Annotated in this window: 100 protein-coding genes, 1 tRNA gene and 3 pseudogenes (1 of these 104 only partly in view); 65 read left to right on the plus strand and 39 right to left on the minus strand. The window is 71.7% G+C overall.

Features of this window, described 5'->3' with window-relative positions:
* Window positions 1-522: pseudogene (locus tag DTB53_RS09260) on the plus strand (aspartate aminotransferase family protein); the annotation flags it as partial.
* Window positions 519-1,945: pseudogene (locus DTB53_RS09265) on the plus strand (lysine N(6)-hydroxylase/L-ornithine N(5)-oxygenase family protein). The pseudogenes DTB53_RS09260 and DTB53_RS09265, both read left to right, overlap by 4 nt.
* A 372-nt stretch (window positions 1,946-2,317) precedes the next feature.
* Here DTB53_RS09265 and DTB53_RS09270 read toward each other — a convergent pair.
* Window positions 2,318-4,144, minus strand: a complete 1,827-nt coding sequence (locus tag DTB53_RS09270) for a bifunctional metallophosphatase/5'-nucleotidase (protein WP_012381363.1) — start codon at window positions 4,142-4,144, stop codon at window positions 2,318-2,320.
* 139 nt (window positions 4,145-4,283) lie between these two features.
* On the opposite strand from DTB53_RS09270, the gene DTB53_RS09275 reads away from it, so the two are divergent.
* Both DTB53_RS09275 and pyk read left to right on the plus strand, forming a co-directional pair.
* The gene (locus DTB53_RS09275; protein ID WP_012381364.1) at window positions 4,284-5,000 is read left to right on the plus strand and encodes an SIMPL domain-containing protein; all 717 of its coding nucleotides are present in this window, start codon (window positions 4,284-4,286) and stop codon (window positions 4,998-5,000) included.
* A gap of 120 nt (window positions 5,001-5,120) precedes the next feature.
* Window positions 5,121-6,560, plus strand: coding sequence for a pyruvate kinase (gene pyk, locus DTB53_RS09280; protein WP_012381365.1), 1,440 nt, complete (start codon window positions 5,121-5,123; stop codon window positions 6,558-6,560).
* A 6-nt stretch (window positions 6,561-6,566) separates the two neighbouring features.
* Here pyk and DTB53_RS09285 read toward each other — a convergent pair whose 3' ends face one another.
* Window positions 6,567-7,337, minus strand: a complete 771-nt coding sequence (locus DTB53_RS09285) for a transcriptional regulator (RefSeq protein ID WP_172595253.1) — start codon at window positions 7,335-7,337, stop codon at window positions 6,567-6,569.
* 109 nt (window positions 7,338-7,446) lie between these two features.
* Window positions 7,447-7,521: transfer RNA gene (locus DTB53_RS09290), tRNA-Leu, on the minus strand.
* A gap of 97 nt (window positions 7,522-7,618) precedes the next feature.
* Here DTB53_RS09290 and DTB53_RS09295 point away from each other — a divergent pair.
* The gene (locus tag DTB53_RS09295; RefSeq protein ID WP_003969810.1) at window positions 7,619-8,275 is read left to right on the plus strand and encodes an ANTAR domain-containing response regulator; all 657 of its coding nucleotides are present in this window, start codon (window positions 7,619-7,621) and stop codon (window positions 8,273-8,275) included.
* A 73-nt stretch (window positions 8,276-8,348) separates the two neighbouring features.
* On the opposite strand, the gene DTB53_RS09300 is transcribed toward DTB53_RS09295, so the two are convergent.
* The 8 genes from DTB53_RS09300 to DTB53_RS09335 form a co-directional block, all read right to left on the minus strand.
* Window positions 8,349-9,065, minus strand: coding sequence for an ABC transporter ATP-binding protein (locus DTB53_RS09300; RefSeq protein ID WP_003969811.1), 717 nt, complete (start codon window positions 9,063-9,065; stop codon window positions 8,349-8,351).
* A complete protein-coding gene (locus DTB53_RS09305; protein ID WP_003969812.1) occupies window positions 9,062-9,982 on the minus strand; it encodes an ABC transporter ATP-binding protein in 921 nt (306 codons plus the stop codon). Before DTB53_RS09305 ends, DTB53_RS09300 begins: the two co-directional genes overlap by 4 nt.
* A 4-nt stretch (window positions 9,983-9,986) precedes the next feature.
* On the minus strand, window positions 9,987-11,780 hold the full coding sequence (locus DTB53_RS09310; RefSeq protein WP_370454209.1) for a branched-chain amino acid ABC transporter permease: 1,794 nt from the start codon (window positions 11,778-11,780) through the stop codon (window positions 9,987-9,989).
* On the minus strand, window positions 11,780-12,709 hold the full coding sequence (locus DTB53_RS09315; protein WP_003969814.1) for a branched-chain amino acid ABC transporter permease: 930 nt from the start codon (window positions 12,707-12,709) through the stop codon (window positions 11,780-11,782). Before DTB53_RS09315 ends, DTB53_RS09310 begins: the two co-directional genes overlap by 1 nt.
* Before the next feature lie 114 nt (window positions 12,710-12,823).
* Complete coding sequence (locus DTB53_RS09320) at window positions 12,824-14,035, minus strand: branched-chain amino acid ABC transporter substrate-binding protein (protein ID WP_032774303.1); 1,212 nt, start codon at window positions 14,033-14,035, stop codon at window positions 12,824-12,826.
* A 632-nt stretch (window positions 14,036-14,667) separates the two neighbouring features.
* On the minus strand, window positions 14,668-15,138 hold the full coding sequence (locus tag DTB53_RS09325; RefSeq protein ID WP_003969816.1) for a PaaI family thioesterase: 471 nt from the start codon (window positions 15,136-15,138) through the stop codon (window positions 14,668-14,670).
* Between the two features lie 223 nt (window positions 15,139-15,361).
* Window positions 15,362-15,781: a hypothetical protein gene (locus tag DTB53_RS09330; RefSeq protein WP_003969817.1), complete on the minus strand. Its 420-nt coding sequence runs from the start codon at window positions 15,779-15,781 to the stop codon at window positions 15,362-15,364.
* A 156-nt stretch (window positions 15,782-15,937) separates the two neighbouring features.
* Window positions 15,938-18,262: an FdhF/YdeP family oxidoreductase gene (locus DTB53_RS09335; protein WP_012381369.1), complete on the minus strand. Its 2,325-nt coding sequence runs from the start codon at window positions 18,260-18,262 to the stop codon at window positions 15,938-15,940.
* Window positions 18,263-18,390: 128 nt separating this feature from the next.
* Between DTB53_RS09335 and polA the strand changes: the two genes are divergently transcribed.
* On the plus strand, window positions 18,391-21,102 hold the full coding sequence (gene polA, locus DTB53_RS09340) for a DNA polymerase I (protein WP_012381370.1): 2,712 nt from the start codon (window positions 18,391-18,393) through the stop codon (window positions 21,100-21,102).
* A gap of 30 nt (window positions 21,103-21,132) precedes the next feature.
* On the opposite strand, the gene DTB53_RS09345 is transcribed toward polA, so the two are convergent.
* Window positions 21,133-22,008 (minus strand): DUF4184 family protein, encoded by an 876-nt coding sequence (locus DTB53_RS09345; RefSeq protein WP_012381371.1) that lies wholly within the window; start codon window positions 22,006-22,008, stop codon window positions 21,133-21,135.
* A 188-nt stretch (window positions 22,009-22,196) separates the two neighbouring features.
* Between DTB53_RS09345 and DTB53_RS09350 the strand changes: the two genes are divergently transcribed.
* The 3 genes from DTB53_RS09350 to pgfA all read left to right on the plus strand — a co-directional run bounded on the left by DTB53_RS09350 (window position 22,197) and on the right by pgfA (window position 25,244).
* Complete coding sequence (locus DTB53_RS09350) at window positions 22,197-23,960, plus strand: lytic transglycosylase domain-containing protein (RefSeq protein WP_012381372.1); 1,764 nt, start codon at window positions 22,197-22,199, stop codon at window positions 23,958-23,960.
* A gap of 153 nt (window positions 23,961-24,113) precedes the next feature.
* A complete protein-coding gene (locus DTB53_RS09355) occupies window positions 24,114-24,251 on the plus strand; it encodes an SPW_0924 family protein (RefSeq protein ID WP_003969822.1) in 138 nt (45 codons plus the stop codon).
* A gap of 27 nt (window positions 24,252-24,278) precedes the next feature.
* A complete protein-coding gene (gene pgfA / locus DTB53_RS09360) occupies window positions 24,279-25,244 on the plus strand; it encodes a cell envelope lipid trafficking protein PgfA (RefSeq protein ID WP_003969823.1) in 966 nt (321 codons plus the stop codon).
* On the opposite strand, the gene hrpB is transcribed toward pgfA, so the two are convergent.
* Together hrpB and DTB53_RS09370 are read right to left on the minus strand one after the other, a co-directional pair.
* A complete protein-coding gene (gene hrpB / locus DTB53_RS09365) occupies window positions 25,231-27,732 on the minus strand; it encodes an ATP-dependent helicase HrpB (protein ID WP_012381373.1) in 2,502 nt (833 codons plus the stop codon). The two genes, pgfA and hrpB, sit on opposite strands and share 14 nt — an antisense overlap.
* An 86-nt stretch (window positions 27,733-27,818) precedes the next feature.
* The gene (locus DTB53_RS09370) at window positions 27,819-28,658 is read right to left on the minus strand and encodes a class I SAM-dependent methyltransferase (protein ID WP_012381374.1); all 840 of its coding nucleotides are present in this window, start codon (window positions 28,656-28,658) and stop codon (window positions 27,819-27,821) included.
* 408 nt (window positions 28,659-29,066) lie between these two features.
* On the opposite strand from DTB53_RS09370, the gene rpsA reads away from it, so the two are divergent.
* Window positions 29,067-30,584, plus strand: coding sequence for a 30S ribosomal protein S1 (gene rpsA / locus DTB53_RS09375; RefSeq protein WP_003969826.1), 1,518 nt, complete (start codon window positions 29,067-29,069; stop codon window positions 30,582-30,584).
* 95 nt (window positions 30,585-30,679) lie between these two features.
* On the opposite strand, the gene DTB53_RS09380 is transcribed toward rpsA, so the two are convergent.
* On the minus strand, window positions 30,680-31,639 hold the full coding sequence (locus DTB53_RS09380; RefSeq protein WP_003969827.1) for a right-handed parallel beta-helix repeat-containing protein: 960 nt from the start codon (window positions 31,637-31,639) through the stop codon (window positions 30,680-30,682).
* 284 nt (window positions 31,640-31,923) lie between these two features.
* Here DTB53_RS09380 and DTB53_RS09385 point away from each other — a divergent pair, with 284 nt between their 5' ends.
* The 3 genes from DTB53_RS09385 (at window position 31,924) to DTB53_RS09395 (ending at window position 33,954) form a co-directional block, all read left to right on the plus strand.
* A complete protein-coding gene (locus DTB53_RS09385; RefSeq protein ID WP_003969828.1) occupies window positions 31,924-32,862 on the plus strand; it encodes a PAC2 family protein in 939 nt (312 codons plus the stop codon).
* A 31-nt stretch (window positions 32,863-32,893) separates the two neighbouring features.
* Window positions 32,894-33,496, plus strand: a complete 603-nt coding sequence (gene coaE / locus DTB53_RS09390) for a dephospho-CoA kinase (RefSeq protein WP_012381375.1) — start codon at window positions 32,894-32,896, stop codon at window positions 33,494-33,496.
* Window positions 33,497-33,585: 89 nt separating this feature from the next.
* Complete coding sequence (locus DTB53_RS09395; RefSeq protein WP_012381376.1) at window positions 33,586-33,954, plus strand: tetratricopeptide repeat protein; 369 nt, start codon at window positions 33,586-33,588, stop codon at window positions 33,952-33,954.
* Between the two features lie 193 nt (window positions 33,955-34,147).
* On the opposite strand, the gene DTB53_RS09400 is transcribed toward DTB53_RS09395, so the two are convergent.
* Window positions 34,148-34,519 (minus strand): DUF6343 family protein, encoded by a 372-nt coding sequence (locus DTB53_RS09400; RefSeq protein WP_012381377.1) that lies wholly within the window; start codon window positions 34,517-34,519, stop codon window positions 34,148-34,150.
* Window positions 34,520-34,606: 87 nt separating this feature from the next.
* On the opposite strand from DTB53_RS09400, the gene DTB53_RS09405 reads away from it, so the two are divergent.
* Window positions 34,607-35,305 carry a class I SAM-dependent methyltransferase gene (locus DTB53_RS09405; protein ID WP_012381378.1) on the plus strand — a complete coding sequence of 233 codons (699 nt, stop codon included), beginning with the start codon at window positions 34,607-34,609 and terminating at the stop codon, window positions 35,303-35,305.
* Window positions 35,306-35,350: 45 nt separating this feature from the next.
* Here DTB53_RS09405 and DTB53_RS09410 read toward each other — a convergent pair whose 3' ends face one another.
* Window positions 35,351-35,707, minus strand: a complete 357-nt coding sequence (locus DTB53_RS09410) for a hypothetical protein (protein WP_003969838.1) — start codon at window positions 35,705-35,707, stop codon at window positions 35,351-35,353.
* Between the two features lie 244 nt (window positions 35,708-35,951).
* Between DTB53_RS09410 and DTB53_RS09415 the strand changes: the two genes are divergently transcribed.
* The 6 genes and pseudogenes from DTB53_RS09415 (at window position 35,952) to DTB53_RS09440 (ending at window position 44,903) form a co-directional block, all read left to right on the plus strand.
* Window positions 35,952-36,932 (plus strand): slipin family protein, encoded by a 981-nt coding sequence (locus DTB53_RS09415; protein WP_012381379.1) that lies wholly within the window; start codon window positions 35,952-35,954, stop codon window positions 36,930-36,932.
* Window positions 36,933-37,106: 174 nt separating this feature from the next.
* Entirely contained in the window at window positions 37,107-40,112 is a 3,006-nt protein-coding gene (locus DTB53_RS09420) for an SCO1167/SCO6262 family helicase (RefSeq protein WP_042498822.1), read from the plus strand.
* The gene (locus DTB53_RS09425; RefSeq protein WP_012381381.1) at window positions 40,109-41,464 is read left to right on the plus strand and encodes an SWIM zinc finger family protein; all 1,356 of its coding nucleotides are present in this window, start codon (window positions 40,109-40,111) and stop codon (window positions 41,462-41,464) included. Before DTB53_RS09420 ends, DTB53_RS09425 begins: the two co-directional genes overlap by 4 nt.
* Window positions 41,465-41,476: 12 nt before the next feature.
* A pseudogene (locus DTB53_RS38155) lies at window positions 41,477-41,587 on the plus strand (DUF7873 family protein); the annotation flags it as partial.
* A 455-nt stretch (window positions 41,588-42,042) separates the two neighbouring features.
* Window positions 42,043-43,269: an AAA family ATPase gene (locus DTB53_RS09435; protein WP_012381383.1), complete on the plus strand. Its 1,227-nt coding sequence runs from the start codon at window positions 42,043-42,045 to the stop codon at window positions 43,267-43,269.
* 233 nt (window positions 43,270-43,502) lie between these two features.
* Window positions 43,503-44,903 (plus strand): VWA domain-containing protein, encoded by a 1,401-nt coding sequence (locus tag DTB53_RS09440; protein WP_078562773.1) that lies wholly within the window; start codon window positions 43,503-43,505, stop codon window positions 44,901-44,903.
* 21 nt (window positions 44,904-44,924) lie between these two features.
* Here the strand turns inward: DTB53_RS09440 and DTB53_RS09445 are convergent, their stop codons facing one another.
* Window positions 44,925-46,136, minus strand: a complete 1,212-nt coding sequence (locus DTB53_RS09445) for a pyridoxal phosphate-dependent aminotransferase (RefSeq protein WP_012381385.1) — start codon at window positions 46,134-46,136, stop codon at window positions 44,925-44,927.
* Window positions 46,137-46,221: 85 nt separating this feature from the next.
* Here DTB53_RS09445 and DTB53_RS09450 point away from each other — a divergent pair, with 85 nt between their 5' ends.
* The gene (locus DTB53_RS09450) at window positions 46,222-46,914 is read left to right on the plus strand and encodes a winged helix-turn-helix transcriptional regulator (protein ID WP_236586366.1); all 693 of its coding nucleotides are present in this window, start codon (window positions 46,222-46,224) and stop codon (window positions 46,912-46,914) included.
* Window positions 46,915-46,985: 71 nt separating this feature from the next.
* Window positions 46,986-47,633, plus strand: a complete 648-nt coding sequence (locus DTB53_RS09455; RefSeq protein ID WP_003969846.1) for a nucleoside/nucleotide kinase family protein — start codon at window positions 46,986-46,988, stop codon at window positions 47,631-47,633.
* A 23-nt stretch (window positions 47,634-47,656) separates the two neighbouring features.
* On the opposite strand, the gene DTB53_RS09460 is transcribed toward DTB53_RS09455, so the two are convergent.
* Window positions 47,657-48,568, minus strand: coding sequence for a carbohydrate kinase family protein (locus tag DTB53_RS09460; protein ID WP_012381387.1), 912 nt, complete (start codon window positions 48,566-48,568; stop codon window positions 47,657-47,659).
* Window positions 48,565-49,536, minus strand: coding sequence for a pseudouridine-5'-phosphate glycosidase (locus tag DTB53_RS09465; protein WP_012381388.1), 972 nt, complete (start codon window positions 49,534-49,536; stop codon window positions 48,565-48,567). The genes DTB53_RS09460 and DTB53_RS09465 overlap by 4 nt, the downstream gene beginning before the upstream one ends.
* A gap of 104 nt (window positions 49,537-49,640) precedes the next feature.
* Here DTB53_RS09465 and DTB53_RS09470 point away from each other — a divergent pair, with 104 nt between their 5' ends.
* Window positions 49,641-50,003: a cupin domain-containing protein gene (locus DTB53_RS09470; protein ID WP_012381389.1), complete on the plus strand. Its 363-nt coding sequence runs from the start codon at window positions 49,641-49,643 to the stop codon at window positions 50,001-50,003.
* A 103-nt stretch (window positions 50,004-50,106) separates the two neighbouring features.
* Here DTB53_RS09470 and DTB53_RS09475 read toward each other — a convergent pair whose 3' ends face one another.
* From DTB53_RS09475 to DTB53_RS09490, 3 genes are all read right to left on the minus strand, one after another.
* Window positions 50,107-51,309 (minus strand): MFS transporter, encoded by a 1,203-nt coding sequence (locus tag DTB53_RS09475; RefSeq protein ID WP_030705129.1) that lies wholly within the window; start codon window positions 51,307-51,309, stop codon window positions 50,107-50,109.
* Window positions 51,310-51,605: 296 nt separating this feature from the next.
* Window positions 51,606-52,163, minus strand: a complete 558-nt coding sequence (locus DTB53_RS09485) for a methylated-DNA--[protein]-cysteine S-methyltransferase (protein ID WP_012381391.1) — start codon at window positions 52,161-52,163, stop codon at window positions 51,606-51,608.
* A 69-nt stretch (window positions 52,164-52,232) separates the two neighbouring features.
* On the minus strand, window positions 52,233-53,108 hold the full coding sequence (locus DTB53_RS09490; protein ID WP_003969852.1) for a glycerophosphodiester phosphodiesterase family protein: 876 nt from the start codon (window positions 53,106-53,108) through the stop codon (window positions 52,233-52,235).
* A gap of 230 nt (window positions 53,109-53,338) precedes the next feature.
* Between DTB53_RS09490 and DTB53_RS09495 the strand changes: the two genes are divergently transcribed.
* The 5 genes from DTB53_RS09495 (at window position 53,339) to DTB53_RS09515 (ending at window position 60,583) form a co-directional block, all read left to right on the plus strand.
* Window positions 53,339-54,169 carry an MHYT domain-containing protein gene (locus tag DTB53_RS09495; RefSeq protein ID WP_003969853.1) on the plus strand — a complete coding sequence of 277 codons (831 nt, stop codon included), beginning with the start codon at window positions 53,339-53,341 and terminating at the stop codon, window positions 54,167-54,169.
* 39 nt (window positions 54,170-54,208) lie between these two features.
* Window positions 54,209-56,338: an excinuclease ABC subunit UvrB gene (gene uvrB, locus DTB53_RS09500; protein WP_003969854.1), complete on the plus strand. Its 2,130-nt coding sequence runs from the start codon at window positions 54,209-54,211 to the stop codon at window positions 56,336-56,338.
* A 241-nt stretch (window positions 56,339-56,579) separates the two neighbouring features.
* Window positions 56,580-57,158: a TerD family protein gene (locus tag DTB53_RS09505; RefSeq protein WP_003969855.1), complete on the plus strand. Its 579-nt coding sequence runs from the start codon at window positions 56,580-56,582 to the stop codon at window positions 57,156-57,158.
* Window positions 57,159-57,326: 168 nt separating this feature from the next.
* Complete coding sequence (locus DTB53_RS09510; RefSeq protein WP_012381392.1) at window positions 57,327-59,321, plus strand: TerD family protein; 1,995 nt, start codon at window positions 57,327-57,329, stop codon at window positions 59,319-59,321.
* Window positions 59,322-59,563: 242 nt separating this feature from the next.
* Entirely contained in the window at window positions 59,564-60,583 is a 1,020-nt protein-coding gene (locus tag DTB53_RS09515; RefSeq protein WP_012381393.1) for a TerC family protein, read from the plus strand.
* 135 nt (window positions 60,584-60,718) lie between these two features.
* On the opposite strand, the gene DTB53_RS09520 is transcribed toward DTB53_RS09515, so the two are convergent.
* Window positions 60,719-61,375 (minus strand): MBL fold metallo-hydrolase, encoded by a 657-nt coding sequence (locus DTB53_RS09520; RefSeq protein ID WP_003969858.1) that lies wholly within the window; start codon window positions 61,373-61,375, stop codon window positions 60,719-60,721.
* Window positions 61,376-61,385: 10 nt separating this feature from the next.
* Window positions 61,386-62,075 carry a maleylpyruvate isomerase family mycothiol-dependent enzyme gene (locus tag DTB53_RS09525; protein ID WP_012381394.1) on the minus strand — a complete coding sequence of 230 codons (690 nt, stop codon included), beginning with the start codon at window positions 62,073-62,075 and terminating at the stop codon, window positions 61,386-61,388.
* A 175-nt stretch (window positions 62,076-62,250) separates the two neighbouring features.
* Here DTB53_RS09525 and uvrA point away from each other — a divergent pair, with 175 nt between their 5' ends.
* Together uvrA and DTB53_RS09535 are read left to right on the plus strand one after the other, a co-directional pair.
* Complete coding sequence (gene uvrA / locus DTB53_RS09530) at window positions 62,251-65,331, plus strand: excinuclease ABC subunit UvrA (RefSeq protein ID WP_012381395.1); 3,081 nt, start codon at window positions 62,251-62,253, stop codon at window positions 65,329-65,331.
* 267 nt (window positions 65,332-65,598) lie between these two features.
* Window positions 65,599-66,027 carry a Rieske (2Fe-2S) protein gene (locus tag DTB53_RS09535; protein ID WP_003969861.1) on the plus strand — a complete coding sequence of 143 codons (429 nt, stop codon included), beginning with the start codon at window positions 65,599-65,601 and terminating at the stop codon, window positions 66,025-66,027.
* A gap of 23 nt (window positions 66,028-66,050) precedes the next feature.
* Here the strand turns inward: DTB53_RS09535 and DTB53_RS09540 are convergent, their stop codons facing one another.
* Window positions 66,051-66,977 (minus strand): hypothetical protein, encoded by a 927-nt coding sequence (locus tag DTB53_RS09540; RefSeq protein WP_042497423.1) that lies wholly within the window; start codon window positions 66,975-66,977, stop codon window positions 66,051-66,053.
* 227 nt (window positions 66,978-67,204) lie between these two features.
* Here DTB53_RS09540 and DTB53_RS09545 point away from each other — a divergent pair, with 227 nt between their 5' ends.
* The 15 genes from DTB53_RS09545 (at window position 67,205) to DTB53_RS09615 (ending at window position 82,949) form a co-directional block, all read left to right on the plus strand.
* The gene (locus tag DTB53_RS09545; RefSeq protein WP_003969863.1) at window positions 67,205-67,813 is read left to right on the plus strand and encodes a papain-like cysteine protease family protein; all 609 of its coding nucleotides are present in this window, start codon (window positions 67,205-67,207) and stop codon (window positions 67,811-67,813) included.
* 4 nt (window positions 67,814-67,817) lie between these two features.
* The gene (locus tag DTB53_RS09550) at window positions 67,818-68,732 is read left to right on the plus strand and encodes a hypothetical protein (protein ID WP_012381398.1); all 915 of its coding nucleotides are present in this window, start codon (window positions 67,818-67,820) and stop codon (window positions 68,730-68,732) included.
* A gap of 132 nt (window positions 68,733-68,864) precedes the next feature.
* Window positions 68,865-71,018: an excinuclease ABC subunit UvrC gene (gene uvrC / locus DTB53_RS09555; protein ID WP_012381399.1), complete on the plus strand. Its 2,154-nt coding sequence runs from the start codon at window positions 68,865-68,867 to the stop codon at window positions 71,016-71,018.
* Window positions 71,015-72,010 (plus strand): RNase adapter RapZ, encoded by a 996-nt coding sequence (gene rapZ / locus DTB53_RS09560; RefSeq protein WP_003969866.1) that lies wholly within the window; start codon window positions 71,015-71,017, stop codon window positions 72,008-72,010. The genes uvrC and rapZ overlap by 4 nt, the downstream gene beginning before the upstream one ends.
* Window positions 72,007-73,041 carry a gluconeogenesis factor YvcK family protein gene (locus DTB53_RS09565; protein WP_003969867.1) on the plus strand — a complete coding sequence of 345 codons (1,035 nt, stop codon included), beginning with the start codon at window positions 72,007-72,009 and terminating at the stop codon, window positions 73,039-73,041. Before rapZ ends, DTB53_RS09565 begins: the two co-directional genes overlap by 4 nt.
* The gene (gene whiA, locus DTB53_RS09570; protein WP_003969868.1) at window positions 73,032-74,021 is read left to right on the plus strand and encodes a DNA-binding protein WhiA; all 990 of its coding nucleotides are present in this window, start codon (window positions 73,032-73,034) and stop codon (window positions 74,019-74,021) included. Before DTB53_RS09565 ends, whiA begins: the two co-directional genes overlap by 10 nt.
* Window positions 74,022-74,260: 239 nt before the next feature.
* Window positions 74,261-75,271: a type I glyceraldehyde-3-phosphate dehydrogenase gene (gene gap, locus DTB53_RS09575; protein ID WP_003969869.1), complete on the plus strand. Its 1,011-nt coding sequence runs from the start codon at window positions 74,261-74,263 to the stop codon at window positions 75,269-75,271.
* A gap of 115 nt (window positions 75,272-75,386) precedes the next feature.
* On the plus strand, window positions 75,387-76,598 hold the full coding sequence (locus DTB53_RS09580) for a phosphoglycerate kinase (protein ID WP_012381400.1): 1,212 nt from the start codon (window positions 75,387-75,389) through the stop codon (window positions 76,596-76,598).
* Window positions 76,599-76,604: 6 nt separating this feature from the next.
* Window positions 76,605-77,381: a triose-phosphate isomerase gene (tpiA, locus tag DTB53_RS09585; protein WP_003969871.1), complete on the plus strand. Its 777-nt coding sequence runs from the start codon at window positions 76,605-76,607 to the stop codon at window positions 77,379-77,381.
* Window positions 77,382-77,497: 116 nt separating this feature from the next.
* Window positions 77,498-77,734 carry a preprotein translocase subunit SecG gene (gene secG, locus DTB53_RS09590; RefSeq protein WP_003969872.1) on the plus strand — a complete coding sequence of 79 codons (237 nt, stop codon included), beginning with the start codon at window positions 77,498-77,500 and terminating at the stop codon, window positions 77,732-77,734.
* Window positions 77,735-77,839: 105 nt separating this feature from the next.
* Window positions 77,840-78,175: an RNA polymerase-binding protein RbpA gene (locus DTB53_RS09595; RefSeq protein WP_006123681.1), complete on the plus strand. Its 336-nt coding sequence runs from the start codon at window positions 77,840-77,842 to the stop codon at window positions 78,173-78,175.
* A 178-nt stretch (window positions 78,176-78,353) separates the two neighbouring features.
* Window positions 78,354-80,012, plus strand: a complete 1,659-nt coding sequence (pgi, locus tag DTB53_RS09600) for a glucose-6-phosphate isomerase (RefSeq protein ID WP_012381401.1) — start codon at window positions 78,354-78,356, stop codon at window positions 80,010-80,012.
* A gap of 4 nt (window positions 80,013-80,016) precedes the next feature.
* The gene (locus tag DTB53_RS09605; RefSeq protein WP_003969875.1) at window positions 80,017-80,523 is read left to right on the plus strand and encodes a PH domain-containing protein; all 507 of its coding nucleotides are present in this window, start codon (window positions 80,017-80,019) and stop codon (window positions 80,521-80,523) included.
* Window positions 80,520-82,052, plus strand: coding sequence for a PH domain-containing protein (locus DTB53_RS09610; RefSeq protein WP_012381402.1), 1,533 nt, complete (start codon window positions 80,520-80,522; stop codon window positions 82,050-82,052). Before DTB53_RS09605 ends, DTB53_RS09610 begins: the two co-directional genes overlap by 4 nt.
* Before the next feature lie 57 nt (window positions 82,053-82,109).
* Window positions 82,110-82,949, plus strand: a complete 840-nt coding sequence (locus DTB53_RS09615) for a poly-gamma-glutamate hydrolase family protein (protein WP_012381403.1) — start codon at window positions 82,110-82,112, stop codon at window positions 82,947-82,949.
* A 21-nt stretch (window positions 82,950-82,970) separates the two neighbouring features.
* Here the strand turns inward: DTB53_RS09615 and DTB53_RS09620 are convergent, their stop codons facing one another.
* On the minus strand, window positions 82,971-83,333 hold the full coding sequence (locus DTB53_RS09620; protein ID WP_003969878.1) for a VOC family protein: 363 nt from the start codon (window positions 83,331-83,333) through the stop codon (window positions 82,971-82,973).
* Between the two features lie 79 nt (window positions 83,334-83,412).
* On the opposite strand from DTB53_RS09620, the gene DTB53_RS09625 reads away from it, so the two are divergent.
* The gene (locus DTB53_RS09625; RefSeq protein ID WP_012381404.1) at window positions 83,413-84,189 is read left to right on the plus strand and encodes a barstar family protein; all 777 of its coding nucleotides are present in this window, start codon (window positions 83,413-83,415) and stop codon (window positions 84,187-84,189) included.
* Between the two features lie 93 nt (window positions 84,190-84,282).
* Here the strand turns inward: DTB53_RS09625 and pgl are convergent, their stop codons facing one another.
* Genes pgl through tkt form a run of 5 tightly spaced genes read right to left on the minus strand, consistent with a single transcriptional unit; the run spans window position 84,283 to window position 90,901 of the window.
* Window positions 84,283-85,065, minus strand: coding sequence for a 6-phosphogluconolactonase (pgl, locus tag DTB53_RS09630; RefSeq protein ID WP_003969880.1), 783 nt, complete (start codon window positions 85,063-85,065; stop codon window positions 84,283-84,285).
* Window positions 85,062-86,111, minus strand: a complete 1,050-nt coding sequence (gene opcA, locus DTB53_RS09635) for a glucose-6-phosphate dehydrogenase assembly protein OpcA (RefSeq protein ID WP_012381405.1) — start codon at window positions 86,109-86,111, stop codon at window positions 85,062-85,064. The genes pgl and opcA overlap by 4 nt, the downstream gene beginning before the upstream one ends.
* Complete coding sequence (gene zwf, locus DTB53_RS09640; RefSeq protein WP_003969882.1) at window positions 86,108-87,640, minus strand: glucose-6-phosphate dehydrogenase; 1,533 nt, start codon at window positions 87,638-87,640, stop codon at window positions 86,108-86,110. Before zwf ends, opcA begins: the two co-directional genes overlap by 4 nt.
* A 5-nt stretch (window positions 87,641-87,645) precedes the next feature.
* A complete protein-coding gene (gene tal, locus DTB53_RS09645) occupies window positions 87,646-88,764 on the minus strand; it encodes a transaldolase (protein WP_030705105.1) in 1,119 nt (372 codons plus the stop codon).
* Between the two features lie 34 nt (window positions 88,765-88,798).
* Window positions 88,799-90,901, minus strand: a complete 2,103-nt coding sequence (gene tkt / locus DTB53_RS09650; RefSeq protein ID WP_012381407.1) for a transketolase — start codon at window positions 90,899-90,901, stop codon at window positions 88,799-88,801.
* A gap of 287 nt (window positions 90,902-91,188) precedes the next feature.
* On the opposite strand from tkt, the gene DTB53_RS09655 reads away from it, so the two are divergent.
* Together DTB53_RS09655 and DTB53_RS09660 are read left to right on the plus strand one after the other, a co-directional pair.
* Complete coding sequence (locus DTB53_RS09655) at window positions 91,189-92,142, plus strand: heme o synthase (protein ID WP_030705101.1); 954 nt, start codon at window positions 91,189-91,191, stop codon at window positions 92,140-92,142.
* 93 nt (window positions 92,143-92,235) lie between these two features.
* Window positions 92,236-92,613: a hypothetical protein gene (locus DTB53_RS09660; RefSeq protein WP_012381409.1), complete on the plus strand. Its 378-nt coding sequence runs from the start codon at window positions 92,236-92,238 to the stop codon at window positions 92,611-92,613.
* 192 nt (window positions 92,614-92,805) lie between these two features.
* Here the strand turns inward: DTB53_RS09660 and DTB53_RS09665 are convergent, their stop codons facing one another.
* The 3 genes from DTB53_RS09665 to DTB53_RS09675 all read right to left on the minus strand — a co-directional run bounded on the left by DTB53_RS09665 (window position 92,806) and on the right by DTB53_RS09675 (window position 95,586).
* The gene (locus tag DTB53_RS09665; protein WP_003969887.1) at window positions 92,806-93,792 is read right to left on the minus strand and encodes a COX15/CtaA family protein; all 987 of its coding nucleotides are present in this window, start codon (window positions 93,790-93,792) and stop codon (window positions 92,806-92,808) included.
* Window positions 93,793-93,880: 88 nt separating this feature from the next.
* Window positions 93,881-94,648: an ABC transporter permease gene (locus DTB53_RS09670; RefSeq protein ID WP_012381410.1), complete on the minus strand. Its 768-nt coding sequence runs from the start codon at window positions 94,646-94,648 to the stop codon at window positions 93,881-93,883.
* Complete coding sequence (locus tag DTB53_RS09675; protein WP_003969889.1) at window positions 94,645-95,586, minus strand: ABC transporter ATP-binding protein; 942 nt, start codon at window positions 95,584-95,586, stop codon at window positions 94,645-94,647. Before DTB53_RS09675 ends, DTB53_RS09670 begins: the two co-directional genes overlap by 4 nt.
* Before the next feature lie 136 nt (window positions 95,587-95,722).
* Between DTB53_RS09675 and DTB53_RS09680 the strand changes: the two genes are divergently transcribed.
* From DTB53_RS09680 to DTB53_RS09720, 9 genes are all read left to right on the plus strand, one after another.
* Window positions 95,723-96,466 (plus strand): helix-turn-helix transcriptional regulator, encoded by a 744-nt coding sequence (locus DTB53_RS09680; protein WP_012381411.1) that lies wholly within the window; start codon window positions 95,723-95,725, stop codon window positions 96,464-96,466.
* The gene (gene sufB / locus DTB53_RS09685; protein WP_003969891.1) at window positions 96,463-97,884 is read left to right on the plus strand and encodes a Fe-S cluster assembly protein SufB; all 1,422 of its coding nucleotides are present in this window, start codon (window positions 96,463-96,465) and stop codon (window positions 97,882-97,884) included. The genes DTB53_RS09680 and sufB overlap by 4 nt, the downstream gene beginning before the upstream one ends.
* A 104-nt stretch (window positions 97,885-97,988) precedes the next feature.
* Window positions 97,989-99,170, plus strand: a complete 1,182-nt coding sequence (sufD, locus tag DTB53_RS09690; RefSeq protein ID WP_012381412.1) for a Fe-S cluster assembly protein SufD — start codon at window positions 97,989-97,991, stop codon at window positions 99,168-99,170.
* Window positions 99,170-99,487, plus strand: a complete 318-nt coding sequence (locus DTB53_RS09695; RefSeq protein WP_003969893.1) for a bifunctional 3-phenylpropionate/cinnamic acid dioxygenase ferredoxin subunit — start codon at window positions 99,170-99,172, stop codon at window positions 99,485-99,487. The genes sufD and DTB53_RS09695 overlap by 1 nt, the downstream gene beginning before the upstream one ends.
* Window positions 99,488-99,494: 7 nt before the next feature.
* Window positions 99,495-100,259, plus strand: a complete 765-nt coding sequence (gene sufC, locus DTB53_RS09700) for a Fe-S cluster assembly ATPase SufC (protein WP_003969894.1) — start codon at window positions 99,495-99,497, stop codon at window positions 100,257-100,259.
* Window positions 100,256-101,524, plus strand: coding sequence for a cysteine desulfurase (locus DTB53_RS09705; protein WP_003969895.1), 1,269 nt, complete (start codon window positions 100,256-100,258; stop codon window positions 101,522-101,524). The genes sufC and DTB53_RS09705 overlap by 4 nt, the downstream gene beginning before the upstream one ends.
* A 10-nt stretch (window positions 101,525-101,534) precedes the next feature.
* The gene (sufU, locus tag DTB53_RS09710; RefSeq protein ID WP_003969896.1) at window positions 101,535-101,990 is read left to right on the plus strand and encodes a Fe-S cluster assembly sulfur transfer protein SufU; all 456 of its coding nucleotides are present in this window, start codon (window positions 101,535-101,537) and stop codon (window positions 101,988-101,990) included.
* Complete coding sequence (locus DTB53_RS09715; protein ID WP_003969897.1) at window positions 101,987-102,325, plus strand: metal-sulfur cluster assembly factor; 339 nt, start codon at window positions 101,987-101,989, stop codon at window positions 102,323-102,325. Before sufU ends, DTB53_RS09715 begins: the two co-directional genes overlap by 4 nt.
* Before the next feature lie 54 nt (window positions 102,326-102,379).
* Window positions 102,380-102,745, plus strand: coding sequence for a VOC family protein (locus DTB53_RS09720; protein WP_003969898.1), 366 nt, complete (start codon window positions 102,380-102,382; stop codon window positions 102,743-102,745).
* 22 nt (window positions 102,746-102,767) lie between these two features.
* Here the strand turns inward: DTB53_RS09720 and DTB53_RS09725 are convergent, their stop codons facing one another.
* Window positions 102,768-103,754: a DUF7847 domain-containing protein gene (locus tag DTB53_RS09725; RefSeq protein WP_012381413.1), complete on the minus strand. Its 987-nt coding sequence runs from the start codon at window positions 103,752-103,754 to the stop codon at window positions 102,768-102,770.
* A gap of 287 nt (window positions 103,755-104,041) precedes the next feature.
* On the opposite strand from DTB53_RS09725, the gene DTB53_RS09730 reads away from it, so the two are divergent.
* The 3 genes from DTB53_RS09730 (at window position 104,042) to dapD (ending at window position 106,294) form a co-directional block, all read left to right on the plus strand.
* The gene (locus DTB53_RS09730; RefSeq protein WP_003969900.1) at window positions 104,042-104,368 is read left to right on the plus strand and encodes a DMT family transporter; all 327 of its coding nucleotides are present in this window, start codon (window positions 104,042-104,044) and stop codon (window positions 104,366-104,368) included.
* Entirely contained in the window at window positions 104,368-104,964 is a 597-nt protein-coding gene (locus DTB53_RS09735) for a TetR/AcrR family transcriptional regulator (RefSeq protein ID WP_012381414.1), read from the plus strand. The genes DTB53_RS09730 and DTB53_RS09735 overlap by 1 nt, the downstream gene beginning before the upstream one ends.
* 331 nt (window positions 104,965-105,295) lie before the next feature.
* Window positions 105,296-106,294, plus strand: coding sequence for a 2,3,4,5-tetrahydropyridine-2,6-dicarboxylate N-succinyltransferase (gene dapD, locus DTB53_RS09745; protein ID WP_003969904.1), 999 nt, complete (start codon window positions 105,296-105,298; stop codon window positions 106,292-106,294).
* 5 nt (window positions 106,295-106,299) lie between these two features.
* Here the strand turns inward: dapD and dapA are convergent, their stop codons facing one another.
* Window positions 106,300-107,184, minus strand: coding sequence for a 4-hydroxy-tetrahydrodipicolinate synthase (gene dapA, locus DTB53_RS09750; protein WP_012381415.1), 885 nt, complete (start codon window positions 107,182-107,184; stop codon window positions 106,300-106,302).
* 159 nt (window positions 107,185-107,343) lie between these two features.
* Between dapA and DTB53_RS09755 the strand changes: the two genes are divergently transcribed.
* Window positions 107,344-108,027 (plus strand): DUF4232 domain-containing protein, encoded by a 684-nt coding sequence (locus tag DTB53_RS09755; protein WP_042498831.1) that lies wholly within the window; start codon window positions 107,344-107,346, stop codon window positions 108,025-108,027.
* Here the strand turns inward: DTB53_RS09755 and DTB53_RS09760 are convergent.
* Window positions 107,996-108,814 carry a phosphodiesterase gene (locus DTB53_RS09760; RefSeq protein WP_003969914.1) on the minus strand — a complete coding sequence of 273 codons (819 nt, stop codon included), beginning with the start codon at window positions 108,812-108,814 and terminating at the stop codon, window positions 107,996-107,998. The genes DTB53_RS09755 and DTB53_RS09760 overlap by 32 nt on opposite strands.
* Before the next feature lie 168 nt (window positions 108,815-108,982).
* On the opposite strand from DTB53_RS09760, the gene DTB53_RS09765 reads away from it, so the two are divergent.
* From DTB53_RS09765 to DTB53_RS37360, 4 genes are all read left to right on the plus strand, one after another.
* Complete coding sequence (locus DTB53_RS09765) at window positions 108,983-109,696, plus strand: antibiotic biosynthesis monooxygenase (RefSeq protein WP_012381417.1); 714 nt, start codon at window positions 108,983-108,985, stop codon at window positions 109,694-109,696.
* A 125-nt stretch (window positions 109,697-109,821) separates the two neighbouring features.
* On the plus strand, window positions 109,822-111,303 hold the full coding sequence (locus tag DTB53_RS09770) for a hypothetical protein (protein WP_012381418.1): 1,482 nt from the start codon (window positions 109,822-109,824) through the stop codon (window positions 111,301-111,303).
* A 389-nt stretch (window positions 111,304-111,692) separates the two neighbouring features.
* Window positions 111,693-113,282, plus strand: a complete 1,590-nt coding sequence (locus DTB53_RS09775; protein ID WP_012381419.1) for a TROVE domain-containing protein — start codon at window positions 111,693-111,695, stop codon at window positions 113,280-113,282.
* An 85-nt stretch (window positions 113,283-113,367) separates the two neighbouring features.
* Window positions 113,368-113,598, plus strand: coding sequence for a hypothetical protein (locus DTB53_RS37360; protein ID WP_003969918.1), 231 nt, complete (start codon window positions 113,368-113,370; stop codon window positions 113,596-113,598).
* A gap of 107 nt (window positions 113,599-113,705) precedes the next feature.
* On the opposite strand, the gene DTB53_RS09780 is transcribed toward DTB53_RS37360, so the two are convergent.
* Window positions 113,706-113,844 carry the end of a TerD family protein gene (locus DTB53_RS09780; RefSeq protein WP_012381420.1) on the minus strand. 1,076 nt of this gene lie beyond the right edge of the window, so the window shows 139 of its 1,215 coding nt (coding positions 1,077-1,215); its start codon lies off the right edge, out of view — the gene reads right to left on this strand; the stop codon is at window positions 113,706-113,708.

The raw sequence follows: 113,844 nt of genomic DNA on the forward strand, positions 1-113,844 counted from the left end.
TCCACCACCACGCCCCTACCTCAACGCCGACGACGACACCGAAGCCGGCCTCCCCGACCTCCTCGGCCGCTCCCTCCGCACCACCCGACGCCCCGACGCCCTCAAAATCGCCGTCACCCTCCAAGCCCTCGGCCGCACCGGACTCGCCGACCTCATCGACCGCACCCTCGCCACCGCCCACCACCTCGCCGACCTCGTCACCCAAACCCCCACCCTCGACCTCTACGACCGCCCACCATCAGCACCGTCCTCCTCCGCCCCACCGACGCCGACGACCACACCGTCGCCACCGTCCGCCGCACCCTCCTCCACCGCGGCCACGCCGTCCTCGGCCGCGCCCACGCCGACGGCCGCCTCTGGCTCAAGGCAACCCTCCTCAACCCCCACACCACCCCCCACGACCTCCGAGCACTCCTCGACCTCATCACCGACACCACCGCCGACCACCTCACCCACCGACCCACCGCCCCCACCACACCCCACCCCACCCCTCACCCCACAGAAGGCGACACCCCGCGATGACCGCCCGGCCCGCCCCCGCCCCCGACCAGCCACACGACCTCGTCGGCATCGGCATCGGACCCTTCAACCTCTCCCTCGCCGCACTCGCCCACAACATCCCGCGAGCACCGACGACCCCCGCCCCCTCGCCGCGACCTTCTACGAACAACGCCCCGCCTTCCACTGGCACCCCGGCCTCCTCCTCGACGGCGCCAGCCTCCAAGTCCCCTTCCTCGCCGACCTCGTCACCCTCGCCGACCCCGCCAGCCCCTGGAGCTTCCTCAACTACCTCCGCACCCGCGACCGACTCTTCCCCTTCTACTTCGCCGAGCGCTTCCACATCCAACGAGCCGAATACGACGCGTACTGCCGCTGGGTCAGCGAACAACTCCCCGGCCTCCACTTCGGCCACCAGGTCGACGCCGTCCGCTGGAACACCGACCGCGTCCTCTTCGAAGTCGACTTCACCCAACTCGACCGCGACGGCGAAGCCGAAGCCCTCGGCCGCGCCTACGCCCGCCACATCGCCCTCGGCATCGGCACCGAACCCTTCGTCCCCGAACCCCTCAAACCCCTGGCCGAAGCCGAAGCCGTCCCCGTACTCCACTCCGCCGACTACCTCCGCCACCGCGAACGGCTCCTCGCCGCCGAACACATCACCGTCATCGGCTCCGGACAGTCCGGCGCCGAGATCTTCCTCGACCTCCTCCGCGCCCGCCCCGAAGGCGCCGAGAAGATCCACTGGCTCGCCCGCACCCAGGCCTTCGCCCCCATGGAGTACTCAAAACTCGGCCTCGAACACTTCACCCCCGACTACAGCCGCTACTTCCACGCCCTCCCCGAATCCGCCCGCGACGAACTCGTCCCCCGCCAATGGCAACTCCACAAAGGCATCGACGCCGACACCATCGCCGCCATCCACGACGAGCTCTACCGCCGCACCCTCCACGGAGGCTGGCCCGACGCCACCCTCACCCCCGGCGTCCACGTCCGCACCGCCGGACGCGTCGCCAACACCCGCGTCGAACTCCACCTCGAACACACCCAGCAAGGCACCCGCTCCCGCCTCACCACCGACGCCGTCATCCTCGCCACCGGCTACCGCGAACGCCCCCTCGACGCCGTCCTCGGCAGCCTCGGCCCCTACCTCAGCCGCGACGCCTCCCACCGCCCCCGCATCGACGACCAGTACCGCCTCGTCCTCGACCCCGCCGTCACCGGACACGTCTACGTACAGAACGCCGAACGCCACACCCACGGAGTCGGCGCCCCCGACCTCGGACTCGCCGCCTGGCGCAGCGCCACCATCCTCAACAACCTCACCCGCGCCCACCCCTACCCCCTCCCCGAACGCACCGCCTTCACCACCTTCGGCCTCGCCCCCCAAGCCCCGAGAATCCCCGCCCAGGCCCCCGCCCTCGTCCCCCTGAGCCACTCCGTCTAGCGCGTATTGCGAGAAAACCTCGCCTGCTCGGCCCCGGGCGGACGGCGCTCCTTTCGCAACACCCCCCAGCCCAGCAGAAACGAACGGCCCGGGCCCCACCGAAGGAGACCCGGGCCGAACGAACAACCACCGCGCACACCATCACGAGAACACCGGCCCCCCCCCGAGAACACGAGCCCCCGAGAACACCGGCCCCCCCGAAACACAGGGACACCCCGAAAGCGCCGGCCCCCCGAAAACACCAGCCCCCCCCCGAAACACAGGGACACCCCGAAAGCGTCGGCCCCCCAAAACACCGGCACCACCAGAACACCGGCCTACCCGAAGGAACCCCCCACCCGGAGAACCGGCGTACGCCCCAGAGCACCGCCCCTACGCGAACACCGGCACCCCATCACGCGTCAGCCGCCACCCCACCGAAGCGAACGCCGCCGGATCCACCGAACCCTTCTCCCGCACCCACCCGATGATCGTGTTCCGGATCTCGTCCGAATTCGCCCACAACTGCCGCGCACCCGGCACATGCGGGAAATTCCCCCCGCCGCTCGCCCGATAGTTGTTCACCGCGAAGACGAACCGCGCCGCCGGATCGACCGCCTTCCCCGCGAACGACAGACCCACGATCCGCGAACCCACCGGCTGCGCGATGTCGATCTCGTACGTCACACCCGACACCGCGTCGTAGTTGTAGTCCGGAATCCCGTCCGCGTTCGTCAGCTTCGCCGTCTCCACCGGACCGCCCGCAGCCGTCCGCACGTAATACCGCGCCGAATACTCCAGGTAGTCCTTCAACTGGGCGCCCGTGATCAGCCGCGCCTCCAGCGTGTTCTCGAACGGATACAGACCCGCCGCGTCCTTGATCGTCACCTCACCGGCCGGAATCCCCGCCGTACGCGAGAAGCACGAAGCCTGCGACAGCACCGGCAGCGCCGCGTACTCCCCGCCCGCCAGCGCCGCCTGCACCGTCTCCGTCTGCACCTGGTTGATCAGATCGATGATCGGCTCGTCCCTCCACGGCGCGTCCGCCGTCGACATCGCCACCACCGACGTACCGATCACCTGGTTGACGTACTCCACCACCTTGCGGTGCTCCCGACGCAGCAGCGACGTCACCGCCGGGTCCTCCGGCACCGAGTTCGAGTTCAGCACCCGGGACCCGGCCCTCTCCACCGTCCAACTCCCCCTCTCCCACACCAGCTCGAAGTCGAACAACGTCAGCCGCTGGCCCCACTTCGCCGGCTCCGACAGCACCACCCGCCTGCCGGTCTCCTTGTTCGTCACGAAGTGCTCGGCGATCTCCACATGCGCATGGCCCACCAGAATTGCGTCGATCCCCGGCACTTGCTCCGCCACCAGAGCCGCCGCATTCTCCACGTACGGCAACTGGTCACCCCACGACGACGTCCCCGAAGAACCCGAATGCGCCGACACGATCACCACGTCCGCACCCATCGACCGCAGCCTCGGCACCCACTTCGCCGCCTGCTCCTCCAGCCCCGGGAACACCATCTTCCCGCCCACATTCGCCTTGTCCCAGATCGCGATACCGGGATTCGTCAGCCCCAGCACCGCCACCCGCACATCACGCCCGCACGGCGTGCGCATCCGCTTGATGACATACGGCGCGAACGCCGGCCGCAACGTCTTCGCATCCAGCGCATTCGCCCCCAGCAACGGGAAATCGCACTGCTCCTCGAACTTCCGCAGCACCGGAATGCCGTAATTGAACTCGTGATTCCCGAGCGCAGCCGCGTCGTAACCGATCGCGTTCATCGCCCGCGCCATCGGATGCACCGGACCACGCCGCGCCGTGATCGGATCGACCTTCGCGTAGTAGTACGACAACTGAGTGCCCTGGATCGTGTCACCCGCGTCGATCAGCAGCGTGTTCCGACGCCCCTTCTCCCGGCGCACCCGATCCACCAGCGTCGAGATCTTCGCCAGACCGACATCGTTGTGGGCGGAGTCGTCGTACTCCTTGTCCGTGAAGTAGTCCCAGTTGAAGACGTTCCCGTGCAGGTCCGTCGTGCCCATCACCGTGAACGCATACCGCCTCGGAGGCCGCCCGTGCCCCTGCCCGCGGCCCTGCCCCACGGCCCGCGCCGCCCCCGCCGAGCCGGCCACCGCACCGCCCGCCACCGCCACACCCGCACCCGCGGCGGCCGAACGGCCCAGAAAAGTCCTACGGTTCAACGGCATCTCTTCACTCCTCGTTCAGTAGGGCAACGCGCGTAGATTCTGGCCCAGCACCCACCACGCACAACACCCCACACAGGTTTCGATCCGATGACCACACGACACCCACCACGACACACCGCCCCCGTGCCACAGTGAACGCATGACCGAAACCCCCGCCCCCGCCCCCCACCCCTCCCACGGCACCCCCACCGCACCCCGCGTCACCGTCCGCGGCGAAGCCCACCTCGAAGTCGACCCCGAGATCGCCCGCATCACCATCACCCTCACCGCCCGCAACACCGACCGCCGCACCACCCTCGACGACCTCACCCGCCGCAACACCACCACCCTCGACCTCATCAAGACCCACGGCGACGCCATCGAAAAACTGGAAACCGGCACCCTCACCATCCGCCCCGAACTCACCCGCCACGGCCGCGCCGAACGCATCCGCGCCTACCACGGCACCATCCAACTCACCGCCACCCTCAACGACTTCACCACCCTCGGCGAACTCGTCACCCGCCTCGCGGACAACGACCTCACCCGCGTCGACGGCCCCTGGTGGGCCCTGCGCCCCACCTCCCCCCACCACGCCGCCGCCCGCCGCCAAGCCGTCCAAGAGGCCCTCCAGCGCGCCCGCGAGTACGCCCAAGCCCTCGACACCCGCATCGACGCCCTCCTCGAACTCAGCGACACCGGAAGCGTCGGCGGAAACACCTTCACCACCACGACCTACGGCGGCGCCGGGATCCTGCGCTCCGCCCGCGCCGAAACCGCCGCCGAAGCGGCCCCCGTCGACCTCGAACCCGTACGCCAGAACGTCGACGCCCAGGTCGAAGCGGCCTTCACCCTCATCCCGCCGAACCTCGGATAAACGCTCATCAGAGCACCCCGCCGCACAATTCAACACTTGTCAATAACCCTTCATCCAAAGGTTGTTGAGGTGTCACGCAGCACCAAATACCTACCCGTAGGTAAGGTTTAGTCTCGAACCATGCGCCGAGCGAAAATCGTTTGTACCCTGGGACCCGCAACCGACACATACGACCAGATCAAAGCCCTGGTCGAAGCGGGAATGGACATCGCCCGCTTCAACCTCAGCCACGGCAGCTACGCCGAGCACGAAGCGCGCTACCACCACGTCCGCACAGCATCCGAGGAAACCGGCCGCAGCGTCGGCATCCTCGCCGACCTTCAAGGCCCGAAGATCCGCCTCGGACGCTTCCGCGAAGGCCCCGTACTCCTTGAACGCGGCGACACCTTCACCATCACCGTCGAACCCCTCGAAGGCGAAGGCACCGGCGACATCTGCGGCACCACCTACGACGGACTCGCCGCCGACGTCACCACCGGCGAACGCATCCTCGTCGACGACGGCCGCGTCACCCTCGAAGTCACCGGCGTCGAAGGCCCCCGCGTCCACACCACCGTCATCGAAGGCGGCATGGTCTCCGACAACAAGGGCCTCAACCTCCCCGGCGTCGCCGTCTCCGTCCCCGCACTCTCCGAAAAAGACATCGACGACCTCCGCTGGGCCCTGCGCACCGGCGCCGACCTCATCGCCCTCTCCTTCGTCCGCACCGGACGCGACATCGACGACGTCCACCGCATCATGGACGAAGAGGGCCGCCGCCTCCCCGTCATCGCCAAGGTCGAGAAGCCTCAGGCCGTCGACAACATCGACGACATCGTCGCCGCCTTCGACGGCATCATGGTCGCCCGCGGCGACCTCGGCGTCGAAATGCCCCTGGAACAAGTCCCCATCGTCCAGAAACGCGCCATCAAGCTCGCCAAGCGCAACGCCAAACCGGTCATCGTCGCCACCCAGATGCTCGACTCGATGATCGACAACTCCCGCCCCACCCGCGCCGAAGCCTCCGACGTCGCCAACGCCATCATCGACGGCACCGACGCGGTCATGCTCTCCGGCGAGACCAGCGTCGGGAAGTACCCCGTCGAGACCGTCCGCACCATGTCCCGCATCGTCGAGGCCGCCGAGGAAGACCTCCTCTCCAAGGGCCTCCCGCCCCTCACCGAACGCAACAAGCCCCGCACCCAGGGCGGCGCCGTCGCGAGGGCCGCCGCAGAGATGGGCGACTTCCTCGGCGCCAAGTTCCTCGTCGCCTTCACCCAGAGCGGCGACACCGTCAAGCGCCTCTCCCGCTACCGCTCACCCATCCCGCTCCTCGCCTTCACCCCCGACGAAGCCACCCGCGCCCAGCTCAACCTGACGTGGGGCGTCGAGACCTTCCTGGGCCCGAAGGTCGACTCCACGGACGCGATGGTCGCCCAGGTCGACGAGGAGCTGCTGCGGATCGGGCGCTGCGCGAAGGGCGACGTGGTCGTCATCACCGCCGGCTCCCCGCCCGGCGTCGCGGGCTCGACGAACCTGGTCCGCGTCCACCACATCGGCGAGGACGACAGCCCGAAGTAGGGCGGCTCAGTATTTCGGCCCGACGTGCGCATCCATGAGGGCTACGGATGCCCGTCGGGCTACGGAGATGTTGTAGGGCTTGCCACCGCGTGTCAGGGTCGTCCACTCGACGCCGACGGCGGTGAGCGTGTCGCTGTAGAGCTTGCGGATGCCGTCGGACTTGTTGGTGAAGAAGTACCGGGGGTATTCGTAGCGCTTGCGTTCACCGCGCACCATGCGCGTGGCCCAGTTGGCGATGCGACAGCCGTCGGAGTGGAAGAGACCGCGGATGAACTCCCACGGGTGGGAATCCACGATCTGCTGCTGCCACGGTTCGAGGGCGATCCGGCGGTCGTGTTTCTTGCCGGGGCCGTGCTGCGGGAAGAGGCAGGGCCAGTGCTTGCTGAAGGAAGTGACGTACTGGCAGCCCGCACTGGGGACCCGGGACACCTTGTTGTCCGGTCGAGCGATCTGGACGGCCTCGGCGCAGGCTTCGATGAGCCCCGGCCACGCATCTGCGCAGGCGATGCGCAGGGAATACACGCCTCGTTTGCCCGCGCTGATACAGCCGTCCCCTAGATAGAGCCCCAGCAAGTAGGCGTACGAGGAGGGGTCCTCGATCGCCGTCGGCGCTTCGGAGCATTTCGGGCAGGGGACGCCTCGTTCGAGCGGGTCCAGGCGCGTCTGCCAGGAGCGAATCGCGGCCCGCGATATGCCGGTCTGCTTGCTCACCGAGTTGAGGCTGCGCCCCTGGGCGACCAGAGCCAGAGTCCACTCGCGAGTTCCGACGTCGTACATGCTGCCGAGTTTTGTCGCGCAAACGCGCATTCGGCCGGGAAAGGCGTGTGCGTACTCAGATCAAGTGAAGTTCAGCGAACCGCCTTGCGCCTTGGAATCCAAGGAAAAGTGCCCCAGGTGGGATTCGAACCCACACTGTCCGCTGTTTGAGAGCGGCCTCTCTAACCAGTTGGAGTACTGGGGCCTTGGAAAGCAAGGTATTTTGCTCCCCTGCGGGTCACTAGCTTACAGGAGCTAGGTAGGCTCGTGGCAGCAGTATCTGCCCCATACCGAGGAGCCCCGTGACCACCCCCGAGTCGCCCCAGCCCGTAGACGCCGTCGACGACGACAAGTCGCACGTCCCGCCGCTGACGACCCGCGTCGTCATCGCCGAGGACGAGGCCCTCATCCGCCTCGACCTCAAGGAGATGCTGGAGGAGGAGGGCTACTCCGTCGTCGGTGAGGCGGGGGACGGGCAGCAGGCCGTCGAGCTGGCCCGGGAGCACAAGCCGGACCTGGTCATCCTGGACGTGAAGATGCCGGTCCTCGACGGGATCTCCGCCGCCGAGAAGATCGCCGAGGAGTCCATCGCCCCGGTCCTGATGCTCACCGCGTTCTCGCAGCGCGACCTCGTCGAGCGGGCCCGGGACGCCGGGGCCATGGCGTACCTCGTGAAGCCGTTCAGCAAGAGCGACGTCGTGCCGGCCATCGAGATGGCCGTCTCCCGGTTCGCGGAGCTGAAGGCGCTGGAGAGCGAGATCGCGGACCTGTCCCAGCGGCTGGAGACCCGGAAGCTGGTGGACCGCGCCAAGAGCATCCTGCAGACGGATTACGGGCTCTCCGAGCCGGCCGCGTTCCGGTGGATCCAGAAGACGTCGATGGACCGGCGGATGTCGATGCAGCAGTTGGCGGAGGCGTTGATCGAGGACGCCGAGGAGAAGAAGAAGTCGGCCGAGTAGCCGCGTACGGACAACGCGAGAGGCCCGCACCCGGGGTGAACCGGGTGCGGGCCTCTCGCGTACGGCAGGGGGGTCAGTCCTCGCCGAGATAGGCCTTGCGGACCGACTCGTCGTGGAGGAGGTCCGAGCCCGCGCCGGAGAGGACGATCTTGCCGACCTCCATGACGTGGCCCTGGTCCGCGAGGGACAGGGCGGCCTGGGCGTTCTGCTCGACGAGCAGGATCGTGGTGCCCGACGCCTTGAGCTCGACGATGGTCTCCATGATCTTCTGCATCATGATCGGGGAGAGTCCCATGGAGGGCTCGTCGAGCATGAGCAGCTTGGGCTGGGACATCATGGCGCGGCCCATGGCGAGCATCTGCTGTTCGCCGCCCGAGAGGGTGCCCGCGGCCTGCTTTCGGCGTTCCCCGAGGATGGGGAAGAGGTCGTAGGCGCGCTGGACGTCCTTCTCGATGCCTGCCTTGTCGTTGCGGAGGTAGGCGCCGAGGAGGAGGTTCTCGGTGATCGTCAGCCGGGGGAAGATGTGGCGTCCCTCGGGGGAGTGGGCGATGCCCAGGGAGACGATCTTGTGGGCGGGGATGTTGGCCAGGGGTTTGCCCTCGAAGAGGATGCGGCCGCCGAGTGGCTTGAGCAGTCCGGAGAGGGTGCGCAGGGTGGTGGTCTTGCCCGCGCCGTTGGTGCCGATGAGGGTGACGACCTGGCCGGCTTCGACGGTGAAGGAGATGCCCTTGACCGCTTCGATCTTGCCGTAGGCGACCCGGAGGTCTTCGACCTCTAGCAGTGCGGTCATCGGGTGCCCTCCTCATCGGTGCTGGTGGTGTCGGGCGTGGTGTCCTTCGCCGGGGTGGTGGTGCTGGGGGTTCCGGCGTGGGCTTCGGCTGCTTCGACTTCGGCGACTTCTTCGGCGCCGGGGGCGCCTTCGAAGGGGGTGCCGAGGTAGGCGGCGACGACGCGTTCGTCGGCCTGGACGTCGCCGGGGGTGCCTTCGACGAGTTTCTCGCCCTGGACGAGGCAGGCGACGCGGTCGCAGAGGTTGAAGATGAAGCGCATGTCGTGCTCGATGACGAGGACGGCGATGCCTTGGTCCCGGATGGCGAAGATGAGTTCTTCGGTGACGCGGGTTTCCTGGGGGTTCATGCCGGCGGTGGGCTCGTCGAGGAGGAGGAGTCCGGGGTCGCTGGCGAGTGCGCGGGCGATTTCCAGCTTGCGCTGGTCTCCGTAGGGGAGGTTGCGCGCGAGGTGGTCGGCCTTGTCCTGGAGGCCGATGAACTCCAGAAGTTCCATGGCGCGTTCGCGGCTGGAGTCTTCTGCCTTGTGGTAGCCGGGGAGGCGCAGGAGGGCGGACCAGAGGCCTTCCTTGGTCCGGGTGTGGCGGCCGACGAGGACGTTCTCCAGGACGGTCATGTTGGAGAAGAGTCGGATGTTCTGGAAGGTGCGGGCGATGCCGGCCTTGGTGACGAGGTGGGGCTTGGGGGGCAGGACGGTGCCCTTGTAGCTGACCTTGCCTTCGGTGGGGATGTAGAGGCCGGTGAGGCAGTTGAAGAAGGTGGTCTTGCCGGCGCCGTTGGGGCCGATGAGACCGACGATCTCGCCGCTGTTGACGGTGAGGTCGACGTTGCGGACGGCGGTGAGTCCGCCGAATCGCATGGTGACGCCGCTGGCGTCGAGGACGGTGGTGGTGGTCGGGGTGGTGGTTTCGGTGGTCATGTGATCACGCCCCCGCCTTCGTGGTGCCGGCGGTTGTCCGGGTGAGTGGGGCGTCCTCGGCTGGGACGTCGAGTTGGCCGGTCTCGTGGAATTCGAGTTGCTTTCTGCGGTCGGCGACGAGCCCTTCGGGGCGGAAGCGCATCAGGAGGATGAGTGCGATGCCGAAGAGGAAGAGCTGGTAGTCCTGCATGAACTGCAGCTTGGCCGGGATGAGGTAGAGCAGTGCGGCGCCGACGAGGGGTCCGCTGAGGGTTCCCATGCCGCCGAGGATGACGGCGGCGAGGAGGAAGGCGGAGTTGGGGGGGACGGAGCCGGCGAACTGGTACTGCTCGGGTGTGACGGTGTAGGAGACGTGGGCCTGGACGGTGCCGGCGAGTCCGGCGAGGGTGGCGCCGAGGGCGAAGGCGAGCAGCTTGAGCCGGAAGGCGTTGATGCCCATGGCGGTGGCCGCGGTCTCGTCCTCGCGGATGGCGACCCAGGCGCGGCCGATGCGGGATTCTCCGGAGCGTCGGAAGACCAGGACGACGACGGCGGTGAAGACGAGCATCAGCAGGTAGTAGTTGGCGGACCTGCCGAGGGTGATGCCGCCGATGTCGTGGCTGACGCCGAAGTCGAAGCCGAAGAGGTTGAGGTCGGGGATGCTGGGGATGCCCTGGGATCCGTTGGTGAGGTCGGGCCCGCTGACGCCGTTGAGGGCGTTGACGGTGAGTCGGAAGATCTCGCCGAATCCGAGGGTGACGATGGCGAGGTAGTCGCCGCGCAGTCGGAGGGTCGGGGCGCCGATGACGACGCCGAAGACCAGGGAGGCGGCGGCTCCGGTGAGGACGGCGGCCCAGAAGGGGAACTGGACGCCGACGGGGGAGAGCGGGGAGCCGGAGACCAGGGCGGCGGCGTAGGCGCCGACGCCGAGGAAGGCGACGTATCCGAGGTCGAGGAGGCCGGCGAGGCCGACGACGACGTTGAGGCCGAGTGCGACGGTCGCGAAGATGAGGATGTTCGCGCCGATGAGGGCGTATTGCTCGTTCTGCTGGGTGAAGGGGAAGCAGAATGCCGCGATGAGTGCGGCGGTGAGCGTGACGTTGCGGTGTTTGGTGGTCAGCCGGGTGATGCGGGCGATGATTCCGGCCCGGGTGAGGGCGGTGAAGCCGAACGCGACGATGATGATGTAGCCGATGAAGAGTTCGGCGTATTCGGTGTCGATGCCGTAGGTGAAGACGTGCAGGGCGACGCCGAAGGCTCCGGCGATGATGAGGATCTCGGCCCAGTTGGGGAGGTCCTTGGCGCGCGTGGGAGCGGGGGCCCGGAGGCTGTTGATGAAGCGGTTGAGCGGGGTGGGGCGGGTGGTGTCGTGGAGTTCCTGGTCGGCGGGGAGGCCGAGGGCGGCGACGGTGGCGATGATCGCGCCGGCGAGGCTGACCCAGGCTCCGGGTTCCAGGTTGACGACGCCGCCGAGCTTGACGGAGATGGCGCCGATGGCGAAGCCGGTGGTGCCGAGGGTGCCGATGGCGGCGAGTCGGACGGGGCTGTTGGCGCCGCCCGGGGTGAGCCAGCGCAGTCCCTTGATCCCGTAGCCGGAGAGGGCGAACAGGAGGGTGAGGACGGCGCCGACGAGGGTGAGGACCTGGAGGCCGCCGGGGTAGCCGGTGACGGTGAGGTCGCCGGGGAATTCGGCGGTCCAGGTCCAGGCGAGGAAGGTGCCGATGAGGGCGATGGCCGCGCCGGCGGTGGTGAGGTGGCGGGCTGCGGGCAGCGCGACGAGGGCGCTGTTGCGGGTGGTGGTCTGGGTGGTCATGGTCATCACGCCCGATCCGCGACGCGTTCGCCGAGCAGGCCCTGGGGGCGTACGAGGAGGACGATGATGAGGAGGGCGAAGGCCCACACGTCCTTCCAGGCGCCGCCGCCGAAGAGTTCCATGCCGGGGACTTCGCTCATGTAGCCGGTGGCGAGGGCTTCGGCGACGCCGAGGACGATGCCGCCGAGCATGGCGCCGTAGATGTTGCCGATGCCGCCGAGTACGGCTGCGGTGAAGGCCTTGAGGCCCATGATGAAGCCCATGCGGAAGCCGATCTGGCCGTTCTTGAGCCCGTAGGCGACGGCGGCGACGGCGGCGAACGCGGCGCCGATGGCGAAGGCCATGACGATGATGCGGTCGGTGTTGATGCCCATGAGCTTGGCGGTGTCGGGGTCCTGGGAGGTGGCCTGCATGCCGCGGCCGGCTCGGGTCTTGGAGACGAAGAAGCCGAGGGCGAGCATGCACAGGGGGGCCACGACGAGGACGAAGATGTCGCCGCGCTGGATGGTGGCGCCGAGGACGTCGAAGGCTTCGCCTTCGAACTGGGGGAAGGAACGGTCCTTCGTGGCGTCGGGGTACCACATCCACACCGCTTGCTGGAGGGCGAGGGAGAGCCCGATGGCGGTGATGAGTGGTGCCAGGCGTGGTCCGCCGCGCAGGGGCCGGTAGGCGAAGCGCTCGGCGGCCATGCTGATGGCGACGGCGGCTATGACACCGCCGACGATCATGAGGGGTATCGCGGCTATGAGGGAGAATCCGGACGGAAGCCCGAGGTAGACCGTGAGGGCTCCGAAGCCCCCGATCATGAAGATCTCGCCGTGCGCGAAGTTGATGAGCTGGATGATTCCGTAGACCATCGTGTAACCGATCGCGATGAGACCGTACATCGCGCCGAGGATGAGTCCATTGGCCAGCTGTTGCGGCAGTTCGTTCACCGCAGGGCCTCCGTGGAGTGGTTCGGATATGGCACCGCGCGGGAGGGCTCGTAGCGCTCCCGCGCGGTCTGGTTGCTTTGTGTGGTGGTGGCGGGGTGTTGGCCCGGCGGGTGACTACTCGACGGTGCCGCTGATCTTGGAGACCCACTTGCCGCCGGTGACCTGGTAGGCGGTCATCAGGGTGTTGGTGGTGTCACCGAACTCGTCGAAGGAGACGGGGCCGGTGACGCCCTCGAACTTGACCTTGTCCATGGCTTCGAGGACCTTGGCGCGGCCGTCCTCGGCGGGGATCTTGCCGTCGTTCTCGGCGGCGACGATCTTCACGGCCTCGATGATGGACCAGGTGGCGTCGTAGGTGCCGCCGCCGTAGGCCTCGTAGGCGTCCTTGTAGCCGGCCGTCTTGTAGTCCGCGATGAACTTCTTGGCGGACTCCAGTTCCTCGACGGGCTTGCCGACGGAGGTGGCTATGTCGCCTTCGGCCTTCTTGTTGAGCTTGATGAAGTCGGCGCTGTACATGCCGTCGCCGCCCATGAAGGGGATCTTGACGCTGTCCTTGATCTGCTGGCTCAGCGGGGCGCCGGCGGGGTACTCGCCGCCGTAGTAGACGGCCTTGGCCTTGGAGCTCTTGACCTTGGTGGCGACGGAGTTGAAGTCGCGGTCCTCGGGGTTGACGTGGTCGGTGCCGACGATCTTGCCGCCGAGCTCGGTGAACGTCGCCTTGAAGGAGGCGGCGAGTCCGGCGCCGTAGGGCTTCTGGTCGTCGATGAGGTAGACGTCCTTGATCTTCGCGGTCTCGAAGAGGTACTTGGCCGCGAAGGCGCCCTGGATCTGGTCCGTGGTGGCGGTGCGGAAGTAGGACGCGTAGGGGCGCTTCTTGTCGCCGGTCTTCCAGTTGTTGCCCTGGGTCAGCTCGGTGCCGGTGTTGGCGGGGGAGACCTGGGTCAGCTTGGCGTCGTTGAGGGGCTTCTGCATCGACTGGGCGACGCCGGAGTTCAGCGGGCCGACGACACCGAGGACCTCTTTGGTGTCGATGAGCTTGACGGCGTTCTGCTGGCCGACGGAGGGCTGGGCCTGGTCGTCGAGTGCTTCCAGCTTGAAGGTGATGCCGGGGACGGTCTTTTCCTTGTTCGCCGTCTTGACGGCGAGGTCGGCGGAGTTCTTGATGCCGAGGCCGAGGGCGGACAGGTCGCCGGTGAGCGGGGCGTCGAGGCCGATGACGACCGTCTGGTTGCCTCCGTCGCCGCCGCTGCCCTTGCTGTCGTCGCGCGAACCGCAGGCGGTGAGGGTGAGTGCTCCTGTGGTGAGCATTGCGGTGAGTGTGAGCAAAGAACGGTGTCGCACGAAAAGTCCTTTCCCTGGCGCGGCCTCCTCTGCTTGAGGTGCCGTGACGATCGCCGGGCCGTACTGGGTTGGTACAGGGCCGTGCAGCAGACGCGCCCGGCGGCGCGGTGACTGGCGGTGACTCTAAGCGCAGCCGGGGGCCACCGGGACTGGTCGGCGGCGGATGTGACTCTCTTGTTATGCCCTTGAGCAAGGCTTGAGGTTCCTGTGAGGACATGTGGCGGTTTCGCCTGGAGTGCGAAAGGACCACATGGTGAGAACGCGCAGCTCTGCTAAGGGGCTTGGGGTGATCTTGGTGCTGTCGCCGTTCGGTGGCGGCGTTGGGCGCGGCGGAGTTCCCCGGGTGTGCGCGGCCGGGGTGTGCGGCTGGTTTCCGCATGGCCTGCGTGTTACGCAGTGTTACATCGGCGGTCGTGCCGGTGGGGGCGTGGGGGTGGATGTGGCTGTTGAGTGGCTCATGGAACGCGCCGTGCCGTCAAGGAAGTTGACCGAGTGTGTTGGTCAACTGTCGTTTTTTGGTGGGGATATGGCACTGCCCGGCCGGAATGCACAGGGTGTGATTCCGGCCGGGCAGGTGGTTCGAGCCGTGTGGGGGGTGGGGTTGGGGGTGGTGGGGGTCAGCCGGCTTCGGGGCGGGGGGCGTCGCGGAGGAGGCAGGTGAGGCGTGCGGTGCAGACCCGCTTGTCCTGTTCGTCGGTGATGACGATCTCGTACGTGGCGGTGGAGCGCCCGCGGTGTACGGGGGTGGCGACGCCGGTGACGAGGCCGTTGCGGACGCCTCGGTGGTGGGTGCAGTTGAGGTCGACGCCGACGGCGAGCTTGGAGGTGCCGCCGTGGAGCATGGAGCCGATGGAGCCGAGGGTCTCGGCGAGTACGGCGGATGCGCCGCCGTGGAGGAGGCCGTAGGGCTGGGTGTTGCCCTCGACGGGCATGGTGCCGACGACGCGGTCGGCCGAGGCCTCGACGATGGTCACGCCCATGCGTTCGCCGAGGTGGCCGGCGGAGAAGAGGGCGGGCAGGTCGACGCCGAGTGCCGCGTACTCGTCGATGACTTCCTGGGGGAAGAGGGGTGCGGTGTGCTCGCCCATGGGTCCGGCTCCGTTCGCTGTGCTCGTTCGTTGCTGTCTGCACTGTTCTTATCAGACGGCTGAGCGAACGCTTAGTCCCTGTCGGGGGCGGATTCCGCGCCGGGCGGGGCGAAGTCCGGCCACTGTCCGAAAGGGAGGAGCGAGCGCCTCCGGGGCGCGGCGGTCGGTGCCGCCGCGCCCCGGAGGTGTTGTCCGGCCTGGTGGTGCTCTGTGCGGTGGGTGTTCAGGTGGTGGGCCAGTCGGTGCAGGAGTTGAGGAGTTGTTCTCCCTCGAACCTGGCGACCTGTACGCCTACCATGAGCATTCCGTCGTTGGGGAAATAGGAATCCCAGGCCTTGTAGGTGCCGTTGCCGCCGTAATTGGCGCGCCAGGGCCAATTGACCGGGGTGCCGCCGATCTTCTTCCCGATGAGTCTGATTCTCACGTGGTGGCCGTCCGCCTTGTTGTCGTGGACGCCCATGTGGACCCCGACCTTTTTGCCGGTCTCCCCGACGTGCCAGCTCTGGACGGTCACGGCTCCGCCCGCGCCGGTGGTGAAGCAGTGGTTTGTCTCGGTCGCGGCGTGGGCGGGGGCCGTTCCCATGGTTGCCAGGAATGCGGCGGCTGCGGTTCCGGTCAGGAGGGTCTTGACGGCTTTTTTCATTGTGCGCCCGTTCTTTATTCGTTCGAATTTCGCTCCAATTTATCATCGAGTAAATGTTCGAGTGAGTCGCTTTTCCGGCAAGAGGCTGCCTGGCTTTGTCTCTTTTTCGCCTTGGTTTATCCGCGTGATTTCGCTAGGGGCTGTCCGGGGCAGCGCTCAGGGGGTTGCGGTGGTTGTGGAGGGGGTCTCCCGCGCCGCCCGGAGCGTCGTGTCGTGCGGTTCGAAGCGGACGACGACCGACTTGCTGGCCGGGGTGTTGCTGGTGTCGGCCGTGGAGCCGAGGGGGACCAGCACGTTGGTCTCCGGGTAGTAGGCGGCGGCGCAGCCCCGGGCGGTGGGGTAGTGGACGACACGGAAGCCCGCCGCGCGGCGCTCGACGCCGTCCTTCCACTCGCTGACGAGGTCGGTGTAGGCGCCGTCGGCGAGGCCGAGGGCCGCGGCGTCCTCGGGGTTGACCATGACGATGCGGCGGCCGCCCTTGATGCCCCGGTAGCGGTCGTCGAGGCCGTAGATGGTGGTGTTGTACTGGTCGTGGGAGCGCAGTGTCTGCAACAGCAGCCTGCCGTCGGGGAGTTCGGGGTACTCGACGGGGGCTGCGGTGAAGTTGGCGCGGCCGGTGGCGGTGGGGAAGCGGCGCTCGTCGCGGGGGGCGTGCGGGAGGGTGAAGCCGCCGGGGCGGGCCACGCGGGCGTTGAAGTCCTCGAAGCCGGGGACGACGCGGGAGATGCGGTCGCGGATGGTGGCGTAGTCCCGCTCGAAGGCCTCCCAGTCGGTACGGGAGCCGGGGCCGAGGACGGCGCGGGCGAGGCGGGCGACGATGGCCGGTTCGGAGAGCAGGTGGGGGCCGGCGGGGGTGAGGTTGCCGCGCGAGGCGTGGACCATGCCCATGGAGTCCTCGACGGTGACGAACTGCTTGCCGCTCGCCTGGACGTCCTTGTCGGTCCGGCCGAGCGTGGGCAGGATCAGCGCGCGGGTACCGGTCACGGCGTGGGAGCGGTTGAGCTTGGTCGAGACGTGGACGGTGAGGCGGGCGCGGCGCATCGCGGCCTCGGTGACGGCGGTGTCGGGGGTGGCCGCGACGAAGTTGCCGCCCATCGCGAAGAAGACCTTCGCCTCGCCGTTGCGCAGGGCCTGGATGGAGCGCACCACGTCCAGGCCGTGGTGGCGCGGCGAGGTGATGCCGAACTCCTTGTCGAGGGCGTCGAGGAAGGCCGGTGCGGGCCGCTCGAAGATGCCCATGGTGCGGTCGCCCTGGACGTTGGAGTGGCCGCGCACGGGGCACACGCCGGCGCCGGGGCGGCCGATGTTCCCGCGCAGGAGGAGGAAGTTGACGACTTCGCGGATGGTGGGCACGGAGTGCTTGTGCTGGGTGAGGCCCATGGCCCAGCAGACGATGGTGCGTTCCGAGGCGAGGACGAGGGCGAGGGCCTGTTCGATCTCGGCGCGGGTGAGGCCGGTGGCGGTGAGGGTCTCGTCCCAGTCGGCTGCTTCGGCGGCTCGGGTGAACTCCTCGTAGCCGTGGGTGTGTTCGGTGACGAACGCGGTGTCGACGGCCCCCTCGGTGGCGAGGATCAGTTGGTTGAGGAGGCGGAAGAGGGCCTGGTCGCCGCCGATGCGGATCTGGAGGAAGAGGTCGTTGAGCGGGGTTCCCTTGAGCATGCCGTGCGGGGTCTGGGGGTTCTTGAACCGTTCCGTCCCGGCCTCGGGGAGCGGATTCACCGAGATGATCTTCGCTCCGGAGGTCTTGGCCTTCTCCAGGGCGGACAGCATCCGGGGGTGGTTCGTGCCGGGGTTCTGTCCGGCGACGATGATCAGGTCGGCCTGGTGGAGGTCCTCCAGCGAGACGCTGCCCTTGCCGACGCCGATGGTCTCGGTGAGCGCGGAGCCGGACGACTCGTGGCACATGTTGGAGCAGTCGGGGAGGTTGTTGGTGCCGAACTCGCGGGCGAAGAGCTGGAGCAGGAACGCGGCCTCGTTGCTGGTGCGGCCGGAGGTGTAGAAGAGGGCCTCGTCGGGTGAGTCGAGGGCGGTGAGTTCCTCGGCGATGATCGCGAAGGCGCGTTCCCAGGTGATCGCCTCGTACCGGTCGGCGCCTTCGGGGAGGTAGACCGGCTGGGTGATCCTGCCCTGCTGGCCGAGCCAGTAGCCGCTGCGTTCGGCGAGGTCGGCCAGGGGGTGGGCGGCGAAGAAGTCGGGGGTGACGCGGCGCAGCGTCGCCTCTTCGGCGACGGCCTTCGCCCCGTTCTCGCAGAACTCGGCGGTGTGCCGCTTGTCGCCCTCGGGCCAGGCGCAGCCGGGGCAGTCGAAGCCGTTCTTCTGGTTGACCTTGAGGAGGGTCTGCGCGGTGCGGCGCACCCCCATCTGCTGCTGGGCGATGCGCAGGGAGTGGGCGACGGCGGGCAGGCCCGCGGCGGCGTGCGGGGCCGGCTCGACCTGCGGGGCGTCCTGGACCGGGTCACCGGTCGGCGGCTTGGTGGCCATGATGCTGCTCCCCTTCGAGCGCTCGTCCGCGTGAGCGGACGTGTCGATGTCCTCACCATCGATCCTGTCACGGTGGCGCAAGGCCGTGCCGGTCCGGATTGTCAGTGGGCCGTGGCAGGATCGGGGGCGTGGCTGAGACGGCATCGAAGAACACGGCAGACAACCGACCGCGCCTGCTCCTCATGGACGGGCACTCCCTGGCGTACCGGGCGTTCTTCGCCCTGCCCGCGGAGAATTTCACGACGGCGGTGGGGCAGCCGACGAATGCCGTGTACGGCTTCATGTCGATGCTGGCGAACACCCTGCGTGATGAGGCGCCCACGCACTTCGCGGTGGCGTTCGACGTGTCGCGCAAGACCTGGCGTGCGCAGGAGTTCCCGGAGTACAAGGCGAACCGTTCCAAGACCCCCGACGAGTTCAAGGGGCAGGTCGAGCTGATCGGCGAGCTGCTGGACGCGATGCACGCGGACCGGTTCGCGGTGGACGGTTTCGAGGCGGACGACGTCATCGCGACGCTGGCGACCCAGGCCGAGGCGGCCGGGTTCGAGGTGCTGATCGTCACCGGCGACCGGGACTCCTTCCAGCTGATCACGGAGAACGTGACCGTGCTGTACCCCACCAAGGGGGTCTCCGAGCTGACCCGGTTCACCCCGGAGAAGGTCGTCGAGAAGTACGGGCTCACCCCGCAGCAGTATCCGGACTTCGCCGCGCTGCGCGGCGACCCGTCCGACAACCTCCCCGGCATTCCGGGCGTCGGTGAGAAGACGGCCGCGAAGTGGATCAACCAGTTCGGTTCGTTCGCCGAGCTGGTCGAGCGGGCCGAGGAGGTCAAGGGCAAGGCCGGGCAGAATTTCCGGGACCACCTGGACGCGGTGAAGATGAACCGCGTGCTGACCGAGATGGTCCGGGACGTCGAGCTGCCGAAGACCCCGGCGGAGCTGGAGCGCGCCCCGTACGACCGCACGGCGGTCACCGGTGTGCTGGACATACTGGAGATCCGCAACCCGAGCCTGCGCGAGCGCCTTCTCGCCGTCGACCCCGGGGCGGCGGAGGCCGAGCCGCCCGCGCCCGCCGCCGGGATCGAGCTGGACGGGGCCGTGCTCGGCTCCGGCGAGGTCGCCCCGTGGCTGGAGGCGCACGGCGCGCAGCCCCTCGGCGTCATGACGGTCGACACCTGGTCGCTCGGCTCGGGCACGGTCACCGAGGTCGCGCTCGCCGCCGCCGACGGGGCCGCCGCCTGGCTGGACCCGACGCAGCTGGAGGAGGCCGACGAGCGGGCGTTCGCCGCCTGGGTGTCGGACCCGGCCCGGCCGAAGGTCCTGCACAACGCGAAGAACGTGATGCGGGTCTTCCCGGAGCACGGCTGGCGGCTCGAAGGCGTCACCATGGACACGGCGCTCGCCGCGTATCTGGTGAAGCCGGGCCGTCGCTCCTTCGCCCTGGACGCGCTGGCCGTGGAGTATCTGGGCCGGGAGCTGGCCCCGGCCGCCGCCTCGGACGGGCAGCTGGCCTTCGGCGCGGACGACCGGGCCGAGCAGGACGCCCTGATGGCGCAGGCCCGCGCCGTGCTCGATCTGGGCGACGCGTTCACCACCCGTCTCAAGGAGGTGGGCGCGGCGGAGCTGCTGCATGACATGGAGCTGCCGACCTCCATCCTCCTGGCCCGGTTGGAGCGGCACGGGATCGCCGCGGACCGGGCCCATCTGGAGGGGATGGAGCAGCAGTTCGCCGGGACGGTGCAGCAGGCGGTGAAGGAGGCGCACGCGGCGGTGGGCCGAGAGTTCAACCTCGGTTCGCCCAAGCAGCTCCAGGAGATCCTCTTCGGCGAGCTGGGCCTGCCGAAGACGAAGAAGACCAAGACGGGTTACACGACGGACGCGGACGCGCTGGCCTGGCTGGCCGCGCAGACGGAGCACGAGCTGCCGGTCCTGATGCTGCGCCACCGCGAGCAGGCCAAGCTGCGGGTCACCGTCGAGGGGCTGATCAAGACGATCGCCGCCGACGGCCGCATCCACACCACGTTCAACCAGACGGTCGCGGCGACCGGCCGGCTCTCCTCCACCGACCCCAACCTCCAGAACATCCCGGTCCGCACGGACGAGGGGCGGGCGATCCGCCGGGGCTTCGTGGTCGGCGAGGGCTTCGAGACGCTGATGACGGCGGACTACAGCCAGATCGAGCTGCGGGTGATGGCGCACCTCTCCGAGGACGCCGGGCTCATCGAGGCGTTCACCTCCGGCGAGGACCTGCACACCACGGTCGCCTCGCAGGTCTTCGGCGTCGAGAAGGACGCGGTCGACGCGGAGATGCGCCGCAAGATCAAGGCCATGTCCTACGGCCTGGCCTACGGTCTCTCCGCGTTCGGCCTCTCCCAGCAGCTGAACATCGACCCCGCCGAGGCCCGGGTGCTGATGGACACCTACTTCGAGCGGTTCGGCGGGGTGCGGGACTATCTCCACCGGGTCGTCGAGGAGGCCAGGGCCACCGGGTACACGGAGACGATCCTCGGCCGGCGCCGCTATCTCCCCGACCTGAACAGCGACAACCGCCAGCGCCGCGAGGCAGCCGAGCGGATGGCGCTGAACGCCCCGATCCAGGGCACCGCGGCGGACATCGTGAAGGTGGCGATGCTGCGGGTGGACAAGGCGCTCACCGAGGCGAAGCTGACCTCGCGGATGCTGCTCCAGGTCCACGACGAAATCGTCCTGGAGATCGCGAAGGGCGAGCGGCAGCAGGTCGAGGAGATCCTGCGCCACGAGATGGCGAACGCGGTCGAACTGCGCGCCCCGCTCGATGTGTCGGTCGGCGTCGGCAAGGACTGGGAGTCGGCCGCGCACTGAACCGCCGGCAGGGGCCCTGCCGCGGTCGGGTCACTCCCGGCCGGCAGGCACTTCGGTGGGGGACGCGTCCGGTACGGGGATCCGCTCCGGGTTCTCCGGGGGGCGGCGGCTGCCCGGCCGCCGCATCCACACCCCGTACAGCAGCAGCCCGGCCGCCAGCCCGGCGCCCGCGCCGAAGCACGCGGTGGGGATGATGTCGAGCGGGCTCTCCACCCCGCCGAAGCGGGCGTACCAGCGGACGCACCGGTGGACGGCGCCGGCCAGCACGCACAGGCCCAGCAGGCCGAGGGCCCCCCGCCTCTCCCGGCGGCCGAGCACCGGCACCTCCCCGGGTGCGGGGGCCTTCGGGATCTGCCGGATCCCGGTGGCGGCGAACCAGCCGATGACGACGAGGGCCAGGGCCGAACTGCCGTACTGGGCGAACTGGTACACCGGGAAGCCGCCGACGCTGCGGCCGAGCACCGGCAGCAGCTCGGTCCCCCACCGGCTGTGGTGGGTGAAGGCGTCCCACACCACGTGCGTGGCCGCGCCCAGCGCGCCGGAGAGGGCGAACCACAGCCAGGCGGTGGGCCCGAAGGAGTCCCGCGTCCACCGCCGCCCCCGGACGAAGGCGTGGACGCGGCCCCGTACGCGTACCGGCAGCAGCGCGGTCAACGGCTCCCGCAGCAGGACCCACACCGTCACCAGCGCCGCCGCGATGACCACGTTCACCGTGACGACACCGAGGAAGGTGTGCGTGAACGCCCCGAACTCCATCGCCCCGGGGATCACGGTGTCGGCGAAGTAGGTGATGTCGGGCGCGAACGAACCGGCGACGAGCGCGGAGGGGAACAGCGGCCACCGGGCCGTCCCGTTCCGGCGGATCGCCGGGAGCACAGCGGCGGCATGACTGAGCGTGAACGGCATGGCGGCAAGTATGCGGGACCGTTCGGGCACCCTTCCGTGGCCGGGAGGACAACATGCGCCCGCGAACGTGAAAAAACAGTAAGAAGCGGTCAGCCCTCGGTGCCTGGGCGACACAAGGTGCCGTAGGGTCGCTGGAGTCCTTGCGCTGGGGAGCGCGAGCAGCCTTCGAGGGGGAGGGACCGGAACGTATGGCAGCGCACATTCGCCGACGTCTGCGCAAGGGGGCCACGACCACCGCGGTGGCGGCGGCCGCCGTGGCGGCACTCGCGGCCTCGCAGGCGCCCGCGGCGACCCTGGCCGAGGGGCCCGCCGGTGGCGGTGACCCGAAGGCGGCGGGCGAGGACACCGCGAGCACCGACGGCGCCGCGACCGGCAACTCGCCCTACTACACGGACCTTCCGCCCCTGGTCACGCCCAACAAGCCCGGTTCCTCCAGCAGCCTCCCGGCGGCCGGCAGCGCCGAGGCGGGCATTCCGGCGACGGTCCTGGCCGCGTACAAGCAGGCCGAGCAGACCGTCGCGACCACCGACCCCGGCTGCCGGCTGCCCTGGCAGCTCCTCGCCGCGATCGGCAAGGTCGAGTCCGGCCACGCCCGCGGCGGACGCGTCGACGCCAACGGAACCGCGAGCCCCCCGATCCTCGGGCCGGCCCTCAACGGCCAGGGCTTCGCCCTGATCAAGGACACCGACGGCGGGGCGTACGACAGCGACGCGGTCCACGACCGCGCGGTCGGCCCGATGCAGTTCATCCCGTCGACCTGGGCGTCCTGGGGCCAGGACGCCAACGGCGACGGCCGCAAGGACCCCAACAACATCCACGACGCGGCGCTCGCCGCCGGCCGCTACCTCTGCGCCAACGACCGGGATCTGGCCATCGCCGCCGACCTCGACCGGGCCGTGCTGAGCTACAACCGGTCGAACGAGTACCTGCGTACGGTCCGCTCCTGGTTCTCGTACTACCAGCGCGGCACGCACGAGATCCCCGACGGCACCGGAACGCTGCCCACCTCCCCGAGCACCCCCTCCCCGAGCACGAGCCCGAGCCCCCTTCCGGGCACCGGTTCCGGCCCGAGCACCACCCCGAGCCCGAAGCCCTCCCCGGACAAGCCGGGCGGGAAGCCGAGCCCGGGCCCCTCGAAGCCCGGCGACGGCTCCACCAGCCCGACGCCGAAGCCGCCCACCTCCAAGCCGACCCCGGCCGAGACGTTCGGCTCCCTGGAGAACGCGGGCACCGGCCCGCTGCGCGCCACCGCGGGCCAGACGTTCGACGAGCGGGTCACCGTCCTCGCCCGCAACGCGCTCGGCGCCCCGCTCGGCAAGGTGCCCGTCACGTTCACCGTCACCGGGAACACCGGCACGGTCTTCGCCGGCGGCAAGAAGACCGTCACGGTGCGGACCGGGTCCGACGGCACCGCCACCGCCCCGGAGCTCCGGGCCGGTGAGAAGGCCGGGGAGTTCACGGTGACCGCCGTCGCGGGCACCGGCAGGCCGCGCACCCTGACCTACGCGGCCACCGTCACCGCCCGCCAGGCCGACGCGATCGCCCGGACCGACGAGAAGGCGCTCGTCGCCGCACCCGGCCAGAAGTTCGCGGACGCCGTCACCGTGAAGGCCACGTACCAGGACGCCGCGGCGGCCGGAGTGACCGTCACCGCCACCATGGTCAAGGGCCCCCTGGGTCTCTTCGACAACGACAAGGGCCCGTACTTCAAGGACGCGGCCGGCAAGCCGCTGCGCACCCTGACCACCCTGACGACGGACGCCGAGGGCGTGCTCCGGCTTCCGGAGATCTTCGCGGACGACACCGAGGGCACCTTCAGACTGCGCCTCACCACCGAGGGCGGCGCCTCGGTCACCATCGAACTCACCGTCCGGGCCCCGGAGGAGACCGCACCGGAGGAGACCGCACCCGGGGAGACCGCCCCGGAGGCGACGGCGACCCCCGAAGCCTGATCCCCGCGGCCCCCGCCGCACCGCACAGCCCCTCGGCCGCCCGCCGAGGGGCTGTCCGCTGTGTTCTCATCTCGCGCCCCGGTTGCTACGGTGCCCCAGCCCTGACGGCCCATCAGGTCACCGTCGTCGGATCACCACCCCGGGAGGCCGAGCATGCGTGCCCTCGTCGCCGCCGCCATCGGACTGGCCGCCGCCCTCGCGCTCGTGTTCACCGTCGCCGCCGTCGGCTCCCCGGCCGGGGAGACCTCGCCGAAACCCCTGCTGACCACCGTCCCGGGACCGAAGAGATAGCAGCCGCCAGAGGGAGAGGTCACCACCATGCGCCGCCGAGCCGGTCTCGTACTCCTGGCATTCGCCGTGTTCTTCGCCGCCCTGTCGCCCCTGCTGCGCTGGTACGCCTTCCCGCGCCTGGCCAAGGTCCCGCCGAACCAGTACCAGGAAGTCGTCCTGGAGGCGTCCCCCGCGACCCTCCTCGACTACACCACCCTCAAGGCCAGGGAGGTCGAGAAGGTCACCATCGTGCAGACCCTCAAGGGCAACGTGGAGGAGTCCGAGAAGATCGAACGCAGCGCCGGACGCGACGTCGTCGTCTGGGACGCGCTCTCCTACATCCAGGGCCCCGACGGCAAGATGGTCTCCGCCATCCCCGAGCGCTACATCTTCGACGCCCACACCCAGGCCCCCGTCAACGCCACCGGCGAGATGGTCGACGGCGACCCGGTCCGCCGCGAGGGCATCGAGTACAAGTGGCCCTTCCTCACCGAGAAACGGGACTACGCCTACTTCGACGCCCAGACCCGCACCACCGCCCCCATCCACTACAAGGGCACCCGCACCTTCCGCGGCCTGGAGGTCTACTACTTCGAGCAGACCATCCCCTGGACCAAGGTCCCGATGCCGAAGAAGATGCCCATCCAGGGCGTCACCGCCGAACAGATCGCGCAGACCGGCATGACCCGCTGGTACACCACCCGGCGCATGTTCTGGGTCGACCCCGTCACCGGAGCCCCCGTCAACGGCGAGGAGATCCACACCGAGGAGCTGCGCGACGCCAAGAAGATGGGCATGTCCGAGGACACCGTCACCGCCTTCTCCGGCCACGTGAAGATGCGCGACGACTACATCGCGGACACCGTCGACCTGGTGAAGTCCCAGCGCGTCCTGGTCCTCCTCCTCACCTCCTACCTGCCCTGGGGCTTCCTCGGCCTCGGCATCGGACTGCTCGCGCTCGCCCTCTGGCTGGAGGCGCGGTCCCGCCGGCCCGAGAGCCCTACGAACGCCTGAGCCTGGCCGAGGTGAACCGCGTCGCCGGTACGGTCGCGGGGTCCTCCGGCCACGGATGCCTCGGGTAGCGGCCGCGCAGCTCCGCGCGGACCGCCTTGTAGCCCTCCCGCCAGAACGACGCCAGGTCCGCCGTCACGGCCGCGGGCCGCCCGGCGGGGGAGAGCAGGTGCACCAGGACCGGCACCCCGGCCACCCGGGGCGTCTCGGCCAGCCCGAACAACTCCTGGAGCTTCACCGCCAGCACGGGCTGCTCGCCGCCGTACTCGACCCTGATACGGGAGCCGCTCGGCACCTCGATCCTCTCCGGCGCCAGCTCGTCCAGCCGGCCGGCCTCCCCGCTCGCCCAGGGCAGCAGCCGCCGCAACGCCTGGCCCGCGTCGATCCGACCCAGGTCGAAGCGGCGCCGGGCCCGCGACAGCTCCGGCTCCAGCCACGCGTCCGGATCCGCCAGCAGCGCCCCGTCCGAGACGTCGGGCCACGGCGCGCCCCGCACCCGGTGCAGGAACGCCAGCCGCAACCGCAGCTGCTCGGTCTCCCGGTTCCACCGCAGCAGCCCGAGCCCCTCGCGCCGCAACCCCTCCACCAGGGCCCCGCGCACCAGCTCCGGATCGGGCTGCTTCAGCGGCCGTACCGCCAACTCGACCGCGCCCAGCCGGTCCACCGACCGGGCGACCACCTCGCCGTCCACCCACCGGACCTCCTCGCCCCGCACCCGCAGATGCCCGGCCGCCAGCAGCGCGGTGCCCTCGTCGACCACCGCCGCCAGCCGCACCCGCGCCGACACCGCATGGGCTGGCCGGTCCGCCACCGCCACGGCCAGCCAGGGCGCGCCGCGCAGCCGCGAGGCGTCCCGCGGCTCCGCGCCCGTGCCCGACACCATCAGGAACGCCCCGTCGCCCCGGGCCCGCGCCACCCGCTCCGGGAACGCCAGCGCGGCGACGAGGCCGACCACGGCGTCGTCGGAGCGGGCCTCGCCGGAGCCGGCGCCGTCCACCTGGGCCGACAGCCGGCGCACCTCCTGCTTCCACCGCGCCGCGTATCCGTCCTGGCCCCGGCGGGCGGCCCGCAGCGCCGCCGCGAGATCGTCCCCGTACTCCCTCGGCGGCTCCTCGCTCAGCAGCGCCACCACCTCCGCGGCCCGCCGCGCCCCGACCTCCGCGGCCCCGTCCAACAGGGCCCGCGCCAGCCGGGGATGCAGCCCGAGCCGGGACATCCGCGAACCGCGCCCGGTGACCCGGCCGTCCGCGCCCACCGCGCCGATCGCCGCCAGCACCTCCCGGGCCGCGCCCATCGCCCCGGCGGGCGGCGGGTCCAGCAGGGCGAGCGAAGAGGCGTCCGGATCGCCCCAGCACGCCGCCTGGAGCGCGAACGCGGCGAGGTCGGCGACCTTGATCTCCGGGGCCGGGAAGCGCGCGAGCCGCCCGTCCTCGGCCTGGTCCCAGCACCGGTACACCGCCCCCGGCGCCTCCCGCCCCGCCCGCCCGGCGCGCTGCCGCCCGGCCGCCCGGGAGGCCCGTACGGTGCTCAGGGCGCTCAGCCCCCGGGCGTGGTCGGTACGCGGCTCCCGCGCGAGGCCCGAGTCGACCACGACCCGGACGCCCGGCACCGTCAGCGACGACTCCGCCACCGAGGTCGCCAGCACCACCCGCCGGGTGCCGGACGACCCGGCCAGCACCGCGTCCTGCACGGCGGCCGGAGCCCGCCCGTGCACCTGGAGCACCTCCGCGTCCACCCCCGCGAGCTGCCCGGCCACCCGGCCGATCTCCCCGACGCCGGGCAGGAAGCAGAGCACGTCGCCCTCCCGCTCGGCCAGCGCCCGCCGCACGGTCGCCGCCACATGCGTCAGCAGCGCCGGATCGACCCGCATCCCGTGCGGCGGCTTCACCGGCCGCACGGGCGGGGCCCAGAGGACCTCCACCGGGTACGCGACGCCCTCGGCCTCGACCACCGGGGCGTCGCCCAGCAGCCGCGCCCAGCCCTCCGCGTCCGTGGTCGCGGACGCCGCCACCAGCCGCAGATCGGGCCGGATCGCCTCCCGTACGTCCAGGAGGAACGCGGCCACCGTGTCCGCGTCCAGGTGCCGCTCATGGCACTCGTCGATGATGACCGCGTCGACCCCGGCCAGCTCCTGGTCCCGCTGGAGCCGCTGGAGCAGCACCCCGGTGGTCACGACCTCCACCACCGTCTCCCGCCCCACCACGCGCTCGCCGCGCACCGTGAAGCCGACCCGTTCGCCCGGCCGCTCGCCCAGCAGCCAGGCCATCCGCCGCGCCGCCGCCCGCGCGGCGATCCGGCGCGGCTCGGCGACCACGACCCGGCGCACCGGGCCCCGGCCGGTCAGCCCGGCCAGCACCAGCGGGACGAGCGTCGTCTTGCCGGTGCCGGGCGGGGCGCACAGGACGGCGACGCCCCGGTCGTCGAGCGCGCGCCGCAGGGCGGGCACGGCGGTGCGGACGGGCAGGCGGTCCAGGGCTTCGGTGCGGATCACGCTCCCCAGTGTCGTACGGGCGCTTCCGGCGGGCGCCGTACGGGGCCCTCCGGTGCGAGGAGCCCGGGCGCCGCCGGTCCGGACGGTCAGTCCCGCTCGCAGACGAAGATCGCCGTGCCCGGGATCAGGTTGCCCCGGAGGGGGGACCAGCCGCCCCACTCCTGGTCGTTCCAGGCGGGCCATTCCGGTTCGACCAGGTCGACCAGCCGGAAACCGCCCGCCACCACGTCCCGGACCCGGTCGCCGAGCGTGCGGTGGTGTTCCACATAGACCGCTTCGCCGTTCTCGTCCTGCTCCACGTAGGGGACGCGGTCGAAGTAGGAGGCGGCGACGGACAGCCCCTCGGGTCCGGGCTCGTCCGGGAACGCCCAGCGGATCGGGTGCGTCACGGAGAACACCCAGCGCCCGCCCGGCCGCAGCACCCGGTGGACCTCGCGGAAGACCCGCACGGGATCGGCGACGAACGGCACCGCCCCGTACGCGGAGCAGGCCAGGTCGAAGGAGGCGTCCCGGAACGGGAGCCGGCCCGCGTCCGCCTCCACCAGGGGGAGGCCCTCGCCGATGCGCAGGGCGTGCTGGAGCTGGCGGTGGGAGAGGTCGAGTGCGACGGGGCGGGCGCCCTGCCCGGCCAGCCAGCGCGAGCACTGGGCCGCCCCGGCCCCGATCTCCAGGACGTCGAGGCCCCGGAGGGAGGCGGCGGGGCCCAGCAGGGCGGCGTCCGCCTCGTCAAGGCCCTCCGGCCCCCAGACGAAGCGGTCGTCCCCCAGGAAGCCGCCGTGGTCGCTCTGGTACTCGTCGGCGTTCCGGTCCCACCAGCCGCGGCTGGCCCGGCTGCTCTCCGTCTCGTCCGCGGCTCGGCGTGTGGCTTCCGGCTCCGGGGGTCCCGCGGATTCTGCGGAGTAGGTCCCGTGGATCTCTTGGCTCATCGTGCCCGTCGTTGTAGTTTGCCTTCACCCGCCGCGCGCGGTACGTACCAGGGGGGTGTACCCCGGGTGTGCGGACGCGCGTCCGCGGCGCCGTGCCGTAGTGTTCTCCGGCCTGTCCGGCCCGGGGGAACACCAGTTGTGCCGGAATCGGGGCGGTGTGCCCGGGGTGTGCGCCTTCGCGCATTGACCCTGTCCGGCTGCCCCCGTATGCTACAAGTTGCGCTGCGAGCCTGCGCGCCTCAGACCTAGCAGGCCGCGCTCGCGTCTGTTGCATGTCCCCTCGGTTGTCGAGGCGTCTCTCCGGAAACGGATGGCGCTTTCCAGGCTGTCCGGCTTCTGCAGAGGCGATACGGGCTTTCGGCGTAGCAGTACCTACGACTCTCTGTCCGTACCGGAGCCCTTTCCCACATGACGAGCAGCACCGAGACCACCGCCACCACTCCGCAGGTTGCGGTCAACGACATCGGCGACGCGGACGCGTTCCTCGCGGCGATCGACGAGACGATCAAGTACTTCAACGACGGCGACATCGTTGACGGTGTCATCGTCAAGGTTGACCGGGACGAGGTTCTCCTCGACATCGGTTACAAGACCGAAGGTGTCATCCCGAGCCGCGAGCTCTCGATCAAGCACGACGTCGACCCGAACGAGGTCGTCAAGGTCGGCGACGAGATCGAGGCCCTGGTTCTCCAGAAGGAGGACAAGGAAGGCCGCCTGATCCTCTCGAAGAAGCGCGCTCAGTACGAGCGTGCCTGGGGCACCATCGAGAAGATCAAGGAAGAGGACGGCATCGTCACCGGTACCGTCATCGAGGTCGTCAAGGGTGGTCTCATCCTCGACATCGGCCTCCGTGGCTTCCTGCCGGCGTCGCTCGTCGAGATGCGTCGCGTCCGCGACCTCCAGCCCTACGTGGGCAAGGAGCTCGAGGCGAAGATCATCGAGCTGGACAAGAACCGCAACAACGTGGTCCTGTCCCGCCGTGCCTGGCTGGAGCAGACCCAGTCCGAGGTTCGCCAGACGTTCCTCACGACCCTCCAGAAGGGTCAGGTCCGCTCCGGCGTCGTCTCCTCGATCGTCAACTTCGGTGCCTTCGTGGACCTGGGTGGCGTCGACGGTCTCGTGCACGTCTCCGAGCTGTCCTGGAAGCACATCGACCACCCCTCCGAGGTTGTCGAGGTCGGCCAGGAAGTCACCGTCGAGGTTCTCGACGTCGACATGGACCGCGAGCGCGTCTCCCTGTCGCTCAAGGCGACGCAGGAAGACCCGTGGCAGCAGTTCGCCCGGACGCACCAGATCGGTCAGGTCGTCCCGGGTAAGGTCACCAAGCTCGTTCCCTTCGGCGCGTTCGTCCGCGTCGACGAGGGCATCGAGGGTCTGGTCCACATCTCCGAGCTGGCCGAGCGCCACGTGGAGATCCCGGAGCAGGTCGTCCAGGTCAACGACGAGATCTTCGTCAAGGTCATCGACATCGACCTCGAGCGCCGTCGCATCAGCCTCTCGCTGAAGCAGGCCAACGAGTCCTTCGGTGGCGACCCGGCCTCGGTCGAGTTCGACCCGACGCTGTACGGCATGGCCGCGTCGTACGACGACCAGGGCAACTACATCTACCCCGAGGGCTTCGACCCCGAGACCAACGACTGGCTCGAGGGCTTCGAGGCGCAGCGCGAGGTCTGGGAGACCCAGTACGCCGAGGCGCAGCAGCGCTTCGAGCAGCACCAGGCCCAGGTCATCAAGTCCCGCGAGGCCGACGAGGCCGCCGCTGCCGAGGGCGCTGCCGCCCCGGCCGGCGCCGCTCCGGCCGCCTCCGGTGGCAGCGGTGGCGGTGGCGGCTCCTACTCCTCGGAGTCGGCGGACAACTCCGGCGCCCTGGCGTCGGACGAGGCCCTTGCCGCGCTGCGCGAGAAGCTCGCGGGCGGCCAGAGCTGACGCTCTGACCCCGGCGGCCCATCGGCTGCGGTAGCTGTACGGCAGTAGTGAGGCCCGTCCCCTTCGGGGGGCGGGCCTCACTCGTGCGTTCGCGGTTACGGGGTGACGGCGATGTTGGTCAGCCCCTTGCCGCCGGTGACGGTGTTGCTCGCGTAGACGGTGGTGCGGCAACCGGAGCTGTTGTTGGTGACGTTGATGGCGAGCTGCTTGTCGCCGGTGGCGCCGGAGAGGTTCGAGGTGTTGCCGCGGAAGACGGTGCCGCAGCCCCAGCCGCTCTGCTGGGTGTGGGTCTCGTAGCCGTTGTTGGTGGTGCGCGAGCCCTTGTTGCCCTCGACCAGGACGTTGTTGCCCTTCACGTCGACCCAGGAGTCGTCGTAGTTGGCACCGGTCAGCCCGTGGCCGTCGAAGGTGTTGCCGATGATCCTCGCGCCGGTCGTGCCCTCCTTGATGTCGATGGACTCGCCGCCGACGTCGGGGCCGATGGTGTTGTTCAGGATCTGCGCGTTGTCGCTGCGGTCGGAGAGGTCGCCGGCCGAGCCGACGTACACGCCCTCGCCCATGCCGCGTCCGTTCTGCCCGGTGTCGTAGATCCGGGAGTTCTTCAGAACGCCGTCCCTGCTGGACTTGCGGAAGTGGACGCCTTCCATGTCGAGGTCGTGCACGGTCACCGAGTCGATGACGACGCCGTTTGCCGTGTCGGCCATGATGCCCTTCTGGCCGCCCTTGATGGTGACCCCCTGGACGGTCCAGTACGAGGCGCCGTTCAGGTGCAGCCCGTAGCCGCCGCCCGCGGTCAGGACCGCCCTGCTGGAGCCGGTGAGGGTGATCCGGGCGCCCGAGGTGCCGGGCCGGGTGGCCTTGAAGTTCCCGGTGTACGTGCCGTCGGCGAGCCGGATCGTGTCGCCGGGGGAGACGGTGGTGAGCGCCGCCTTGAGCTGGGACGCGGTGCTGACGTCGATGACCGCGGCGTTCGCGGGCCCGGCGCCGGCCAGGGTGAGACCGCCGGCGGCCAGGGCGGCGGCGAGCAGGGCGGTGAGGGGGGAGCGGCTGCGCATGGGGGTGCCTTCCCGTCGTGGGGATATCCAGAAATTCCTATGTTCTCGTACATGAACATGGGTCGTGTGTCTGAACGTGTTGCTCAGTGACGGTAGGGACGGCGGCGGAGCGCGTCAAGGTCTGGACCAGGATCGGCGGGCGGTGCCGGAAGGGGCGAAGCGTCGCCGCGGGACCGGCGGCTGACGCACCGTGACCCGTCCGCACCGGGCAAAGATCGGGGTGCGGGGAATGCGCGTGCCGCCGGTCGTGTTCTTGCCTAGGAATACGAGGAGGAGCGGTAACCGTGCCTGATCCGCAGAGTTTGTACGAATGGGAGCCGAAGGGCCTGGCCGTCGTCGACATGGCGTTGGCGCAGGAGTCGGCCGGCCTGGTCATGCTCTACCACTTCGACGGCTACATCGACGCGGGCGAGACCGGCGAGCAGATCGTCGACGGCCTGCTGGAGACGCTGCCGCACCAGGTCGTCGCGCGCTTCGACCACGACCGGCTCGTCGACTACCGCGCACGGCGCCCCCTGCTCACCTTCCGGCGCGACCGCTGGACGTCCTTCGAGGCCCCGGCCCTGGAGGTGCGGGTGGTCCAGGACGCCACCGGTGCGCCCTTCCTCCTGCTGTCGGGCCCGGAGCCGGACGTGGAGTGGGAGCGGTTCGCCGCCGCCGTCGAGCAGATCGTCGAGCGCCTCGGCGTCCGGCTCGCGGTGAACTTCCACGGCATTCCGATGGGCGTCCCGCACACCCGCCCCGTCGGCATCACCCCGCACGGCAACCGCACCGACCTGATGCCGGGCCACCGCAGCCCCTTCGACGAGGCCCAGGTGCCCGGCTCGGCCGAAGCCCTCGTCGAGTACCGGCTGATGGAGTCCGGCCACGACGTCCTCGGGGTCGCCACCCACGTCCCGCACTACGTCGCCAGGTCCGCCTACCCGGACGCGGCGCTGACCGCGCTGGAGGCGATCACCGCGGCGACGGGGCTCGTCCTGCCCGCCCTCGCGCACACCCTGCGCACCGAGGCGCACCGCACCCAGACCGAGATCGACCGGCAGATCGGCCAGGGCGACGAGGAGCTGGTCTCCCTCGTCGAGGGCCTGGAGCACCAGTACGACGCCGTCGCCGGTTCCGAGACGCGCGGCAACCTCGTCGCCGAGCCGGTCGACCTGCCGTCCGCCGACGAGATCGGCCGCGAGTTCGAGCGCTTCCTCGCCGAGCGGGAGGGCGAGGGCTGAGCGCCCCCGCCCGGGCCGTAGGCTGCGGCCCATGCTGAAAGTGGGCCTGACCGGCGGCATCGGAGCCGGCAAGAGCGAAGTGTCGCGGCTGCTCGTGAAGTACGGCGCCGTCCTGATCGACTCGGACCGGATCGCCCGCGAGGTCGTCGAGCCCGGTACCCCCGGACTCGCGGCCGTCGTCGAGGAGTTCGGGCCGGGCGTGCTGACCGCCGAAGGCGCTCTGGACCGCCCGGCGCTCGGCGCGCTCGTCTTCGCCGACCCCGGGCGGCTGGCCGCGCTCAACGCGATCGTCCACCCCCTGGTCGGCGCCCGCGCCGCCGAACAGGAGCGGGCCGCCCCCGAGGACGCCGTCGTCGTCCACGACGTCCCCCTCCTCACGGAGAACGGGCTCGCCCCCCTCTACGACCTGGTCGTGGTCGTCGACGCCTCTCCCGAGACCCAGCTGGAACGGCTCGTCACGCTGCGCGGAATGACGGAGTCCGACGCCCGTGCCAGGATGGCCGCACAGGCCACCCGCGACCAGCGGCGGGCCGTCGCCGACCTGATCGTGGACAACGACGGGCCGTTGGAGGCGCTTCAACCGCAGGTCCGCACGGTCTGGGACGAGCTGGTCCGCAGGGCCGCCGCCCGCTGAGTCCGCGTGCCGCACGCCCCGGCCGGACGTACCGGAACAACGCCTCCGGGGCGACGTCGAGAACCCCGGGGGAAGGAAAGGAAGCGACCGTGCCCGACCGTAATCCGGAGACCCACGTCATCGACTTCCGTGCGGCCGAGCAACTGCTCGACGCCCGGGACCCCCGGGGTGCCGTCAAGCTCCTCGACTCGGTGATCGCCGCACACCCGGAGAACACCGCCGCCCGGCTCCTGCGGGCCCGCGCGTTCTTCGCCGCCGCACAACTGCGCCCCGCCGAGCTGGAATTCGAGCTGGTGCTGGAGCGCGAGCCGGACAACGCGTTCGCCCACTTCGCGCTGGCCCGCACCTTCGAGCGGGCCGGCCGCCCCGAGCGGGCGACCCGGCACTTCCGCCTGGCGGCGGCGCTCGACCCGAAGCCGGAGTACCTCCGGGCCGCCAAGTTCGACGAGGGGGACTGACGGGTCCGGGCCCCGGCCCGGAGTCCCGGGGGCGGTCGGCCCCCGACTCCGTACGGTCAGCGGGCCGCGAGGGCGGCCGACGCGTCGATCAGGGCGAGCCGACCGGGCCCGGCGCTCCGGGCACCGGCCCGCGTGCGCACCGAGAGCACGCAGGGCCGCCCTTCGGGCGACGACGGCAGTTCGGCGACAGGATCTAGGGGGCGCCGGTCCGTCCTCCGTCCCGCCGCCCGCCGCCAGCGCCGGTCCCCGGCCGGCGTGGACGGCCGTCGCCGTGGTCCGGCGGGACGCCGCGGCCCGGCCCGTACGGCGGGACATCGCGGCCCGGCTGGTAGCGCGGGCCCTGGCGCATGCGGTACGTGATCACGCAGAGGTCCACGACCGCGAGCAGCAGCACCACCGCGCAGGCCGCCGCCCAGCCCGGCCGCCCGTTCACCGAGAAGGCCACCAGACCGAAGAGGGCCCAGGCCGTTCCCCACAGGCTCAGCCAGAGGCGCATCCTCAGAGGGCTGCGGGCGGTCACGGGTTCGCTGCCGGTACGCATGGCGATCACCTCACTCTCCAGCATGGACCCACCCGGCGGCGGAACGAGAAGCCGCGGGCGCGACGGCGGCGGGGCGGGGAACCGCGTCCGGAGACGGCTCGTTCCCCCACCATGAGCCAATCACTGGTACGTGAGGGGTACGAGGGGACCGGACCCGGAGTCATCACGCCGGACGGGTGCGCGGTGGAGCTGTATCGCCGGCTGTCCGTGGGTGAGGAGCCGGATGTGATCGCGGGCGTGGCGCCCGCCGGGGCGAGCATCCTCGAACTGGGCTGTGGGGCGGGCCGGGTGACCCACCCGCTGGTGCGGCGCGGATTCCGGGTGACGGCGGTGGACGAGTCGCCGGAGATGCTGGAGGAGATCGTCGGGGCGCGCACGGTGCGGAGCCCCATCGAGTCGCTGGACCTGGGCGGTGAGCGGTTCGACGTGGTGCTGCTCGGCTCGTTCCTGGTCCACGCGGGGGAGCACCGGGTGCGCGACGGGATGCTGCGCGCCTGCCGCGACCACGTGCGGGACGACGGGATCGTCCTCGTCCAGCGCGAGGGGGCGGCCCACCGCTCGGAGCTGCCCTGGGAGCGGACCGATCCGTCCGGCGGCCTGATCCGGATCGTCTCCGCGGATCCGGTGGGCGACGGCGTGCGCTCGGTGCGCGCGGAGTATCACTTCGACGACGCGCGGTGGACGCAGACCTTCCTCTCGCGGGAGCTGTCCGACGAGGAGCTCGCCGGCCATCTGGCGGCGGCCGGACTCGCGGTGGACCGCATCCTCACGGACGACGGCACCTGGCTGCTGGCCCGCCCGGTGCTCTGAGGGGCCGCTGCCCGGCGGGCGTCCGTCCCGGCCGCCGCCGGTCGCTCAGTGGACGAAGCTGTAGCTGCGCCACGGCCCGCTGCCCGGCGCCGTCACATCGCTGAACGTGGTCGGCACGTACGTCGTCCCGCCGCCCGTGCAGTCCCGGGTGCGGTACAGGATGACGTCGACCAGTGTCCCGTTCTCCACCTCGCGGGCTCCCGCCGGCGCGATCCGGTGGCAGCCGCGCACCGACGGACTGTTCACCTGGAGCACCGCCTCGCGCTCCGTCTTGTACGTCACCGGGCCCACCGCCGTGCGGCCGAGCCCGGAACAGCCCGAGACGGCGAGGACGAGGAGCGTGGCTCCGGCGGCGATCCCGATGCGGCGTCGACGGCGGGGAACGGTGGCGGTCACGGACATGGGCGGGTCCTCGTCTGCTCGTCCGGCGATTCGGTACGTCGGGAAGACGTGCTGGCGCTGGCCACCCTGCCCGCCCGGGAACGGCCCGGCATCCGGGGCGCGGCCGTCCGGGCGAGCCGGGGCCCGGAGAGGTCCACCACGCCCCCGGGCAGAGGTTCACCATGCATCCAAATGGGGCATAAGCCACTTAAGGATGTTTGTCTCGCCGAGCGTGTGTCGCTCCCACTCCTGCGAGGGGGCTGTGATGGCTGAGGTCCTGGTGATCGCGTTGGTGGCGGTGCTCTGCGCCGGAGCGCTGTACACGGCCTCGGCGGCGCGGGTGATCCGGCAGTACGAGCGCGGTGTCGTCCTGCGGCTCGGCCGACTCCGCGACGACGTGCGGCTGCCGGGCCTGACGCTGGTCGTGCCGGGGCTCGACCGGTTGCGCAAGGTCAACATGCAGATCGTCACCATGCCGGTGCCCGCCCAGGACGGCATCACCCGGGACAACGTCACCGTCCGCGTGGACGCCGTCATCTACTTCAAGGTGGTCGACCCGACGAGCGCCGTCATCGCGGTGGAGGACTACCGGTTCGCCGTCTCCCAGATGGCCCAGACCTCGCTCCGGTCGATCATCGGCAAGAGCGACCTGGACGATCTGCTGTCCAACCGCGAGAAGCTGAACCAGGGGCTGGAGGTCATGATCGACAGCCCGGCGGTCAGCTGGGGCGTGCAGATCGACCGGGTGGAGATCAAGGACGTCTCGCTGCCGGAGACCATGAAGCGCTCCATGGCCCGCCAGGCCGAGGCCGACCGGGAGCGGCGCGCCAGGGTGATCAACGCCGATGCGGAGCTCCAGGCCTCGAAGAAGCTGGCGCAGGCGGCGGGCGAGATGTCCGCCCAGCCCGCGGCGCTCCAGCTGAGGCTGTTGCAGACCGTGGTCGCCGTCGCGGCGGAGAAGAACTCCACGCTGGTGCTGCCCTTCCCGGTGGAGCTGCTCCGCTTCCTGGAGCGCGCGCAGCAGCCGGCGGCGGAGACGGGGCACGGTGAACCCGACGCGCCCCCGGCCCCGGCCGTGCCCGCCGACCTCCTCGGCCCGGCCGCGCCTCCCGCACCTCCCACCCCTTCCACCGCCCCCGCTCCCGCGCGGAACACCCCGTCCGTCCCGTCCTCGTCGTCCGACGCGGACGCGCCGACCGACCCGGCCGTCCCGTCCTCGTCGGAGCAGCCGTTCGCCCATCACTGAGCGTGGTGGCCCACGTGCGGAGCGAGGCACCCGCCCCTCGGCTCTGTCCCCGCTGACCTGCGGTGATGCGGTGGGCGTCCGGAGTGTCAGACCTCCCGCCTAGACTCGCCGAGTCAGCACGTTCCGTGCCGACGGAGGTGGTGGACCTGGACCAGGCGGGAGGGGGTGGCGGACATGACGGAATCGACCGGGGAGAGCGGGGGCGCCGAGGGCGCGTCCCGGACCGTCGACGCCGGACGCCTGCTGCGCTGCGCTGCGGTCTTCCTGCCCGGCCCGGTGCCCAGGGACGGCCGCGTCGCCTTCTGGGACCCGCTCGCGGACCCCGGTCCGTGGCCCGCCGACGGCGCCCCGGACCGGAGCGGGACGCCCTTCGCGCACGCGGAACCCGACGGCACCGACCCGGTCCCGTGCACCACCGCCCGGCTCACGGTCGTCCGGCCCGATCCGGCCGACGGCCCCGGAAGCGCGCGTGCGGTCACGACGCCCGCGGCGCTCCTGTCCGTCGCCGACGCGCTCCCCCTGCTCGTCCGGGCACGCCGGCACGGATCCGCCCACCCCGCCACCCGCTGCTGGGGCGCGGCCGCGCTGCACGCCCTCCAGCTCGTCGCCCGCGGCAGGCTCCTCCCCGGACTCACGGCGGACGGTCACGACGCCTGGCGGGCGGGCCCGAGGGACGCCGAGGACGTCGCGCACCTGCGGGCGGTCGCCGCCGCCCTGCCGCCCGAGGGACACGCGGTGCCCCTGCCCGGTTCCGGACCGCTCCGGCTCCCGGACCCCGAGGCGCTGATCGGGGCGTTCCTCGACGCCGTCGCCGACACCCTGCCGCGCACCCCGGCCGCCGCGTTCGCGATGGGCGCGCCGTTCGCCGCCCGTGAGGCACAGCACCTTCCCCATGCCGCCGCCTGGGCCGTGGAGGTCGCCTCGGGCCTGGACGCGGGCGTGCGGGTCTCGCTGCGCCTGGACCTCTCGGCGTACGAGCTGTTCGACACCGCCGACACCTACGCGCTCGCGGCCTCCCGCGAGGAGCCGGGGACCGACGGGGGAGCCGCGCGGCCGGACGACCCGGCGGTCCGGCACGCCGCCGCTGCCGTCGTCCAGGTCCACAGCCTCGCCGACCCGACCTACGTGGTGGACGCGGCCGCCCTGTGGCACGGGACGGCGGGCGAACCGTTCGGGCCCCGCGCCCGGGTCGACGCGGTGCTCGCGCTGCGCCGCGCCGCCCGTGTCTGGGCCCCGCTGGAACGACTGCTGGGGCAGCCCGCCCCCGATGTGCTCGCGCTCACCGAGGACGAGCTGTACGAGCTGCTGAGCGACGCGGGATCCCGGCTGGCCGCCGCCGGGGTGGAGGTGCACTGGCCGCGCGAGCTGGCCCGGTCCCTCACCGCGACCGCCGTCGTGCGGCCCGCACCCGGGTCCGCCGCCGACGGCACGTCCTTCTTCGACGCCGAGCACCTCTTCGCCTTCGACTGGCAGCTGTCCCTGGGGGAGGAGCGGCTGACCGAGGCCGAGATGGACGCCCTCGCCGAGGCCCACCGCCCGGTGGTGCGGCTGCGCGACCAGTGGGTGGTCGTCGACCCCGCCCTCGTACGCAAGGCGCGCAAGCGGGAGCTGGGGCTCCTGGATCCGGTGGACGCGCTCGCCGTCGCCCTCACCGGCAGCGCGGAGGTGGACGGCGAGCGGGTGGACGCCGTCCCCGCGGGGGCGCTGGCCGCCCTCCGTACGCGGCTCCTCGGCCAGGACGCCACCATCGCGCCCCCGCCCGGCCTCGACGCGACCCTGCGCGACTACCAATTGCGCGGTCTGGCCTGGCTGGACCGGATGACCTCGCTCGGGCTCGGCGGCTGCCTCGCCGACGACATGGGCCTCGGCAAGACGATCACCCTCATCGCCCTCCATCTGCACCGGGCGCACGCCTCGCCCACCCTGGTGGTCTGCCCCGCCTCCCTCCTCGGCAACTGGCACCGCGAGATCAACCGCTTCGCCCCCGGCGTCCCCGTGCGCCGCTTCCACGGCACGGACCGCACCCTGAGCGACCCGGACGGCGGCTTCGTCCTCACCACCTACGGCACGATGCGCTCCAGCGCGCCCCGGCTCGCCGAGCAGAGCTGGGGACTGGTCGTGGCCGACGAGGCGCAGCACGTCAAGAATCCGCACTCCTCCACGGCCAAGGCACTGCGCACGATTCCCGCCCCGGCCCGGATCGCCCTCACCGGCACCCCCGTCGAGAACAACCTCTCCGAGCTCTGGGCGCTCCTCGACTGGACCACACCGGGCCTGCTCGGCCCGCTCAAGGCGTTCCGGGCCCGGCACGCCCGGATCGTGGAGAACACCGGCACCGCCGCCGGCCTGGGCAACGAGGAGGCGGTGGAGCGGCTGTCCCGGCTGGTGCGGCCCTTCCTCCTGCGGCGCAAGAAGTCCGACCCCGGCATCGCCCCCGAGCTGCCGCCCAAGACGGAGACCGACCACCCCGTCTCCCTCACCCGTGAGCAGGCCACGCTCTACGAGGCGGCCGTCCGCGAGACGATGGCGCAGATCGAGGCGGCGGAGGGCATCGCCCGCCGGGGACTCGTCATGAAGCTGCTGACCTCGCTCAAGCAGATCTGCAACCACCCCGCCCAGTATCTGAAGGAGGAGCCGACCCGGCTCACGGGCCGCTCCGGCAAGCTCGCCCTGCTCGACGAACTGCTCGACACGATCCTGTCCGAGGACGGCTCGGTCCTGATCTTCACCCAGTACGTGACGATGGCGAAGCTCCTCTCCGCGCACCTCGCCTCCCGCGCGATCCCCTCCCAACTGCTCCACGGCGGTACGCCGGTGGCCGAGCGGGAGCGGATGGTGGACCGCTTCCAGTCCGCCGAGGTCCCCGTCTTCCTGCTCTCCCTCAAGGCGGCCGGCACCGGGCTGAACCTGACCCGCGCCGCCCATGTCGTCCACTTCGACCGCTGGTGGAACCCCGCCGTGGAGGAGCAGGCCACCGACCGGGCGTACCGGATCGGGCAGACCCAGCCCGTGCAGGTCCACCGGATCATCGCCGAGGGCACGGTGGAGGACCGGATCGCCGAGCTGCTGGAGTCCAAGCGGGTCCTGGCCGACGCGGTGCTCGGCAGCGGCGAGAGCGCCCTGACCGAGCTCAGCGACCGTGACCTCGCCGACCTCGTATCGCTGCGGAGGCCCGCGTGAGCCCGCGTCCGACCAGCGGCCCGGCCGCCCGGAGAGCGGCCCCCCGCGTCCGGCCCGGGCCGGATGACCTGCGGCGCACCTTCGAGGCGGTGCCCGCCCGCGCCTCCGCCGAGGGCGAGCCCTTCGCGGGCAGTTGGTGGGGCCGGGCCTGGGTGGCGGCGCTGGAGTCGCTGTCGATGGACGAGGCCCGCCTCGCCCGCGGCCGTGCCTACGCCGACGACGGCCAGGTCGCCGCGATCACCGTCACCCCCGGGCGGGTCGTCGCCTATGTGCACGGGAGCCGGGCCCGCCCCTACCGCGCCGAACTGCGGCTGCGGACCTTCACCGACCCCGGCTGGGAGACCCTCCTCGACGCGGTCGCCGCCCACCCCGGCCATCTGTCCGCGCTGCTGGCCAAGGAGATGCCGCACTCCCTGGCCCACACCGCCGAGGAGGCCGGTGTCCGGCTGCTGCCCGCCGCCGACGACCTCGACCCCACCTGCACCTGCCCCGACCACGGGCGGCCCTGCAAGCACGTCGCCGCCCTCTGCTTCCAGACGGCCCTGCTGCTCGACAGCGACCCGTTCGTCCTGCTGCTGATGCGCGGCCGGGGCGAGCGCGAACTGCTCGACGAGCTCGGCCGGCGCAACGCCGAACACTCGGCCCGCGAGCGCCCCGCCGCCCCCGCCGTCCCGTCGGTCGGGGCCGGGGAGGCCCTGGCCACCCGCTTCCTGCCCCCGCTCCCGGCGCCCCTGCTCCTGCCGCCGCATCCCGGCCAGCCACCGTCGTACCCGGATCTGCCCGGCGCCCGCGACCCGCTGGGCCTGGACCACCTCGCCACCGACGCCGCCGCCCGCGCCCACGCCCTGCTGACCACGGGCCGGGATCCGCTGGCCGGGCTCACCCCGTGGCAGGACGCGGTCCGGATCGCCGCCGCCCGGCCGACCGCCGGGCTCACCGCCACCACCCGCGCGCTCTACCGGGAGCTGGCCTACGCCACCGGCCGCACCACCACCGACCTCGCCCGCGCCGTCGCCGCCTGGCGGCAGGGCGATGCCGAGGGGCTCGCGGTCCTGGAGACGCCCTGGGACCCGCCGGCCGGCCCCTTCGACCGGGCCAGGCCCGCCCTCGCCGCCGCCGACTTCCCGCGCTTCACGCCCTGGCGCAACCACCTCACCCACCCGGACGGTTCGCTCCAGCTCCGCTTCGGCCACGACCACCGGTGGTACGGCTACGAATCCGACCCCGGGGCCGACGACTGGTGGCCGCGCGCCGCCCCGGACCCCGACCCGGTGTCCGCCCTCGAAGCGATGCTGGCCGGGGACTCCGCACCGGACACCACCGGGGACGACGACCCCCACTACGTACGGTAAAAAGCCCTGGCCGCCGGGGTGTTGCCTCTGCTGGACCGCGTAGAGAAGCTCCAGGAGGCCGACGGAGCGGGGGTCACCGACCAGCGGGTGGGTGACGCGGTCTTCGGTTACCTCTTCGGGTGACCGGCCATGGATGCCCCGGCTGCCGTCTTCGGGAGCCGGGGTGCGCGAGGAGCGCCAGCGGAAGCTGAGGCTTGTCGTGAAGGCGCGGTTCCCGTGGAGGTCCGACTCCTCCCTCCGGCACCGGCCGGAGGAGCCCAAGCAGGCAGAGGCAGCCGCCGCCGATCTCAGACTCTTGCTCCGGACGCGGCATGCGCCGCCGATCGCCGGATCGAACGGGCCCGGGCCGCCGCGCGTCGAAATGCCGGTGCACGTCCGGCCCGCAGAGCTTCGATCTGCGGTGGTCCAAAGGCAGGACGCGACGACACCAGACTGACCCGGCCCTGTGACGTGCCGGCGTGCCCGATGGGCGGCACACCCAGGGCCCGGGGGCCGGCTACGCCTCCGGGCCCGCTCCCGTCCCCGGGACCGGCGGGGACCCCGAGCCGACCACGGGGGCGCCGGACCCGCAGGGCACAATGCAGGACGTGCGAGGTACAGACGTGCAAGGTGCGAAGGACGCGCAGACCACGGCCGCCCGGCTGCGGGCGATCTGTGACGAGGTGTCGGACCGCTTCTACGAGCGGGCCGACGTAGTGCGCACGCTCGTGGTGGCGCTGCTGGCCGGACAGCACTCGCTGGTGCTCGGCCCGCCCGGAACGGCGAAGTCCGAGATCGCCCGGGAGCTCACCGGCAGGGTCGAAGGGGCCGCCTACTGGGAGATCCTCCTGTCGAAGTTCACCGCGCCGACGAGGATGTTCGGACCCGTCGACGTCGCCGCGCTGACCCGCGGGGAGTACCGCCAGGTCTACGAGGGCCGCGCCACGACCGCGCACGTCGCGTTCATCGACGAGATCTTCAAGTGCTCCACGGCGGCGCTGAACGAGACCCTGGGCTACCTCAACGAGCGGATCTACCACCCCGAGAGCGGCGGGGAGCCGATCCACTGCCCGCTGATCGGCGCCATCACCGCGAGCAACGAACTGCCCACCGCGGAGGAGACCGCCGCGATCTACGACCGGCTGCTCGTGCGGATCGAGGTCGGATACCTGGCGGACCCGTCGAACTTCGCCGCGCTGGTCCGCTCCGCCGTCAGCCGCCCGGCGGCCCCGGTCCGCACCACCGTCGAACTGGCCGCGCTGCAGGAGGCGGTGAGCCGGTCCGTCCCCGCCGTGGCCCTCCCCGACGCCGTCGTGGACGCGGTGTGTTCCCTGCGCGCCGCCCTGCGCCGCAAGGAACTCGTCGCCTCCGACCGCCGCTGGCGGCAGGCCGTGGGGCTGCTCCAGGCGTCCGCGTACCTCGACGGACGTCCGGCGGTCGCCGAGACCGACCTGACCGTGCTCACCCACGTGCTGTGGGACTCCCCGGCCCAGCGCCCCACCGTCGAGCGCGAGGTCCTGCACCTGGTCAACCCCGACGCCAAGGAGGCGCTCGACCTCGCCGACACCCTCGACGAACTGGAGGCCCAGCTCGACGCCATGGCGGGGCAGTCCCGCGAGGCGCTCAGCGACTGGGTCATCAAGAAGGCCCACAACAAGCTCGCCACGGCGGGCAGACGGCTGGAGGAGCTGCGTGCCGAGGCGGCCGGCGCCGGCCGCTCCACCGCCGCCATCGACCGGGTCACCGGCCGCCGGCGCGCCGTCCGGGCCCGTGTCCTCACCGAGGCGCTCGGCATGGACGCGAGCATGGTGCAGGACCAGCTCTGAACGCCGGGGCGCACAGCGGCCCGGGCGGCGGCCCGGCCCCGCTCGACGAACTGGCCGGCCGCGCCCGGACGTGGCTGGGTCACTCCACCGCCGCATGGTGCACCGGGGTCGTCGTCGCGGACCGGTTCGAACGGCTCACCTGGCGCGACACCCGCGAACAGTCCGAAGGGCTGCGCGAGCTGGCGCGGGAGCTGGGCGAGCGCCACGAGCAGGCCGCCGACCTCCTGGCCGACGTGTTCCTGGCCGCCTACAAGCCCGGCCTCCGACTGCGCGAGCTCGCGGAGATGGATCCGTCGCGGCTGGTCAACCACCACCTCGTCACGGCGCTGGTGGAGTCGCCGGACTTCGCCGAGCTGCGCCGGGAGACCGTCGGCGACCCCTACGCGGCCGCACTCGCCGTCCTCGCCCAGTCCGGCGCCCTGCGCAGGATGCTGGAGCGTTCCCAGGACGCCCGGGGGCGGGGCGAGCGGGCGGCGAGGGACCGCCGGGCGGCCGAGGGAGCGGCGACCGCCGTGGCCGACGCGCTCCGGCAGGCCGCCGAGGAGGCCGCTGAGGACGGCGGCGTGCCGGCCCCGACCGCCGACGCCCTCCACCGGGCGATCGCGGCGGCCGAGGCGACCGGGTCGGCCGCGCGGCTCGCCGCCCAGGACGCCGCGCGGGGCGCCGCCGCCGTCCCCGGCCTCAAGGCCGCCGCGCACCGAGCCGCGGCCGAGGCCGCCGAGGCCGTGCGGGAGGAGTCCGTCCTGATGCGGGCCTGGGGCGTGGGCTCCGGCGAGCTGGAGCGGATGCCGTACGCGCGGCGCGCCCGTCTCGCCGAGCGGCTGCGGGCCGGCCGTCTCGCCCGTTGGGCCGAACTGATCGGCCGCTTCCGGCAGATGGCCGACGGGGAGCGGGCCCGCAAGGTGGAGAGCACCGCCGGGGAGCTCGTCGGCGTCACGCTCGGCGACGACCTGTCCCGCCTGATCCCGTCCGAACTGGCCAACCTGGGCCTGCCCGAGCTGCGTGCCGTCTTCGCCGCGCGGTACGCCGCCGGGGAGCTGATGCTCTACGACAGCCGGGGCGAGCGGCCGACGGGGCGGGGCGCCGTCATCGCCTGCGTGGACACCTCCCACTCGATGTACGCGGCAGGGCCCGGCGGGGTCACGCGGGAGGCGTGGTCCAAGGCGTGCGCCCTGGCGCTGCTGGACCAGGCCCGTCATGCCGGGCGGGACTTCGTCGGCATCCTGTTCTCCGCCGAGGACCGGATCCAGGTCTTCCGCTTCCCGGCCGGCCGGTCCGCCGGCATCGAGGAGCAGGTGCTCGACTTCGCGGAGACCTTTCTCGGCGGCGGCACCAGCTACCAGGCGCCCCTGACCGTCGCCCGCGAACTGCTGGAGGAGGAGTTCGACGGCGCCGCCGCCACACGCGGCGACATCGTGATGATCACGGACGACGAGTGCGGCGTCACCGAGGAGTGGACGCGCGGCTGGAACGAGGCCAGGCGGGTGCTGGGCTTCCGTCTCTTCGGCCTCGCCGTCGGCGCCCCGGGCGCGGCCGAGGCCGGCTCGGTCCTGGACGCCCTGTGCGACAACCTCCGCTCCGTCGAGGACCTCACCGACGTGCACGCCGCCGCGGATCTGTTCCGCCTCATCTGATCCCGGCGGACCGTGCGCCGGTCACTGCCGGTATCCGTTGAGGAAGCGGCCGATGCGGCTGATCGCGGCGTCGAGGTCGTCGGCGTACGGGAGGGTGAGGATGCGGAAGTGGTCCGGGCGCGGCCAGCTGAAGCCGGTGCCCTGCACCACCTGGATCTTCTCCCGCAGCAGCAGGTCCAGCACGAACTTCTCGTCGTCGACGATCGGGTGCACCTGGGGATCGATGCGCGGGAACGCGTACAGCGCGCCCTTCGGTTTCACGCACGAGACGCCGGGGATCTCGTTCAGCCGCTCCCAGGCCCGGTCGCGCTGCTCGTGCAGCCGCCCGCCCGGTGCGACCAGCTCCCTGATCGACTGCCGTCCGCCGAGCGCGGCCTGAATGGCGTACTGGGCCGGGGCGTTGGGGCACAGCCGCATGGAGGCCAGCATGGTCAGGCCCTCCAGGTAGTTGCGGGCGTGCTGCCGCGGACCGGACACCACCATCCAGCCGGACCGGAAGCCGGCCACCCGGTACGTCTTCGACAGACCGCTGAAGGTGAGGCAGACCAGGTCGGGGGCGAGGACGGCGGCGCTGTGGTGCTCGGCCCCGTCGTAGAGGATCTGGTCGTAGATCTCGTCGGCGAAGACCATCAGCCCGTGCCGCCGGGCCAGGTCGAGAATGCCTTCGAGGATCTCGCGCGGATAGACCGCGCCCGTGGGGTTGTTCGGGTTGATGATCACGACGGCCCTGGTCCGGTCGGTGATCTTCGCGGCCATGTCGGCGAGATCCGGGTTCCAGTCGGACTCCTCGTCGCAGACGTAGTGCACGGCCTTGCCGCCCGCGAGTGTGGTCACCGCCGTCCACAGCGGGAAGTCCGGGGCCGGGATCAGCACCTCGTCGCCGTCCTCCAGCAGTGCCTGCACCGCCATGGAGATCAGCTCGGACACCCCGTTGCCGAGGAACACGTCGTCCACGCCGACCTCGGTCAGCCCCATGGCCTGGTAGCGCTGGACCACCGCCCGCCGGGCCGAGAGGATGCCGCGCGAATCGGTGTAGCCGTGCGCCTGCGGCAGCATCCGGATCATGTCCTGGACGATCTCCTCGGGAGCCTCGAAGCCGAAGATCGCGGGGTTGCCCGTGTTGAGCCGGAGCACGCTGTGGCCCGCCTCCTCCAGGGCGTTGGCGTGCTCGATGACCGGGCCCCGGATCTCGTAGCAGACCTCGTTGAGCTTGCTGGACTGCCGGAACTCCATGCGCTGCCTCCCGAGCCGAATTGCGATACTTGGTTTTACCAAGCTGGAGCTTGGAAAGTCCAACAACATGTCTAGACTGCGTCGCATGCCACGTCAGCAGCAGCCAGCAGCACGCCCCGTCCGCCGCCGGAGCTACGACCAGTTCGACGCCACCGCCCGCGCCCTCGACTCCGTCGGCGACCGGTGGACGCTGCTGATCGTCCGTGAACTGCTGGGCGGGCCGCGCCGGTACACGGACCTCCACGCCGACCTGCCCGGCGTCAGCACGGACGTGCTGGCCTCCCGTCTGAAGGACATGGAGCAGAGCGGGCTGGCCCTGCGCCGCAAGCTGCCGCCCCCGTCGGCGGCGTCGGTCTACGAGCTGACCCCCCGCGGCCACGGCCTGCTGCCCGTCCTCGCCGCCCTCGCCGCGTGGGGGGCGCCCGCCCTCGCCGAGCGCCGCCCCACGGACGCGGTGCGGGCCCACTGGTTCGCCCTGCCCCTGCTCGGCGCCCTCACCGGTCTCACCCGGGAGGGCGTCCTCGAAGTCCGGCTGGAGGAGGGCGCGTTCCACCTCCGGGTCGGTGGGGGAGCGGGTAGCGCGCTCACGGCCGCCGAACCGCTCGCCGCCGTGTACGGATACGGCCCCGCCGACCGCCCCGACGCCCGGATCGTCCTCGACGCCGAAACGTGTCTGGAGCTCGCGCGGGGCGGGGCCCTGCTCGCGGAGGCGGTCAAGGACGGCCGCGTCGAGGTGCTCGGCGAAGGCCCGCTCGCCGCCGAACTGCGGGGCGCCTGAACCTCCCGCACACGAGCGGCCCGACCTCCCGCACACGAGCGGCCCGCCGCCGGTCCGGCGATGATGGGCCCGTGCGACTCGAAGCGATCACCTGGGAACGGCTGGCCGGCGAACTGGCCCGCCACGCCGACGGACTGTCCGCCGCCGACGGCGGGCCCTGGCTCGCGCTCGGCATCGACGGCGCCCCGGCCGCCCGCACCGGCGAGAGCGCCGAACGGCTCGCGCGGGAGCTGCGGCTGCTGGGGCGTGCGGTGCTCGTGGTCTCCACCGAGGGTTTCCTGCGTCCGGCGAGCCTGCGCTTCGAGTACGGGAAGCGGGACCCGGACGCGTACCTCGACGGCTGGTACGACACCGGGGCGCTGTGGCGCGAGGTGTTCGGGCCGCTGGAGGCGGGCGGCACCGGCCGGGTGCTGCCCGATCTGTGGGACCCGGTGACCGACCGGGCCACCCGCACCCCGTACCACCGCCTGCCCGAGGGCGGAGTGGTCGTCGTGCACGGCCCGTTCCTGCTGGGGCACTGGTTCCCGTTCGCGCTCGGCGTCCATCTGCGGCTGTCCCCGGGGGCGCTGCGGCGGCGCACGGAGGAACCGGAACGCTGGACCCTGCCCGCCTTCGCCCGGTACGAGGACGAGGTCGCGCCCGCGGACCGCGCGGACGTGGTGGTCCGGGCGGACGACCCCTCGCACCCCGCCTGGTCGGGGCTGCCCGGGAGCCGGTGAACGGCGCCCGCCCCGGCCGCCCGTCACCGGACCGGCGGCCGGCCGCCCACCGTCGCCACGGCCAGCGCCCCCGCCCGGCAGCCCTCGGCCGCCGCGGCCAGGTCGTCGGCCCCCGCCAGCAGCGCCGCGAGGAACCCGCCGGTGAACGCGTCGCCCGCCCCCGTCGAGTCGACCGGCTCGGCCACCCGAGGGGCGGGGACCCGGCCGGTGACCTCGCCCCCGGCGGCCACCACGGCTCCCCGGGCGCCCAGGGTGACGACGACGCGCGGGAACCACCGGCTCAACTCGGCCGCCGCGGACTCCGGTCGGGTCAGCCCGGTGAGCACGCGGGCCTCGTCGGCGTTCGGCAGCAGCAGTTCGGCGCCCGCCGCGAACTCCAGGAACCGCCGGGGGCCCAGCTCGCCGAGGAACCCGGCCGACGCCGGATCCACACTGACCGGGACTCCCCGCTCCACGGCCGTGCGCAGGGCGAGGAGGGCGGCGGCCCGGCTGACCGCCGCGAACAGGAGATAGCCGGAGAGGTGCAGCCGTCCGACGCCGTCGAGCATCGTGGGCGCGAAGTCCTCGACGGTCAGCCGCAGCACCGCCCCGCCGTCGGTCAGGAACGTGCGCTCCGCCGCCGCGTCGACCAGGGCGATGACGGTCGCCGTCGGGAACGCGTCGTCCACCGCCAGCAACGGCCGCACCCCCGCCCGCTCCAGCTCCTCCCGGTGCCAGCCGGCCGACTCCGCCCCGGCCCTGGCCAGCAGCCGCGCGTCCGCGCACCCCGAACGCACGGCCCAGCAGGCGACGTTGGCCCCCGCGCCGCCCGGCAGCGTACGGATCAGGGCCGCCGTGTCCGTACCGTGGGCGAGCGCGGATCCGTACCGCGCCACCACGTCCGTGACCACGTCCCCCACCACCAGCAGCCCGCCGCCCCCCTCCGGACTCCTCACCGGGCGTCCGCCGCCGCGACCGCGATCCGCGCCGCGAGAGTCACGTTGCCGCGGACGGCCGCCAGATTCGCCTCCAGCGACGCCCCCTCGGTGCGCCGCGTCAACTGGTCCAGCAGGAACGGGGTCACGCCCTGCCCCGAGATGCCCCGCTCCCGGCACGCGTCCAGCGCCTGAGCCAGTACCCGGTCGTGCAGCACCGGATCCAACTGGTCCCTCTCCGCTACGGGGTTGGCGACGATCAGCGCGCCCACCGGGCCGCCCAGCGCCTCCCTCGCCCGGATCACCTCCGCCACCTCCTCGGGGCTGTGCACCGTCCAGTCGACGGGCTCGCCGGAGCTGCTCAGGTAGAAGCCGGGGAAGTGCCCGGTGCCGTAGCCGACGACGGGGACGCCGAGGGTCTCCAGCCGCTGGAGGGTGGCCGGGACGTCGAGGATCGACTTCACCCCCGCGCAGACCACGGTGATCCCGGTGCGGGCGAGCAGCCGCAGATCGGCCGACTCGTCCTGGTTCTCGGCCCACTCCCGGTGCACGCCGCCGAGACCGCCCGTCGCGAAGACACCGATCCCCGCCCGCGCCGCCAGGAACGCCGTTGCGGACACCGTGGTCGCCCCGTCGGCCCCGGCGGCGAGCGCCGGAGCGAGATCGCGGTGCCCGAGCTTGCGCACCGCCGGGTCTCCCGCGACGCGCTCCAACTGGTCCCCGTCCAGGCCGATCCTGGCCCGGCCGTCCAGCACGGCGACGGTGGCGGGGACGGCGCCCGCCGACCGGACGAGCCCCTCCAACTCCCGGGCCACGGACAGGTTGCGGGGCCGTGGCAGACCGTGCGCGATGATCGTCGACTCCAGGGCCACGACGGGCAGACCGGTGCTCAGGGCGGCCCGCACCTCCGCCGAGAGCAGGGGTTCGTAGGCGTTCGTCCCGGGGTTGTCGCGCGGCGCGGGACGTCGGTCCGATGGGTTCTGAGGCATGCCCCATCCCTGTCGCGGCCGCGAGGGGCGCAAACCACGGCCGGTCCCGCCGGGGCGGGTCCTGGCCACGGAGTGGCCGGAAGGGGCCGCTAGGGTGACCGGCCATGACGACAAACGACCAGGTCCCCGCCTCCTTCTCCGTGTACGTCCCGGACGCCGAACTCGTACCGGAGCCCCTCGATCCGGCGCAGATCGTCTCGGGCGATCCCGTGGTGACGGGCAAGGTGCTGTCGGAATCGGCCGACGGCAGGCAGATCCGGGGGATCTGGCAGATCACCCCCGGCGTGGTCACCGACACCGAGGCGAACGAACTGTTCGTGGTCGTCAGCGGACGGGCCACGGTCGAGGTTGAGGGCGGGGCGACACTGGAGATCGGCCCGGGGGACGCCTGCGTGCTGCGCGAGGGCGACCGGACGACCTGGACGGTTCACGAGACCCTCCGCAAGGCCTACCACATCAGCCTCTGAGGACCGTGGCCGATAACCGCGGGCGCGCCGGCGGCGCGCCCGGGGCCCGCGGCGGCCGTGGCGGCCGGTGGCCGCTGTGGCCGGGGTGCGGACCGGTGGCGTGTCAGCCGCCGACCGCTCCCGGCCGCCGCAGCGACCGGCGCAGCGCGAGCGCGGCGACCGGCAGCAGCAGCGCGGCCCCGATCGCGTTGAGGAGGCCGTATCCCCACTGGGCGACGATCGCCCCGGCCGCCGCCCCGCCGATCGCCGCCGCCGCGTTCATGGTCAGGTCCGACAGCCCCTGCACCGAGGCCTGGGCCGACCGCGGCACCGCGTCGGTGAGCAGCGCCGAACCGGCGATCATCCCCGCCGACCAGCCGAGGCCCAGCAGGAACAGGCCCGCGGCGGTCTGCCCGTGCCGGGGCCCTGCGGTGCCCGCCAACAGCGCGGCGCAGCTCAGCAGTCCGACGGCCAGGCCGATCACGGCCGGTCGGCCGAACCGGTCGGCCAGCCACCCCATCACCGGGGAGAACGCGTACATGCCCGCGATGTGCCCGCTGATCACGAGCCCGATCAGTTGGAGACCGGCGCCGTGCCGGCCCAGATCGACCGGGGTCATGACCATGATCGACACCATGGCGGTGTGCGACACGGTGACCGTCAGCAGGGCGAGCCGCGCCATCGGCGACGCCCGGACGGCCGCGATCCCGGCGCGCAGCGAGCGCTCGCGCGACGTTGTCGGGCCCTCCGGAGCCAGGGCGCGGGCGGTCAGGAGCGGATCGGGGCGCAACGCCAGCGCCACCACCGCTCCCGCGAGCAGGAACACGGCGGCCGAGCACAGGTACGGCCCGGCGGCCTCGGGCACCCGCGTACCGCGGAACAGCCGGCTCGCCGGAGCCGAGATGTTGGGGCCCACGACCGAGCCGATCGTGGTGGCCCAGACGACGGTGGAGATCGCCCGGCCCCGCCGCTCCGGCCCCACCAGGTCGGCCGCCGCGAACCGGGCCTGGAGACCGGCCAGGGACCCCGCGCCGAACGCGGTCATGCCGAGCAGCAGCAGCGGGAAACTGGGCAGCATCGTGGCGAGGACCACCAGCCCGCCGCCCAGCGCACCGATCAGATAGGCGAGCGCCAGGCCGGACCTGCGGCCCCTGGCGGTCATCAGGGCGGCCAGCGGCAGCGACAGCAGCGCCGTGCCGACGACGGACGCGGTCGGGGCCAGCCCGGACAGCGCCTCCGACCCGCTCACCTCGGCGGCCAGCACCGGGGCCAGGGTGATGCCGACGGCCACGCCGAGGCCGCCGAGTATCTGGCTGACGACGAGCACGGTCGACGTCCGGCGCCGGAGGGCCGGCAGCCCGGCGGCCGTGGCCCGGGGGAGGGAGAGGGGTCGTGTCACCGGCGCAGTGTGTCACCGCCCGACCGCCGCCGTGCACCCGGACGGGTGAACGGGCCCCTGTCGGGTCCCCCACCGGGCCTCTGCCGGGTCCCCCCGGGTCCCTGCCGGGCCCCCGGACTCCGCCGGGCCCCCGGACTCCGCCGGGCCCCCGGACTCCGCCGGGCCCCCGGACTCCGCCGGGCCCCCGCGGACTCGCCGGGCCCTCCGCGCACTCGCCGACGGGCCTAGAACAGCGGCTGCGGCAGGACCCCCTCCAGCGCCAGCAACTGCCGCTTGGTCTCCAGACCGCCGCCGAACCCGCCCAGGCCCCCGTCGCTCTCCACCACCCGGTGGCACGGCACCACGACCGGCAGCGGGTTGGCCCCCATGGCCGCGCCCACCGCCTGCGCCGCCTCCGGCCGGCCGACCCGCGCGGCCAGCTCCCCGTACCCGACGACCGTCCCGTAGGGCACCCCGGACGCCAGCTCGCGGAGCACCTCCCGGTGGAACCCGGCCGTCAGCGACCAGTCCAGTGCCAGGTCGAAGTCCTGCCGCTCGCCCGCGAAGTACGCCGCGAGCCGGCGCACGGGCCCGGCGAGCCGGGCCGATCCGGGCGCCTGGACCGGCTCCGCGCCGAACCGGGTCCGCAGGCGGTCGAGGGCCGCGTCCCGCACGGCGGGGCGGGCGTGGAAGTCCACGCTGACCAGCCCTGTCCCCGTAGCGGCGAGCAGCAGTGGGCCGATGCCGCTGTCCACGACGGCCCACTCGACGGCCGGATCGGCACCGGCCCCGTAGCTGTTCATGCCGCCACCGTACGGCCCGCCACTGACAGCGGGGGGCCCGTCGGCGGGAAACCGACGGGCCCCGCCGCGTCAGCTCGTCGCGTCGCGCACCACGTCGGGGAAGTTGGTGATGATGCCGTCGACCCCGTAGTCGCGGGCCTTCACCGCGTCGGCCGCCTTGTTGACCGTCCACGTGTTCACCCGCAGACGCTTGCCGTGCGGGCCCTTGAGCCGCTGCACGGCCGCCACGTAGTCGGCGCCGATCGTCGCGTAGGAGGGGTTGATCTGATCGGTGAACGCCGCGTACGACGGCAGGTCGGCCACGGCGGGTGTGCCCAGGAAGCCGGTCGTGATGTCGGGGCGCAGGCTGTGCACCGTCTTCACGCTGTCGGCGCCGAAGCTCTGGATGACCAGCCGGCTGCGTACGTGGGAGCGGTCCAGCCACCCCGAACGTCCCAGGACCCGGATGATGTCCCGCTCGATGCCCGGGTAGGTCGCCGGGCTCTTGATCTCCAGGAGCAGCTTCTGCCGGTTGCGCTCCATGCGGTGCAGGAACTGGGTGAGCGTCGGCACCCGCGCCCCGGCGAACCGCTCTCCGAACCAGCTGCCCGCGTCGAGCTTCGCCAGCTCCGCCGCGGTGAAGTCCTTGACCGCCCACGGCGCCCGGTCCGGGTAGACCTGCTCGGCGTCCGTCGTGCGCTTCAGGTCGTTGTCGTGCAGCACGACGAGCACGCCGTCACGGGTGCGGTGCACGTCGTTCTCGACCCACTCGATGCCGAGCGCGTCGGCGGCGTCGACGGCGGCGAGGGTGTTCTCCGGCGCGTAGCCCGACGCCCCCCGGTGGGCCACGACGACCGGGGCGTCCTGCCGCTCCGGGGCCTCGGGCCGGTCGGCGGGCAGGAGCAGGGCGCCGGCGCCGAGCAGAGCGGCGGCCGTGGTGGAGGCGGTGGCGGTGCGGACGAACACGGGGACTCCTCACGTCGGGAGTGTGCGGACACGCAGAGAGTGACAGCGGCCCGCCAACGCCCGGCGGGGCGGCGATGGCCGCGAAATGAACGGAACCTTCGATCCCGGGGCCACCGCCGGAGCACGCCCCCGTGGCCATGCCGATAAAATGTCTCTTCTTTGTCTGCCCGCCGGGACTCGCCCCTTGGGGACCCTCCTCGACCCCGGGCTTTTTCGAAGGGCGTACGCGCATGCAAGGAACGGTCGACGGATTCACCTACGGCCTGGTGACTCCGGTCGCGGCTTTCCTCATGGCCGCTCTGGGAGCCGCCCTCGGACTCCGCTGCACCACCCGGTCCTTTCACGCCGCGCGCACCTGGCGGGCCGGCTGGCTGGCGCTGGGTTCGCTGTCCATCGGGTCCGGGGTGTGGACCATGCACTTCGTCGCGATGACCGGCTTCACGGTCCAGGAGACCCCGATTTCCTACGACAAACCCCTCACTTTCGCAGGCCTGGCCATTGCCGTGGTGATGGTCGGCATCGGCATCTTCATTGTCGGCTACCGGGGCGCGACCCGCATGGCGTTGATCACGGGAGGCACCATCACCGGCCTCGGTATCGCCTCCATGCACTATCTCGGCATGGCGGGCATGCGCATGGACGCGCGGCTGGCGTACGACACGCCCCTCGTCGTCCTCTCGGTGCTGATCGCCGGAATCGCCGCCACGGGCGCCCTGTGGGCCGCCGTCACCCTCCGGGGGGCCCGCTCCGGCCTCGGCGCGAGCATCCTGATGGCCGTCGCGGTGACCGGGATGCACTACACCGGCATGGCCGCGCTCGACGTGCACCTGCACCTGCCGCCCACCCTGCCGTCCGACCTGGCCGACGTCCTGCCCGGCGACCGGCCCGCCGAGATGATCGGCCCGATGCTGGCGGGACCCGGCTGCTTCCTGCTCCTCGCCGCCGTGATGCTCATGTTCGACCCCAGGGCCGTGACGGGCGAACCCGGTCCGGACCCGAGGGCCGGACAGCGCCCGCACGGCACCGCCCGCCAGGACGCGGGAGGGGCCCGGAACCGCTGATCCGGGGCCGTTGTCAGTGGTGGGCCGTACGGTGGATGCATGCGGCCCGTTTCCAAGATCGAGCGTTCGGTGCGGCCTTTCGAGGTCGTCAGTCCCTACCAGCCCAGCGGCGACCAGCCGGCGGCCATCGCCGAGCTGGAGCGGCGTATCCGCGCGGACGAGAAGGACGTCGTCCTGCTCGGCGCGACCGGCACCGGCAAGTCGGCGACCACCGCCTGGATGATCGAGAAGCTGCAGCGCCCCACCCTGGTGATGGCGCCGAACAAGACCCTCGCCGCCCAGCTGGCCAACGAGTTCCGTGAGCTCCTCCCGAACAACGCGGTGGAGTATTTCGTCTCGTACTACGACTACTACCAGCCCGAGGCGTACGTCCCGCAGTCGGACACCTACATCGAGAAGGACTCCTCCATCAACGAGGAGGTCGAGCGGCTGCGCCACTCGGCGACGAACTCGCTGCTCACCCGGCGGGACGTCGTCGTGGTCGCCTCCGTCTCCTGCATCTACGGCCTCGGCACGCCGCAGGAGTACGTGGACCGCATGGTCCAGCTCAAGGTCGGCGAGGAGATCGACCGCGACCAGCTGCTGCGCCGCTTCGTCGAGATGCAGTACACCCGCAACGACCTCGCGTTCACCCGGGGCACCTTCCGCGTCCGGGGCGACACCATCGAGATCTTCCCGGTCTACGAGGAGCTCGCCGTCCGGATCGAGATGTTCGGCGACGAGATCGAGAACCTGTCCACGCTCCACCCGCTGACCGGCGAGATCATCAGCGAGGACCCCACGGTCCACGTCTTCCCCGCCAGCCACTACGTCGCCGGGCCCGAGCGGATGGAGAAGGCCGTCGGCGGCATCGAGCGGGAGCTGGAGGAGCGCCTGGCCGAGCTGGAGAAGCAGGGCAAGATGCTGGAGGCCCAGCGCCTGCGCATGCGCACCACGTACGACATCGAGATGCTCCGCCAGATCGGCACCTGCTCCGGCGTCGAGAACTACTCGATGCACTTCGACGACCGCGCGCCCGGCACCGCGCCCAACACCCTCCTCGACTACTTCCCGGACGACTTCCTGCTCGTCCTGGACGAGTCCCACGTCACGGTCCCCCAGATCGGCGCGATGTACGAGGGGGACGCCTCCCGCAAGCGGACCCTCGTCGACCACGGCTTCCGGCTGCCGTCCGCCATGGACAACCGGCCGCTGAAGTGGGAGGAGTTCCTGAAGCGGATCGACCAGACGGTCTACCTCTCCGCCACCCCGGGGAAGTACGAGCTCTCGCGCGGCGACGGGTTCGTCGAGCAGATCATCCGCCCCACCGGCCTCGTCGACCCCGAGGTCGTGGTCAAGCCCACCGAGGGCCAGATCGACGACCTGGTCCACGAGATCCGCGAGCGCGTGGAGCGCGACGAGCGGGTCCTGGTCACCACGCTCACCAAGAAGATGTCGGAGGACCTCACCGACTACTTCCTGGAGCTCGGCATCCAGGTGCGCTACCTGCACAGCGACGTCGACACCCTGCGCCGCATCGAGCTGCTGCGCGAGCTGCGCTCCGGAGAGTACGACGTGCTCGTCGGCATCAACCTGCTGCGCGAGGGCCTCGACCTTCCCGAGGTGTCCCTCGTGGCCATCCTCGACGCGGACAAGCAGGGCTTCCTGCGCTCCGGCACCTCGCTCATCCAGACCATCGGCCGAGCCGCCCGCAACGTCTCCGGCCAGGTCCACATGTACGCCGACAAGATCACCCCGGCCATGGCGCAGGCGATCGACGAGACGAACCGCCGCCGCGAGAAGCAGATCGCCTACAACACCGAGCGCGGCATCGACCCGCAGCCGCTGCGCAAGAAGATCAACGACATCGTCGCCACCATCGCCCGCGAGGAGGTCGACACCGAGCAGCTGCTCGGCACCGGCTACCGGCAGGGCAAGGAGACCAAGGCGCCGGTGCCCGCGCTCGGCTCCAAGGCGGCCAAGGGCGGGGCGAAGGGCAAGGCCGCCAAGCCCGGCGCGGTGGTCGGCGACCGGCCCGCGACCGAACTGGCCGGGATCATCGAGGAGATGACCGAGCGGATGCGGGCCGCCGCCGCGGACCTCCAGTTCGAGGTGGCCGCCCGGCTGCGCGACGAGGTCGGTGAGCTGAAGAAGGAGCTGCGCCAGATGAAGGAAGCGGGCCTCGCCTGATCCCGGGGCCCGGTGGTCCGGTCGCCCGGGGCCCGGGGGCCCGGGGGTCCGGTGATCCAGGGTCCGGTGGCTCCGGCGCGGCTTCCGGCCGGGTTTCGGGGCGCCGGGCACGCCGCGCCGGGGTGTGTTGCAAGACCGACACAAAAACGGACCGAGCCTGCTGCCGTCCGGGGTGGAATGCGTAGGGTGCGGGGAAACCGCACACGGATGGCTGCGGGGCAATGCCGAGAGGGGACAGCGCGTGACGGTCAACATGACCAAGGGTCAGGCCATCAGCCTGCAGAAGAGCGACGGGGGGACCCTGACCGCGGTACGGATGGGGCTCGGCTGGCAGGCGGCTCCGCGCCGTGGGCTGTTCGGCTCGCGCACCCGCGAGGTCGACCTGGACGCCTCGGCGGTGCTGTTTGCCGACAAGCAGCCGGTCGACGTCGTGTTCTTCCGCCACCTCGTCAGCGATGACGGCTCGGTCAAGCACACCGGCGACAACCTGGTCGGCGGCGCCGGCTCCGGCGGCGACGACGAGGCGATCCTCGTCGACCTCCAGCGCGTTCCGGTCCACATCGACCAGATCGTCTTCACGGTGAACTCCTTCACCGGGCAGACGTTCCAGGAGGTCCAGAACGCCTTCTGCCGCATCGTCGACGAGACCAACGGCCAGGAGCTCGCCCGGTACACGCTCGACGGCGGCGGCCAGTACACCGCCCAGATCATGGCGAAGGTGCACCGCGCGGGCAGCGGCTGGAAGATGACGGCCCTCGGGAACCCGGCCAACGGCCGCACCTTCCAGGACCTGATGCCGTCGATCCTCCCGCACCTGTAGGACCCGCACCGGTCCGGCACGACCGGCACCGGAGCGGCCGGGAACGGCCAGGAGCGGCTCCCGGCGGCACCCGCCGCCGGGAGCCGCTCCGCACGGCACGGCAGAGACACGGCACCGCACGGCCCAGCGCCCACCGACGCGCGGGCCATCGTCGAGGGGGACACGGCAATGACGGCCGAACTGGTCCGGGGGCAGAACCACACCTTGCCCCAGACCCGTCTGGAGATCCGGGTATCGGCGGGCACGCCCGTCGTGGCCGGGGCCACCCTCGGCGACGAACGGGGCACGGTGCGCGGCGCCGAGTGGATCGCCCACCCCGGCTCGCCCCAGCTCCCCGGCCTGGAGGTCTCCCAGCAGGCCGCGGCCGACCACCGTCTCGCCGTCGATCTGGAGGCACTGCCCGCCGGCGCCCACCGGGTCACCGTGCTGCTCGCGCTTCCCGTCGGCGCGGGCGGCCCGACGCGGTTCGGCGCCGTTCCCGCCCCCTTCGTCGCCGTCACCGGGCTCGACGGCGACGAGATCGCCACCTTCACGCTCACCGGCCTGGACGCCGAGTCCGCGGTCAGCGCCCTGGAGCTCTACCGCCGCCAGGGCGGCTGGAAGGTCCGCGCCGTGGGACAGGGGTACGCCGGCGGGCTCGCCGAGATGCTCGCCGACCAGGGCGTGGCCGCGGCCTCCGCACTGGCCGGCACCATCCACGAGGCCGTCGCCCGGGGCATGGCCCGCTCGGTGGCGCCGCCGCCCCGGACCCCGGAAGGCGAACGCGTACGGCACGCGACGGGCTCCGCGGACCGCCGTCCGTCCGCGCCGCCCCCGGCCACACCACCTCCGGCCGCGCCGCCCACGGCCCCGGAGCCCCCCGAGCCACTGACCGACCCGGCCACCGCCCCCCAGCCGCACACCGCCCCGGGTCCCGCCGCGCAGGCCCCCGCCGCCGGCGGCCCCATCGACTACGCCCACCCGCGACGGCAGCACGCCGCACCCCCGTCGCCCCCGCCCACCGCGCCCCCGGCCCAGCCCGGACAGGCCGCGCAGCCGGTCGCCGGGGACGCCACCGGCTGGTCGATGGACGAGCGCCTCTACAACCAGATCTGGGGCATGTTCGAGGATCTGGCCCGCGCCGTCGCCGCGTACCGCAGCGCCGTGGACTTCGCGGAGTCCCGGATGGACCAGGAGCTCGACCGGGCCCTGTCCGACCCGCGCAACCGGATCGGGGGCGCGGGCGACCGTGCCCGTGAGGGGGCCCGGGCCAAACGCGACGAGCTGGCCTCCCGGGCCCGGGAGGCCCTGGACCGCGATCTGGCCCAGCTGGCCGCCGAGGCGGCCGTCGTCGAGCCCGCGCTGCCGGCCGCGTACGCCGGCTGGGGCAACCCCGTCTGGCACGCCCACCGCGTCCCCATGGAGATACCGATGGCGTTGCGCGTCGGTGACCTCCACCTTCCCGAGCGCCCCGACCTGCGCATCCCGCTGCTCGTCCGGCTGCCGCTGGAGCGCGGGATCTGGGTGGACAGCGGACGGACGGCGTCCGACGCGGCCACGCTGATGGACCCGGACCGGCTGCGCCGGCTGGCCCTGGAGACCGCGGTCGCCCACGCGGCCCGGCTGCTGGCGGTGTATCCGCCCGGGGAGTTCGCGGTGCACGTCATCGACCCGGCGGGCTCGGCGGCCGGTCCGCTCGCGCCGCTGGTCGACGCGGGCGTCCTCGCCGGGCCGCCCGCCGCCGGGCCCGGGGGAGTGGCCTCGGTCCTCGCCCACCTCACCCGGCGGGTGGACCTGGTGCAGATGGCCGTGCGGGCCGGGGCGGCCGATTCGCTCCCGCCCGATCTGGACACCGGCGAGCAGCTCCTGGTGGTCAACGACTTCCCGCACGGCTTCGACGACCGGGCGGTCACCCAGCTCCGCTACCTCGCCGACGAGGGCCCTGCGGTCGGGGTGCACCTCCTGATGGTCGCGGACCGGGAGGAGGCCGCTGCGTACGGGCCGCTGCTCGACCCGCTGTGGCGTTCGCTCCTGCGGATCACCCCGGTAGCCGACAGTCACCTCGCCGACCCGTGGGTCGGGCACGCCTGGACGTACGAGCCGTTGGCGGTCCCGCCGGGCAGCCGTGTCCTGGAGCAGGTGCTGGCGGCGGTGGCAGCCGCGCGCCGAGCCGCCGGACGTTGACCCAGCGGACCGTCCCGACCTGCGGTTTTGACGAGTTCTTTACCCTTTCCTTTACCTTTACTTGGTGATGCCTGTACTGTTCGGGGAACGGAGGGGAGTATTCCTCACGCGACGTCCCGTCAATACGGACCGCTATCGGTCCCGGGGCGCCGGCCCGGGCACGCGCACCGCGTGCAAGGGTGGAAGAGACCTCCGGCAGCGACGACGCTGATCAGTAGCCGTAGCGAACTGCCGGAGGCGCAGTGGACGTTTCATGGACCGTATGGGTCCTCACCATCGTGGGTCTGTCGACCCTGATCGCCGTCGACTTCTTCATCGGGCGCAAGCCCCATGACGTGTCGACCAAGGAAGCCGGTATCTGGACGATCGTCTGGATCGTGCTGGCCGTGATCTTCGGAGCCGGGCTCGCCGTCCTCGGTGAGGGCAAGGCCTCCGGCGAGTTCTTCGCCGGATTCATCACCGAGAAGTCGCTGAGCGTCGACAACCTCTTCGTCTTCGTCCTGATCATGGCGAAGTTCGCGGTGCCCTCGCAGCTCCAGCAGCGGGTGCTTCTCATCGGTGTGCTCATCGCCCTGGTGCTCCGGGCGATCTTCATCGCCGCCGGCGCCGCCGTGATCGCGAACTTCTCCTGGGTGTTCTACATCTTCGGCGCGTTCCTGATCTACACCGCCTGGAAGCTCATCCAGGAGGCGCGGGCCGACGAGGACGACGAGGACTGGGAGGAGAACCGCCTCCTGAAGTCGATCGAGCACCGCTTCGGCGTCGCCGACAAGTACCACGGCACCAAGCTGTTCATCCGCAACAACGGCAAGCGCGTCATGACCCCGCTGATGGTGGTCATGCTCGCCATCGGTATGACCGACGTGCTGTTCGCGGTGGACTCGATCCCGGCGATCTTCGGCCTGACCCAGGACCCGTACATCGTCTTCACGGCCAACGCGTTCGCCCTGATGGGTCTGCGCCAGCTGTACTTCCTCATCGGCGGTCTGCTGAAGAAGCTGGTACACCTCAGCTACGGCCTGTCGGTGATCCTCGGCTTCATCGGCGTGAAGCTGGTCCTGCACGCCCTGCACGAGTCCGGCGTGCACGTGCCGGTCGTCACCATCCCGTTCTCCCTCGCCGTCATCGGCGGTGTCCTGGTGGTCACCACGATCACCAGCCTCGTCGCCAGCAAGAAGATGGCCGCGGCCGAGGCGGAGGAGGCCCGGGAGGCGGAGGCCGCCGGCCCGTCCGAAGAGGAGAGCAAGAGCGTCAGCAGCTGACCCGGGGCCGCCCCGGGCGGCACAGGGACACACCGGCAGCGGCCGGGGCGGTAACGGCGAGAGCCGTCCGCCCCGGCCGCTGCCGTATGCGTGACGAGGGACGGGCGTCGGAGGCCGGAGAGGGGAGCGCGCGGCCTACCAGCCGCGGGCGCGCCACTCGGGCAGCCGGGGCCGCTCGTCGCCGAGCGTCGTGTCGTGCCCGTGGCCCGGGTAGACCCACGTCTCGTCGGGCAGCCGGTCGAACAGCTTCGTCTCGACGTCGTTCAGGAGGCGGGTGAAGGCCTCGGGGTCCTGGTGCGTGTTCCCGACCCCGCCGGGGAAGAGGCAGTCCCCCGTGAAGAGGTGCGGGGCGCCGTGCGGGTCGTCGTAGACCAGGGCGATGGAGCCCGGGGTGTGCCCGACCAGATGGCGGGCGGTGAGCCCGACCCGGCCGACGGTGATCGTGTCCCCGTCCTCCACCAGGACGTCGGTCGGCACCGGGATGCCCTCGGCGTCGTAGCGGCCCGCATACGTCCGGGCGCCGGTCGCCCCGACCACCTGGGCCAGCGCCTGCCAGTGGTCCCCGTGCCGGTGGGTGGTGACGACGGAGGCGATCCCGTCGTCACCGATCAGGGCGAGCAGGGTCTCCGGCTCGGCGGCCGCGTCGATCAGCAGCTGCTCGCCGGTCGCCCGGCAGCGCAGCAGATAGGCGTTGTTGTTCATCTCGCCGACGGCGACCTTGGAGATCATCAGATCCGTCAGTTCGTGCACGCTCGCCGGTCCGCCGACCTTCACCGCTCCGCTGTACGTCATACGGCTCAGCCTATAGCGGGGGCAGCGCGGGCAGCGGGCCCCCGGCCACGGTCAGGGCGGCGCCGTCACGCCGCCCGCAGAGCCAGCCCAGCAGCTCCACGGCGGGCCCCTGCACGGTCACCAGCTCGCTCGGCGGGCCGCCGCCGGTGCTCCAGGTGCGGCCGTCGGGATCGGTCAGCCCGGTGGCGGGCACGGCCTCGTTGCCGAGGAAGCGATCGGCGAGGAAGGCGATCTCCCGCTCCACGAACTCGGCGGGCAGGTCCTCCAGCTCGTAGCCGATGCCGAGGTCGACGTGGTGCAGCTCGACCTCGACCCAGCGCCGGAAGGGCACCCGGGCCGCGGAGTCCGTCACCCCGTTGCGCAGGGTGACCGTACGGGACCAGTCGGCCGGTTCGGCGGCGACCGCCAGGAAGCGGTCCGCGCTCTCCCTCAGGTCGGTCAGCTGCTCGGCCGCCGGGCGGGGGGCGCCGGCGTCGATGTCGGCGTCCCGGGTTTCGCTGCTCGCGTACATCGGGAGGCCGCGGAGAACATTTCCGAGCGCGTCGGCGTTACGTGACAGGTGGGCCAGAACATGGCCCCGACTCCATCCGGGCAACCGTGACGCCCCGCCGACCGAGGCGTTGTCCAGTTTGCCGACTGCGTCGAGCAGTCGTTCGGTCGCCCCGCGTACAGCTCCCAGGTCGTGCGCATGATCAATCATGCGGTCGAGCCTAGCTCCGCCACTCATTCGGGTGAAGGAGTCCGAGGCCGGCCGTAAATCGAATGTGCGTGCTATACGCTCGGAATCGAAAGCTTCTTACACCGCTGTGGCGCCCCCCATACCCTGGGAGAGGGGCTCAGTTCCCCCGCTTCTCTCTAGAAAGGTGCGGACCGGCGTGGCCGACCGTCTCATCGTCCGTGGCGCGCGCGAGCACAACCTGAAGAACGTCTCGCTCGACCTGCCCCGCGACTCCCTCATCGTCTTCACCGGGCTCTCCGGATCGGGCAAGTCGTCCCTCGCGTTCGACACGATCTTCGCCGAGGGGCAGCGCCGCTACGTCGAGTCGCTCTCCTCGTACGCCCGCCAGTTCCTCGGCCAGATGGACAAGCCGGACGTCGACTTCATCGAAGGTCTGTCCCCGGCCGTCTCCATCGACCAGAAGTCGACCTCGCGCAACCCGCGCTCGACGGTCGGCACCATCACCGAGGTCTACGACTACCTCCGGCTGCTCTTCGCCAGGATCGGCAAGCCGCACTGCCCCGAGTGCCATCGCCCCATCTCCCGCCAGTCGCCGCAGGCCATCGTCGACAAGGTCCTCGGCCTGCCGGAGGGCAGCCGCTTCCAGGTCCTCTCGCCGCTGGTGCGCGAGCGCAAGGGCGAGTTCGTCGACCTCTTCGCCGACCTCCAGACCAAGGGCTACAGCCGGGCCAGGGTCGACGGCACCACCATCCAGCTCGCCGAGCCGCCCACGCTCAAGAAGCAGGAGAAGCACACCATCGAGGTGGTCATCGACCGCCTCACCGTCAAGGACAGCGCCAAGCGCCGGCTGACCGACTCGGTCGAGACCGCGCTCGGCCTCTCCGGCGGCATGGTCGTGCTCGACTTCGTCGACCTCCCCGAGGACGACCCCGAGCGCGAGCGGATGTTCTCCGAGCACCTCTACTGCCCGTACGACGACCTCTCCTTCGAGGAGCTGGAGCCGCGCTCCTTCTCCTTCAACTCGCCCTTCGGCGCCTGCCCCGACTGCACCGGCATCGGCACGCGCATGGAGGTCGACCCGGAGCTGATCGTCCCGGACGAGGAGAAGTCCCTCGACGAGGGCGCGATCCACCCCTGGTCCCACGGCCACACCAAGGAGTACTTCGGCCGCCTGATCGGCGCGCTCTCCGAAGCCCTCGGCTTCCGTACGGACATCCCCTGGGCCGGGCTGCCGCAGCGGGCCAAGAAGGCCCTCCTCTTCGGCCACAAGATCCAGACCGAGGTCCGCTACCGCAACCGCTACGGGCGCGAGCGCGCCTACACCACCCCCGCCTTCGAGGGCGCGGTGCAGTTCGTCAAGAGGCGCCACACCGAGGCCGAGAGCGACTCCAGCCGGGAGCGCTTCGAGGGCTACATGCGCGAGGTGCCCTGCCCCACCTGCGAGGGCACCCGGCTGAAGCCGATCGTGCTCGCGGTGACGGTGATGGAGAAGTCCATCGCGGAGGTCTCCGCGATGTCGATCAGCGAGTGCGCCGAATTCCTCGGCCGCCTCAAGCTGAACGCCCGCGACAAGAAGATCGCCGAGCGGGTGCTCAAGGAGGTCAACGAGCGGCTGAGGTTCCTCGTCGACGTCGGCCTGGACTACCTGTCGCTGAACCGCGCGGCCGGCACCCTGTCCGGCGGCGAGGCCCAGCGCATCCGGCTGGCCACCCAGATCGGCTCCGGCCTGGTCGGCGTGCTGTACGTCCTGGACGAGCCGTCCATCGGCCTGCACCAGCGCGACAACCACCGCCTCATCGAGACCCTGGTCCGACTCCGCGACATGGGCAACACGCTCATCGTCGTCGAGCACGACGAGGACACCATCAAGGTCGCCGACTGGGTCGTCGACATCGGCCCCGGCGCGGGTGAGCACGGCGGCAAGGTCGTCCACTCCGGCTCGCTCAAGGAGCTCCTGGCCAACAAGGAGTCCATCACCGGCCAGTATCTGTCCGGCAAGCGGTCCATCACGACCCCCGACATCCGTCGCCCGGTCGACCCGGCCCGCAGTCTCACCGTGCACGGCGCCCGGGAGAACAACCTCCAGGACATCGACGTCTCCTTCCCGCTCGGCGTCCTCACCGCCGTCACGGGCGTCTCCGGATCCGGTAAGTCGACCCTGGTCAACGACATCCTCTACACCCACCTGGCCCGCGAGCTGAACGGCGCCAAGTCGGTCCCCGGCCGTCACACCCGGGTCGACGGCGACGACCTCGTCGACAAGGTGGTGCACGTCGACCAGTCGCCGATCGGCCGGACCCCCCGGTCCAACCCGGCCACGTACACCGGAGTCTTCGACCACGTCCGCCGGCTTTTCGCCGAGACGATGGAGGCGAAGGTGCGCGGCTATCTGCCGGGCCGCTTCTCCTTCAACGTCAAGGGCGGCCGCTGCGAGAACTGCTCCGGCGACGGCACGATCAAGATCGAGATGAACTTCCTGCCGGACGTGTACGTCCCGTGCGAGGTCTGCCACGGAGCGCGCTACAACCGGGAGACCCTGGAGGTCCACTACAAGGGCAAGTCCATCGCCGAGGTGCTGGACATGCCGATCGAGGAGGGCCTGGAGTTCTTCGAGGCCGTCCCCACGATCGCCCGCCACCTCCGTACGCTCAACGAGGTCGGTCTCGGCTATGTGCGGCTCGGCCAGTCCGCGCCGACCCTCTCCGGCGGCGAGGCACAGCGCGTCAAGCTGGCGAGCGAGCTCCAGAAGCGCTCCACCGGACGCACGGTCTACGTCCTGGACGAGCCGACCACCGGTCTGCACTTCGAGGACATCAGCAAGCTGATCACCGTGCTCTCCGGCCTGGTGGACAAGGGCAACACGGTCATCGTCATCGAGCACAACCTCGATGTCATCAAGACCGCCGACTGGGTCGTCGACATGGGGCCCGAGGGCGGCAACGGCGGAGGCCTGGTGGTCGCCGAGGGGACCCCGGAGCAGGTCGCCTCGGTCCCCGCCAGCCACACCGGGAAGTTCCTCCAGGGCGTCCTGGACGCGGACCGCATCAGCGAGGCCGCGGTGCCCTCCGGGCGGGGGACGGCCCGCGGGACGGCCGCCCGCAAGACCGCCCCGGCGAAGAAGACGGCCGCCGCGGCCAAGAAGACGGCGGCCAAGAAGACGGCGGCCAAGAAGACCGCGGCGACCGGGGCGAAGGCCGCGGGAGCCAAGGCGGGCACGGCCAAGGCCGCCTCCAGGACGGCCGCCGCGAAGAAGGCCACCCGCACCCGCAAGGCCTGAGCGGGGTCCGAGCGGTCGCCCGGCGGGCGACCGCTCGGACCATGGCCGACGACGGCGGCCCCCACAGCACGAAGGGGGCCGCCGTCGCCCGTCCGGGCAAGCGCTCCGGCCCGGTCGCAGGGCTTCCGATCCCCGCCGGTATCGTCGGTTCTGTCACCGGCGCCCGGGGCCGCCGCCCCGCCGTCCGGCGACCCGGATCCACCGTGATCCACCGAGAACGACCAGCCCCACCCCGATCCACCCCGAACAACAACCCGTGGAGTCCGCATGCCCGGCCTGCCCGCCGCCCGCCGTACCGTGTTGAAGGGCGCCGCGCTCGCCGGCGCCGCCGGGCTGGGAGCGGCCGCCTGCTCCACCGATTCCAAGCTCGGCCACGCCAAGAACCCCACCCCCACCGCCCCCGTCGACCTCGGGGCCGCCTCCGAGGTGCCCGTCGGCGGGGCCAAGCTCTACCGCGAGCAGCGCGTGGTCGTCGTCTGCCCGGCGAAGGGCGAGTACAAGGCGTTCAGCGCCCAGTGCACCCACGGCGGCTGCGTCCTGGACAAGGTCGAGGGCACCGAGGGCCACTGCCCCTGCCACGGCAGCCGCTTCGACATGACCACCGGCAAGCCGGTGAAGGGCCCGGCCACCGTGCCGCTCCCCGCCGTCCCGGTCACCGCCGAGGGCGGAAAGCTGGTCGCGGGCCCCGACGCCTGAAGGCCGGGCGTCGCGCCGAGGCCTCACTCCCAGTCCCAGTCGACCCCGATCAGGCCGGGCCGCACGCTCTCCTCCACCAGGTGCACGGTCCGGTGCCGGCCGGTCAGCGTGAGGTCCTCGCGAGCCCCGCGCGCCGCCCCCGCCGACGCCTGGGCGAACCGGCGGCACCGCACCGGGAGCGCCGCCTCGTCGAAGCCGACCTGGAGCACGTACTGCCCGCCCCCGAAAGTGAAGCCGCGCACGTACTCCCCGCTTGCCCCGCCCGTACCGTCGTCGAAGCCGTAGCCGAAGAGATATGTCTCACCGGACCGCAACCGGGTGTCGAACAGCAGCTCCGCCACCAGCACCCCCGCGTCCAGGTCCCAGCGGACCCGGCCCGTCCGGCAGTTCTCCAGGGCCCGCACCGCGATCCGCGACGGGTCGCAGCCGGGGTCGCCCCGGTGGACCGCGAGATAGCGGTCGACGCCGTCCCGGTGGGCGCGCACCACGTGCTGCGACGTGCGGCCCGCCAGCTCGCGCCGCGCCCCGATCCGCACCCGCTCCTGGTGCCCGACGGTGTGCAGACCGCCGTCCACGGGTGACTCCATCGCCGCCAGGAGCCGCTCCACCGAGCCCGACGCCTCCATGAGCGACCGGTAGGAACGCCCCGCCGGACGGTCCCCGTCCGCCGGTGCGTCACCGTCGCGCAGCAGCCGCAGCAGGGAGTCGTCCGGCAGCGCGAGCACCTCCTCCAGCGCCCGGACGGCACGCAACGACTCGGCCCGCCGGGGCCGGCGCACCCCCTGCTGCCAGTAACTGAGGCTCGTCACACCCAGCTTGACGCCCCGGTGCGCCAGGTGGTGCTGCACGCGCTGGAGCGGCAACCCGCGCACCGACAGGGCGGTGCGCAACGCCAGATGGAACGGTCCGGTCCGCAGCACCTGCGCCAGTTCGGTCTCGGTCTGCCGCATGGCGGGCCTCCGGTGAACGTTCACGTGGGGAGTGGCGACACCGGCCCCCGGGCGACGTGGGGGAGCAGGTGACCGGGACAGGGCCGTTCACACGGACGCCGTGCCGTTCACACCGCGATGTCACCTCGCATTGAAGCGTGTTGACCTGCTCCGGACAACGCCGGATGCTCATCGTCAGCGTCCGGACGCGCTCCTCCGATCCCCACCCCCGCATTGGGAGGAACGCCATGCGCAACCGAAGAGTCCGGCCCGGAAGGTTCTCGTTCACCGCCCTCCTGGCCGCCGTCCTGCTCGCCGTCCCCGCGGGCACCGCCACCGCCGCCCAGTCCCCGGTCGGGGCGGGCTCCACCGTCGCCGCCGCCCAGCGGCTCAACATCACCATGCAGGCGCAGCAGCAGACCAACTGGTGCTGGGCCGCCGGCGGCAACACCATCGCCGCCTGGTTCGGCCGCAACTACTCCCAGAACCAGTTCTGCAACGCCGCCTTCAACCGAGGCCAGAACTCCCAGTGCCCCAACGCGCAGGCCACCCTCGGCAACGTCCAGACCGGACTGTCCTGGGCCGGGGTCAGGCCCGGAAGCTATGTCACCGGCTGGCTGCGCTACCCGACCGTGCAGGCCGAGATATCCGCCCAGCGCCCCATCGAGACCCGCATCCAGTGGTCGTCCGGCGGCGGCCACATGCACGTCATCTACGGGTACGACGACGCCAACAGCTGGGTCTACTGGGGCGACCCCTGGCCCTCCAGCGACCGCTACAACTGGGCCTCCCACGCCTGGTACGTCAACAACAACGAGTTCTCCTGGACCCACTCGCTCTACCGGATCGGGGCGTGAGGTCATGAACTCCACCACCCGGCGCATCGCCGTCGCCACCGCCCTCACCGGCGCCGCCCTGTTCACCGCAGCGGCTCCCGCCCTCGCCGACGACGGCCGGGCGGCCCCGCCGAAAGCGACCGCCGCCACCCTGGAAGCGGCCCACGAGGCCGCCACCGAGCCCGCGACCCTGGACACCCTCTCCCGGTTCTTCGCCCGCGAGGGCGCGGTGAGCAGGGCCGCGAGCGCACCCCGTATCGAGGGGAAGGCCGTTCCCGTCCGCACGCTCTCCGCCGCCTTCGTCGCCGGAAAGCCCGGGGCCGCCCCGAGCACCCTGGACTACCTGGCCAGCACCGCCGTCTCCTCCGACGGGCAGAAGGCCTCCCTGTGGACCGTCCCCGGGACGGCCGGGGGCGACCGGTGGCAGGTGGTGAACATCGCCACCGGCGACGACGAGGCCCGCTACACCGCACAGGGCGCCCGCGCGCTCCCCGGCGGCACCGTGTTCCGCGAACCCCAGATCGACGCCTGGTACGTCCACGACGGCTCCCGGGTCCTCCCGCTGGACGAGGACGCCAAGACCGCCGTGGGAGCGAAGGGCACCACGCTCGACGCCTACCGGACCCGGGTGAAGGAGGCGTACGGCGACAAGCTGCCCGGCTCCGGCTACGCCCGCTCCGGCAAGGCGGGCGGCTACGGCCCCGAAGCGGTCACCGGCGGGGAAGCCCCGGCTGCCGCTCCCGGCCCGGTCGGCGGCCCGGCCCCGGACACCGCGGGGAGCCCCGCGCCCGCCGGCACGGCGTCCGGTTCGCCGGACACGGCCCTGACCGCCGTGTCCACGACCGCCGGGGCCGGGGCGCTGCTCGCCCTGGCCCTGGGCGGGGCCGCCGCCCTGCGCCGCCGCAGCCGTGCCGGGCGATCCCCGGCCGCGGACGCCTGAGCGGCGGCTCCACCGGCCCACGGGCCCGCGCTCCGGGGTGCGAAACACCCCACGGCACCCCGGAGCGCGGCACCGCCCCCGGCCACACCCGAGGACGACGCGCTGTCACCGCCCGCAAGTAGGGTGTGAGACATGGCAGACCCCTCCAGCTACCGCCCCAAGCCGGGACAGATCCCCGACTCCCCGGGGGTCTACAAATTCCGCGACGAGCACCGCCGGGTGATCTACGTCGGGAAGGCCAAGAACCTGCGCCAACGCGTGGCCAACTACTTCCAGGACCTGGCGAACCTCCATCCGCGCACGCGCACGATGGTCACCACCGCCGCCTCCGTCGAGTGGACGGTCGTCTCCACCGAGGTCGAGGCGCTCCAGCTGGAGTATTCCTGGATCAAGGAGTTCGACCCCCGGTTCAACGTCAAGTACCGGGACGACAAGAGCTATCCCTATCTCGCGGTCACGCTCAACGAGGAGTTCCCCCGCGTCCAGGTGATGCGCGGCGCCAAGAAGAAGGGCGTGCGCTACTTCGGCCCGTACGGCCATGCCTGGGCGATCCGCGAGACCGTGGACCTGATGCTCCGCGTCTTCCCCGTCCGCACCTGCTCCGCCGGGGTCTTCAAGAACGCCGCCCGCACCGGCCGCCCCTGCCTGCTGGGCTACATCGGCAAGTGCTCGGCCCCCTGCGTCGGCCGGGTCACCCCCGAGGAACACCGGGAGCTGGCCGAGGACTTCTGCGACTTCATGGCCGGCCGCACGGGCACCTACATCCGCCGCCTGGAGAAGGACATGATGCAGGCGGCGGAGGAGATGGAGTACGAGCGGGCCGCCCGCCTCCGCGACGACGCCGAGGCCCTCAAGCGGGCCATGGAGAAGAGTGCCGTCGTCCTCGCCGACGCCACCGACGCCGACCTCATCGCCGTCGCCGAGGACGAGCTGGAGGCCGCCCTCCAGATCTTCCACGTGCGCGGCGGCCGGGTGCGCGGCCAGCGCGGCTGGGTCACCGACAAGGTCGAGGCGGTCGACACCTCCGGCCTCGTCGAGCACGCCCTCCAGCAGCTGTACGGGGAGGAGCGCGGCGACGCCGTCCCCAAGGAGGTCCTGGTCCCCGCCCTGCCCGAGGACCCCGAGGCGGTCTCCCAGTGGCTCGCCGATCGCCGGGGCTCCCAGGTCAGCCTGCGCATCCCGCAGCGCGGCGACAAGAAGGACCTCATGGCCACCGTCCAGCGCAACGCCCAGCAGGCGCTCGGGCTGCACAAGACCAAGCGCGCCTCCGACCTGACCACCCGCTCCCGGGCCCTGGAGGAGATCGCCGAGGCGCTGGGCCTGGACACCGCCCCGCTGCGCATCGAGTGCTACGACATCTCCCACCTCCAGGGCGACGACGTGGTGGCCTCCATGGTCGTCTTCGAGGACGGCCTCGCCCGCAAGAGCGAGTACCGCCGCTTCCAGATCAAGGGCTTCGAGGGCCAGGACGACGTCCGCTCGATGCACGAGGTGATCGGCCGCCGCTTCAAGCGCTACCTCCAGGACAAGGAGCGCACGGGGGAGTGGGAGGAGGCGCCGGAGGCCGCCCCCGGCTCTGCTTCCGTGCACGCCTCCGCCACCGGCCCGGCCGCCACCGGTCAAGCCACCGCGGGCCCGGCCGCCATGGGTCAAGCCGCCGCGGGCCCGGTCTCCACCGGTCCGGCCGCCACCGGCCCCGTCCCCGCCCCGGAGCTCACCGCCGCCTCCCCGGACGACGAGCCCGAGCCCCGGGAGGACGACGGCCGCCCCAAGCGGTTCGCCTACCCGCCGCAGCTCGTCGTCGTCGACGGCGGGCAGCCCCAGGTCGCCGCCGCCCGGCGTGCCCTGGACGAGCTGGGCATCGACGACATCGCCGTCTGCGGCCTCGCCAAGCGCCTGGAGGAGGTCTGGCTCCCCGACGACGACGACCCCGTCGTCCTGCCGCGCTCCAGCGAGGGCCTCTACCTCCTCCAGCGCGTCCGGGACGAGGCCCACCGCTTCGCCATCACCTACCAGCGCGCCAAGCGCGCCAAGCGCATCCGCTCCAGCCCCCTCGACGACGTGACCGGCCTCGGCGAGACCCGGAAGCAGGCGCTGATCAAGCATTTCGGCTCGGTGAAGAAGCTCCGGCAAGCGACAATCGACGAGATCTGCGAGGTCCCCGGGATAGGGCGAAGGACGGCGGAATCGGTGGTCGCCGCCCTCGCCACGACCGCTCCCGCGGCACCTGCCGTGAACACGGCCACAGGAGAGATCATTGAAGAGGACGACGGGGGCAGCTCATGACCGAGAACACCCACGAGACCGCACCGAACACCGCGGACACCGACACCGCGGACTTCGACACCGCAGACACCGACCGAGCAGACGGAGCAGCAGACGTGAGTACGAACACCCCGAACGAGACGGGTGAGGCGGCCATCCCCGAGCTGGTGATCATCTCCGGGATGTCGGGCGCCGGCCGCAGCACCGCCGCCAAGTGTCTGGAGGACCTCGGCTGGTTCGTCGTCGACAACCTGCCGCCCGCGCTGATCCCCACCATGGTGGAGCTCGGCGCCCGCTCGCAGGGCAACGTGGCCCGGATCGCCGTCGTCGTCGACGTACGCGGCCGGCGCTTCTTCGACAACCTCCGCGAATCCCTCGCCGACCTGGAGGCCAAGCACGTCACCCGGCGGATCGTCTTCCTGGAGTCCTCCGACGACGCCCTCGTGCGCCGCTTCGAGTCCGTCCGCCGCCCGCACCCCCTCCAGGGCGACGGCCGCATCGTCGACGGCATCGCGGCCGAGCGGGACCTGCTGCGCGAGCTGCGCGGCGACGCCGACCTGGTCATCGACACCTCCAGCCTCAACGTGCACGAGCTGCGGGCCAAGATGGACGCCCAGTTCGCGGGCGAGTCGGAGCCGGAGCTGCGGGCCACGGTGATGTCCTTCGGCTACAAGTACGGCCTGCCCGTCGACGCCGACCTGGTCGTCGACTGCCGCTTCCTGCCCAACCCGCACTGGGTCCCCGAGCTGCGCCCCTTCACCGGCGTCAACGAGGAGGTGTCCGACTACGTCTTCGACCAGCCGGGCGCCAAGGAGTTCCTCAACCAGTACACCGAGCTGCTCCAGCTGATCGCCGCGGGCTACCGCCGCGAGGGCAAGCGGTACGTGACCATCGCCGTCGGCTGCACCGGCGGCAAGCACCGCTCCGTCGCCATGTCGGAGAAGCTCTCCGCCCGCCTCGCCGCCGAAGGCATCGAGACCGTCCTCGTCCACCGCGACATGGGGCGAGAGTGACCGGACGCAATCTGCGGATGCGGCGCCTGAGCCGCGCCACCTCGGCGCTCTCGGGCCGCAAGCGCGGTGCCCAGCCCAAGGTCGTCGCGCTCGGCGGCGGCATGGGGCTCTCGGCGTCCCTGACGGCGCTGCGCCGGATCACCGGCGACCTCACGGCCGTGGTCACCGTCGCCGACGACGGAGGCTCCAGCGGCCGGCTGCGCGAGGAGCTGGGCGTGCTGCCGCCCGGCGACCTCCGCAAGGCGCTCGCCGCGCTGTGCGGCGACGACGACTGGGGCCGCACCTGGTCCCAGGTGGTCCAGCACCGCTTCGAGTCCAAGGGCGACCTCCACGGGCACGCGGTCGGCAATCTGCTGATCGTCGCCCTCTGGGAGCAGCTCGGCGACCACGTACAGGCGCTCGACCTGGTCGGCAAGCTGCTCGGCGCGCACGGCCGGGTGCTGCCGATGTCGGCCGTCCCGCTGGAGCTCCAGGCGCTGGTCAAGGGCCACGACCCCGACCTCCCCGACGCGATCGTCACCGTGCGCGGCCAGGCCACAGTGGCGCTCACGCCCGGCGAGGTGCAGTCCGTGCACGTGGTCCCGCCCGACCCGCCGGCCGTCCCGGAGGCCGTCGCGGCGGTCCTGGACGCCGACTGGGTGGTCCTCGGCCCCGGCTCCTGGTTCTCCTCGGTGATCCCGCACCTGCTCGTGCCGGAACTGCTCGACGCGCTGGTCACCACGAAGGCCCGCAAGGTCCTCTCGTTGAACCTGGCACCCCAGCCCGGTGAAACAGAAGGCTTCTCACCGCAGCGTCATTTGGAGGTTTTGGGGCGACACGCCCCTAAACTCGCCTTGGACGTGGTGCTCGCCGATGAGGCCGCCGTGCCCGACCGTGAGTCACTCGCCGACGCCGCGCTACGGCTCGGAGCCGCGGTCGAGCTGGCGCCGGTGGCATCGCCCGACGGCGTTCCGGTCCATGATCAGGAGCTGTTGGCCGCCGCGTACGACCGTATTTTTCGGATGCATGGAAGGATCGGCCCATGGCGATGACGCCAGCGGTGAAGAACGAAATCTCTCATCTTCCCGTCACCCGGACCTGCTGCAGGAAAGCAGAGGTCTCGGCGATTCTTCGGTTCGCGGGCGGCCTGCACCTGGTCAGCGGGCGGATTGTGATCGAGGCGGAGCTGGACACGGGCAACGCCGCCCGCCGCCTCAAGCGCGACATCCTGGAGATCTTCGGGCACAGCTCGGAGCTGATCGTGATGGCCCCCGGCGGACTGCGCCGCGGCTCGCGCTTCGTCGTACGGGTGGTGGCGGGCGGCGACCAGCTGGCCCGCCAGACCGGTCTGGTGGACGGCCGCGGCCGTCCGATCCGCGGGCTCCCGCCGCAGGTGGTCTCGGGGGCCACCTGCGACGCCGAGGCGGCCTGGCGCGGAGCGTTCCTCGCCCACGGCTCGCTCACCGAGCCCGGCCGCTCCTCCTCGCTGGAGGTCACCTGCCCGGGACCGGAGGCGGCCCTCGCCCTGGTCGGGGCGGCCCGCCGGCTCTCCATCGCGGCCAAGGCCCGCGAGGTGCGCGGCGTGGACCGCGTGGTCGTCCGCGACGGCGACGCGATCGGCGCCCTGCTGACCCGGCTCGGCGCGCACGACGCGGTGCTCGCCTGGGAGGAGCGCCGGATGCGGCGCGAGGTCCGCGCCACGGCCAACCGGCTCGCCAACTTCGACGACGCGAACCTGCGCCGCTCGGCCCGCGCCGCGGTCGCCGCCGGGGCCCGGGTGGGGCGCGCCCTGGAGATCCTCGGCGAGGAGGTCCCCGAGCACCTGGCCGCCGCGGGGCGGCTGCGCATGGAGCACAAGCAGGCATCCCTGGAGGAGCTGGGCGCGCTCGCCGACCCGCCGCTGACCAAGGACGCGGTGGCCGGCCGGATCCGCCGACTGCTGGCGATGGCCGACAAGCGGGCCCAGGACCTGGGCATCCCGGGGACCGAGTCGACCCTCAGCGAGGAGCTCGCCGACGGCCTGGTCGGCTGACTCGGCGGCGAGCGGGGGACGTTGGTCCCGCACCCGCCGGGACCCGGGTCCCGGCGGGCGAAACGGAGGTCCGTGCTCCTACTGGCGAGTACGGATCTCCGGCCGTATCCGGTGGCGTGCGGTGGCCCTCTCGATGTCACCCCCGGGGCCTCGGAGAGGTAGGGTCGGAAGCGGTCGGGGACATCCCTATACAACTCGCCGGCGTCGAAAACCGGCGTACCTAACGAGGAGATCGGTTCGTGACGATCCGCGTAGGCATCAACGGCTTCGGCCGCATCGGTCGCAACTACTTCCGCGCGCTGCTCGAGCAGGGTGCGGACATCGAGATCGTGGCTGTCAACGACCTGGGTGACACTGCGACCACTGCACACCTGCTGAAGTACGACACCATCCTGGGCCGCCTCAAGGCAGAGGTCAGCCACACCGCCGACACCATCACCGTCGATGGTCACACCATCAAGGTGCTCTCCGAGCGCAACCCGGCCGACATCCCCTGGGGTCAGCTGGGCGTCGACATCGTCATCGAGTCGACCGGCATCTTCACCAAGAAGGCCGACGCCGAGAAGCACATCGCGGGCGGCGCCAAGAAGGTCCTCATCTCGGCTCCGGCCAAGGACGAGGACATCACCATCGTGATGGGCGTCAACCAGGACCAGTACGACGCGGCCAACCACAACGTCATCTCCAACGCCTCCTGCACCACCAACTGTGTGGCGCCGATGGCCAAGGTCCTCGACGAGAACTTCGGCATCGTCAAGGGCCTGATGACGACGGTCCACGCGTACACCAACGACCAGCGGATCCTGGACTTCCCGCACTCGGACCTGCGTCGCGCCCGCGCCGCCGCCGAGAACATCATCCCCACCACCACCGGTGCCGCCAAGGCCACCGCCCTGGTCCTCCCGCAGCTCAAGGGCAAGCTCGACGGCATCGCGATGCGCGTCCCGGTCCCGACGGGCTCCGCCACCGACCTGGTCGTCACCCTCCAGCGCGAGGTCACCAAGGACGAGGTCAACGCCGCGTTCAAGAAGGCCTCCGACGACGGCGCCCTCAAGGGCTTCCTGACGTACACCGAGGACCCGATCGTCTCCTCGGACATCGTCGGCGACCCGTCGTCCTGCACCTTCGACTCCTCCCTGACCATGGTCCAGGAGGGCAACACGGTGAAGATCCTCGGCTGGTACGACAACGAGTGGGGCTACTCCAACCGCCTCGTCGACCTCACGGTCTTCGTCGGCGAGCAGCTCTGATCCTCGGGTCGGCAGGCACAACGATGTGAGTGAAGGGGCTCGACCGGCGCAATGGAGCGCAGGTCGAGCCCCTTAGCATGTTCATCCGTCCTTGCAAGGAGTAACGGAAGACCAGATGAAGACGATCGACGAACTTCTCGCCGAAGGGGTCGCGGGCAAGCGGGTATTCGTCCGTGCCGACCTCAACGTGCCGCTCGACGGCACCACGATCACCGACGACGGCCGTATCCGTGCCGTCGTCCCGACGATCGCCAAGCTCGCCGAGGCCGGCGCGCGCGTCGTCGTCGCCTCGCACCTCGGCCGCCCCAAGGGCGCCCCGGACCCGGCCTTCTCGCTGGCGCCCGCCGCCACGCGCCTGGGCGAGCTCCTCGGCGCCGAGGTCGCCTTCGCCGCCGACACGGTCGGCGAGTCCGCCCGCGCAGCGGTCGCCGGCCTCGCCGACGGCCGGGTCGCGGTCGTCGAGAACCTCCGCTTCAACGCCGGTGAGACCTCCAAGGACGACGCCGAGCGCGGCGCCTTCGCCGATCAGCTGGCCCAGCTCGCGGACGTCTACGTGGGCGACGGCTTCGGCGCCGTGCACCGCAAGCACGCCTCGGTCTTCGACCTCCCGGCCCGGCTGCCGCACTACGCGGGCTACCTCATCGCCACCGAGGTCGGCGTCCTGAAGAAGCTCACCACCGACGTCCACCGGCCGTACGCGGTCGTCCTCGGCGGCGCCAAGGTCTCCGACAAGCTCGGCGTGATCGACCACCTGCTGGAGCGGGCCGACCGCATCCTCATCGGCGGCGGCATGGCGTACACCTTCCTCAAGGCCAAGGGCTACGAGGTCGGCAGCTCGCTGCTCCAGGAGGACCAGATCCCCGCCGTGCGGGAGTACCTGCGCCGGGCCGAGGAGAAGGGCGTGGAGTTCGTCCTCCCCGTCGACGTCGTGGTCGCCCCGTCCTTCCCGGACCTGAAGACCAAGGCCCCGGCCCACCCCACCACCGTCGCCGCCGACGCCATGCCGGCCGGCCAGATGGGGCTGGACAACGGGCCGGAGACCAACAAGCTCTACGCTTCGAAGCTCGCCGACGCGGCCACCGTCTTCTGGAACGGCCCGATGGGCGTCTTCGAACACCCCGACTTCGCCGACGGCACCCGCGCGGTCGCCCAGGCGCTCGTCGACTCGTCCGCCTTCAGCGTCGTCGGCGGTGGCGACTCCGCCGCGGCCGTTCGCATCCTGGGCTTCGACGAGAATGCTTTCGGACATATTTCGACCGGTGGCGGCGCGAGTCTCGAATACCTCGAGGGCAAGACGCTTCCCGGCCTCGCCGCACTGGAGGACTGACCTTTCATGACCACCCGCACCCCGCTGATGGCGGGCAACTGGAAGATGAACCTCAACCACCTCGAGGCCATCGCCCACGTCCAGAAGCTCTCGTTCGCCCTGGCCGACAAGGACTACGAGGACGTCGAGGTCGCCGTCCTGGCGCCCTTCACCGACCTGCGCTCCGTGCAGACCCTGGTGGACGGCGACAAGCTGAAGATCAAGTACGGCGCCCAGGACATCTCGGCGCACGACTCCGGCGCGTACACCGGTGAGATCTCCGGCCCCATGCTCGCCAAGCTGCGCTGCACGTACGTGGCCGTCGGCCACAGCGAGCGCCGCCAGTACCACGGCGAGAACGACGAGATCTGCAACGCCAAGGTGAAGGCCGCCTTCAAGCACGGCCTGACGCCGATCCTCTGCGTCGGCGAGGGCCTGGACGTCCGCAAGGCCGGTGACCAGGTCTCCTACACCCTCGCGCAGCTCGACGGCGCCCTGAAGGACGTCCCGGCCGAGCAGGCCGAGACCATCGTCATCGCCTACGAGCCGGTCTGGGCCATCGGGACCGGCGAGGTCGCCACTCCCGAGGACGCCCAGGAGGTCTGCGGCGCGATCCGCGGCCGGCTGGCCGAGCTGTACTCCCAGGAGCTGGCCGACGCCGTCCGTATCCAGTACGGCGGCTCGGTGAAGTCCGGCAACGTCGCGGCCATCATGGCGCAGCCCGACGTGGACGGCGCCCTCATCGGCGGCGCCGCACTGGACGCCGACGAGTTCGTCAAGATCGTCCGCTTCCGCGACCAGTGAGTATGCGGTAGCGCGGATCCGTCGTACTCTTGCGGGGGCCGGAGGGGCCAGTGGCCCTTCGGCCCCCGGTGTACGTACACGCAGTAGTCAAGAATTCCGGAAAGTAGGGACCAGCCGTGGTTTTGGCGTTCCAGATCGCTCTGATCGTCTTCAGCCTGCTGCTGATGCTGCTGGTGCTCATGCACAAGGGCAAGGGCGGCGGCCTCTCCGACATGTTCGGTGGCGGAATGCAGTCCTCCGTCGGTGGCTCCTCGGTCGCCGAGCGCAACCTCGACCGGATCACCGTCGTGGTCGGCCTGGCCTGGTTCGCGTGCGTCGTGGTACTCGGTCTGCTCGTCAAGCTGGACAGCTGACCCGTCGTCCGCGCATACCGGTGACGGTGTAACTCCTCCCACTGGACGCGCGTTGGGCCTTACGTAGACTGGGGCATCGCTCGACTCACGCAGGGAGTTACGACCGTGGCAAGTGGCAACGCGATCCGGGGAAGCCGGGTCGGAGCGGGGCCGATGGGGGAGGCCGAGCGCGGCGAGTCCGCGCCCCGCGCCCGCATCTCCTTCTGGTGCTCGAACGGGCACGAGACGCAGCCGAGCTTCGCCCATGACGCGCAGGTGCCGGACACCTGGGACTGCCCGCGCTGCGGCTTCCCGGCCGGCCAGGACAAGGACAGCCCGCCCGACCCGCCCCGCACCGAGCCGTACAAGACGCACCTGGCGTACGTGCGCGAGCGGCGGAGCGACGAGGACGGCGAGGCGATCCTCGCCGAGGCGCTGGCCAAGCTCCGCGGCGAGATCTGAGGCTCCCGACGCGGCGCCACGCAACCCAGTCGTTCACCGGCCGGACACCCCACGGGTGTCCGGCCGTAGCGCGTCCCCGCGCCGCCGCCCTCCTCCACGCCGTCGGCCTCCTCGATCAATTAGGTTGGAGGGGCAGCGGGGATGCTGATGACGAGTGAGAAGTGGGCTGATATCCCGGATGAACGCAGCAAGCCGAACCAAGCTCAACCAGACGCCCGAGTGGACGGCCCTCGCCAAGCACCGTGAGGAGCTCGGCGCGCCCCGGCTGCGCGAGCTGTTCGCGCGGCAGCCGGACCGCGGCACCGCCTACACCCTGCGGGTCGGCGACCTCCACCTCGACTACTCCAAGCACCTGGTCACCGACGAGACGCTGCGCCTGCTGCGCGAACTCGCCGCCGCCACCGGGGTCGCGGAGCTGCGGGAGGCGATGTTCCGGGGCGAGAAGATCAACACCACCGAGGACCGGGCGGTCCTGCACACCGCGCTCCGCGCCCCGCGCGACGCGGTCGTCGAGGTCGACGGCGAGAACGTCGTCCCCGCCGTGCACGCCGTCCTGGACAAGATGGCCGGCTTCGCCGAGAAGGTCCGCTCGGGGCAGTGGACCGGTCACACCGGCAAGCCCGTCAAGAACATCGTGAACATCGGGATCGGCGGCTCCGACCTCGGCCCCGCCATGGCGTACGAGGTGCTGCGCTCCTTCACCGACCGCGACCTCACCCTCCGCTTCGTCTCCAACGTCGACGGCGCCGACCTGCACGAGGCCGTCCGCGACCTCGACCCGGCGGAGACCCTGTTCGTCATCGCCTCGAAGACGTTCACGACGATCGAGACCATCACCAACGCCACCTCCGCCCGGGACTGGCTGCTGACCGAGCTGAGGACCGGCCAGGACGCCGTCGCCAAGCACTTCGTGGCCCTGTCGACCAATGCCGAGAAGGTCGAGGAGTTCGGCATCGACACGGCCAACATGTTCGAGTTCTGGGACTGGGTCGGCGGCCGGTACAGCTACGACTCGGCGATCGGCCTCTCGCTCATGGTCGCCATCGGCCCGGACCGCTTCCGCGAGATGCTGGAGGGCTTCCACCTCGTCGACGAGCACTTCCGCACGGCCCCGCCCGAGGAGAACGCCCCGCTCCTGCTCGGCCTCCTCGGCGTCTGGTACGGCAACTTCTTCGACGCCCAGTCGCACGCGGTGCTGCCGTACAGCCACTACCTGTCCAAGTTCACCGCGTACCTCCAGCAGCTCGACATGGAGTCCAACGGCAAGTCCGTCGACCGCGACGGCAACCCCGTGGACTGGCAGACCGGACCGGTCGTCTGGGGCACGCCCGGCACCAACGGGCAGCACGCGTACTACCAGTTGATCCACCAGGGCACCAAGCTGATCCCGGCGGACTTCATCGGCTTCGCCGCCCCGGTCCACGACCTGCTGCCCGGCCTCATCGCCCAGCACGACCTGCTGATGGCCAACTTCTTCGCCCAGACCCAGGCCCTCGCCTTCGGCAAGACGCCCGAAGAGGTCCGGGCGGAGGGCGTGCCCGAGGAGCTGGTCCCGCACAAGACGTTCCGGGGCAACCACCCCACGACGACGATCCTCGCCGACAAGCTGACCCCCTCGGTCCTCGGCCAGCTCATCGCGCTGTACGAGCACAAGGTCTTCGTCCAGGGCGCCATCTGGAACATCGACTCCTTCGACCAGTGGGGCGTCGAGCTCGGCAAGGTCCTCGCCAAGAAGATCGAACCGCTGCTGACCGGTGACGGGGGAGCGGACGCCGGGGAACTGGACAGCTCCACCGCCGCCCTGGTCGACGCCTACCGCACGCTGCGCGGGCGCTGAGCCGATGCCACAGGGGGAGGGGACGGCGGCCGTGCTCCGGCCGCCGCGCAACACGTTGAACGAGCGCGCCGTCGGCTGGTGGCGGACCCAGTGGCTGCTGCTGACGGCGGCACCCGTCGTGCCGCTCGCGGTGCTGGGCGCGCTGATCGGGCCGGCCCGTTTCTGGCTGCTGCTGCCCGCCGCGGTCCTCGCCGCGGCGGGCACGGCGGGCGCCGTCCTCTTCCCCCTGTGGTGGTTCCGGACGCACCGCTGGGAGATCACCGGGGACGCGGTGTACGTCCGCACCGGGTTCTTCTGGCAGGAGTGGCGCATCGCCCCGATGTCCCGCATTCAGACCGTCGACACCGTCCGGGGCCCGCTGGAGCAGATCTTCCGGCTGGCCACGGTCACGGTCACCACGGCCTCCGCCAAGGGCGCGGTACGGATCGCGGGCCTCGACCACGAGACCGCGGCCGACCTCGCCCGGCAGCTCACCCGCATCACCCGCGACACCCCCGGCGACGCCACATGAGCACCGCCGCCCCGCCCGCCGACTGGCGCCGCCTCGACCCCCGTACGGTCCTGGTCACCGCCCTCGTCGTGGCGGGGGTCGTCGCGGGCGCCGCCATCCCCGTCACGCTCGGGCTCACCCGGTGGTCCAGCCTCCCGGCCGCCGTGCTCCAGGTGCTCGCCGGGGCCGTCCTGGTCGTCGGAGCCGCGGCCGGCGCCGACCGGGTCCGCTGGCACCGCACCCGCTACCGCGTCGGCGCGGAGCGCGTCGACCTCCACACCGGCCTCCTGATCGTCAAGCGCCGCTCCCTGGCCCGCGGCCGCATCCGCACGGTCGACCTCACCGCGAACCCGATACTCCGCCTCCTCGGCCTGGTCACCGTCAGGATCGGCACCGGCGAGCAGGGCTCCGAATCCACCCTCGAACTGGACCCGGTCACCCGCGCCGAGGGAGAACGGCTGCGCCGCCTCCTGCTGGAGCGCGCCACCACCGCACCGTCCGGCGGCGCCCACCGCGAGGGGGAACTGGCCGTCCTGGACCCCCGCTGGATCCGCTACGCACCCGTCTCCTTCGTCGCCCCCATGCTCGGCGGGGCCGCCGCCGGGGCCGTGATGCAGGTCAGCGACTGGGTCGGAGCCCAGGGCGACGTCATCGAGTGGATCGGGGACCGGTTCCGCGACACCCCGCTGCTCTGGATGATCGTCATCCTGGTCCTCGCCGCCCTGGTCGCGGGTGTCCTCGGGGCGCTCGGCCTCTGGGTCGAGATGTGGTGGAACTACCGCCTGGAGCGCGAGCCCGGCGGCACGCTGCGGGTGCGGCGCGGGCTGTTCACCTCCCGGTCCATCTCCGTCGAGGAGGCCCGGCTGCGCGGCGTCGACCTGGTCGAGCCGCTGGGCGTACGGCTGGTCGGCGCGGCCCGGCTGGACGCCATCACCACCGGCCTGGCCAAGGACACCGAGGCCAGGAACGCCGACCACAACACCCTGCTCCCGGCCGCGCCCCGGAGCCGGGCCGACACCGTCGCCGCCGATGTGCTGCGCGAGGCGGTCACCCCGACCGGTGCGGCGCTCACTCCGCACCCGCGCGCCGCCCGGGGCCGCCGACTGCGCTGGTCGCTCGCCGCGGTCCTCGGCCCGGTCCTGATCCTGACCGTCCTCGGTGCGCTGCTCACGCCCGTGCTGCTGTGGATCGCGCTCGGCTGCGCGGTGGTTCTCGCTCCCGTCGCCGTGGCGCTGGCCCTGGACGCCTACCGCGGGCTCGGGCACGCGCTCTCCGGGCGCTATCTGGTCACCCGTTCCGGCACGGTCCGCCGCTCCACCGCGGCCCTGGAGCGGGCCGGGGTGATCGGCTGGACGGTCAAGCAGTCGGTCTTCCAGCGGCGGGCCGGACTGGTGAGCATCACGGCCACCACCGCCGCCGGCGGGGGCGCCTACACGGTGTACGACGCCGACGCGTCCGAGGGGCTCGGCTTCGCCGCCGAGGCCGTCCCGGGGCTGCTGGAGCCCTTCCTGGAGCGCTCCGGGGGCACCGGGGCCACCGGAGGAGCGTGACGGACCGCACAGGAGGCCCCCTGTGCGGGCGGGCCGGTGTCGGCGACGATACCGATCATGACTTCCACCAGCCGTCGTACGGTCCTCACCGCCCTCGCCACCGCGGCCGTCAGCGGTCCGCTGCTGGGGTCGCTCACCGCGACCGACGCCCATGCCACCGGTGACCTGGACATCTACACCTCCAACACCGACCTCTACAAGAAGCTCGCCGGCCAGGAGGGCGTCGAGTTCGCCCGCCGCTACCGCAGACACGAGTACGTCGACCACTCGGTCCCGCAGAGATTCCCGTACAACAGGACCACCGTCATGGCGCTGCACGGCGGCGGCATCGAGACGGGCACCTCCGAGCTCTGCCTCGCCATCGCCGGCTACCACCCGGCCACCCTCGCCCCGCTGACGGACGGCCACGGGGTGTTCGACTACTGGATGTTCGAGGGTCTGCGCTCCTCCGGCAACCGCGACCTGCACGTCACCGCCAAGAACTGCGACGACCACGTGGCCCTCTCCATGGCGGCGAGCAGCCTCAACGTCCTGAGCCTGCACGGCTGTACGGCGGCGCAGGCGGGCACCGTCCCGCAGGCCGTGGTCGTCGGGGGGCTGAACACCCGCTTCAAGACCCTGCTCAAGGCCGAGTTCGACGCGGTCGGCATCGCCTGGCGCGACGGCGACGAGGTGCCCGACCTGGCCGGGGTCAACCCTGCCAACCCGGTCAACCGCACCATGCTCGACAAGGGGGGCCAGCTGGAGCTCACCACGGAGCTGCGCGCCGCCATGTTCACCGTCAACACCCGCGCGGGCCGGGCCGGGAGCACGACCCCGGTCTTCGACCGCTTCGTCGGCGCCTGCCGGGCCGCGATCACCGAGCTGGAGAAGGGCACGGACCAGGTCGTCCTCTGACCCCGGGACTCCGGGCCGCCGTCAGCCGCCGTGCGTCGTGTCGATGACGCAGAAGCGGTTGCCCTCGGGGTCGGCGAGCACCACGAAGTCCGGGTCCGGGGGGTACAGCTCCCACGCGACCCTCTGGGCGCCGAGCCCGATCAGCCGTTCCACCTCGGCCTCCTGCGTGGCGGAGTAGAGGTCGAGGTGGACCCGGGGCACCTCCTGGACGGGAGCCGTGGAGCGTCCCAGCGAGAGCCCCACACCGGGCCCGTCCACCGGGACCAGCACCACCCAGTCGTCCGTCCCGGCCTCGCGCTCGGTGTAATGGAGCGCCGCCTTCCAGAAGGTGGCGGCCCGCCGTACGTCGGACGCGCCCATCACCACGGTTCCGATGTGCACCATGGGACGAGCCTTTCACGCCGAGGGCCGCGCGGAGGCGTCGAGAGGCTTCGGACTTCCCCGTCGAACGGAATGGTTACGCATGAGCCCCGGAAGTGAAGGCATCGCCGATGCGCAGGACGTTCTGTATCGACTTCTCGACAAAGACTCCGGAGAGGTCCTGGTCGCCGCCGAGGACCTTCTGAACTACTTCACGGAGGAGGGCCGGGAGCCTCCGGAGGCCGTCACCTTCGTGCGCGCGCACCGGACCGGCCACGCCCGGCGGACGACGGAGCACGCCGAGTTGCAGGTGGTGGACCGGCAGGGGAGGACGATCGGGGGATATGTCCTCGGGAAGGTGACAGCCGGGTGCCGGCACGAGCACGTGCCGTCCGCCGAGGACCGGCCCGACGTCGACTACTTCCTCGGGGACACCTGCGAGTACCCCTGGGCCGGGGAGATCTGGCGGAGGTGGGCCGCGGACCGGCCCGTCGAGCGCGGGGAATGGGCCCGCCTACCGTCCGACCGGCACGGGAGCTGGCTGCATGTCGTGCAGACCGCCTGGTTCGCCTCCGGACGGAACGCGACGCGCTACGGGACCGGCGCGACGGCGGTCGTCGACGGCTCCGGATTCACCACGAGGGACGGCTTCTACTGCGCCCTGGGAGAAGCCGTCAACGGGCCCGGCGGCTACTTCGGTTCGAACCGCGACGCGGTCTGGGACTGTCTTCGGACCATGCGGTCCGACGGGGCGGCCCCGTTCCGCCTGGTGTGGCGGCACGTCGCTGCCTCCCGCCAGGCGCTGGGAAGCGATTTCACCGACAGCGTCCTCGCGCTGTTCGAGGAGGCCGGTGTGGAGACCGAGCTGCCCCCGGGCTGACGGGCCGCGCCGGTCCGTGAGCGGCGAGCCGTTCACACCGCGGGCCCGGACCGCCCGGCAGGAGCGGTCCGGGCCCGGGAGGACCCGCGAAGGTCAGGCGGACGCCTGCGGATACAGCGCGCGCGGCAGCCGCGAGGCCGCCGCGGCGTCCAGCAGCCACAGCGTGCGGCTGCGGCCGTACGCGCCCGCCGCCGGGGCCTGGATCTCCCCGGCCCCGGACAGCGCGATGGCCGCCGCTTCCGCCTTGTCCTCGCCCGCCGCCAGCAGCCACACCTCGCGCGCCGCGCGGATCGCGGGCAGCGTGAGCGAGACCCGGACCGGCGGCGGCTTGGGCGCCCCGTGCACACCGACGACGGTGCGCTCGGTCTCCCGTACCGCGGGCAGCTCCGGGAAGAGCGAGGCCACATGCGTGTCCGGGCCGACGCCCAGCATCAGCACGTCGAACGCGGGCACCGGGCCGTGGTCCTCGGGACCGGCGGCTGCCGCCAGTTCGGCGGCGTAACCGGCTGCCGCCGCGTCCGCGTCGTCGCCGTACGGCCCGTCGGACGCGGGCATCGCGTGCACCCGGGCCGGGTCCAGCGGCACCGCGTCGAGCAGCGCCTCCCGGGCCTGGGTGACATTGCGCTCCGGGTCGCCCTCGGGCAGGAACCGCTCGTCGCCCCACCACAGGTCCAGGCGCGCCCAGTCGACCGCGTCCCGGGCGGGCGCGGCGGCGAGCGCGGCCAGCAGGCCGTTGCCGTTGCGCCCGCCGGTCAGCACCACCGAGGCGTGGCCCCGGGAGGCCTGGGCGTCCACGATCCTCGTGATCAGCCGGGCCGCCGCGGCCTGCGCCATCAGCTCCTTGTCGCGGTGCACGACCAGTTGGGGAGGCGTCACTTCGACGCCGCCTTCCTGGCCGGGGCCTTCTTCGCGGCGGGCGCCTTGGACTCGGCGGCCTTGTCCGCCTTCTCCGCCTTCTCCTCGGCGCTCTCGACCGGCTTGGCCGTGACCTCGCCGCCCGCGTGCAGCCGGTCGACGCCGAACTTCACCGCCGAGGCGTAGGTGTTGTCCGGGTCGAGCCGGCGCAGCTCCTCCGCCAGCAGCTCGGCGGTGTCCCGGCGCTTGAGCGCCACCGCGCGGTCCGGCTGGTTGTGCATGGAGAGCGTGGCGAGCGAGCCGTCGGCCCGGTCCAGGACGATGACGCCGTTCTTCGTCTCCATCCGGACAGCGGTGAGACCGGGCCCCCCGGAGAGCGTGCGCTCCACGGGGACGCCGAGCCGGTCCGCGAGCCACATGGCGAGCAGTTCGCAGCTCGGGTTGTCGCTCTCGCCCTCGACGGTCGCGCCGATGACCTCGGCCGGCTGCTGGTCCAGGGCCGCGGCCAGCATCGAGCGCCACGGCGTGATCCGGGTCCAGGCCAGGTCGGTGTCGCCCGGGCTGTACGTCGCCGCGCGCACCGCCAGCTCGTCGAGCGGCAGCTCCGCCGAGTAGGTGTCGGTGATCCGGCGCTGCGCGAGCGCCCCCAGCGGGTCCTTCGCCGGGTCGGCGGGCGCGCCCTCGGGCCACCACACCACGACCGGGGCGTCCGGCAGCAGCAGCGGCAGGACCACCGACTGGGCGTGGTTGGCCAGCTCGCCGTGGAGCCGCAGGACGACGGTCTCGCCGGTGCCCGCGTCGGAACCGACCCGCACCTCGGCGTCGAGGCGCGCGTCCCGGCGGGCCCGCGGCGAGCGGCTGACCCGCTTGATCACCGCGATGATCCGCGAGGGGTGCTCGCGGGAGGCGTCGCCGGCCGACTTGAGCGCGTCGTACGCGTTCTCCTCGTCGGTGACGACGACCAGGGTGAGCACCATGCCGATGGCGGGGGTGCCGATGGCCCTGCGGGCCGAGACCAGCGCCTGGTTGATCTTGCTGGACGTGGTCTCCGTGAGATCGATCTTCATGGCCGCCTCCAGCTCCGTCCGTCACGTGCGAGCATCTCGTCGGCCTCGGCCGGACCCCAGGTGCCGGCCGCGTACTTCGCGGGCTTGCCGTGCTTGTCCCAGTACTCCTCGATCGGGTCGAGGATGGTCCAGGAGAGTTCGACCTCCTGGTGGCGCGGGAAGAGGTTGGCGTCGCCGAGCAGGACGTCCAGGAGGAGCCGCTCGTACGCCTCCGGGCTGGACTCCGTGAACGACTCGCCGTACGCGAAGTCCATCGTGACGTCCCGGACCTCCATCGAGGTGCCGGGCACCTTGGAGCCGAAGCGCACGGTGACGCCCTCGTCCGGCTGGACCCGGATGACCAGGGCGTTGCCGCCCAGCTCCTCCGTGGCGCCGGACTCGAAGGGCAGGTACGGCGCGCGCTTGAAGACGACCGCGATCTCCGTGACCCGGCGGCCGAGCCGCTTTCCGGTGCGGAGGTAGAACGGCACGCCCGCCCAGCGGCGGTTGTTGATCGTCAGCTTGATCGCCGCGTAGGTGTCGGTCGTCGACTTGGGGTCGATGCCCTCCTCCTCGCAGTAGCCGAGGACCTCCTGGCCGCCCTGCCAGGCGTGCTCGTACTGCGCGCGCACGGTGTGCTGCCCCAGGTCCTCGGGCAGCTCGACGGCGGTGAGCACCTTGAGCTTCTCCGCGACCAGGGCCTTCGGGTGGAAGGAGCCGGGCTCCTCCATCGCGGTCAGCGCCAGCAGCTGGAGCAGGTGGTTCTGGATGACGTCACGGGCGGCGCCGATGCCGTCGTAGTAGCCGGCCCGGCCGCCGATGCCGATGTCCTCGGCCATCGTGATCTGTACGTGGTCGACGTAGGACCGGTTCCAGATCGGCTCCCACATCGTGTTGGCGAACCGCAGCGCCAGGATGTTCTGGACCGTCTCCTTCCCCAGGTAGTGGTCGATCCGGAAGACCTCGTTGGGCGGGAAGACGTCGTGCACGAGCTGGTTGAGCTCCTGCGCGCTGGCCAGGTCGTGGCCGAAGGGCTTCTCGATGACGGCGCGCCGCCAGGAGCCCTCCTTCTGGTCGGCCAGGCCGTGCTTCTTCAGCTGCTGGACGACCTTGGGGAAGAACTTCGGCGGCACGGAGAGGTAGAAGGCGAAGTTGCCGCCCGTCCCCTGGGCCTTGTCGAGCTCCTGGATGGTCGACTTCAGCGTCTCGAAGGCCTCGTCGTCGTCGAAGTTGCCCTGGACGAAGCGCATCCCCTGGATGAGCTGCTGCCAGACCTCCTCGCGGAACGGCGTACGGGCGTGCTCCTTGACGGCGTCGTGGACGACCTGGGCGAAGTCCTCGTCCTCCCAGTCGCGGCGCGCGAAGCCGATGAGCGAGAAGCCCGGCGGCAGCAGGCCGCGATTGGCCAGGTCGTAGACGGCGGGCATCAGCTTTTTACGGGACAAATCGCCCGTGACGCCAAAGATGACCAGGCCCGACGGCCCCGCGATGCGCGGGAGCCGTCGGTCCTGTGCGTCACGGAGCGGGTTGGCTCCGGGAACAGCAGACAAAGTGGTCAGCCCTCCGAGGGGGCGAGGCGCGAGAGCTCCGCCTCGGTCGACTTGAGCAGGTCGTTCCAGGACGCCTCGAACTTCTCGACGCCCTCGTCCTCCAGCACCTGTACGACGTCGTCGTAGGAGATGCCGAGCTTCTTGATGGCGTCCAGGTCCGCGCGTGCCTGGTCGTAGCCGCCGGCGACGGTGTTGCCGGTGATCTCGCCGTGGTCGGCCACGGCGTCCAGGGTCGCCTCCGGCATGGTGTTGACCGTGTTCGGCGCCACCAGGTCGTCGACGTACAGCGTGTCCTTCAGCGACGGGTCCTTGACACCGGTCGAGGCCCACAGCGGACGCTGCTTGTTCGCCTGCGCCTTGTCCAGGGCCGCCCAGCGGTCGGAGGAGAAGACCTCCTCGTACGCCTCGTAGGCCAGCCGGGCGTTGGCCAGTGCGGACTTGCCCTTGGCGGCCTTCGCCTCGTCGGAGCCGATCGCGTCCAGACGCTTGTCGATCTCGGTGTCCACGCGGGACACGAAGAAGGACGCCACCGAGTGGATCTTGGAGAGGTCCAGGCCCGCGGCCTTCGCCTTCTCCAGGCCCGCCAGGTAGGCGTCCATGACCGCGCGGTAGCGCTCCAGGGAGAAGATCAGCGTCACGTTGACGCTGATGCCCCGGCCGATCGTCTCGGTGATCGCCGGGAGGCCCGCCTTGGTGGCCGGGATCTTGATGAGCGTGTTCGGCCGGTCGACCAGCCAGGCCAGCTGCTTGGCCTCGGCGACGGTGGCCAGGGTGTTGTGGGCCAGGCGCGGGTCGACCTCGATGGAGACCCGGCCGTCCTGGCCGTCCGTGGCGTCGAAGACCGGGCGGAGGATGTCGGCGGCGTCGCGGACGTCCGCCGTCGTGATCATCCGGAGGGCTTCCTCGACGGTGACCTTGCGGGCGGCGAGGTCGGTGAGCTGCTGCTCGTAACCGTCGCCCGAGGAGATCGCCTTCTGGAAGATCGACGGGTTGGTGGTGACGCCGACGACATGGCTCTGGTCGATCAGCTCGGCCAGGTTGCCGGACGTGATCCGCTTGCGCGACAGGTCGTCGAGCCAGATCGCCACGCCCTCGTCGGAGAGGCGCTTGAGTGCGTCTGTCATGAGTTGCATCTCCTACTAGTCGTATCTACCGGCGTCAGCGTGCTGCGGCTTCGAGAGATTCCCGCGCGGCGGCGGCCACGTGCTCCGGCGTGAAGCCGAACTCGCGGAACAGCACCTTCGCGTCGGCGGAGGCCCCGAAGTGCTCCAGCGAGACGATCCGGCCGGCGTCGCCCACGTACCGGTACCAGGTCAGGCCGATGCCCGCCTCGACGGCGACGCGCGCCCTCACCGACGGCGGCAGCACGCTGTCCTTGTAACCCCGGTCCTGCTCCTCGAACCACTCGACCGACGGCATCGAGACCACCCGGGTCGGCACCCCGGCCGCCTGGAGCTGCTCGCGCGCCTCGACGGCGACGTGGACCTCGGAACCGGTCGCGATGAGCAGCACCTGCGGCTCTGTGTTCTGCCCGGAGGGCCCTTCGGCCTCGAAGAGGACGTAACCGCCCTTGGCCGCGTTCTCGTTCGCCTCGTACGTCGGCACACCCTGCCGGGTCAGCGCCAGACCGTGCGGGGTGCCCTTGCCGAACACCTTGGTGTAGCGGCGCAGGATCTCGCGCCAGGCGATGGCGGTCTCGTTGGCGTCGGCCGGGCGCACGACGTTCAGGCCCGGGATGGCGCGCAGCGAGGCCAGGTGCTCGACCGGCTGGTGGGTCGGGCCGTCCTCGCCGAGGCCGATCGAGTCGTGCGTCCACACGTACGTCACCGGCAGGTGCATCAGCGCGGACAGGCGCACCGCGTTGCGCATGTAGTCGGAGAACACCAGGAAGGTGCCGCCGTAGATGCGGGTGTTGCCGTGCAGCGCGATCCCGTTCATGGCGGCGGCCATGGCGTGCTCGCGGATGCCGAAGTGGATCGTGCGGCCGTACGGGTCGGCCTCCGGCAGCGGGTTGCCCACCGGGAGGAACGAGGACGTCTTGTCGATCGTCGTGTTGTTCGAGCCCGCGAGGTCGGCGGAGCCGCCCCACAGCTCGGGCACGATCTCGCCGAGCGCCTGGAGCACCTTGCCGGAGGCGGCACGGGTGGCCAGCCCCTTGCCGGGCTCGAAGACGGGGAGCTTCTCCTCCCAGCCCTCGGGCAGCTCGCCCGCGGCGATCCGGTCGAAGGAGGCGGCGCGCTCCGGGTTGGCGGTGCGCCACGCGGCGAACGACTTGTCCCACTCGGCGCGGGCCTCGCGGCCGCGGTCCAGTGCCTCACGGGTGTGGCCGATGACCGCGTCGGAGACCTCGAAGCTCTGCTCCGGGTCGAAGCCGAGGACCCGCTTGGTCGCCGCGACCTCGTCGTCGCCGAGCGCCGAGCCGTGCGCGGCCTCGGTGTTCTGCGCGTTCGGGGCGGGCCAGGCGATGATCGAGCGGGCCGCGATGAACGAGGGGCGCTCGGTCTCGGCCTTCGCCGCCTGCAGCGCCGCGTACAGACCCGCCGGGTCCAGGTCGCCGCTGGGCAGCTGGTCGACACGCTGCACGTGCCAGCCGTACGCCTCGTACCGCTTGATGGTGTCCTCGGAGACCGCGGTCTCCGTGTCGCCCTCGATGGAGATGTGGTTGTCGTCCCAGAGCAGGACCAGGTTGCCCAGCTTCTGGTGCCCGGCCAGCGAGGACGCCTCGGCCGAGATGCCCTCCTGGAGGCAGCCGTCACCCGCGATGGCCCACACCATGTGGTCGAACGGGGAGGTGCCGGGGGCCGCCTCGGGGTCGAAGAGACCGCGCTCGTAGCGGGCGGCCATCGCCATGCCCACCGCGTTGGCGACACCCTGGCCCAGCGGGCCGGTCGTCGTCTCGACACCGGTGGTGTGGCCGTACTCCGGGTGGCCCGGGGTCTTGGAGCCCCAGGTGCGGAAGGCCTTCAGGTCATCCAGCTCCAGGCCGTAGCCGGCCAGGTAGAGCTGGATGTAGAGCGTCAGGCTGGAGTGGCCGGCGGAGAGGACGAACCGGTCGCGGCCGGTCCACTCGGCGTCCGCGGGATCGTGCCGCATCACCTTCTGGAAGAGGGTGTACGCGGCGGGAGCCAGGCTCATCGCCGTGCCCGGGTGGCCGTTTCCGACTTTCTGTACGGCGTCCGCGGCGAGAACGCGGGCGGTGTCCACGGCCCGCTGGTCCAAATCGGTCCACTGAAGGTCTGTGGTGGTCGGCTTGATGCTCACCCTGAGTCAGGGCTCCTCTCCACTGTCGTAAAGCCGGTGACTGTTACCGCACCGGGCGCTGTCGAGCCTACCCCCGTTGACACGCGCACTTTCCGAGCACTTTCCAGGGTGTGGGCGACCCGTGGAGTTCGCCTCCCGGCGGATTGCGCGTACCGGTGAACAGTCACCCCCAACACGACCCCACCCCCGCGAAGGGTGGCGTATCCGCAACGTCTAGAGTGAACGGGTTCGCGCAAGTCTTCACCGGGCCTCTCCGCCCGGAGCTTGCTGGGATTTCTCTGTCAGGGGTGTGCGTGACGGCCGTCGAGTCCCGACCCGCAGGGGTCGCCTTGACTCCCAGCCCGGGGGCCCATCGCCCGTCCGGGGCCCGCGTCAAGGCCTTCGTGGCGCTTACCAAGCCACGGATCATCGAGCTGTTGCTCATCACCACCGTTCCGGTGATGTTCCTCGCTGCCCAGGGTGTACCCGACCTGTGGCTCGTACTCACTACCACCATCGGGGGATATCTCTCCGCCGGTGGCGCCAACGCGCTGAACATGTACATCGACCGGGACATCGACGCGCTGATGGACCGTACGTCCCAGCGCCCGCTGGTCACCGGCATGGTCACCCCCCGCGAATGCCTCGCCTTCGGCATCGCCCTCGCGGTGATCTCCACGGTCTGGTTCGGCCTGCTCGTCAACTGGCTCTCCGCCGCCCTCGCCCTCGGCGCGCTGCTTTTCTACGTCGTCGTCTACACGATGCTGCTGAAGCGCCGCACCTCCCAGAACATCGTCTGGGGCGGCATCGCGGGCTGCATGCCGGTCCTCATCGGCTGGTCGGCCGTGACGAACGAGCTCTCCTGGGCCGCCGTCATCCTCTTCGCCGTCATCTTCTTCTGGACGCCGCCGCACTACTGGCCGCTGTCGATGAAGGTCAAGGACGACTACGCCCGGGTCGGCGTCCCGATGCTCCCGGTGGTCGCCACCAACCGGGTGGTCGCCAAGCAGATCGTCCTCTACAGCTGGGTGATGGTCGCGGTCTCACTGCTGCTCACCCCGCTCGGCTACACCGGCTGGTTCTACACCGCGGTGGCGCTGCTGTCCGGCGGCGCCTGGCTCTGGGAGGCCCACGGCCTGCAGAACCGGGCCAAGGCCGGGGTGACCGGGGCCAAGCTCAAGGAGATGCGGCTGTTCCACTGGTCCATCACCTACGTCTCCCTCCTCTTCCTCGCCGTCGCGGTGGACCCCTTCCTCCGCTGACGCACCCTCTTCCCGTCGACGGGCGGGTCGCGTGGCACAAGCCACGCGACCCGCCCGTCGCCAGTTCATCTACCCGTCGGTAGCATCCTGTCCATGGCAGAGACGGCAGCAGACGCAGCGGACACCGGACAGACCTCGCGCACGGACGCCAGGAAGGCGGCGCGCGCCGAACGCAGGGCGGCGAAGCTCGCCCGCGAGATCGGCGCCTTCGCCAAGCAGCACGGCGGCGCGGAGGGACAGCTCGCCTACATCGGCCAGGCGGGCGCCCGTATCGTCCTGGTCGGCGAGGACGGCGCCTGGGGCGACCTCGTGGCCCCGACCTACGCCGTGGCCGAGAAGGCGGCGACCAGGTCCGGCATCACGATGCACGACGAGTTCGACGGCGAGTTCGCGCTCAAGGTCCGCACCGGCCCGTACGAGTGGTCCCGGATGGCCGGGATGCAGATCGGCGGAGCCTCCAACGACCGCTGACGCGATCACGGCGCCGCGGGGCAACACCTGACGCGGGGCTTCCGTGGGACCGTGCACGCGCCCTCCCGGGGAGCCCCGGAACGGGGAGCCCCGCGACACCGCCACCGTGGCCGTCCCGATCCCGGAACGCGGGCAAGAGGAAGGGGCGGCGGGCCACCGGCCCGCCGCCCCTTCCCGCGTGGGGCAGGTCCCTCAGACCGCCGTCGCCGCGGTCGCCTCCGGCCGCTCGGCCGACGGGCCGGGCAGCGTGGCGGGAGCGTCGTCGCCGCGCTCGCGCATGCTCAGCACCAGGCGGATCACGGCGATCCAGAGGATGGCCGAGCCGAACATGTGGAAGCCGACCAGGAGCTCGGGGACGTCGCTGAAGTACTGGACGTACCCGATCGCCCCCTGGGCGAGCAGCACCAGCAGCAGGTCGCGGGCGCGGGCCCGGGTGTCGGCGGGCGCGTCGACCATCCGCAGGGCCAGCCACATCGCGATGGCCAGGGCGCAGACGACCCAGGCGGAGATCGCGTGCACATGGGCGGCGGCCGACCAGTCCCACGGCATGCGCGGTACGTCGCTGCTGTCGCCGGCGTGCTTGCCGGACCCGGTGACCGAGGTGCCCAGCACGATCAGGACCACCGTGGTCGCCACGATCGCCCAGGTCAGGCGCCGCACCGGCAGCGGGGCGCGGGGGCGCGGCGGACCGTCGCCCTCGCCGACCCGCACCCAGGTGATCACGGCGACCGCGAGGAGCACGTTGGCCAGCAGGAAGTGACCGGCCACCGTCCAGGGGTTGAGGCCCGCCCAGACCGTGATCCCGCCGAGGACGGCGTTGCCCAGCACGATCCAGAACTGCAGCCAGGCCAGCCGGACGAGCTTGCGGCGGCGCGGCTTGGCCGCACTGATGGCGATGATCGCCCAGCCGACCGCGGCCGACAGGACGTAGGTCAGCATCCGGTTGCCGAACTCGATCGCGCCGTGCAGCCCCTGTTCGGGCGTCGCGAACAGACTGTCGTCGGTGCACTTGGGCCAGGTGTCGCAGCCGAGGCCCGAACCGGTGAGCCGGACGGCCCCGCCGGTGACGATGATGAAGACGCTCATCAGGACGGCGGAGAGCGCGGCGCGCTTCACCACCTTGGTGGACGGCGTCCAGCGCTTGGCGATGAGGGAGATGGGGGTTTCCACGCGGACCATCGTAGGACGGGGCTTGTGCACGTTTTCACGAGGGGGTGGGTTCGTACCCGGTTGCCCGGACACGTCCAGCCGTACGGCTCCTGCGGGCCTACTCCCAGCGGAAGAACCTGGCCGCCGCGCCGAGCCCCAGCACCGCCCACACCACCAGGATCCCGGCCTGGCCCCACGGCATCGACGCACCGTGCTGGAGGACGTCCCGCAGGCCCTCGGAGAGCGCCGACACGGGCAGCAGGCCCAGCACCGACTGCACCGCGTCCGGGAACTTGTCCAGCGGCACGATGACCCCGCCGCCGACCAGCAGCAGCAGGAACACCAGGTTGGCGGCGGCGAGCGTCGCCTCCGCCTTGAGCGTCCCCGCCATCAGCAGCCCCAGCCCGGAGAACGCGGCGGTGCCCAGGACGAGGAGCAGCAGCACCGAGAGCGGGTTGCCCTCGGGCGACCAGCCGAGCGCGAAGGCGATCGCCGTCAGCAGCGCGATCTGGAGCACCTCGGTGACCAGCACCGACAGCGTCTTCGCGGTCATCAGCGCCCAGCGCGGCAGCGGGGAGGCCCCCAGCCGCTTGAGGACCCCGTAGCGGCGTTCGAAGCCGGTGGCGATGGCCTGGCCGGTGAAGGCGGTGGACATCACGGCGAGCGCCAGGACGCCCGGGGCGAGGAAGTCGACCGACGCGCCCGAGCCGGTGTCCACGATGTCGACCGCGCTGAACAGCACCAGCAGCAGCGTCGGGATGATCACCGTCAGCAGCAGCTGCTCGCCGTTGCGCAGCAGCATCCGCGTCTCCAGCGCGGTCTGCGCCGCGATCATCCGGGGGAGCGGGGCCGCGCCGGGGCGCGGGGTGTACGTACCGGCGCTCATGCGCGCAGCTCCTTGCCGGTCAGCTTCTTGCCGGTCAGTTCGAGGAAGACGTCCTCCAGCGTGTGCCGCTCCACGGAGATGCCCTCGGGCATCACACCGTGCTGGGCGCACCAGGAGGTCACCGTGGCCAGCAGCTGCGGATCGACGGACCCGGTGATCCGGTACGTCCCCGGCAGCGGCTCGGCGGCCCCGGAGCCGTCGGGCAGCGCCTTGACGAGCGAGCCGAGGTCGAGGCCCGGGCGTCCGGTGAAGCGCAGGGTGTTCTCCGCGCCGCCCCGGCAGAGCTGCTCCGGGCTGCCCTGGGCGATGACCCGGCCCGCGTCGATGATCGCGACGTCGTCCGCGAGCGCCTCGGCCTCGTCCATGAAGTGGGTGGTCAGCACGACGGACACGCCGTCGGCGCGCAGCTCGCGCACCAGGTCCCAGGTGGAGCGGCGGGCCCCCGGGTCGAGGCCGGCGGTCGGCTCGTCCAGGAAGACCAGCTCGGGCCGGCCGACGACCGCCATCGCCAGGGAGAGGCGCTGCTGCTGGCCGCCGGAGAGCCGCCGGTAGGTGGTGCGGCCGCAGTCGGCGAGGCCGAGCCGTTCGATCAGGGCGTCCACGTCGAGCGGGTGGGCGTGCAGCTTGGCCATGTGGCGGAGCATCTCGTCGGCGCGGGCCCCGGAGTAGACGCCGCCGGACTGGAGCATCACCCCGATCCGCGGACGCAGCCGCTCCGCGTCGGCGACCGGGTCGAGGCCGAGGACCCGTACGGTGCCGGCGTCGGGGCGGCGGTAGCCCTCGCAGGTCTCGATCGTGGTGGTCTTCCCGGCGCCGTTCGGGCCGAGGACGGCGGTCACCGCGCCGGTCGCGACCACCAGATCGAGGCCGTTCACCGCGGTCTTCGCGCCGTACCGCTTCACCAGGCCGCTGACCTGTACGACGGGCTCGTTCTCCATGGCGCACCAGTCTAGGCAGCGCGGCGGAGGGGCCGTCCCGCGGGGCCAGATTAGGTAACCCTAAGTGACGAACCACACCGTTGATCGTTCCGGACCGTGGTTGTCAGAGCCGAATGAATTACGCAACAATGGTGTTGTGAAATACGACGGACGGGCTCCTCAGGAGGAACTCGCGACCGGTGAGCGCTCGACGCGCAACCGGGTCGCGCGCTCCATCCTGGACCACGGCCCCTCCACCGTCGCGGACCTCGCCAAGCGCGTCGGCCTCACCCAGGCCGCCGTCCGCCGCCACCTGGACGCCCTCGTCTCCGACGATGTCGTCGAAGCCCGCGAACAGCGGGTCTACGGGGCGCGGACCCGCGGCAGGCCCGCCAAGGTGTTCGCCCTGACGGACTGCGGCCGGGACGCCTTCGACCAGTCCTACGACAAGCTCGCCGCGGACGCCCTGCGCTTCATCGCCGAGTCCGGGGGCGACGAGGCGGTCCTCGCCTTCGCCCGTGCCCGGATGGCCGCGGTCGGCGAGGCGTACCGCGCCCGGGTCGAGGCCGCGGCGCCCGAGGAGCGCACCGAGGCCCTGGCCAAGGCCCTGTCGGCCGACGGGTACGCTGCTATGGCGCGAAGCGCGCCGGGCCCGCAGCAGGGCGAGCAGCTGTGCCAGCACCACTGCCCGGTGGCGCATGTCGCCGAGCAGTTCCCACAGCTGTGCGAGGCGGAGACGGAATTCTTCTCCAGCCTCCTCGGGACCCATGTGCAGCGTCTGGCCACCCTCGCCCACGGCGACGGCGTGTGCACGACCTACGTGCCGCGAAGTGGCCACGCTCCACCCCCACAGACCACCCATTCAGCATCTGCAAGCACGGCCGGGAGGAACCCCGCATGACGCTCCCCACGGAGACTGCCCACCCTGAGCTCGAGGGTCTGGGTACGTACGAATTCGGCTGGGCCGACTCCGACGCGGCAGGCGCGGCGGCGAAGCGCGGTCTCTCCGAGGCTGTCGTCCGCGACATCTCGGAGAAGAAGAACGAGCCCGAGTGGATGCTGAAGCTGCGGCTCAAGGGCCTCAAGCTGTTCGGCAAGAAGCCCATGCCGAACTGGGGCTCCGACCTCTCGGGCATCGACTTCGACAACATCAAGTACTTCGTGCGTTCCACGGAGAAGCAGGCGGCCTCCTGGGAGGACCTGCCCGAGGACATCAAGAACACGTACGACAAGCTCGGCATCCCCGAGGCGGAGAAGCAGCGCCTCGTCGCCGGCGTCGCCGCGCAGTACGAGTCCGAGGTCGTCTACCACCAGATCCGCGAGGACCTGGAGGAGCAGGGCGTCATCTTCCTGGACACCGACACCGCGCTGAAGGAGCACCCGGAGCTCTTCAAGGAGTACTTCGGCACCGTCATCCCCGTCGGTGACAACAAGTTCGCCTCGCTGAACACGGCCGTGTGGTCCGGCGGATCGTTCATCTACGTGCCCAAGGGCGTCCACGTGGACATCCCGCTCCAGGCCTACTTCCGTATCAACACGGAGAACATGGGCCAGTTCGAGCGGACGCTGATCATCGTCGACGAGGACGCCTACGTCCACTACGTCGAGGGCTGCACCGCCCCGATCTACTCCTCGGACTCGCTGCACAGCGCCGTGGTGGAGATCATCGTGAAGAAGGGCGGCCGCTGCCGCTACACGACCATCCAGAACTGGTCGAACAACGTCTACAACCTGGTCACCAAGCGGGCCGTGGCCTACGAGGGCGCGACCATGGAGTGGGTCGACGGCAACATCGGCTCCAAGGTGACCATGAAGTACCCGGCCGTCTACCTGATGGGCGAGCACGCCAAGGGCGAGACCCTGTCCATCGCCTTCGCCGGCGAGGGCCAGCACCAGGACGCCGGCGCCAAGATGGTCCACATGGCCCCGAACACCTCCTCGAACATCGTCTCCAAGTCGGTGGCGCGCGGCGGTGGCCGTACGTCCTACCGCGGACTGATCGAGATCGGCGAGGGCGCGCCGGGCGCGAAGTCGAACGTGCTCTGCGACGCTCTGCTCGTCGACACGATCTCCCGCTCGGACACCTACCCCTACGTCGACGTCCGCGAGGACGACGTGTCGATGGGCCACGAGGCGACCGTCTCCAAGGTCTCCGAGGACCAGCTCTTCTACCTCATGAGCCGCGGACTCACCGAGTTCGAGGCCATGGCGATGATCGTGCGCGGCTTCGTCGAGCCGATCGCGAAGGAGCTGCCCATGGAGTACGCCCTGGAGCTCAACCGGCTGATCGAGCTGCAGATGGAGGGTTCGGTCGGCTAGGTCCTCACCCGAGGACCCCCGTGGGGCGGCCGTCGTGCGGCCGCCCCCGCCCTCCCACCGAACCACCCCCCTTCTTGACTGAGAAAGCGAGCACTACGACAGCCATGGCTGAGGCTCAGAACACTCCGGTGGGCTCCACCACCGTCGGCTCCATCGCGGTGGCCGCCGAGTCGACCGTCGCCACCCGCATGAGCGCACCCCCGTCCTTCGACGTCGTGGACTTCCCCGTCCCGCACGGCCGCGAGGAGGAGTGGCGCTTCACGCCGCTGGAGCGGCTGCGCGGTCTGCACGACGGGACCGCGGTCGCGAACGGCGGCGGCGTCAAGGTCGCGATCGAGGCGCCCGAGGGCGTCACCGTCGAGACCGTCGGGCGCGACGACTCCCGGCTCGGCAAGGCCGGCACCCCGGTGGACCGGGTCGCCGCCCAGGCGTACAGCTCCTTCGAGCAGGCCTCGATCGTCACGGTCGCCAAGGAAGCCGTGCTCACCGAGCCGATCCGGATCGCCGTGCACGGCGAGGGCGGCACCGCCTACGGCCACCAGCTCATCCAACTGGGCGCCTTCGCCGAGGCCGTCGTCGTCATCGACCACACCGGTGACGCGGTGCTCGCCGCCAACGTCGACTACGTGCTGGGCGACGGCGCGAAGCTGACCGTCGTCTCCGTCCAGGACTGGGACGACACGGCCGTCCACGTCGGCCAGCACAACGCGCTGGTCGGCCGGGACGCCTCCTTCAAGTCGATCGTCGTCACCTTCGGCGGCGACGTCGTGCGCCTGCACCCCCGTGTGGCCTACGCGGCCACCGGCGGCGAGGCGGAGCTCTTCGGCCTGTACTTCACCGACAAGGGCCAGCACCAGGAGCACCGCCTCCTGGTCGACCACAACACCCCGCACTGCAAGTCCAACGCGGTGTACAAGGGCGCCCTCCAGGGCGACGGCGCGCACGCCGTATGGATCGGCGACGTCCTCATCCAGGCCGCGGCCGAGGGCACCGACACCTACGAGATGAACCGGAACCTCGTCCTCACCGACGGCGCCCGGGTCGACTCCGTGCCCAACCTGGAGATCGAGACCGGCGAGATCGTCGGCGCCGGCCACGCCTCGGCGACCGGCCGCTTCGACGACGAGCAGCTGTTCTACCTCCAGTCCCGCGGTATCCCGGCCGAGGAGGCCCGCCGTCTCGTCGTGCGCGGCTTCTTCGCCGAGCTGGTCCAGCAGATCGGTCTGCCGGACGTCGAGGAGCGGCTCATCGAGAAGATCGAGGCCGAGCTGAAGGCGTCCGTCTGATGTCCTTCGTCAAGGCCTGTGCGCTGAGTGAGCTGGAGGACGACACCCCCAAGCGGGTGGAGCTCGACGGCACACCCGTCTCCGTCGTCCGCACCGAGGGCGAGGTGTTCGCGATCAACGACATCTGCTCGCACGCGAACGTGTCCCTCTCGGAGGGCGAGGTGGAGGACTGCGCGATCGAGTGCTGGCTGCACGGATCGTCGTTCGACCTCCGCACCGGCAAGCCGTCCGGTCTTCCCGCGACGCGCCCCGTCCCCGTATACCCCGTAAAGATCGAAGGGGACGATGTGCTCGTCTCCGTCACCCAGGAGTCCTGAGTCACCCATGGCAACGCTTGAAATCCGCGACCTGCACGTCACCGTCGAGGCCGACAACGCCACGAAGGAGATCCTCAAGGGCGTCGACCTGACCGTGAAGCAGGGCGAGACCCACGCCATCATGGGCCCCAACGGGTCCGGCAAGTCCACCCTCGCGTACTCGCTCGCCGGCCACCCCAAGTACACGATCACCGGGGGCACCGTCACCCTGGACGGCGAGGACGTCCTGGAGATGTCCGTCGACGAGCGGGCCCGCGCCGGCCTGTTCCTCGCCATGCAGTACCCGGTCGAGATCCCCGGTGTCTCGGTCTCCAACTTCCTGCGCACCTCCGCCACCGCCGTCCGCGGCGAGGCCCCCAAGCTGCGTACGTGGGTCAAGGAGGTCAAGGAGACGATGGCCGGGCTCCAGATGGACCCGTCCTTCGCCGAGCGCAACGTCAACGAGGGCTTCTCCGGCGGTGAGAAGAAGCGCCACGAGATCCTCCAGCTGGAGCTCCTCAAGCCGAAGATCGCCGTTCTGGACGAGACCGACTCCGGCCTGGACGTCGACGCGCTCAAGACCGTCTCCGAGGGCGTCAACCGGGTGCGCGAGACCGGCGAGGTCGGCACCCTGCTGATCACGCACTACACCCGCATCCTGAAGTACATCAAGCCCGACTTCGTGCACGTCTTCGCCAACGGCCGGATCGCGGCCTCCGGCGGCGCCGAGCTGGCCGACCAGCTGGAGAACGAGGGCTACGAGGCCTACACGAAGGGTGGCGCTTCCGCGTGACTGACGCCCGACAGGGGCTCACCGGCCTCCTCGACACCGAGGCGATCCGCAAGGACTTCCCGCTCCTGGACCGCACGGTCCACGACGGCAAGAAGGTCGTGTACCTGGACTCCGCGGCGACCTCGCAGAAGCCGCGCCAGGTCCTCGACGCGCTCAACACGTACTACGAGCGCCACAACGCGAACGTGCACCGCGGCGTCTACACGATCGCCGAGGAGGCCACCGCGCTGTACGAGGGCGCCCGCGACAAGGTCGCCGCCTTCATCAACGCACCCAGCCGCGACGAGGTGATCTTCACGAAGAACGCCTCGGAGTCGCTGAACCTCGTGGCGAACATGCTCGGCTGGGCGGACGAGCCCTATCGGGTGGACCGCGAGACCGAGATCGTCACCACGGAGATGGAGCACCACTCCAACATCGTGCCGTGGCAGCTGCTCGCGCAGCGCACCGGCGCGAAGCTGAAGTGGTTCGGCATCACCGACGACGGCCGGCTCGACCTGTCGAACATCGACGAGATCATCACCGAGAAGACGAAGATCGTCTCCTTCACGCTGGTCTCCAACATCCTGGGCACCGTCAACCCGGTCGAGCAGATCATCCGCCGCGCCCAGCAGGTCGGCGCGCTGGTCTGCATCGACGCCTCGCAGGCGGCCCCGCACATGGTGCTCGACGTGCAGGCGCTCCAGGCGGACTTCGTGGCCTTCACCGGTCACAAGATGGTCGGCCCGACGGGCATCGGCGTGCTGTGGGGACGGCAGGAGCTCCTGGAGGACCTGCCTCCGTTCCTCGGCGGCGGCGAGATGATCGAGACCGTGTCGATGCACTCCTCGACGTATGCTCCGGCACCCCACAAGTTCGAGGCCGGTACGCCCCCGATCGCCCAGGCCGTCGGCCTCGGCGCGGCCGTGGACTACCTCTCCTCGATCGGCATGGAGAAGATCCACGCCCACGAGAAGGCGATCACCGAGTACGCGGTGAAGCGCCTCCTGGAGGTCCCGGACCTGCGGATCATCGGTCCGGCGACGGCCGAGGACCGCGGGGCCACGATCTCCTTCACGCTCGGCGACATCCACCCGCACGACGTGGGACAGGTCCTCGACGAGCTGGGCATCGCCGTCCGGGTCGGCCACCACTGCGCCCGCCCGGTCTGCCTGCGGTACGGAATTCCCGCGACGACGCGAGCGTCGTTCTATCTGTACTCCACGCCCGCCGAGGTCGACGCCCTGGTGGACGGTCTGGAGCACGTCCGGAACTTCTTCGGCTGAGGGCTGACTGGTGAAGCTTGATTCCATGTACCAGGAAGTGATCCTGGACCACTACAAGCACCCCCACGGGCGCGGCCTGCGGGACGGCGACGCCGAGGTGCACCACGTGAATCCGACGTGCGGCGACGAGATCACGCTCCGGGTGAAGTACGACGGCGAGACCATCGCCGACGTGAGCTACGAGGGCCAGGGCTGCTCCATCAGCCAGGCCTCCGCCTCCGTGCTGAACGAGCTGCTCGTCGGCAAGGAGCTGTCCCAGGCGCAGAGGATCCAGGACGCCTTCCTGGAGCTGATGCAGTCCAAGGGCCAGCTGGAGCCGGACGACGCGATGGAGGAGGTGCTGGAGGACGCGGTCGCGTTCGCCGGCGTCTCCAAGTACCCCGCCCGGGTCAAGTGCGCGCTGCTGAGCTGGATGGCGTGGAAGGACGCGACGGCCAAGGCGCTGTCCGAAGGGAAGACCGCATGAGCGACAACGAGACCGCGACCATGAAGCCGGCCTCCGAGGAGGAGGTCCGCGAGGCGTTGTACGACGTCGTCGACCCCGAGCTGGGCATCGACGTCGTCAACCTGGGCCTGATCTACGGCATCCACGTCGACGACGCCAACATCGCCACCCTCGACATGACCCTGACGTCCGCGGCCTGCCCGCTGACCGACGTCATCGAGGACCAGGCGAAGTCCGCCACGGACGGCATCGTCAACGAGCTCCGGATCAACTGGGTCTGGATGCCGCCGTGGGGCCCGGACAAGATCACCGACGACGGACGCGAGCAGCTCCGCGCGCTGGGGTTCAACGTCTGACACACTCCGCCCGGAGTTGTTGAACGGCCATGCCCGCCAGGCAGACTGGCGGGCATGGCCGTTTCCCTTTACCACATCGCCGTCGACGCGCACGATCTGCCGCTCCTGGCCCGCTTCTGGAGCGCGGTGCTGGACTGGCAGGTGCTTTTCGAGCACGAGAAGGAGATCATCATCGGCGCTCACGAGACCGCGCTGCCCGGTATGTGCTTCCTCCCCGTGCCGGAGGGCAAGACCGTCAAGAACCGGTTGCACATCGATCTGACTCCGGACGACCAGGACGTCGAGGTCGAGCGGATCCTCGCCCTCGGCGCCCGGCGGGTGGACGTCGGCCAGGGGGCGGACGCCACCTTCGTGGTGCTGGCCGATCCGGAGGGCAACGAGTTCTGTGTGCTGCGCCCCAAACGGACCCTGACCGACTGAGCCCGGCCCGCCCCCCCCGCCCTCAGACGTGGGCGGGCGGCGGGCCGTACTGCTCGGGCAGGGTCGCGGCCGCCGCCTCGGCCAGTACCGGGCCCAGGTTCTCGGCGCGCATCCGCAGGTCGACGTAGAGCAGGCCGACCACCAGCGGCGGGAAGATCGCGGTGAACAGCTGGGAGATCATCTGGCTGATGAACGACAGCAGCAGCACGCCGCCGAGCATCGCGATGATCTGCCCGCCGCTCGGGTCCGCGTCGAGGTCCGCCGGGTCGAACACGCCGGGGAGCAGGCCGACCATCTGGAACGGCACCTGGATCATGTAGCCGAGCGCGGCCGCGAGTCCGACGGCGAGCAGCCAGACGCCGAAGACCCGCCACCAGTTGCCGCGCACCAGCTGGACCGAGCGGCGCAGGGCGGCGACCGGGCGCTGGTGCTCGAAGACCACGACCGTCGGGGCCAGCGAGAAGCGGACGTAGAGCCACATCGCCACCGGTGCGATGAGCAGGGCGCCGAGGAAGCCGACCACCATCAGCGGCACGGCGCCGCCCTCGTCGCCCAGGGAGGCGGCGTAGATCATCAGCCCGGCGACGGCGCCCATCATGAGCGCCATCGGGACGGCCATGATCAGCCCGGTCAGGAACACCGTCCCGAGGATCGACCAGACCCGCGCCCACGCCCTCCTCCAGACCTCCCCGAAGCGGACCGGGCGGCCCAGGACGGCCTCCTGGAGGACGACGGGGACCGCCGCCTGCACCACCGCGGACGCCAGCAGATAGACGATCATGCCGATGACCATCAGCACGCCGAACGCGACGATCAGCGGGACCAGTTCCTCCGCGTCCGGCGAGCCCGAGGAGCCGGCCGTCAGCTCGTCCCACTGGCTCGCCACGGCGGCGCCGATGGCCACCAGCGCCGCGATCATCACGAGCGCCGCCGCGCCGAACAGCGTCAGGGCGATGCCGATCAACGGTTTCCAGTACCGCCCGAGCGTCGAGAAGGCGCCGCTGAGCATGTCCGAGACCCTCAGCGGCGCCAGGGGTATGACCCCCGGTTTGGGCGGTGCGGCCCACCCGCTGTGCCATCCCCCGCCCGGTCCCTGCGCGCCCCCGTGGAAGGGCCCCCCACCGTGAGGTGCGCCCCCGTACGGGCCGCCGCCCCACCCTGCGTCCTGCGCCACTGCGTCTCCGTCGTGTCGTCGGCCCGGGTCACGGGCCGTGTGTTCGGTCGGCACACCGTAACGCCCCCGACGTGGGCCGATGATATGTACGGTCGTACGCAACGTTGGGTACAGTCGTCCGCATGGGATACGCATACGGACTTCTGGCCGCCGCCATCGCGGCGGAGGTGGCCGGGACGACGGCCATGAAGTACAGCGAGGGCTTCACCCGGCTCTGGCCCTCGCTCGGCACCGTGGTGGGCTACCTCATCGCCTTCACCCTGCTCGCGCAGACCCTCAAGACGCTCTCCGTGGGCACCGCCTACGCCATCTGGGCCGGCGTCGGCACCGCGGCCGTCGCCCTCATCGGCATCCTGTTCCTGGGTGAGTCCAGCGGCCTGGTCAAGATCACGGGCATCGCCCTGATCGTGGCCGGGGTCGTCGTCCTCAACCTGGGAGGGGCGCACTGATGGCCCGGCGCTACGACCCCGGGCGGCGGGAGCGGATCGTCGACGCGGCGCTACGGGTGATCGCGGCCGACGGCATAGCCGGCCTCAGCCACCGGACCGTGGCCGCCGAGGCCGATGTGCCGCTCGGCTCGACCACGTACCACTTCGGCTCGCTGGACGAACTCCTGGTCGCCGCCCTGCGCCGGTACAACGACAACTTCGTGCGGGAACTGCGGGGCAGCCAGGCCCTGGCGGGACCCGGCGGCGTCTCCGGCCCCACCGGGCCTGCCGGTCCCGACGGGCCTGCCGGACCTGCCGGTCTCGCGGAGGAGCTGACGCGGTTGCTGGGCCGGTGGTTCGCGGGGGAACGCGGGGCGATCGAGCTGGAGTACGAGCTCTACCTCGCGGCCCTGCGCCGCCCCGTGCTGCGTCCCGTCGCCGCCGAATGGACCGAGGAGGCCGTCGAGCTGCTGTCCCGGCGCACCGACCGGGAGACCGCGCGGGCGCTCGTCGCGCTGATGGACGGCGTCTGCCTCCAGGTGCTGCTCACCGGCGGGGCGTTCGACGCGCCCCGCACCCGCGAGATGCTCGGCAGGATCGTGGACGGCGGCGGCTGAGCCGACGGCCTCGGGCGGCCCGCTCGGTCCGCTCGGTCCGCAGCCCGGCGGACCGCTTCGAGCGCCTCGCGCACGCTTGCCCCGATGTCCGTGACCGGGTAGAGCGCCTATCAGCGGCCAGGTGCTCGCCCCTCCGCGGGGCGCCGCCCTGTACGCGGCGCCCCCGCTCTCCTCTGGCCGCTGGGCGCCCTGCCCTCGGCGGGCGCGGGAGGAGCGGTGCCGGCGGCGCGGCGGTGGCCCGGACCGGGGAAGCGGGCGCGGGTGGCGGGCCGGGGGCCGCACGCTGAGACCGGTTCGCCCGAGCGGGCCCCGGCCGGTTAGGTTGCTGTTCATGACCGACACGACTTCCCAGGGTTCTGCCCGCACCACCGGCGCCGTCGCCGCCGGCCTCGCCACCGTCGCCGGTGACGGCACCGTCCTCGACACCTGGTTCCCCGCCCCCGAGCTGACCTCCGACCCCGGCCCGGCCGGCACGACGCGCCTCAGCCCGGACGAGGCCGTCAACCGGCTCGGCGAGGGCGCCGCCAAGGCGCTCGGCGTGGACGCCCGGCGTGGCGTCGAGGTCGTCGCCGTGGCCACGGTCATCTCCTCGCTCGACGACAAGCCGCTCGACGCGCACGACGCCTACCTGCGTCTGCACCTGCTCTCGCACCGGCTCGTCCGGCCGCACGGCCAGAACCTCGACGGCATGTTCGGACTGCTCGCCAACGTCGCCTGGACCTCGCTCGGCCCGGTGGCCGTCGACGACCTGGAGCGGGTGCGGCTCAACGCCCGCGCCGAGGGCCTGCACCTCCAGGTCACCTCGGTCGACAAGTTCCCCCGGATGACGGACTACGTCGCCCCCAAGGGCGTACGCATCGCCGACGCCGACCGTGTCCGGCTCGGCGCGCACCTCGCCGCCGGGACCACCGTCATGCACGAGGGCTTCGTCAACTTCAACGCGGGCACGCTCGGCACCTCCATGGTCGAGGGCCGCATCTCCGCGGGCGTCGTCGTCGGCGACGGCTCCGACATCGGCGGCGGCGCGTCCACCATGGGCACCCTCTCCGGCGGTGGCACGGAGCGCATCGTCATCGGCGAGCGGTGCCTGGTCGGCGCGGAGGCGGGCGTCGGGATCGCGCTCGGCGACGAGTGCGTCGTCGAGGCCGGCCTGTACGTCACCGCCGGCACCCGGATCACGCTGCCGGACGGCCAGGTCGTCAAGGCCCGCGAGCTGTCCGGCGCCTCCAACATCCTCTTCCGCCGCAACTCGGTCACCGGCACCGTCGAGGCCCGCCCGAACAACGCGGTGTGGGGCGGTCTCAACGAGGTCCTGCACGCCCACAACTGACCGGTTCAGCCCAGTGCGAGGAGCTCCTCGTACGCCGCACGCAGCCCGTCGGCCGCCCCGCGCCCGGCGGGCTGCAGCGGTTCCCGGACCGGTCCCGCCGCCAGGAGCGCCTTGGCTGTGACGGCTCCGGGCAGACCGCTCGCCATCATCAGCTCGGTGAGGCGGGCGGTGTTCCGGTTGAGCCGGGCCGCCTCCTCGGTGCGGCCCGCGTCGAACGCGTCCAGCGGCGCCCGCATGTGGCGCGGGGCCACGTTCGCCACCGTGCTGACGTACCCCGCGCCGCCCACCGCGTACAGCGGCAGGTTGAGCTCCTCGCACCCCGAGTAGTACGCCAGCGAGGTGCGGGTCAGCACCTTCGTCGAGCCGAGCATGTCGTAGGCGCAGTCCTTCACCGCCACCACGCGCGGGTGCTCCGCCAGCCGCAGCAGGGTCTCCGGCTCGATCCGGGTGCCGGTGCGGCCGGGGATGTCGTACAGCATCAGCGGCAGCCCGGTGGAGTCCGCGACCCGCAGGAAATGCGCCTCGACCGCGGCCTGCGGCGGACGGCTGTAGTACGGGCTGACCACCAGCAGCCCGTCCGCCCCCGCCTCCTCGGCCTGCCGCGCCAGGCGCAGGGTGTGCGCGGTGTCCGGGCTCCCGACGCCGGTGAGCAGCGGCACCCCGTCGCCGACCTCCGCCCGGACGGCCCGCAGCAGGGCGGACTTCTCGGCGTCCGTCGTGGTGGGGGACTCGCCCGTCGTCCCGCTGAGGACGATCCCGTCGCAGCCCTCCGCCACCAGGTGCGCGGCGTGTGCGCGGGCGGCGTCGGGGTCCAGGGCCCCGCCCGCGGTGAAAGGCGTGATCATGGCGCAGAGTGCGCGGCCGAAGGGGCGCGGTGCGGTGGTGGTCATGCCCGAAGTGTCGGCTCACCGAACCCTGTAGGTCCACTTAGATCTTCTTGGGGTGATCGGCAAGGGACGCTGAAGAGTCCGAGGAGCGGCGGCCCGCTCCGGCCCGCTTCTGACATGATCGAACGTACGGGCGGCGGGCCGCGGCGAGGGGTGGGGCAGATGGGCACGGGCGGGTGTGCACGGAGGTCGGCGCGGGTGCGGAGGCGGACCTCCGCCGTGCTGTCGGCGGCGGCACTGGCAGCGTTGACCGGTTGCTCGGGATTCCTCGTCCCGGCCGGCGAGGGCGAGGAACCGGACCCCACCCCGTCCGCCACCGGCCCCGGCGTCGTCCGCGCCGAAACCCTGCCCCCGACCCCCGCGCCCGCCTACGGCGACACGGCGCGGAGCGGGCCGGCCACCGCCCCGTCCGGGACCCCGTCCGAGACGTGCCCCGCCTCCGGGGCCGTGGTGACCATGGGGGAGGTGCTGACCGCGATGATGAGCCGCGCGGCCGTCCTGACCCTGACCAACTGCGGCACGAAGCCCTACCGGGTCGGCGGCTACCCCTCGGTCCAGGCGCTCGGCGAGGAGGGCGAGCGCCTCCCCGTGAAGGTCAACCCGGCCGGTTCGCAGTTCGGCCGCGACCTCGGCCCCGAGACGCTCACCCTGAAGCCGGGCGGCACCGCGCGGTCGATGCTCGCCTGGGTCTCCACCCAGGAGGGCGGCGAGCTCGTCATGGCCGACGCCCTGGAGCTGGCCGCCGCCCCCGACGCCGGGGCGCGGGTCCAGCCGCTGGAGGGCCACGACATCCGCTACATGGACGAGCTGAACATCACGGCCTGGCGGGCGGAGCTGCCCGAGTGACCGGCCCGGCCGGTGAGCCGTCGCCCACCGGCACGGTGTGGGTCACCCAGTCCGTACCGGGCGGCCCCTCCGGCAGCACGTGCAGCAGAAAGGCCGCCGGCTCGTCGGGATAGCCCGGCACGCCCTCCCGCAGCGCCAGCCCGCTCTGCCGGTACGTGCTCGGCGCGACGGCCACCGTGCTGCCCGCGAAGGGCGCGGTGACGGGGCGGTGCACATGGCCCGCCAGCACCCGCACGACCCGGGGGTGCGCGGCGACCACCTCCGCCAGCGCGGGGCCGTCCACCAGGCGCATCGCGTCCAGGAACGGAATGCCGACCGGGACCGGCGGATGGTGCAGACAGACGAGGGCCGGCACACCGGGGCGCCGGGAGAGGTCCCGGTCCAGCCGGGACAACTGCTCCGCACCCAGCCGTCCGCCCGGCGCGCCGGAGACCCACGAGTCCAGGACCACGGCGGTGAACTCCGGGTACTCCACCGCGTACGTGGTCAGCGTCCCCCCGCCCAGGAAGCGCGTCCCGCCGAACGCGTCCACGACGGCCTCCGGCACGTCGTGATTGCCCGTCACCAGAAGCAGCGGCAGCGGGAACGCGCCGATCTCCTCGCGCAGGGCGGCGTACTCGCCGGGCTCCCCGCGCTCGGTGAGATCGCCGGTGATCACGACGCAGTCCGGGAGCGGGTCGAGGGAGAGCACCCGGCGCAGCGCGGCCCGCAGCCCGGCGGTGGGGGCCGCCGCCCCCGCGCCGGTCGTGAGGTGCGGGTCGCTGAGGTGTGCCACGGAAAGGGCCATGCCCCCACCCTTCCCCCGCCCCTCCGGCCGCACCCGGGACCGATCACGCCCTGGGCGAACGGGCACGGCCACCGTCCCGCGGAACACCCTTGACCTCAAGCGGACTTGAGGTGTCACCGTGGTGGGAACGGCGCACCGAACGGCGCGCGTGACGAGGGGAGCACCACCATGACCACGCACGTCACCGACCGCCCCGACCCGGCCCGCACCGACGCCCGGATCGTCAAGGCCGGCACCTGGGACCTCGGCACACCGCAGCGGCAGCGAGAGGCCGTCGACGCCATCCGGAAGGCCTGGGAGGGCCGGGCGTGGCCGCACCCCGGGCTGCTCTCCTACAGCGTCTACGCGGGGGAGGACGGCGCGACCCTGCTCCACTACTCCCAGTGGTCCGGCGAAGAGGCCTACCAGGACTTCGTGCGGCACGGGCGCGACGTCCGCAACGCCGAGATCGACGCCGCCGTCCCCGGCGTCGAACGCCTCGCCCCGCACACGTACGAGCTGTACCGCTCCGGCCTCCGGGCCGAGGGCGACACCCGGGAGACCGGCTGCCTCGTCGTCGTGGACGTCGAGTTCGACGGACCCGACCCCGCCCGTCAACGCGACTGGGTGGACAGCGTGTTCCGGGCGCTCGGCGAAGAGGCGGAGCTGCCCCCGGGCGGCATCGCCGCGCACTTCCACGTCAGCACCGACGGCACCCGGGTCCTCAACTACGCCGAGTGGGAGAGCGCCGAGCACCACGTCGCGGCCCTCGCCGCGCCCGGAGAGGGCATCGGCTCCCCGTCCCCCCTCTGGGAACGCGTCCAGAACTACCCGGGTATGACCGGCGGCGGCGTGCGCCGCTACACCCCCGCACTCAGCATGGAACCGGGCGCGGGCGGATAAGGGGGGCGCGGCGGGCGGTATGTGGCGAAGCGGCGGGCGGCACCCGGCGCATTGCGTCTAGGCTTGGGCGGCTGAACCGCGTACGCACCCCGTATGCCCCGAGCACGCACCGAGGAGAACCCCCGATGTCCGCAGAGCGCCCCTCCCTGCCGCCGGTGCGGCTGAACACCGAGGCCGAACTGGCACGGGACGCGCTCGCCGCTCCGCTGTTCGTCCGCGCCGTCAGGCTCGCCCGGTGGGCGGGCCCGGACACCCGGGTCGGGGCCGGCGGCGAACTGGTCGAGGACCAGCTCCCCGCGGCAGCCGAGCACCTCGGGCTGGCGGCCGACGAGGACGGCGCCGCGTACGCCAGCGAGGCCTGGCGGCTCGCCGTCGACACCGGCCTCCTCGACGTCACCGACCCCGAGGAGGGCGAGGGCGAGGACGGCGCGGACGGCGAGGGCGCCGTCACCACGGGCGAGAACCTGGCCCTGCTCACCGGCGGCTCCCCGCAGGACGTCCTGGCCATCTGGCTCGACGGCCTCGACGCCGTGCACGCCGACGCCACCGCGCCCGTCCTGGACGACTTCGCGGACCTCGTCGGCGAGGACGGCTCGATCGACTTCGACGCCCTGGACTGGGACCCGGAGGCCGAGGCGGAGTTCCTCGACGGCGTCCTCGGCAACCTCTACCTGCTCACCCTCGCGGAGAACGCCGCGGGCGAAGGACCGGTCCCGCTGCCCGCCCTCGCCGCGTCGATGATCGTCCCCGACGACATGGGCGAGCCGACCGACGACATCCTGGAGCAGGTGTCCGAGGCGATGATGCGCCTCGACGACCAGTTCCGGCTCCTCGAACCCATCGGGATCGTCGAATACCGCCCGGTCGACGAGGCGTTGCTGGTCGAGGAGGGCGAGGCGGCCGACGCCTCCGCCGCCGGGGCCGACGACGAGGACGTCACCCGGTACGGCATGGTCAAGCTCACCCCCCTCGGCCTCTACGGCATCCGGGCGCGGATGCTGGAGGCCGGGGTGGACGCCCCCGCCGTCGGCGACCTCGCGGGCAAGGGCGCCGACGCCCTCCTCGACGGCATCGCCCACTACCCGGAGTCCGCCGCCCGCGCCGAGGTCAAGCTCTGGCTCGCGGGATACGGCGCCAAGGGCGCGGTGGCCGCGGCGGCCGAGCTCCTGGCCGCCGCGCGCGGCACGGACGAGGGCGGGCCGCTGCGCCGCCTCCACTGCCAGCAGGCCCTCGCCCTGGCCGGCCCCGAGGCGGAACCCGCCGTACGCGCGGTGCTCGGCGATCCGGAACTGGGCGGCCTGGCCCGCGTCTGGCTCGCGGAGCGCGGCGCGGCCGACGTGCCCGCCCCGCCGGAGGACATGATCTTCTGGCTGGCCATCGACACGATCGCCGCCCAACTGGACGCGGACGGCGAGCTGGACGAGCTCCAGGGCCTGATCGAGGGGCTCTCCGCGCAGCACAGCGGCTTCTTCGACGAGGTCTGGCGCGTCGACCACCCGGCCACCGCCGATGTGCTGGAGGCCATGGGCCGGCTGCACAGCGACAAGAAGGCGGCCAAGGACGCCCGCAAGGCGGCGTTCAAGGCCCGGTCGCGCGCGGGGGGTTGAGGGGGGAATCGCGCACGCGGAGCGGCGCTTAGCCGGAGAGCGGCCACGAGGCGGCCCCCGGGGCAGGAGCGGAGAAAACCCTTCGCGTGCGACGGGGCCGTTCCCTAAGGTCAGAGACATGCACCTCCCGGTGCGAAGGCGGCGGCTCCTTCCCTGCAACGAAATGTGCCGCAGCCACTGCTGATCTCGGGAGGCGCGAGCGCCGGGGTGCCCGGTGCGCAGGCGACGGGTACTTCTGGATCAGAGGGGCGCGGGTTCGAGTCCCGCCCGGCTTCGGCCGGTAGCTCAGTCGGTCAGAGCATCTGACTGTTCTCCGTCGCCGACTCCTGATCTCGGGCACCCCGTTGCGCCGTCGCGCCCTTCCCCAGGAATTCGGGGGAATTCTTCTCATGGCCCGCTTCAACGTGCGTACCCACAGGTCCCGGCCCACCGGTTCGCCGCCCACCTCGCCCGTCGCGACGACCGGTGCGCTCGCCCCCAACCACCAGGGCGGCACCGGGCGCGTGCGCGACGCCCGCTCCGAACTCTTCCTGCTCGCCGTCGCCAACTTCGTGGCCCAGGACACCTATTACGAGGGCGGGGACCGGCGCGACGACCGGTTCGCCGCGCTCGTGCGCCGCCTCGCCGTGGAGGACCCCGCCTGGACCGCGGGGCTGCTCCACTGGCTGCGCCGTGACGGTCGGATGCGGACCGCCTCGCTGGTCGGCGGCGCGGAGTACGTGCGGGCGCGGCTGACGGCGGGCAGCGTCGAGGGGCCCACGAACCGGCAGGTCATCGACTCCGTCCTGCTGCGCGCCGACGAGCCGGGCGAGCTGCTCGGCTACTGGACGTCCCGCTACGGGCGGGCCCTGCCCCAGCCCGTGAAGCGGGGCGTCGCCGACGCCGTGCGCCGCCTCTACACCGGACGGGCTCTGCTGAAGTACGACACCGCGTCCAAGGGCTACCGCTTCGGCGACGTACTCAATCTGGTGCACGCCGCGCCCGACCCCGCCAAGCCCTGGCAGGGCGAGCTGTTCCGCTACGCGCTGGACCGCAGGCACCGGCCGGAGACCGCCGTGCCGCCCGCCGCGGACCGCACCCTGAGCGCCCACCGGGAGCTGATGGAGCTGCCGGTCGCCGAGCGTCGCGCCGTCGTCGTCGGAGCCGGCGGCGCGGAGCGGCTGGCCGAGGCCGGCATGACCTGGGAAGCGCTGGCGGGCTGGCTCCAGGGGCCGATGGACGCGGCGGCCTGGGAGGCGGTCATCCCGTCGATGGGGACGATGGCGCTCGTCCGCAACCTCCGGAACTTCGACGAGGCCGGAGTGCGGGACGAGGTCGCGGCGACCGCAGCGGCCCGGATCAGCGATCCGGAGGCCGTCGCCGCGTCCGGCCAGTTCCCCTTCCGCTACCTCGCCGCCTACCGGCACGCTCCTTCGCTCCGCTGGGCCCATCCGCTGGAACGGGCCCTCGGGCACTCGCTGGGCCAGGTCCCCGCGCTGCCGGGCCGCACCCTGGTCCTGGTCGACCGCTCCGGTTCGATGGGCGCGCCGCTCTCCGAGCGCTCCCGGCTGAACCGGGCCGACGCCGCGGCCGTCTTCGGCGCGGCCCTCGCCCTGCGCTCCGCCGACGCGGACCTGGTCCAGTTCGGTACGAGCAGCGCGCCGGTGGCCTTCCGCAGGGGGGAGTCCGTGCTCCGGGTCCTGGACCGCTTCGGGAACCTGGGCGGCACGAACACGGCGGAGGCGGTGCGGCAGCACTACCGGGACCACGACCGGGTACTCATCGTCACCGACGAGCAGACCGCGCACACGCGGCGTGGCGACGCGACCCGCACCGTTCCGGACACGGTGCCCGTCTACACCTGGAATCTGGCCGGATACCGGCTCGCTCACGCCCCGTCCGGCGAGGGAAACCGCCACACGTTCGGGGGTCTTTCCGACGCGGCGTTCCGCATGGTTCCGCTGCTGGAGGCGGGAGGAAGCGCTGACTGGCCGTGGTGAGCGCTGATTACGAATCCGGCACGTCTGGGGCCCCGAGCGCCGGCGGGCATGGCGTCGGGCCTTCACAGGGCGCATACTCGACGTAATGAAACAGTCAGCCGGATCCCGGCGTCACCTGCCTTCCAGTCCCTTCAACCGCCCGGCCCAGGAGGCCCCACCGGTCGAATGCTTCGATGTGGGCGACAGGGTGTCGCACGACCAGTTCGGGCTCGGCAGGATCCTTGCTGTCGAGGGCGACAACGACGCAGTCCTCATCGACTTCTCGGGGCGCCAGGGAAGGATCCTGAGCCCGTACTCCAAGTTGACCAAGCTCTGAGACGCGCAACGAGCACACGCAGCGTTCGTCTTCTCCGGATCCGGGGCGCCTGAATCACTTCGGGCGCCCCGGACTCCGTCGTGGCCCTCGGCGAGGGCCACGACGGGCTACAGGGACTTGGCGGCGGGCTTCACCATGCCCCGCACGGTGCGCGACTTCACGAACTCGCCCATCGCGGTCATCTCCCACTCGCCAGTGAACTGCTTGATGAGCTTGGCCATCATCACGCCGGTCTGCGGCTCGGCG

Source organism: Streptomyces griseus, assembly GCF_900460065.1.
GTDB lineage: Bacteria > Actinomycetota > Actinomycetes > Streptomycetales > Streptomycetaceae > Streptomyces > Streptomyces griseus.

Excerpts from the sequence above, each read along its gene's own strand:
- DTB53_RS09270 (WP_012381363.1), bottom strand. The coding sequence starts at position 4,144 with ATGCCGTTGAACCGTAGGACTTTTCTGGGCCGTTCGGCCGCCGCGGGT.
- DTB53_RS09275 (WP_012381364.1), top strand. The coding sequence starts at position 4,284 with ATGACCGAAACCCCCGCCCCCGCCCCCCACCCCTCCCACGGCACCCCC.
- pyk (WP_012381365.1), top strand. The coding sequence starts at position 5,121 with ATGCGCCGAGCGAAAATCGTTTGTACCCTGGGACCCGCAACCGACACA.
- DTB53_RS09285 (WP_172595253.1), bottom strand. The coding sequence starts at position 7,337 with ATGTACGACGTCGGAACTCGCGAGTGGACTCTGGCTCTGGTCGCCCAG.
- DTB53_RS09300 (WP_003969811.1), bottom strand. The coding sequence starts at position 9,065 with ATGACCGCACTGCTAGAGGTCGAAGACCTCCGGGTCGCCTACGGCAAG.
- DTB53_RS09305 (WP_003969812.1), bottom strand. The coding sequence starts at position 9,982 with ATGACCACCGAAACCACCACCCCGACCACCACCACCGTCCTCGACGCC.
- DTB53_RS09310 (WP_370454209.1), bottom strand. The coding sequence starts at position 11,780 with ATGACCATGACCACCCAGACCACCACCCGCAACAGCGCCCTCGTCGCG.
- DTB53_RS09325 (WP_003969816.1), bottom strand. The coding sequence starts at position 15,138 with ATGGGCGAGCACACCGCACCCCTCTTCCCCCAGGAAGTCATCGACGAG.
- DTB53_RS09330 (WP_003969817.1), bottom strand. The coding sequence starts at position 15,781 with ATGAAAAAAGCCGTCAAGACCCTCCTGACCGGAACCGCAGCCGCCGCA.
- DTB53_RS09335 (WP_012381369.1), bottom strand. The coding sequence starts at position 18,262 with ATGGCCACCAAGCCGCCGACCGGTGACCCGGTCCAGGACGCCCCGCAG.
- DTB53_RS09345 (WP_012381371.1), bottom strand. The coding sequence starts at position 22,008 with ATGCCGTTCACGCTCAGTCATGCCGCCGCTGTGCTCCCGGCGATCCGC.
- DTB53_RS09350 (WP_012381372.1), top strand. The coding sequence starts at position 22,197 with ATGGCAGCGCACATTCGCCGACGTCTGCGCAAGGGGGCCACGACCACC.
- DTB53_RS09355 (WP_003969822.1), top strand. The coding sequence starts at position 24,114 with ATGCGTGCCCTCGTCGCCGCCGCCATCGGACTGGCCGCCGCCCTCGCG.
- pgfA (WP_003969823.1), top strand. The coding sequence starts at position 24,279 with ATGCGCCGCCGAGCCGGTCTCGTACTCCTGGCATTCGCCGTGTTCTTC.
- DTB53_RS09370 (WP_012381374.1), bottom strand. The coding sequence starts at position 28,658 with ATGAGCCAAGAGATCCACGGGACCTACTCCGCAGAATCCGCGGGACCC.
- rpsA (WP_003969826.1), top strand. The coding sequence starts at position 29,067 with ATGACGAGCAGCACCGAGACCACCGCCACCACTCCGCAGGTTGCGGTC.
- DTB53_RS09380 (WP_003969827.1), bottom strand. The coding sequence starts at position 31,639 with ATGCGCAGCCGCTCCCCCCTCACCGCCCTGCTCGCCGCCGCCCTGGCC.
- coaE (WP_012381375.1), top strand. The coding sequence starts at position 32,894 with ATGCTGAAAGTGGGCCTGACCGGCGGCATCGGAGCCGGCAAGAGCGAA.
- DTB53_RS09400 (WP_012381377.1), bottom strand. The coding sequence starts at position 34,519 with ATGCTGGAGAGTGAGGTGATCGCCATGCGTACCGGCAGCGAACCCGTG.
- DTB53_RS09405 (WP_012381378.1), top strand. The coding sequence starts at position 34,607 with ATGAGCCAATCACTGGTACGTGAGGGGTACGAGGGGACCGGACCCGGA.
- DTB53_RS09410 (WP_003969838.1), bottom strand. The coding sequence starts at position 35,707 with ATGTCCGTGACCGCCACCGTTCCCCGCCGTCGACGCCGCATCGGGATC.
- DTB53_RS09415 (WP_012381379.1), top strand. The coding sequence starts at position 35,952 with ATGGCTGAGGTCCTGGTGATCGCGTTGGTGGCGGTGCTCTGCGCCGGA.
- DTB53_RS09420 (WP_042498822.1), top strand. The coding sequence starts at position 37,107 with ATGACGGAATCGACCGGGGAGAGCGGGGGCGCCGAGGGCGCGTCCCGG.
- DTB53_RS09435 (WP_012381383.1), top strand. The coding sequence starts at position 42,043 with ATGCAGGACGTGCGAGGTACAGACGTGCAAGGTGCGAAGGACGCGCAG.
- DTB53_RS09445 (WP_012381385.1), bottom strand. The coding sequence starts at position 46,136 with ATGGAGTTCCGGCAGTCCAGCAAGCTCAACGAGGTCTGCTACGAGATC.
- DTB53_RS09450 (WP_236586366.1), top strand. The coding sequence starts at position 46,222 with ATGCCACGTCAGCAGCAGCCAGCAGCACGCCCCGTCCGCCGCCGGAGC.
- DTB53_RS09465 (WP_012381388.1), bottom strand. The coding sequence starts at position 49,536 with ATGCCTCAGAACCCATCGGACCGACGTCCCGCGCCGCGCGACAACCCC.
- DTB53_RS09470 (WP_012381389.1), top strand. The coding sequence starts at position 49,641 with ATGACGACAAACGACCAGGTCCCCGCCTCCTTCTCCGTGTACGTCCCG.
- DTB53_RS09485 (WP_012381391.1), bottom strand. The coding sequence starts at position 52,163 with ATGAACAGCTACGGGGCCGGTGCCGATCCGGCCGTCGAGTGGGCCGTC.
- DTB53_RS09495 (WP_003969853.1), top strand. The coding sequence starts at position 53,339 with ATGCAAGGAACGGTCGACGGATTCACCTACGGCCTGGTGACTCCGGTC.
- uvrB (WP_003969854.1), top strand. The coding sequence starts at position 54,209 with ATGCGGCCCGTTTCCAAGATCGAGCGTTCGGTGCGGCCTTTCGAGGTC.
- DTB53_RS09510 (WP_012381392.1), top strand. The coding sequence starts at position 57,327 with ATGACGGCCGAACTGGTCCGGGGGCAGAACCACACCTTGCCCCAGACC.
- DTB53_RS09520 (WP_003969858.1), bottom strand. The coding sequence starts at position 61,375 with ATGACGTACAGCGGAGCGGTGAAGGTCGGCGGACCGGCGAGCGTGCAC.
- DTB53_RS09525 (WP_012381394.1), bottom strand. The coding sequence starts at position 62,075 with ATGATTGATCATGCGCACGACCTGGGAGCTGTACGCGGGGCGACCGAA.
- DTB53_RS09535 (WP_003969861.1), top strand. The coding sequence starts at position 65,599 with ATGCCCGGCCTGCCCGCCGCCCGCCGTACCGTGTTGAAGGGCGCCGCG.
- DTB53_RS09540 (WP_042497423.1), bottom strand. The coding sequence starts at position 66,977 with ATGCGGCAGACCGAGACCGAACTGGCGCAGGTGCTGCGGACCGGACCG.
- DTB53_RS09545 (WP_003969863.1), top strand. The coding sequence starts at position 67,205 with ATGCGCAACCGAAGAGTCCGGCCCGGAAGGTTCTCGTTCACCGCCCTC.
- DTB53_RS09550 (WP_012381398.1), top strand. The coding sequence starts at position 67,818 with ATGAACTCCACCACCCGGCGCATCGCCGTCGCCACCGCCCTCACCGGC.
- uvrC (WP_012381399.1), top strand. The coding sequence starts at position 68,865 with ATGGCAGACCCCTCCAGCTACCGCCCCAAGCCGGGACAGATCCCCGAC.
- rapZ (WP_003969866.1), top strand. The coding sequence starts at position 71,015 with ATGACCGAGAACACCCACGAGACCGCACCGAACACCGCGGACACCGAC.
- whiA (WP_003969868.1), top strand. The coding sequence starts at position 73,032 with ATGGCGATGACGCCAGCGGTGAAGAACGAAATCTCTCATCTTCCCGTC.
- DTB53_RS09580 (WP_012381400.1), top strand. The coding sequence starts at position 75,387 with ATGAAGACGATCGACGAACTTCTCGCCGAAGGGGTCGCGGGCAAGCGG.
- tpiA (WP_003969871.1), top strand. The coding sequence starts at position 76,605 with ATGACCACCCGCACCCCGCTGATGGCGGGCAACTGGAAGATGAACCTC.
- pgi (WP_012381401.1), top strand. The coding sequence starts at position 78,354 with ATGAACGCAGCAAGCCGAACCAAGCTCAACCAGACGCCCGAGTGGACG.
- DTB53_RS09605 (WP_003969875.1), top strand. The coding sequence starts at position 80,017 with ATGCCACAGGGGGAGGGGACGGCGGCCGTGCTCCGGCCGCCGCGCAAC.
- DTB53_RS09610 (WP_012381402.1), top strand. The coding sequence starts at position 80,520 with ATGAGCACCGCCGCCCCGCCCGCCGACTGGCGCCGCCTCGACCCCCGT.
- DTB53_RS09615 (WP_012381403.1), top strand. The coding sequence starts at position 82,110 with ATGACTTCCACCAGCCGTCGTACGGTCCTCACCGCCCTCGCCACCGCG.
- DTB53_RS09620 (WP_003969878.1), bottom strand. The coding sequence starts at position 83,333 with ATGGTGCACATCGGAACCGTGGTGATGGGCGCGTCCGACGTACGGCGG.
- DTB53_RS09625 (WP_012381404.1), top strand. The coding sequence starts at position 83,413 with ATGAGCCCCGGAAGTGAAGGCATCGCCGATGCGCAGGACGTTCTGTAT.
- opcA (WP_012381405.1), bottom strand. The coding sequence starts at position 86,111 with ATGAAGATCGATCTCACGGAGACCACGTCCAGCAAGATCAACCAGGCG.
- tal (WP_030705105.1), bottom strand. The coding sequence starts at position 88,764 with ATGACAGACGCACTCAAGCGCCTCTCCGACGAGGGCGTGGCGATCTGG.
- DTB53_RS09660 (WP_012381409.1), top strand. The coding sequence starts at position 92,236 with ATGGCAGAGACGGCAGCAGACGCAGCGGACACCGGACAGACCTCGCGC.
- DTB53_RS09665 (WP_003969887.1), bottom strand. The coding sequence starts at position 93,792 with ATGGTCCGCGTGGAAACCCCCATCTCCCTCATCGCCAAGCGCTGGACG.
- DTB53_RS09670 (WP_012381410.1), bottom strand. The coding sequence starts at position 94,648 with ATGAGCGCCGGTACGTACACCCCGCGCCCCGGCGCGGCCCCGCTCCCC.
- DTB53_RS09675 (WP_003969889.1), bottom strand. The coding sequence starts at position 95,586 with ATGGAGAACGAGCCCGTCGTACAGGTCAGCGGCCTGGTGAAGCGGTAC.
- sufB (WP_003969891.1), top strand. The coding sequence starts at position 96,463 with ATGACGCTCCCCACGGAGACTGCCCACCCTGAGCTCGAGGGTCTGGGT.
- sufD (WP_012381412.1), top strand. The coding sequence starts at position 97,989 with ATGGCTGAGGCTCAGAACACTCCGGTGGGCTCCACCACCGTCGGCTCC.
- DTB53_RS09695 (WP_003969893.1), top strand. The coding sequence starts at position 99,170 with ATGTCCTTCGTCAAGGCCTGTGCGCTGAGTGAGCTGGAGGACGACACC.
- sufC (WP_003969894.1), top strand. The coding sequence starts at position 99,495 with ATGGCAACGCTTGAAATCCGCGACCTGCACGTCACCGTCGAGGCCGAC.
- DTB53_RS09715 (WP_003969897.1), top strand. The coding sequence starts at position 101,987 with ATGAGCGACAACGAGACCGCGACCATGAAGCCGGCCTCCGAGGAGGAG.
- DTB53_RS09720 (WP_003969898.1), top strand. The coding sequence starts at position 102,380 with ATGGCCGTTTCCCTTTACCACATCGCCGTCGACGCGCACGATCTGCCG.
- DTB53_RS09725 (WP_012381413.1), bottom strand. The coding sequence starts at position 103,754 with ATGCTCAGCGGCGCCTTCTCGACGCTCGGGCGGTACTGGAAACCGTTG.
- DTB53_RS09730 (WP_003969900.1), top strand. The coding sequence starts at position 104,042 with ATGGGATACGCATACGGACTTCTGGCCGCCGCCATCGCGGCGGAGGTG.
- DTB53_RS09735 (WP_012381414.1), top strand. The coding sequence starts at position 104,368 with ATGGCCCGGCGCTACGACCCCGGGCGGCGGGAGCGGATCGTCGACGCG.
- dapD (WP_003969904.1), top strand. The coding sequence starts at position 105,296 with ATGACCGACACGACTTCCCAGGGTTCTGCCCGCACCACCGGCGCCGTC.
- dapA (WP_012381415.1), bottom strand. The coding sequence starts at position 107,184 with ATGACCACCACCGCACCGCGCCCCTTCGGCCGCGCACTCTGCGCCATG.
- DTB53_RS09755 (WP_042498831.1), top strand. The coding sequence starts at position 107,344 with ATGGGCACGGGCGGGTGTGCACGGAGGTCGGCGCGGGTGCGGAGGCGG.
- DTB53_RS09760 (WP_003969914.1), bottom strand. The coding sequence starts at position 108,814 with ATGGCCCTTTCCGTGGCACACCTCAGCGACCCGCACCTCACGACCGGC.
- DTB53_RS09765 (WP_012381417.1), top strand. The coding sequence starts at position 108,983 with ATGACCACGCACGTCACCGACCGCCCCGACCCGGCCCGCACCGACGCC.
- DTB53_RS09770 (WP_012381418.1), top strand. The coding sequence starts at position 109,822 with ATGTCCGCAGAGCGCCCCTCCCTGCCGCCGGTGCGGCTGAACACCGAG.
- DTB53_RS09775 (WP_012381419.1), top strand. The coding sequence starts at position 111,693 with ATGGCCCGCTTCAACGTGCGTACCCACAGGTCCCGGCCCACCGGTTCG.
- DTB53_RS37360 (WP_003969918.1), top strand. The coding sequence starts at position 113,368 with ATGAAACAGTCAGCCGGATCCCGGCGTCACCTGCCTTCCAGTCCCTTC.